The following is a 115,343-nucleotide window of genomic DNA, read 5'->3' as shown; positions in this document are numbered from 1 at the left end:
TCGGGATCACCGCCGGCACCATGGCCGGCAGGCTTCTCACGTCGGGGTTGTAGCGAAACCGCGTCTCCAGGCTCGCCACTTCGGCGTCGACGCGCTGGCCCTGATGCCGGGCCTGCTCGGCGAGCCAGGCCTGGTGCATGCCCTGCACATAGCTGCCGGCGGTCTCGCCGCGCGACGGCATGGCGCCGTCGATCCAGGCGCCGATCGCCACCGGATGGCCGCGGCTGACATCGCGGGCGAAGCCGGCCGGTATCTCCAGGGCCAGCGACAGCTCGCCGCTGCGCATGCGCCGGTCGAGGTCGGCGTAGTCGCGGATCGGCGGCTTCTCGACGAAGTAGCGCGAGCCGGACAGGCCCAGCACATAGTTCTGGCTGAGCGTGGTCTGGTCGCGGTCGAGCACCGCGAAGCTCAGGTCCTCGACATCCAGGCTGATGCCATAGCCCATGATGAACATCAGCAGCAGGCTGCCGATCAGCGCCAGGGTGGCGCGCACCGGATCGCGTTGCAGCTCCAGCTGCTCGCGCAGCGTGTAGCTCCAGGCGCGGGCCAGGCTGAAACCGCCGCGGCGCGCTGCCCGCGGCAGCGGCGCGATCGCTGGCGCGGCCTCGACCACCAGGCTCTCGGTTGCGGTCTCGCCGCGCGCGCCGGCTTCTTCCAGATAGGCGATGAAGGCCTGTTCCAGAGTCTCGGTGCCGCGCGCCTGGCACAGCGCCTGCGGGCGGTCACTGACCAGCACCCGGCCGGCGTGCATCAGCGAGATGCGGTCGCAGCGCTCGGCCTCGTTCATGAAATGGGTGGAGATGAAGATGGTCACCCGGTCGCGGCGCGAGAGCTCGATCAGCAGCCGCCAGAAGTTGTCGCGCGCCACCGGGTCGACGCCGGAGGTGGGCTCGTCGAGGATCAAGAGCTCTGGCTCATGCACCATCGCCACCGCCAGCGAGAGCCGCTGGCGCATGCCCAGCGGCAGTGCGTTGGGCAGCGCGCCGAGAAAATTCTCCAGACCAAAACGCCGGCTCATCGCCTGCACCCGCGTAGGAATCTCCGCCTCCGGCACCTGGAACAGTCGCGCGTGCAGCACCAGGTTCTGCGCCACACTCAGCTCGGCGTACAGCGAGAAGCCCTGCGACATGTAGCCGACCCTGTGGCGGGTGGCGAGATCCTTGGGGTCCACCGTCTGGCCGAACAGCCAGGCCTGGCCCTCGCTGGCCGGCAACAGGCCGGTGAGCATCTTCATGGTGGTGGTCTTGCCACAGCCGTTGGAGCCGAGAAAGCCGAAGATCTCGCCGCGGTGGATGCTGAAGCTGGCGTGGTCCACCGCCACGAAGTCGCCGAAGCGCATGGTCAGCTCGCGGGCCTCGATGGCCACCTCCTCGCCGGCGGTCTCCGCCAGCGGCGGGATCACCACCGCCTGGTGGCCCTGGCGCTTGGCCTCGGGCAACAGGGCGATGAAGGCGGCTTCCAGATCGTGGCTGCCGGTCTGCGCCAGCAGCTGCGCCGGCGTGCCACTGGCCAGCACGCGGCCGGCATCCAGCGCCACCAGCCAGTCGAAGCGCTGCGCCTCGTCCATGTAGGCAGTGGCGGCGATCACGCTCATGCCCGGATGCTGCGCGCGGATGCGTCCGATCAGCGCCCAGAACTGGCTGCGCGCCAAAGGATCGACGCCGGTGGTGGGCTCGTCGAGGATCAGCAGTTCGGGATCGTGGATCAGCGCGCAGCACAGGCCCAGCTTCTGCTTCATGCCGCCGGAGAGCTTGCCGACCGGGCGGTCGAGGAAGGGATACAGCCCGGTGCTGCGGGTGAGTTCGTCGATGCGACGGCGGCGCTCGCCGGCGGCGTGGCCGAACAGGCGCGCGAAGAATTGCAGGTTCTCCTCCACCGACAGCGTCGGGTAGAGGTTCTTGCCCAGGCCCTGCGGCATGTAGGCGATGTCCGGGCAGACCCGCTCGCGATGGCGGCGCTCGGCCATGTCGCCACCCAGGGTATGGACCTTGCCGGTCTGCACCGCGCGCGCGCCGGCGGCCAGCGCCAGCAGGCTGGACTTGCCGACACCATCGGGGCCGATCAGGCCGACCATGCAGCCGGCCGGCAGCTCCAGGCTGACGCCATCGAGCGCCAGGGTCTTGCCGTAGCGATGGCTGACCTCTTGCAGACGAACCACCGCCGGCCGGCTGGGCGACTCCGGCAGGGAGTTCATTCGCTGATCCGCAGCGCCAGTTCCGGCGGCCACTCGGCGGCCGCATCGAGCTTGAGCCAGGCCACACCCGGCAGGCCGGTCTTCACTTGCTCAAGATGCTTCTGCAGCAGTGCGCGGTCGATGTTGGCCTTCACCCGAAACATCAGCTTCTGCCGCTCGCTGGCGGTCTCCACCGTCTTCGGCGTGAACTGCGCGGTGCTCGCCACATAGCTCACCCGCGCCGGGATCGGAAAATTGGGCGCGGCATCGAGCAGGATGCGCACCTCGCTGCCCAGCGCCACCCGGCCGGCGGCGGTCTCGGGCAGAAAGAAGCTCATGTAGACGTCGGAGAGGTCGACCAGGTTGAGCAGCTTGCCGCCGGCACCCAGTACCTCGCCGGGCTGCGCGATGCGGTATTGCACGCGGGCATCGCGCGGCGCCTTGAGCGCGCTGTCGGCGATGTCGGCCTCGATGCGGGCGATGGTGGCGGCAGCGGCCGGCACTGCCGACCGAGCGCCCACCACCTGCGCGCGCGCGGCGCCGATGCCGGCTTTTGCCGCGGCCGCCTGCGCCTGCGCGGCGGTCAGCGCCGCCTCGGCGCCGCGCACCCGGGCGCGGTCGTCGTCGAGTTCCTGGATCGAGGCCGCGCCTTCGGCGGACAGCGACTCCGAGCGCGCCAGCCGACGGCGCGCGGCATCGAGTTCGGCGGCGCGCAGCGTCACCACCGCCTGCGCGGCGGCGGCGTCGCTCTCGCGCACCGCGACCTGCGCCTCGGCGCTCGCCACCGCGTCCAGCGCCTGCTGGCGATGCGCCCGTGCCTCGTCGCGCTGCGCTTCCAGCACGTCCACCTGCATCTGCGCCAGCAGCTGCCCGGCCTGCACGAAATCACCCTCGTTGACCAGCACCGCCTCCACCCGGCCGCCAAGCTTGGTGGCGAGATCGACCTCGGTGGCCTCGATGCGGCCATTGCCGCTGACAAAGCCCTCACCGGGGCCGGTGTGGCGCAGTTGCATCCAGCTGTAGTAGCCGACGGCGGCCAGCACCACCAACGCGACCAGGGCCAGCAACATCTTGTTGGAGTAGGGCTTCATCGGCGGGCTCAGGGTTGGGTTAGGGCCTGTTAACACTAAGGGGATCGCTGCGGCGGAAGGCGGTTTTGGGGCAGTGCAAGGAAGCAAGAGTGCGCAATAGTGGTTCTATTGAAACTCTTGCTGACGCTGCAATGCCCCAAAACCGTCCCGCCCCGGAGGGTTGCTGGCCCAAAGCGCGTCATGCCGCGTTGCTCACTTAGCAAAGGCTCCAGCCTTTGCGTCAGCTCGCGCCTTGCCTGACGCGCTTTTGACCGGCAACGCAGCGATCCCCTTAGTGTTAACAGACCCTGGGGAGGTGGCGCCGCCACCCAGCGCCGCGTACAGCTGCACGCGGGCGCTGAGCAGGGCGCGGCGGGTCTGCACCCTCTGCTGCTCGGCGTTGAGCAGCTCGCGCTGGGCGTCGAGCACTTCCAGAAATGCCGCGGCGCCATGGTCGTAGCGGAGCTGCGCCAGGCGCGCGCGCTCGGTCTGCGCGGCCAGACTGGTTTGCAGGATGCGCAGCTGCTCGGCCTGCCAGCGTTCGGCGGCGAGTGCGTCGGCGACATCCCTGAAAGCACTCTGCACCGCGCCCTCGTACTGCGCCACCGCGAGATCGCGGCGTACCTCGGCGAGATCGAGCCCGGCGCGACGCCGGCCGCCGTCGAAGATCGGCAGCGACAGGCTGGGCAGAAAGCTCCAGGCGCCGCTACCGGCGTCGAACAGGCCGGCGAGTTCGGCGCTGGCGCTGCCGTAGCTGCCGGTGAGCGTGATGCGCGGAAAGAACGCCGCGCGCGCGGCGCCGATATTGGCGTGGGCGGCGCGCAGGCCGTGCTCGGCGGCGATCAGGTCGGGGCGCCGGTTGAGCAGCTCCGAAGGCAGGCCGGTGCGCGGCGCCAGCACCGGCTCGGTCTCGTCGCTGGACGGCAGCGGCGCACTCAGATCGGTGTTGCTGCCCAGCAGCCGCACCAGGGCATGCGCCTGCTGCGCGCGCGCCTGCGCCAGCTGCGCGCCCAGCATCTCGGCCTGCGCCAGCAGGCTCTGCACCTGGGTCAGCTCCAGCTTGCTGGTGGCGCCGACTTCGTTGCGGCGGCGGAAGATGCGCAGCGATTCCTCGCGGCTGGCGATGCTGCGCTGGGCCAGCGCCAAGCGCTCGTCCAGTTCGCACAGGCCCAGATAGGCATTTGCCACCTGGGCGATCAGCGACAGCCGCACCGCCTGCTGGGCCGACTCGCTGGCGAGCAGGTTTTCCCGCGCCGCCGTCTCCAGGCTGGCGATGCGGCCCCAGAAGTCCAGCTCCCAGGTATTGCTGACCAAGCCGACCTGATACTGGCTGCCGATCACCGGCTGGCCGCTGACATTGAGATCGCCCGGCACCCGCGCGCGACTGTCCTGCGCGCCCAGGCCGATCAGCGGATAGCGCTCGGCGCGCTGCAGGCCCAGGCCGGCGCGCGCCTCTTCCACCCGCAGCGCGGCAACCCGCAGATCGCGGTTGTGCTCCAGCGCCTGCGCGATCAAGGCGCGCAGCTGCGGATCGGCGTAGTAGTCCTGCCAGTCGAGGTCTGGCGTCGCGGTCTCGGTGAGGCGGCCGGCGGTATCGGCCGGATACTGCGCCGCCACCGGCAGCGCCGGCGCGACATAGTCCGGCGCCAGCGACACACAGCCGGCGAGCAGCAGCGCGCTCAGGCCCGTCCACCACCGGACACGGCGTCCGGTAGTGCTGGCATCAAACTCGGTGGCGTTCATCGGAGTGGGCGGTGGCGTTGAAGAAGGAACGGGACAATCTCCGCACCTGGCGGAGACACCGCTCACTTTCCTCCCGCCAGGTGCGTCCGGCGTTGATCCAGGTCAGCGCCGCGCCGGAGCCTCGGGGCGGGTTCGCCACCGTGCGGAAACCCAGGTGGGTCGCCGCCAGATCGCTCTCCTGCGGCTGGAATGAAGCAGGCCATCCAGCGCAGGTAGAATGCCCGCCGGCCCCAATGCGGTGCAGGTCAACATGTCGCTGTTCTCGCGCTGGTTTCGCAAAGCGCCTTCGCTTTCGTCCGTTCCGCCCTCAGCGCCTGCCTTGGCGCCCTCTGAAAAAGCCGATCAGGCGCTCGGGAAGCCGAACGCCGCCCAGCGCGCGCTGGCTGCTTTTGCCGAGGAAAAAGCCTTGCAGTCGGCCATCGATGCCCGGGACTTCCCGGCCGTGGCGCGGCTGGTGGTGGCCGGGTCATCGACCCGGATTCGCCAGGCGGCGGCCCAGGCCATCGAAGATCCGGACCTGCTGCGGCAGCTCATCCGCGAGGTTCGCGGCGGCAATGACAAGAACGTCTACAAGATCCTGAGCGCCAAGCGCGAAGCCCTGCTCGAACAGGCCCGCCAGCAGGAGCTGTTGCAGGCCGAGATCAGCGCGGCCTCGGAGGCGATCGAGCGCCACAGCCGGCAGCCGTACGACGTCGGGTTCGGCCCCTGGCTGACCCAATTGGAGACGCGCTGGGAAGCCGTGGCGGCTCAGGCGGATGCCGAGTTGCAGGGCCGGGTCCAGCAATGGATAGACCGCGCACGGGAAACCATCGCCGAACAGGCGCGCCAGGTGGCGGCCGAGGCCGCGCGTGCGCAGGCGGCGGCCGATGCGGCGGCCGAGGCCAGGCGACAGCGTGAACAGGAGGCGCAGGCATCGGCGGCGGCCACCGCCGAGCAGGCACGGCTGTTCGAGGAGCAGACACGCACCCTCGCTGAACAGCAGCAGGCCGAGCAGCAGGCGCTGCGCCAGATCGCCGAACTGATCCGCAAGGCACGAGCGGCGCTGAGCGACGGCGGCAGTGCACGCGCGGCCAGTCTGCGCCGAGTCATCGAAGAGAAGCGGGCGGGGGCTCCGCCGCTGCCGGACCACCTGGCCGGCCAGTTGCAGCAGCTCGACAAGCTGCTCGACGAGCTGAAGGACTGGAAGAGCTTCTCGGTGACGCCGAAGCGCGCCGAGCTGATCGAGGCGATGGAAGCGCTCATTGACGCGCCACTGGAGCCGCTGACCCTCGCCGACAGGATCAAGAACCTGCAAGACGAGTGGCGCACCCTAGGCAAGGGTGCCGGCGAGAGCGCCGACGCGGATTGGCAGCGCTTCCAGGACGCCGCCCAAAAGGCCTACCAGCCCTGCCGCGAGTATTTTGCGGCGCAGGCCCTGGTCCGTGAGGAGAATCTGCGGCGTCGCGAAACCTTGCTCGCCGAGTTGACAGCGTTCCAGGCGGGAACCGACTGGGAGCAGCCGGACTGGCAGGTCGTGATCAAGACCCTGCGCGAGACGAAGCAGGAGTGGCGCAACTGCTCGCCCGTGGACCTCCAGGCCGCCAAGCCACAGCAGACGCGATTCACCGCGCTCGCCGCGAGCCTGCAAGGTCGACTGGACGCCGAGTACGCCCGCAACCAGAAGCAGAAGGAGTCGCTGATCGAGCGTGCCCAGGTCTTGCTCGCGAGCGACGACGGGCGTAAGGCCATCGACGGAATCAAGGTGCTGCAACAGCAGTGGCGGACCGTGGGCCTGGTGCCGCGCGAGGTCGATCAACGCCTCTGGGGCGAATTCCGCCAGCACTGCGATGCCGTGTTCCAGAAGCGCGATCAGGAGTTCGCCGCCTACACCGCCGGACTCGAGAACAACAAGGCACAGGCCATCGCCCTGTGCGAGCAGATCGAGAAGATCGCCGCGCTCGACGGCGCCGAATTGCTGGCGCAGGCCGGGACGCTGGGCGACATGCGGAACGCCTTCGAGGCGCTGGGCGAGTTTCCGCGTGCCGATACCCGCGAGCTTCGCAGCCGTTTCGAACGAGAGCTGGAGCGCTGCAAGGAGTCTGTGGCCCGTCAACAGGTGCGTGACGCCGAGCGCGCCTGGAACGATCTGTTCGAAGCCGCCAACCAGATCCGTGCCTACCGGCTCGCCGTCGCGCGCACAGCGGACAGGAATCAGATCGACGCCCTGAAAAAGGCGGCCGAAACCTTCATGGCCTCCGTGCCGCGATGGCCCAGGAACGGCCTCGACGCGCTCCAGCAGGCGCTCGCGGGCGAGCGCTCGGCCGATCCGTCGGCGAACGAGGCGGCGGCAAGGCTGCTCTGCATCCGCGCCGAAATACTGGCAGACCTGCCAACCCCACCGGAGGATCAGGCCTTGCGTCGCGACTATCAGTTGCAACGCTTGGTGCAGGGCATGGGACAGCGTCTCAAGGCGGACGAGTCGCAACTGGACGCGATGGCGATCGAGTGGCTGCGCCTCGGCCCCGTCGAGGAGTCGGCCTACGCGCCGCTGCTGCAGCGATTCCGGCGCTGTCGCGAGCGGAGTTGACGCTGGCGCAGCGTCGTATGCTGCCTACCTCGCAAGCCCACCCGCGGAGCACCTCCATGCCAGCACGCCCTGCCCCGAGTCAGCACCCGGCCGGAGCCGCGGCCATGATCCGCGAGGTGCTGCGCATGAGCGATCCGCGCCAGTTCGGTTTCAGCGAGGTGCTGTTCCCCGGACTCGCCGTGAGCGAAGACTGAATGCCGGCCTGGCTGCGCCGGCCCGAGCGGGCCGTTGGCGGGTGCAAACTTTCAGGCGCGAAAGCTGACTGCCAGTTCATCGTCAGCACGATTTTTGATGCGGAAAGCGCGGGCGACTTCGCCACCGCTACGGGCTTGCCATGAATATCGCCACCGCTACGCGAAACCGCGCACAGGCCACGCGGAAACCCGCACTCGCCATGCAACAATGCATGGGCATCCTTTGTGAACCCTTGAACGCCGCGAGGCGCTGCGCATCCATGCCGCTGAAGACCACCCTGCGAGTCTCTTTCCTGGCCTCGCTGCTTGCCCTGCCGCTCTCCGTCCACGCCAAGGATCTGCTCCGCATCTACGAGCTGGCCAGCAAGAACGACGCGAACCTGCGCGCCGCCGGCTTTGCCCGCGATGCCGCGCTGGAAGCCGCGCCGCAGGCCAAGGCCCTGCTGCTGCCGCAGATCGCCGCCGGCTACGACTACGTGGTCAACGACTCCGAGATCGAGATCACTTACACCGAGCCGACCACCGGCACCGCGATCCCCTACTCGCGCAAGAACGACGGCAGCGACAAGAGCCTGAGCATCACCCTCAAGCAGCCGCTGTTCGACCTCGAAAGCTGGAACCGCCTGAAGCAGGCCAACGAGCAGGTCGCGCTCGCCGAGCTGAGCTACAAGACCGCCCGGCAGGCCCTGCTGCTGAAAGTCGCCGAGGCCTACTTTGGCGTGCTCGGCGCCCGCGACGTGCTGCGCTCGGCGCGTACCGAGAAGCAGGCGCTGGCCCAGCAGCTGGAGCTCGCCAAGCAGAATCTGGAAGTCGGCATCTCCAGCGTCACCGACACCGAGGAGGTGCAGGCGCGCTACGACCTGAGTGTCGCCAGCGCGCTGGAAGCCGAGCAGGCGCTGGCCACCGCCACCGAGGCGCTGGAAGAGATCAGCCGCGAGCCGCTGGTGAATCTCGAAGAGCGCGCGGTGCAGGTGGTGCCGCTCAGCGAGGCCGCCAAGCAGCCGCTGGCGGCGCTGCGCGAAGACCTGCCGCTGCCCAGCCCCAAGCCGGCCAGCGCCCAGGCCTGGGTGACGCAGGGCCTGCTCGGCAATCTCGACGTGCTCGCCGCCAAGCTCAACTTCAACGTCGCCAGCTACGCGGTGAAAGCCGCCCAGGCGCGTCATCTGCCGACGCTTTCTGGCAGCGTCAATTACGCCGACAGCACCAGCGAGTCCGGCACCCTGCCCTATACCTTGTCCGGCCCCTCCTACGGCCTGCGCCTGAGCCTGCCGCTGTTCGCCGGCGGCGCCACCCAGTCCGGCGTGCGCCAGGCGGTGGCGACCCGCGAGCAGAAGCTGGCGGAAGTCGATGCCGCCCGTCGTCAGGCCGAGCGCCAGCTGCGCAGCACCTACCAGGGTGTGGTCACCGGCAGCTCCAAGGTGAAGGCCCTGAAGGCCGCCGCCGCCTCCAGCCGCAGCGCCCTGGTGGCGGTGGAAACCGGCCTGGAGATCGGCACCCGCACCGCCATCGACGTGCTCAATTCCCGCCAGCAGCGCTACGCCGCCGAGCGCAACTACGAGCAGTCGCGCTACGAATACCTGCTCTCGCTGCTGCGCCTCAAAGCGCTCGCCGGCCAGCTGGTGCTGCGCGATCTGAAGGAAGTGGACGGCCTGCTGGTCGGCGACTGAGCGACGATCGCGTGATGCCGCTCAAGCCTGGGCAGCCGGCAGGTTGTGCATCCAGCTGCGCTCCTGCACGCGCTCGCAAAGGCGCCAGCCCTGGGCGGTGCGCCGCAGGCGGTCCCGATACCAGAGGCCGATAAACAGCACCTGGTCCGGCCCGGCTTCGGGGCCGGAAATCATCATCACCTGCGCCGCCGAGCGCGCCCGCGCCTGATCGTCGCCCTCGAACTCGATCAGGCTGGTGGAGATCGTGTGCTGTGTGCCACGTACGCCGGCGATGGCGGCGGCGAGATAGGCCGCCATCGCCTTGGCGTCCGCGCGCGGACCACCGAACGCCGTGTAGTCGAGATTCGCGTCCTCGGTGAAGAGCTGCTCGAAGGCCGGCCAGTCGCGGCGGTCCAGCACATGGCAGTAGCGCACCAGCAGATCCTGGATGTCGAAACGGTCGACGAGCTGTCTTGGGCTCATGGGCTCCCCTCGCTGGGCATGCAGGTCAGCACCATGTCCGACTCGAATCGGACCTACCTGCTGCAAACGGGGGAGCCGGCCCTACCGGAGGTCGCTGGCGGCGACCTGCACTATCCCTGATTGGGAGCTTCGCTATTCCGCCAAACGCTTCTTCATGAACTCGATCAGCGCATCGAAGCGCCCTTCGCTGGCGCGCTCCTTGGTGAGGCCGACAGTCATTTCCACCTGCTCGCCAATGCACACCAGGCCGACGCAGGCGCTGCCGCGGATCGGGATGCCGAGCAGGCTGGTGGGCGTGAAGCCGGGCGCCAGCAGCGGGCGTGGATCGAACTTGCCTAGGTTGGACAGCGCCACCGTTTCCATCGGCTTGCGCTTGAGATAGTTCTTGGCGGTGCGGCCCATCATCTTGTCCAGCCAGGCCAGCGGAAAGATTTTGAAGATGCCCAGGATGCGCGGGTAATAGGCCTCCATCTTGCGGTCGAGCATCTCCTTGAGCCGCAGGCGGAATTGCTCGGCGCCTTCGCCCTTCTTGATCGGCACCAGCAGCATGTTGGCGTAGTTGGCGGTGCTGAGCAGGCCGGGCGCGTGGCGGCGCATGTCCACCGGCACGCCGATCAGCGCCGGCAGATCGGTCTTCTGCTGCATGAACTCGGCGATCGCCTCGGCGACGCGCGCCATCTGGTTCTTCAGCGGCTTGCCGAGCTGCACCCGGCGCCAGACATCGCCCACCTCCGGCCCGCTGGCCGCGCCGGTCACCGAGTCGGTCTTGATGTGGCGCGAGGTGGACTCGTTCGCCCCGGTGCTGAGCATCAGTTCGACATCGGCGAAGCTGGCATTGGTGCCGACCAGCGGCTCGCCGCGCAGGGCGCGGAACAGCTCCTGGTAGAAGTGCACGCTGCCCATGCCGTCCATCACCGCGTGGTGACTGCGCAACACCAGGGTGGTGCGATTGCCGGGGCGGGGAATCACCACCAGCTCCACCGTGGGCCCGGCGCGCAGATCGAGCTTGGTGGCGTAGAGCACTTCGACGCCGCGGTCGGAATGCGCGTCCCACTCGCAGTTCTCGATCAGGCGCAGGCCTGGCATCGGGCCGTCGCTGTCCCAGCGCGCCCACCAGCAGTCGCCGTGCAGGCGCAGGCGGGCGCCGGGGTTGGCGGCGGCGGCGGCATCCAGCGCCGAGCGCCACTGCTCCATGCTGAGCTGGCCCTCGCCTTCCAGCACGATGCCGTTCTCGCGCGGAATCTCCACGGTCTTGCCGCTGATGCCGACACTGGCGTGGTAGTACTCGATCACCGACAGCTTGCGGGTGTAACGGCTCACCGGTGCCAGGGGCGGCAGCGGCTTGGGCTTAAACAGAGCGAAGGGCATCGACGATCTCCAGTTTTGAAGCCCTGACCGCCGGCAGCACTCCCCCGAGTACGCCCATCAGGACCGAGAACAACAGCACTTCCACGGCGATGCCCGGCGTCAGGATCAGCCGGAACACCACCTCGGAAAAGGTCTGCACATTGGTGGTGGAAATCTCGATGCGCTGCATGAAGGCGGCGGCGATCAGGCCGAACACGCCGGCGACCAGGCCGAGCAGCATCGCCTCCTGCAAGAAGGCCATCACGATGTTTCCGCGCCGAAAGCCTAAGGCCCGCAGCGTGCCGATCTCGCGGGTGCGGTTGGCGACGCTGGCGTACATGGTGATCATCGCGCCGATGATCGCGCCCAGCGAGAAGATGATGGTGATGGTCTGGCCCAAGATGCTGATGAAGTTGGCGAGGTTCTCCGACTGATCGGCGTAGAACTGCACCTCGCGCTTGGTGTCGAGCTTGAGCTGCGGCTGGCGTTGCAGGGCCTCGTCGAACAGCGCGTAGCTGCCGGCATCGCGCAGGCCCACCACCAGCGAGGAATAGGCCTGGCGGCGGAAGGCCTGCATCATCTGCTCGCTGTCGCCCCAGATCTCGGAATCGAAACCGCTGCCACCGGCATCGAAGACGCCGACCACGGTCCAGTCGCGCAGGCCGAAGCTCAGGCGGTCGCCGATCTTGAGCCCCACCTTGCCGCGCGCCATCGCCGAACCGACCACCACTTCCGAAGAGCCAGGACGGAACAGGCTGCCGGAGGTGATCTTCACCTGCGGGCGCATCTCGATGCCGATGGGCGTGGTGCCGCGCACCACGATGTTGGCGAGGCCCTTGCCGTCCTTGCGCGGCATGTTGACCAGCACCAGCACCTCGCGGGTGATGCGCGCCTGGCCGCCGGCGCCGCTGGCGAGGCCGGGCAGCGACTCGACCATGTTGGCCTGCTCGCGGGTGATGGTGCTCTGCACCTCGGTTTGCGAACCCTGCCGGATGATCACCAGATTGTTGTAGGAGCCGGTGCCGCCCAGGGTCTGGCGCAGGCCCTCGGCCATCATCAGCACGGTGGCGAACACGAACACCACCAGCGCCATGCCGGCGGCGGTGAGGATGGTGGTGAGCTTGCGGGCGATGAGATTGCGCGCCACGTAGGCGATCGACAGCCCGCTACCGAGCGGCGCACTCATATCTGTGCCTCCGAATCACGGTGCGCGGGCGCGATCGCCTTGCCGGCGATCCCGCTGCGCGGGCCCCTCGCCGGGTGGCTCATGTCACCACCTCCGAACCCGCGCGCATCGGCGGCGGAGGCCCGATGTCGGCGGTTGGTGACCATCGCCTTGCCGGCGATCCCGCTACGCGGGTCCCTCGCCGGGTGGCTCATGTCACCGCCCTCAGACCGTCGACGATGCGCACGCGGGTGCTGTTGATCGCCGGCGCCAGTGCCGCGAACACGCCGATCAGCACCGCCGAGCCCAGTTGCAGCAGCACCGTCTCCGGCCGCACCTCGAACACGACGAAGAGATCGCGGGTGGCGCGGAAGAACGAAGCCGCCGCCGGGAAGGTGAGCGCAATGCCTAGCAGGCCACCGGCCAGCGACAGCGCCAGCGACTCGCCGAAGATCAAGAGCGACACGAAGCCGTCGGAAAAGCCCAGGGCCTTGAGCGTGGCGTACTCGCGCATGCGCTCGCGCGCCGCCATCGCCATGGTGTTGGCCATCACCGCCATGATGATCAGCACCACCACATAGGCGACGGTCTGGATCGCCAACAGGATGGTATCGACCATGGCGATGAAGCCGAGCTGGAAGGCCTTCTGGGTTTCGGTGCGGGTTTCCGCCAGCGAGTTCTTGAAGCTGCTGTCGATGGCCGCTGACACCGCCGCCGCCTGCGCCGGATCGCGGATGTCGACGATGAACACGCCGACCTTGTCGGCCAGCGAGGGCAGCAGCGCCTTGATGGTTTCGTTGACGTAGTGCCAGTGCATCAAAAACTGGTTCTCGTCGGTCTTGTCGTCGGCACCCTGGTAGATGCCGCGGATGGTGAAGCTCCAGTTGCCGGGGTAGATGGTGCCGCGCAGCGGCACCTGGTCGCCGACCTTCCAGCCGTACTTCTTCGCCAGCTTGCGGCCGACGATGGCTCCGCGGCGGTCGCGCTTGAAGTCGGCCAGCTCGGCCGGGGCGACGCGGAATTCCGGGTAGAGGTCGAAGTAGCTCTGGGCATCCACCGCGAACTGCGCGAAGAAGTTCTTCTCGTCGATGTAGATGCCGCCGAACCAGTTGGCGAAGGTGACGCTACGCACCCCCGGCACCTTGCGGATGCGCTCGGAGTACGTGGCCGGCAGCGGGAAGCTCAGCGAGGCCTCGCTGCGGGTGATCAGCCGCCCGGAGGAGCCCAGCTCGGCGCCCGCGTACCAGGAATCGACCACGGTGCGCAGCAGCCCGAAGCTGACGATGGCTATGGCGATGCCGGCCATGGTCAGCCCGGTGCGCAGGCGGTGGCGCAGCATGTTCTTGCGCGCCAGCTTGAGCACATAGCCGTAGAGCACTAATGCGCTCCGCTGCCGGACAGCAGCACGCCTTTCTCCAGATGCACCTGGCGCTTGGCGCGGTTGGCGCACTTGGGATCGTGGGTGACCATGACGATGGTCTTGCCCAGCTCGCCATTGAGTCGGTCTAGCAGGTTGAGCACATCGTCGGCGGACTGCCGGTCGAGATCGCCGGTGGGTTCGTCGGCGACGATCAGGGTCGGGTCGGTGATCAGCGCGCGGGCAATCGCCACGCGCTGCTGCTGGCCGCCGGAGAGCTCGTTGGGATAGTGGTCCATGCGGTCGGAAAGGCCGACCATCGCCAGCGCGGTCTCGACATGCTCGCGCCGCTCGGCGCGGTTGAGCCCGGTGAGCAGCAACGGCAGCTCGACGTTCTCGAAGGCATCGAGCACCGGCATCAGGTTGTAGAACTGGAACACGAAGCCGACATTGGCGGCGCGCCAGGCGGCGAGGTCGTTCTCCGGCAGCGCGGCGATGTCGATGCCGTCGATCAACAGGCTGCCGCTGGAAGGCTTGTCGATGCCGGCGATGAGGTTGAGCAGGGTGCTCTTGCCGGAGCCGGAAGGCCCCATCAGCGACACGTAGTCGCCGGCGGCGATCTCCAGGTCGATGCCCAGCAGCACCGGCACCGGCTGGTTGCCGCGCCGGTAGGTCTTGCTCAGCTCGCGGATGCTGATCAGCGAGGAACTCATTACTTGCTCTCGGCGAGCTTGATCCGCGCCCCGTTCTTGAGCGCGCCGGGCGCGGCCAGCAGCAGGCTGTCGCCCAGCTTCAGGCCTTCGCCGGCGATCTCGCGCACGCCGCCGAGCAGGCGCCCGGCGCTCACCGTCACCGCCTCGGCGCGGCCGTCGGCGCCGGTCTTGAACACCTGCGCCTTGCCCTCGGTTTCCAGCACCGCTTCCGGGCTCACCGCCAGCACCGGCTGCTGGTTGGCGGAGTCCACCGCCTGCGAGAGAAACGCCACCCGCGCGCTCATGTCGGGCAGGATCTCCGGATCGGTGTCGAGGAAGCGCACCTTGGTGGTGACCGTGGCGCTGGAGCGGTTCACCGCCGGCACCACCACCGCCACCTCGCCGCGGTAGCGGCGGTCGGGGAAGGCGTCGAGCACGATCTCGCAGGGCTGGCCGGCCTTGATCTGCGCCAGCGCCGATTCCGAGACCTCGGCATCGACTTCCAGCGTGCTCATGTCGGCGATCACCACCGCCGCGCCCTTGGCGTCGGCCGCCGAGGACAGCGAGGTGACGATGTCGCCGACGTTGGCGGCGCGGGCGATCACCACGCCGTCGAAGGGTGCGCGCATCACCGTGTAGTCCACCGCGCTGCGGGCGTGCAGCTCGTTGGCCTTGGCCGCTTCCAGCGAGGCCTGGGCGCTGGCGCGGCCGGCGCTGGCGCGGGCATGACGCGACTTGGCGTCCTGCAGGTTCATCAGCGACACCAGCCGGCGTTTGAACAGGATGTTGACGCGGTCGAGATTGCGCTGCGCGTCGTCGAGCTCGTTCTGCGCGCTGCTGACCCCGGCCACCGCCACCGCGGTGTTGGCGACCGCCGCCTGGTAGGCGGCCTCGACATCAATGCCTTCCAGCCGCGCCACCACGGTGCCGGCCTTCACGAAGTCGCCCTCGCTCACCCCCAGCCATTCGATGCGGCCGGTGCCCTTGGGCGCCACCGCGGCCTTGCGGCGCGCCACCACATAGCCGGTGGAGTTGAGCATCACGAACTGCTGCGAGGGCCAGGCGCTGACCACCTGGGTGGTCTGCACCGGCACCGGGCCGGGCACCAGCGCCCAGGCGGCGATCAGCAGGCCGCCGCCGGCCAGCAGCAGGTTGCGACGGCTGAACAGGCCCTTGCGGGAGGAAGTCTGTGCGCTCAGGCGGCCATCACGGCTGACACGCAGCTTGCCGAGGTCTAGGTCTTTCAAGGGGAGGTTCCTGCGGGGGTCGCGGACGGCGAGAAATGTTGCTGGAAGGCGGCCACCAGGGCATCCAGCTGGCCCTGGTGGTTGTAGGCGGCGGGCGCGGCGAAGCTCACCGTCACATGGTCGGGGTAATTCACGAAGATCAGATTGAGCTTGCCCACCGCGCCCGGCACGCCGTAGCAGCGGCCGTTGGCGAAGCCGGGAAAGCTGTAGGTCTCGGTCTTCAGGCTACCCATCGACACCACACCGCCGGTCGGCAGCGCCGGCGTCACGGTGTAGAGCACCTTGTCGATGTTGGGCCTGAGCTGGCGCAGCATGAACCATACCGGCACCCACAGGAGCTTGCGGATGCCCGGGAACTGCCGGCAGTCGGCATAGGCCTTGAGCCGCTGGCCGAGCTGCACCACCAGGCTGCGCGAGGTGGCACCTTCGGGCACGGTCAGGCGCAGATAGCCGGTGAGATTGCCGATGCCCATTTCCTGGATGCGGAAACCGCGGTAGTCCACCGGCACGGTGAAGCCCACCTCGCCGGCCTCGCGCTTGCGCGCCCACTCGGCGAGAAACACCGCCGCCTTGGTCAGCAGCTGCGGCACGTCGCGCGGCAGCAGCACCCGGCGCCAGACGTAGCGCAGCGGCCCGCGCTCACCCTCGGGCGCCACCGCCAGCACCGGGATGCACTGCGAGGGTGGCCGCTCCGGCTCCTCGGGAATCTTGTCGGCGTACTGCTGCTGCACGTCGTAGTCGGTGAGCCGCGAGTCCGAACCCAGCGGCGCCTCGCCGCGCATCACCCGGCAGACCTCGGCCATCCAGTGGATGCAGCCGCGACCGTCGATGGCGGCGTGCAGGGTGCGGAAGACGAGGCGGGTGCGGCCGTCGCGGCAGGGCACCAGCAGGATGTCGGCCACCGCCTGGCGCGGATTCAGCGGCTCGTCGAGAAAGGACGCGCCGGCCTCGCTGTTGCCGTCCCAGTCCGACAGCGGCTGCGGGCGCACCTTGGGCGCCACGCCGCTGTCGACCCACTTGCACCAGCCGAGCACGCCGCGCAGGCGCACGCGGATCGCCGTGTTGGCGGCGGCGGCGATGTCCACCGCCTTCTGCAAGGCCACCGGGTCCACCGTGCCGTCGCCTTCGACGATGCCGTCGACGTGGTAGCGGTAGGCGCCGTGCAGCACCAGGGAATAGCGCTCCAGGCCGGACAGCGGGCGCTCGTAGCGGGCACTCATGGCAGGACTCCGGTGACCGGCGGCACCGTGGTGGTTTCAGCGGGAAGACGCATGGAATGCGGAATCGGGTTCAGGAAGTTTTCCAGAAGCACCAGCAGCTCGGCCGGTGCTTCCTCGGGGATGTAGTGGCCACAGGCCAGGAGCTTGAGCTGCGCCTGTGGCAGCAGCGAGGCAAGCCGCTCGCCGGCGGCGAGGCAGGGCGAGCGCAGGCCGTAGACCAGGAGCACCGGCAGCTCCAGCGCGGCGAGCGCGGCCTCGGGCTCGGCGTCCATCGCCAGTACGTCCTGGCGCAGCGTGGTGTCGAACAGCAGCGCGCCCAGGCGTTGCAGCAGGCGCTCGCGGCGGCGGCCGCTCAGGCCCGCGGCGCTGGCCAGCTCGCCCAGCACCCATTCCGCCAGCGCCTCGCGGCTGGTGGCGTTGAACAGGCTGGGCGCCACGTAGTCGCGCGCCGGCATCGGCGCATCCACCAGCACCAACTGGCGCACGCGGCCAGGGTGGCGCAAGGCGTAATGCAGGGCGATCAGCGCACCCATGCTGTGACCGACCAGATCCACCGGCCCCTGGCCGCAGTGGTAGTGGTCGAGCACCGCCTGCAAGTCATCGGCCTGCTGGTCGAGGTCGTAGCCGGAAGCGGCGAGGCTGCTGCCGCCGTGGCCGCGCTGGTCGTAGAGCAGCACCTGCCGGCTCGCCGACAGCGGCGAGGCGATGGCCGAGAACCAGCTCGCCATGTTGCCGTTGGCCAGGCCGTGCAGCATGAGCAGCGGCGCGCCCTGGCCCAGGGCCAGGGATTGCAGCTCGGCACCAGCGACCGCGATGGTTTCCATGCCGGCGCTCAGGCCACCTTGCGCAGCGACTGATCGCTGGTCTGCCGGGCCAGCTCCAGCACCGCCTCGGCGGCGCCGGCCGCGCCCGGTGCGGCGCGCAGATCGGCACCCAGGCGGCGTGCGTTCTCCACCAGCTCGGGCGTGGACAGCAGCTTTTCGATGGTGGCCTTGGCCACCGCCGGGCTGACCTTGCCGTGGCGGATAAAGAGACCCGCGCCAGCGTCGATCACCTGGCGCGCGATCACTGGCTGGTCGTCGCGGATCGGCGCCACCGCCAGCGGCAGATCGCGGCTCAGGGCCTCGCAGACGGTGTTGTGGCCGGCGTGGCAGATCACCGCGTCGACGCGATCCAGCAGTTCGAGCTGCGGCACGTAGTCGCGCACCAGCACATTGGCCGGCGCCTGCGCGGCCAGCGCTTCCGGCGCCACCAGTACCGCCTGCACCTCGGGCAGCTCGGCAAGGGCGGCCATCATCACCTCGAAGAAACGGGTGTCGCGGTCACGGCTCACCGTGCCCAGCGAGATCAGCAGCTTCTTCGAGTCGGCCTTGAACCAGTCCCAGGGGAAGTCCACCTTGCGGCGACCATCGCCCTTGGCCGGGCCGACGAAGCGGTAGGGCGCCTCGACGCGGTCGTGGGCATTGCCCATCAGGGTCTCGGTGGAGAACACCACCACCCGGTGCGGCGAAAAATCTGGGCGCTCGACGACCAGCTCCGCCGGCAGGTAGCGGCTCTGCAAGGCGCGGTACTGGTTGGCCACCCAGGCATCGACCATAGGCGACATCTTCAGGATCGAGGCGGTGGTGGTGACGAAGCTGGCCCAGGGCAGGCCCAGCTTGCGCGCCACCAGGGCGCCGCCCGGCAACTGGTGATCGACCACCATCACGTCGGGCTGAAAGCTGCGGGCGCTGGCTTCCAGCGGCTGCAACATGCGCTCGGCGATCGGCAGGGTGTAGTCCTCGAAGAACAGCCGCACGCTTTCCAGGCCACGCACCTTGGGGTCGGCGATGCCCGGGCCGTCGACGTCTTCGGCGTCCAGCGGATACACCCAGGCGCGCGGCGGCAGCTTGTCGCGGATCTGCTTGGCGTGGACCGCCCAGGCCACCTGATGGCCCTGCTCGACCAGGCATTCGGCCACTGCCAGCGCCGGGTTGAGATGGCCGGTGAGCGGCGGCACCGAAAACAGGATGCGGGCCATGGCGGGGCTCCTTGTTAGGCCTGCGCCGGCGCCAGCGTGCCGGCGATGTAGTCCACCAGATCGCCCACCGAAAGGCCGATCAGCTCGTGGATGCTCTTGCCCGACAGCCAGGCGATGATCGCCAGCTGGCTGCCGTAGTGCGCCTGGAGGGCGTCAGCGATCTTCACGAACTCGATGCTTTCCAGCTCCAGGTCGTCGTTGAAGCGGGTTTCGAGGCCGATGTCGAAATCGGCGATCCAGTCCTCATTGACCGTCGTGCGGATCTTGTCGATCACCAGGGCGAGGACTTGTTCTTGATGGCTGCTCATGGGCGTTGAAGTGAGATTGACAGTTCAGGCAGTTTTGCGGGGCGCCACCGTCTGTGCGGCGGTCGTGAGGGGATGGGTGGGCAACAGGCTCCAGCCGACGATGCAGTCGCGCAGCGGGTGGGTGACCACCCAGTGGCCGTTGACGCAGAAGCAGTCGCCATCGCGGGCGGAGATCACGAAGTCGTGCAGTCGCCCCTGCAGGCCGGTGCCGGCGGCCTTGGCGGCGACTTCCTTGGCGACCCAGCCGCGGGTGTGTTCGGCGGGCACGTCGGGGCCCTTGAGCAGCGCCAGCTCGGCGGGGTGGAAGGCCATTTCCAGAAAGCCGGGCTCTCTGGGCTCGATCACTTCCAGATCGATGCCCACCGGCTGCTCGGCGACGATGGCCACCGCCAGATTGTTCTTGTGCGCCAGCGAGACGTGCAGGCCCTCGGGCAGGGTGTCGGTGACATTGGCCTTGAGCTGCGGCGCGCCAGCCTCGTTGTTGACCACCAGGATCTCCTGCGGCCACACCGCCTCGACGCCGCGCTCGCGGTGCAGCCAGGCGCGCACCGCGTCCTTGGCGGCGACCCGGCCGGCCAGCCACTGCCGACGACGGCGCGGCGACAGGCCGTCGTAGACCGCGCGCTCGCTGGCGCTCAGGTAACGGCGGCTCAGGTAGTCGCGCAGGATGGCGGTGTCGTAGCGGTCTTCGAACAGCGCGACATTCGGCGGCACGAACTGCGAGGCCTGCAGCTCGGAGAGCTTGCGGCTGGCCACCCAGAAGGCCTTGTCCATCTGGTAGCGGCGGGTGCGCCAGCCCTCGATGCTGATGCGCAGCCGGCCCTGGGCATCGCGCAACTGGTGCTGGGTGACGCAGTTGAGCGCGTCCAGCTCGCTCACCCGCACCTCGGCGCGCAGCTCCTCGCCGGGCAACGGGTCGGGTGCGTAGAAGCGGATCGCATCGACGCCGATGGGCATGGCCAGGCAGTCCTGCGGCTGTTCCATCACCCAGTAGCCGGCAAGCTGGCCCATGTTGTCGAGCAGGGCGCCCTTGCCGGCCGGCACCTTGAGGCGGCCATTGATGCCGTTGTCGCCGATCGCCTCGAAGGCGGCGACGCCCTGATAGGCCGGGCCGTGGAACATCCAGCCCTCGCGGTAGAGATCCTCGGCGGCGACGGCGGTGGCGCGCGGCGCGCGCAGGGCTTCCGGCGCCGGCAGCGTGGCCGCCGGGTAGTCGGCGGCGACCAGGACCTGGGCACGGAAGTAGCCGACGATCTCGGCCTCGATGCGGTTCTCACCGCTCCACTTGAGCGTGATGTCGACGTTGAGCTGACGCGACACCGCCAGCCAGTTGTAGGCCTGGATCTGCGCCACCTCGATGACCTTGAGGCCGGGCAGGGTTTCCTCCACCGCCTCGCGCACCAGCATCACCTCCATGGTCATCGGCACCACCGGATGACGGTCGGCGACGATCGGCCAGCCCGGACGCTGCGGATACAGCTCGTGGTCCTTGACGTAGGGGATGCTGCGATTGAGGTCGAGCAGGCGCTGTATGCGGTTGGGCAGCGCGGAGGCGCTAGTCGCGGCGGCGGGGATGGCGGCGGGCGCGGTCGGCGCCTGCGCGCGGTGCTGCTGCCACACGCTCAGCACCTCGCGGCCGGCGCGCTCGATGTCGGCCAGGGTGTCGCGCACCAACTGGCCAACCGCGTCATTGGCGGCGATGGGCGGCAGCGCGGTGCTGCTGGCGGCAGGCGCCAGCCGCGCCGGCAGCAGTTCGGTTTCCAGCGGCTGCGGCAGGCGCACCAGCGGCACGCCCAGCGCCAGGCGCCGGCTGCTGGCGCTGGGCGCGGTCTCGGCGGCTTCGCTCGGGCGCTCCGGCGCGGCGGAAATCAGCAGGCGGGTGTCGAAGGCGGCACCTTCCACCCACAGCGCGGCGCTGAGCTGCTGCAACTGCGCCAGGCCGCTGCGCGCCTCGTGATTGGCGCGCAGCGCCTGGTGCGGCTTACCAGTCAAAGTGTCGGCGATGAAGCCGGTGAGCGAGCCGGTGCCGACCTCGATGAACACGCGGTAGCCCTGCTCGTACAGACGCTCGGTCAGCTCGCGGAAGCGCACCGGCTGCAAGAGGTGATCGAGCGCCAGCTGGCGCTTGCCGGCCATCTCCGGCGGGAACGGCGCGGCGATGGTCGCCGACCACACCGGCACCCGCGGCTCCAAAAGTTGCGCGGCACCGAAGAACTGGCGGTACCAGTCCATGTGCTCGGCGAACAGCGGCGAGTGGAAGCCGGAGACGAAGGGCAGCACCTTGGCGAACACGCCGGCCTCGCGCAGCCGCTCGGCGGCCGTGGCGATGGACTCGCGGCTGCCGCAGGCGATCACCTGGTGCGGGCAGTTGTCGTGGGAGATGCCGATGCGCGGCAAGCCGGCCATCGCCGCTTCCAGCTTGGCCTGGTCGCAGGCAGCGGCGAGGAATTGCAGGTCGGGGAACTTCACCGCGTCGAAGTCGAGCGAGGCATTGGTGCGGTCGGAGAGACCCTGGTCCATCATCCCGGCGCAGAGCATCGCGCTCCACTCGCCGACGCTGTGGCCGGCGTAGGCGCTGGCGCGGATGCCCAGCTCGCCGAGGCGGTCAAACAGATAGCGGTTGAAGCCCAACAGGCCCACCACCATGCGGCTCAGGGAGACGCTCGGATCCTGCGCCTCACAGTACGGCGGCAGCGGCGCGCCGAAGTAGGCGGCGAGATCGGCAGCCTGCGGCTCGAAGCTACTGTCCACGCCCGGGAACACGAAGGCGAGCTTGCCGCCCTCGCTGAGCAGGCCGGCCGGCGAGAACCAGATCTGCTGCCGGCCCTGCCAGGGCTTGCCGCTGGCGATGGCCTTGCGCGCGGTGGCGAGCTTCTTGGCGTCCGGCGCGATGATTGCCAGCCGGCAAGGCGCCGACTGCGGCGTGGCGTCGCGCTCGCCGGCGTCCAGCCGCGCCAGCAGCGCCTGCGGGCTGTCGGCAGAGAGCAGCAGCACCTCGGGCAGCGCCAGCTCGCCCTGGGGCGAAACATTGGTCTGTACGGCGCCGGGCGCCGCCCCGGCCAGCGACTTCACCGCCGGCCACTGCGGCAGGCCGCGCAGCACCACATGGGCGTTGATGCCGCCGAAGCCGAAGGCATTGAGCGCGGCGACGCGGTGCTCGCGCGCGGTGGTCCAGGGCTCGCTGCGGCTGACGGTGCGGAAGCGCGTCGCCGCCAGCTTGGGATGCGGGGTTTCGCAATGCAGGGTCGGCGGCAGTACGCCGTGATAGACCGAGAGCGCGGTCTTGATCAGGCTGGCCATGCCGGAGGCGGGCATGGCGTGGCCGATCATCGACTTCACCGAACCGATCACCGGCTTGGGACCTGCACCGGCATGCGGGCCGAAGAACTCGCCCATGGTTTCCAGCTCGACGCCGTCGCCGGTGGGCGTGCCGGTGCCGTGCGCCTCGACCAGGCCGATGGACTCGCGCTCGAAGGGCACTTGCGCCCAGGCTTTTTCCAGGGCGATGCGCTGGCCGCTCACCGAGGGCGCCACCAGGCTGGCGGCACGGCCGTCGCTGGAGGAACCCACGCCCTCGATCACCGCATAGACGCGGTCGCCATCCGCCAGCGCGTCGTCGAGGCGCTTCAACACCGCCATGCCCACGCCTTCGCCGGCGAGGATGCCGTCGGCCTCGGCCGACAGCGGCTTGACCACACCGGTGCGCGACAGCGCGCCGAGCTGGCAGAAGGTGGCCCAGAAGGTGAGGTCGTGGGTGAGGTGGGCGCCGCCGACCAGCATCAGATCGGTCTCGCGCCGGCGCAGCGACTGGCAGCCCTGCTCCACCGCCAGCAGCGAGCTGGCGCAGGCGGCGTCCACCGTATAGGCGGGGCCGTGCAGGTCCAGGCGATTGGCGAGCCGGGAAGCGAGCAGGTTGGGGATCATGCCGATCGCCACGTCCGGCCCGTAGTAGGCGAACTGCTGCTCCAGGCGGCTGCGCACGGCGGCCAGCGCCGCCTCGCCGAGATCGGGGAACAGATCCTTGAGCGTGGTCAGGATCTGCGGCAGCAGGCGTACGTGCTGCTCCAGGCGCAGCACGCCGGCGCCGATGTAGTTGCCGCGGCCGACGATCACGCCGGTGCGCTCGCGCGCGAACGGCTTGTGCTCGTAGCCGGCGTCGCGCAGCGCCTGGTAGCCGACCTTGAGCGTCAGCAACTGGTCGGGCTCCACCGAATCGGTGGCCTTGGGCATGACGCCGAAGGGCAGCGGATCGAAGTCGGTGTAGTCGTCGACGAAGCCGCCGCGCTTGCAGTAGAAGCGGTCGATGGCCTTGGAGTTGGGATCGTAGAAACTCGGGTCCCAGCGGCCAGCCGGCACCTCGCTGATGGCATCGACACCATCAACGATGTTGCGCCAGTAGCGGCCGAGATCGGGCGCGCCCGGAAACAGGCAGCCCAGACCGATGATCGCGATCCGCTCGGTCATCAGGCACCGACCTCCCGGTTAGGCGGCGTGGCGCGGCCGTCGAAGCTTTCCGGCTTGCCGCACATCAGCAGCACCTGCGAGTCGCCCTGCCCCTGCGAAAGCTCGCGCAGCAGCGCATCGACGCCTTCCTGCTGCGGGATCAGGCCGATGCCCTTGCGCTGGTACTCGTTCTTGAGCGACTCCGAGACCATGCCGGTGTCGGCCCAGGGGCCCCAGTTGACCGAGAGCACGCGGCCGGAGATGCGCTGCTGCCAGCTATAGGCGAGCTTGTCGAGCACATCGTTGGCGCTGGCGTAGTCGACCTGGCCCTTGTTGCCGAAGGCGCTGGCGACGCTGGAGAAGAACACCACGAACTTGACGTCGTCGCGGATGCGCTTGCGCAGCGCCAGCGCGCCGCCGACCTTGGTGTCGAACACCCGACCGAAGCTCTCGTCGGTCTTGTCGCGCACCAGCTTGTCTTCCACCACGCCGGCGCCGTGGATCACGCCGTCGATGCGGCCACGGCGCTGGTAGACCTGGTCGATGAAGCCGAGGAAGGCCTTGCCGTCGCGCACGTCGAGCTTGGTGTAGAGCAGGCTGCCGCCGGCGGCGATCACCTGCGCATAGGTCTCGCGCGAGGCGCGGTCGGAGAGGATGCGGCGCGCCTGCGCCTCGATCTCCGCCGGCTTCTGCTTGGGGTCGGCGGCGAGCAGGGCCTGACGCAGCTTGCGCGGATCGTCGATACCACGGGTGAGCGCGCTTTCCTCGCCCACCGGCATCGCCGAGCGGCCGACCACTTCCAGATGGCAGCGGTAGCGGCGCGCCAGCTCGATGGCGATCAGCGCGGTTATGCCGCGCGCGCCGCCGGTGATCAGCACCGTGCTCTCGGGGGTGAGCGGCAGGCCGTCGAGCGAGCCGGCGGTCAGCTCGGTGGGCACGATCTCGCGGGCGTAGCGGCGGCCGGCCTGGTAGGCGACTTCCGGCAGCGGATTGGCCGCCAGCAGCTCCGCTTCGATGTGCTTGGCGATGGCGTCCAGCGACTCCGAGAGGTCGAAGTCGATCCAGTGCGCGCGCAGCTCCGGGAACTCCTTGACCACCGACTTCACCAGGCCGGCGAAGCCACCGCCGCGACGGAAGTTGTTCGCCGCGCCGGCGGCGCCGAAGTCACCGCCAAGCGCGCTCGCCACCAGCAGGTGCCGCGCCCGCTTCTGCAGCGACTCGCGCACCACCGCGAAGAAGCGCTTCACATCGCGCAGGCGGCTGGACGGGTTCAGGCTCCAGAGGTGGATCAGGCCGTCGATGCGGTCCAGCTCCGCCGGGATCGCGGTGGCGCTGGGGAAGTCGACGATCTCGGCGACGGCGCCGCGCGCGTGCAGCAGGCTGGCGACGCGCTCGGCGAGACCGAGGCGGTCGTCGCTGATCAGGAACTTCTTGCCGCTCAAGCTGAAGCTCGCCGGCACCGCCGGCGGCGCATCCTGGCGACGCAGCACATAGCGCTCCAGCGGAATGCCGGCCTCCTTGGGCGCCACGACCGGCGCGGCCGGCGGCGGCGTCGCCGCCTGCGGGTGACGCTGCTCCAGCCAGGCGATCATCGCCCGCAGCGTCTTGAGCCGCGACAACTGCTCCTGCATCGCGTCCTTGTCCTGGCCGCTGTCGGCACCCAGGCGGGCGCTGAGCTGGCCGACCACTTCCAGGCGCTTGATCGAGTCGATGGAAAGATCGGCCTCCAGATCCAGATCCAGGTCCAGCGCCTCGATCGGATAGCCGGTGGACTGGCTGACGATGTCGAGCAGCAGCTGCGAGACCGAGGGCCGGGCCGCGACCGGCGCCGGCGCGGCGGCGGCCGGAGCCGCCACCGGAGCCTTGGGCAGGCTAGGCGCGGCAACGGGCGCCGGCAGCTTCTCGCTCAGCCAGGCCAGCACCGCGCGCAGGCTCTTCTGCGCGGCGAGCTGCTCCAGCAGCGCATCGGCATTGCTGCCGATGGCATTGCGCAGCGATAGCCGCTGCGAAAGCTCGCCGATGATCTCCAGGCGCTTGATCGAGTCGATGGAGAGATCGGCTTCCAGATCGAGATCGAGGTCCAGCGCCTCCGGCGGATAGCCGGTGGACTGGCTGACGATGTCGAGCAGCACCTGCGCCACCGGCGGCGTCGCGGCGGTCACCGGCGCCGGCGCTTCGACCGGTGCGCTGCTCGCCACTGGCGCCGCACTGGCCGCCGGCAGTTTCTCGCCCAGCCACTGGATGACCGCACGCAGGGTCTTCTGCGCAGCGAGCTGCTCCAGCAGCGCATCGGCATTGCTGCCGATGGCGTTGCGCAACGACAAGCGCTGCGAGAGCTCGCCGATGATTTCCAGACGCTTGATCGAGTCGATGGAGAGATCGGCTTCGAGGTCGAGATCAAGGTCGAGCATTTCCGGCGGATAGCCGGTGCGCTCGCTGACGATGGCCAGCAGCACGCCCTGGCTGTCCGGCGCGGCCGGCGCGCGGCTGGCGGCCGCCGTGGTGGCGGCAGCCGGCGGCGGTGCGGCGACCGGGGCCGGCGCGCTGACGGTGGGTGCGGCGACGCGCGGCGCCGACGGCGGATTGACCAGACGCTCGGCACGCGGCGCGGCGGGCGCGCCGAAGTAGCCCAGCAGCACATCGCGCTGGGCATTGACCAGCTCGCGCATGTTGCTGAGGTAGCCGACCAGGGCCTGCTCACCGGCGCTGCTGGCCAGCGGCAGCGCCGGCGCGGCGGCGGCGTACTGCGGGGCGACCACCGGCGGCGCGGCGAGTGCGGCGGCGACCTCGATCACCGGCGCGGTGATCAGCGCGCCGGCATAGGCCGGAGCGCGGCCCTTGAGCGGCCGTGCATGACCGCCGTTGACCATCCAGGTGGTGGCGGCCAGCTTGCGCGGCTTGGCCAGGTCGATGGTCTCGGCGCGGCCGGCGTAGAGCGCGGCGGCGTCGAAGCCGGGCAGCAGCACCGCCAGCTGCGCCAGGGTGTCGAGCAGGCCGGCGAGGCCGCGCTCCTCGGCGTCCAGCGCGTAGACCTGGTGCGGCTGGTCCTTGAGGATGCGGCCGACCAGGCCGGTGAGCACCTTGCGCGGGCCGACTTCGATGAAGGTGCGGGCGCCGTCGGCGTGCATGCGCTCGATCTCGGCGACGAAGCGCACCGGGCTGACGATGTGGCTCGCGAGGGCGCTGCGGATCGCGGCAGGCTCGGCGACATGCGGCTCGGCGCTGCTGTTGGAATACACCGGCCAGGCCAGCGCGCCCACCGCCTGGCCCTTGAGGGCGGCGGCGTAGTTGGCCTCGGCGGCGGCCATCATCGGCGAGTGGAAGGCGCAGTCGGTGGCGATGCGCTTGTAGCCGACATTGGCCTGGCCGAGGAAGGCGCAGGCGGCTTCGACATCGGCGGTGGGGCCGGAGATCACCGTCTGGATCGGCGAGTTCTGGTTGGCCATCACCACGCTGGGGAAGCCTTCCAGCAGCGGCGCCAGCGTCGCGGCGTCGAGCCGCACCGCCGCCATCGCGCCGTTGTCGTCGCCCTGGATGGCGGAGACGATGGCCTCGGCGCGCGCGCGCGACAGTCGCAGCAGGGTCTCGGCGTCGAAGGCGCCGGCGGCGGCCAGCGCCGCCAGCTCGCCATAGCTGTGACCGGCGGCCATGTCCGGCGTGATGCCGAGCCCGCGCAGCCATTCGAAGGCGGCGAGTTCCACCAGGCCCAGCGCCGGCTGGGCGCGGCGGGTGTCGGTGAGCGCCTGCTGCTGCTGGGCGCGGGTGGCGTCGTCGTAGGCGGTGGTCGGGTAGATGTAAGGCAGCTCGGCGCGACCGGCGGCGAGCAGCTCGGCGCGCGGCGGGAAGTACACCAGGAGATCGCGCAGCATCCCCGGGTACTGGCTGCCCTGGCCGGAGAACAGCAGGGCGAGCTTGCCGGGGGCCAGGTCCTTGCGCACCGCGATGCCGGTAGCGCCGGCACCGGACAGCGCCGCGACGATGCGCTGGCCCAGACTGGCGACATCGCTGGCGACGAAGGCGATCTGCACCGGACCCTCGCCGGCTTCCCAGACCGTACGGGCCAGCTCGCGCAGCGCCAGCGGCGCGTCGGAGGCGCTGAGGAAGTCGGCGAGCCGGCGCAGCGTCGCCTCGGCCTCGGCGCGGCTGCCGCCGCGCACCGCGAACAGCTCGGCCGGCAGTGCCGCCGCGCCGACCGCGCTCTGGTGCGCCGGGTAGGCCGAGAGCACCGCATGGAAGTTGGCGCCACCAAAGCCGAAGGCGCTGACCGCGCCGCGCGCCAGCGCCGCGCGCGGCAGCCAGGGCGCCGGCTGGCGGTTGAGCTGGAACGGGCTGCTGTCGCGCTTCCAGGCGGCATTGGGGCTGGTGACTTGGCCGGTGGGCGGCAGCACGCGATGGTGCAGGGCCTTGGCGACCTTGATGAGGCCGGCGATGCCGGCGGCGCACTTGGTATGGCCGATCTGGCTCTTCACCGAGCCGAGATTGGCCTGCCCGGGCACCGCGCCGCTGGCGAGGTAGACCTCGGTGAGCGTCTTCAGCTCGGTGCGGTCGCCGACCACGGTGCCGGTGCCGTGCGCCTCGACCAGACCGACTTCGCCAGGCAGCACGCCGGCCTGCCAGTAGGTGCGCTCCAGGGCGCGCTTCTGGCCTTCCTTGCGCGGGGCGGTCAGCCCTAGGCCCTTGCCGTCGCTGGAGCCGGCGACGCCGTCGATCACCGCGTAGATGCGGTCGCCGTCGCGCTCGGCGTCGGCCAGGCGCTTCAGGACCACCACGCCGACGCCCTCACCCAGGGCGATGCCATCGGCCTCGTTGTCGAAGGAGCGGCAGCGGCCCTTGGCCGAGAGAGCGCCCACCGAGGAGAACATCAAAAAGTCGGCGATGCCGTTGTGGAAGTCGGCGCCGCCGGCGAGCACGGTGTCGCTGCTGCCGAAGCGCAGCTCCTTCACGCCCAGCTCGATAGCGGTCAGCGAGCTGCCGCAGGCGGCGGTCACCGCGTAGTTGACGCCGCCCAGGCCCAGGCGATTGGCGATGCGGCCGGAGATGACGTTGACCAGCATGCCGGGGAAGGAATCCTCGGTGAGGCTGGGCAGGGCCTCGGCGAGTTCCTTGGGCAGCTCGCCGCAGTACTGCGGAAACAGGTTGCGGAAGTTGTACTGGTTGCCGAGATCCATGCCAGCCTCGGCGCCGAAGATCACCGAGGTCTTTTCGCGGTCGTACCACTTGCTTGCGTAGCCGGCGTCCTTGAGCGCCTGCTTGGCGACTTCCAGCGACAGCAGCTGCACCGGCTCGATGGCCGCCAGCGAGGCCGGCGGAATGCCGTACTGCAAGGGGTCGAAGGGGGTATCGGAAATGAAGCCGCCCCACTTGCTGACGCTCTTGTCGTTGGGCGCGTCGGCGCCGCGGTAGTACTGCGCCACGCTCCAGCGCTCGGCCGGCACCTCGGTGACCAGGTCGCGACCTTCGAGGATGTTGGCCCAGTAGGTTTCCAGATCCGGCGAGCCGGGGTAGATGCAGGCCATGCCGACCACCGCGACCGGCTCGGCATTGGCGGCGCGCTGCGGCTGCGGCGCCTGCACCTGCGCGAGATAGGCGCTGGCGCCGCGCGTCACCTGCGCGTGCAGCGCGGCCACCGTGGTCGCCGCCCGCTTCATGGCGATCACCTGGCCGATCATGTACATGCCTTCCGCTTCCTGCACTGCAACATCGACCGGCGACAGAACGCCATCGACATAGTCCACGCCCTTGGTGGCGATGCGCAGGCGGCCGACGGTGAGGCCTTCCAGCGCCTTCCAGGCCTCCTTGGTATCGACACCTTCCTCGTGCAGACGCGCCTTCTCGCGCGCGAACAGGTCCATGAAGCCGGAGGGCAGGCAGCGGATGGCGTGGCCGGGCGCGGTTTCCACCAGCGCGGTCTCGGCGCCGGACAGGGCCTTCTGCTGGAAGCCTTCCAGCACCGCGCCGTCGCGCACCGCCTCGACGGTGGCGATGTAGGCGGTGCCCATCAGCACGCCGATCTTGGCGCCGCGCGCCGCCAGTGGCGCGGCGAGGGTCGCGACCATCGCCGCCGAGCGCTCGTCGTGGATGCCGCCAGCGAACAGGATGTGCAGGCTCTCCGGCTGCTCGTGCTGGGCGAGCAGGGCGATGGCCTGCTCCCAGAGCACGAAGCTGTAGCGCGGGCCGACGTGGCCGCCACATTCGCGGCCTTCAAAGACGAAGTGCGTCGCGCCGTCCTTGAGGAACAGATCCAGCAGGCCCGGCGAGGGCACGTGCAGATAGGTGGGGATGCCCATCTCGATGAACGGCCGCGCCTGCGAAGGGCGGCCGCCGGCGAGCAGCAGCACGCTGGGCTTGAACTCCTTCACCAGCGCCAACTGCGGTTCCAGGATGGCGGCATCGGCGAAGCCGAGCACGCCCACGCCCCAGGGCTTGTCGCCGACCTGCGCCACCGTCGCTTCCAGCAACTCGCGGCAGGCGGCCTCGCGCATCAGCGACAGCGCCAGGAACGGCAGGCCGCCGTCCTTGGCGACCGCGGCGGTGAAGGCGGCGGTATCGCTGACCCGGGTCATCGGACCCTGCGCCACCGGGTAGCGGGTGCCATGTGAACGCGCCCAGGCATTGCCCTCGTCGAGCACGCGCAGGCTCTGCGCCTGCTGGATCTGGCCGGCGATGCGCAGGCGCAGGGTCTGCGCCAGAGCTTCGAGATTGGAGCACTCGCCGAGCAGCAGGCGCGCCAGCGCGGCGTCCTGGCCGATGGGCAACAGCTCGCCGGTGACCAGACGGGCACGCAGGCTGTCGGCGTCCAGGCCATCCAGCGCCGCGACCTCGCGCTGGCCGCGCGCATAGACCTGGTAGCCGGCGGCCTCGCGGGCCTCGCTGCCATCCATGCCCAGCACCTGGGTCTTGAGTTCCTCCGGCAGGCTGCATTCCGGGAACACTGCCAGTACCGAGTCCAGCACCACGCCGGCGGCGCCGCCGGCAAAGGCGGCGGCGGCAGTGTTGAGGCCGATGCCGCCCTGGCAGAACACCGGCAGCGGCTCGTCGGCGCCGGCCTGTTCGTCGGCCAGCGCCACCAGGCGTTGCAGCAGCACGAAGCTGCTTTCGGCGCCGATGCGGCCGCCGCTCTCCTGACCCTTGGCGATGAGACCGGTGACACCGGCCTTGAGCGCTACTTGCGCCTCTTCCACCGAGCAGACCTGGGCGAGCACCGGCAGCGCACGCCAGGCGGCGGGCAGCTTGGCGGGATCGCCGTCGAGCATCAGGAAGGAGATGCAGGCCGGCGGCACCAGCGCACCGAGGTCGAGGCCGTCGGCGATGCGCAGGCCGAAGCCGGCGCCGCGCTCCTGCGCCAGCTGCGCGAACAGCGCCGGCCAGGTGGCGGGATCGCGGCCGAGGTCCAGCGCGGCGGCCACGCCCTGGCGGGCCAGGGCGCGGGCCAGCGGCAGGTCAGGCCGCTCGAAAGGCGTGATCGCCAGCAGGCGGTAGCGCTCGGCACCGCCGGCCAGCCGCGGCAGGGCGGCGGTGTCGGTCTTCTGCTCAGTTCGCTTACGCATGGTGCAACTCCTTCAACAAAGTGCGGCGGGCTCAAAAGGGCCGGCCGGTTTCAATCCGAGGTCCAGCGGAACAGCCACGCGCCCAAGGCCAGGAACACCGCGGTCATCGCGCAGAGCGCCAGCAGGTCGGGAGCGATATCGAGCAGGCCGGCGCCGTCGAGCATCACCGCGCGTCCGGCATCGAGCATGTGGGTGAGCGGCAGCAGCGCCGCCAGCGCCTGCACCAGCGAGGGCGCGCCATCCAGCGAGAAGAACACGCCGGAGAGCACCAGCATCGGCCAGGCAATGAGGTTGAGCAGGCCGCCGGAAAGCTCCTCGCTGGCGACCCGCGCGGCCACCAGCAGGCTCATGGCGATCATGCTCATCGAGCCCAGCGTCGCCACCAGCAGCAGGTTGAGGTAATTGCCTTCCATGCGCAGGCCGAGCATGGCGTTGCAGGCGGTGAACATGGCGGCGGTGATGACCACCACCAGGATCAGGCAGGCGATCATCTGCGCGCCGACGAACTCCACCGCGCGCAGCGGCGTGCCCTTGAGGCGCTTGAGATAGCCGGACTTGCGGTAGCGGACGATCACATGGCCGACCGCGAACAGGCTGGACAGCATGATGTTGAGCGCCAAGAGGCCCGGCACCAGCCAGTCGGCATAGCGCAGCTGCTCGCCGCTCACCGGCTGTGGCTGGGCGCGGCCGTCGCCGGCCATCAGCAACTGCTGCAGCAGGCGACCCTTGGCGGAGTCGTCGTTGAGCCAGTAGCGCGCCGGCTGGCTGCGCAGGTCGAGCAGCAGGTCGATGCTCTGCCGCTCCACCTTCAGGATGCCTTCCTCCGGCGTGCTCTCGCGGTAGAACTGCACCGCCGGCGTGCCCAGGAAGGGATAGGTCTCGGCGGTGAGCGGCGCGTCGCCGAGCACGCCGACCTTGGCGACCATCTGCGGGCTGCCGGAAAACACCAGCGCCATGCCCACCATCAAGAGCGGCGCGAACACCAGGTTCCAGATCAGCACCAGGCGGTCGCGCGCCACTTCCAGCATGCGCGCCTTGACCATTGCGAAGAGTCTTTTCACGCGGTTGCGCTCCCGAAAGCGAGACGGATGCGGAAGCTGGGCTCTGGTCGCGCATGGCGCGCATTCGCCTTGCGCCCGATCCCGCTGCGCGGGGCCCTCGGTCGGTAGCTCATGCGCGCAACTCCTTGCCGGTGAGCTGGATGAACAGGTCTTCCAGGGTGCGCGGGCGGATCTTCAGCTGCGCCAGCGAGAGGCCGGCGTCGAGCAGCTTGCGCAGGGCGCCGTTGACGTCGGCGCTGAGGATTTCCACCCGGTCATCCTTGCGCACCAGCGGCAGGTCGATCTGGCGCCCCTCGACCTCGATGGCCGGCAGCTCCAGCACGCTGTCGTTGAAGTGCTCGGCGAGCAGGCTTTGCGGCGTACCGCGGGCGATCACATGGCCGTGATCCATGATCGCGATGTCGTCGCTGAGCAGGTAGGCCTCTTCCATGTAATGCGTGGTGAGCACGACCGTGGTGCCACGCGCCTTCACCGCTTGCACCAGCTCCCAGAAGTTGCGCCGCGCCTGCGGATCAAGACCGGTGGTGGGCTCGTCGAGAAACACCAGGTCGGGATCGTTGACCAGGGCGATGGCCAGCAGCAGACGCTGGCGCTGGCCGCCGGAGAGCTTGCGATGGTCGCGGTCGAGGAAGTCCTCGAGGTGGCAGGCGGCGATCAGCTGCTCCAGCGGCAGCGTGCGGTCGTAGAGCGCGTGGAACAGCTCCAGGTTCTCGCGCACGGTGAGAAAGTCCTGCAGGGCGGTAGCCTGGAACTGCATGCCGACCCGCTGGCGGTAGCGCGCGTCCAGCGGGCGGCCGCGATAGAGGATTTCGCCCGAGCTCGGTTCCACCAGACCTTCGAGCATCTCGATGGTGGTGCTCTTGCCGGCGCCATTGGGGCCGAGCAGACCCAGGCAGCGGCCCTCTTCAAGCTCGAAGCTCACGCCGTCGACGGCCTTGACCTTCGGATAGTGCTTGCGCAACTCGCGCACGGAAAGAACGATGGCCATGGGCTATCCGGAACCAGAAACAGAGAGGCGCGCGGACTCAGCGCCTGCGGCGCCATCGACAGCGACGAGCAGGCGGGTGCAGACCACCGAGGCAGACGGTCGGGAGCCGACTCGCCTGTCCGGCCCGCGAGAAACGAAAGAAGGAAGAAAGCGCCCGGAAGTGACGGGTTTGAAAGTTGGCGCCGACGTCAGGTTTTTGCTTGAGCCTCTGGGCCTTGCCGGAAAGCCCTTGCTCGGGGCTCCGGTCGGTGCGTTAACGCCGCTTGCGCCGAACCCTTGCATTGACAGAGACCCACAGGCACTCGGCCAGCAGCAGCCACTGGAGCGTCCGCGGACGCCGGCGACCCTGTGTTTTGGCTGGCTTGAGCATGTACAACAACCTACTAGTTGAACCTGGCAATTGGGTGACAAGCACTCTTCGCGCCAACTTTCCGTCACCACGCAGGAACTGTGCGCGGGTCGGCGTTGAGCGGTCGGAATGTGGGGGCGTAAACAGAACCGGCGAGGATGCAACCCACAAAATTCGCTCCATCGCGGTCGTGTTGCGGGGCGAAGGATGCAGGATCGGGTCCGCTTTGTGCAGGGTGTTTGCTTAGTTTTTTGCAAAGCGACAGCAGAGTCATGAAGCAGCTTCGGCTCGCGCAAGGCCATGAACGATTTGTCATGCGCCACTGCTGACAGCCGACGCCGGGCGCAGGACTGTCAAAGCCTGTCAGCTGCTGACACAGGCGCTCGCAAGCCGCGCCACGGCCTGCGCCATCGGCAGCCAGCATCGCCGGGCATTGGCGCTGTCGGCACCGATGCCGGGCTATAGTCATGCGCAGGGACGAGTGCCGCCCGGCTTGGTCTGTCCAGACCGGAACGGCGCCGATCAACAGGCTGCCGGGGCAGCCACCATATGGAGGATGCATGCCGTCAACCGCGAGCAAGCTGAATGCGGCACTGGTGGTGGACGACGACGAGTTCGTGCTCTCGGTGGTCGCCAGGATGGTGCAGAAGCTGGGCGCGGAGGTGGTGACCGCCGCCGATGGCCAGACCGCCCGCCGGATACTGGGCGAGGCGCGCCAGTTTGATCTGGTGATCTGCGATCTGAAGATGCCCGGACTCGATGGCATCGAGCTGCTGCGCGATTTCGCCAGCCTGCAGGCCTCCGCCGCGCTGATCCTGATGAGCAGTGCCGACGCCAAGACCCTGCGCGCCGCCGAGCAGGTGGCCCAGGCCCGGCAGCTGCGCATCCTCGGCACCCTGCAGAAGCCGGTCTCCTCAGCGGCGCTGAACCAGCTCATCTCCCACATCGGCGAGCCCGAGCCCGCGCCGATGCCGCCGTCGAAGACGGGCTCGGAGATTTCCGTCGCCGAACTGCGCGCCGCCCTGGAAGCCGGGGAAATCGACGTCTACATGCAGCCCAAGGTCGGCCTGCGCAGCGGCCGGCTGGCGGGAGCCGAGGCGCTGGCACGCTGGCTCAAGCCCGATGGCCGCATCCTGATGCCGAGCAGCTTCATCCCGCTCGCCGAGCAGTCCGGCCTGGCGGATCTGCTGACTCAGCTGGTGGTGGGTAAATCGCTGGCCGCCCAGCAGCAATGGCGCGCCCACGGCCTGGACATTCCGGTGTCGGTCAACCTGACTATCGACAGCCTGGACCACCTCGACCTGCCCGAACAGCTGAGCGCCGAAACGGCCCGCTACGACACCGCGCCGGACAAGCTGATTCTGGAAATCACCGAGTCCGGGGTGATGAAGGATCTGGCACGCTCGCTGGACGTGGTGACCCGGCTGCGCCTGCGCGGCTATCGGCTGTCGATCGACGACTTTGGCACCGGCTATTCCTCGCTGGAGCAGCTCAAGCGCTTCCCGTTCAGCGAGCTCAAGATCGACCGCGCGTTTGTCGACGGCGCCTCGCGCGACCCCAGCCTGCGCAGCATCGCCGAATCCAGCATCCGGCTGGCGCGCGCGCTCAACCTCAAGACCTGCGCGGAAGGCGTGGAGACCGAGGCCGACTACGAGCTGATGCGCGAACTGGGCTGCGACCTGGTGCAGGGCTATTACGTGGCGCATGCCATGCCCAAGCAGGATCTGCCGCGCTGGGCCCTGGCGCGCGAGGCGACGCTGCGCGGCTAGGGTTTGCCGTCGTGCTGGCGCCGCCCGGTCAGCCAGTCGCAGACTACGGTGTAGGCGGCCTTGGTCTGCTCCATGGCCTGCTGCAGGCCATTCGGGCTGCCATGCCGGGCTTGCTGCTCCAGTTCGGCCAGCCGCTCGGCCAGTTGCTGGGCGCCGGCGAAGCGGGCGGAGCCTTTCAGCTTGTGCGCCAGCGCCAGCAGCTGCGCCGACTGCCCGTCCCGCCAGCTCGCTTCCAGTTGCGCGAACAGCGGCGTGTTGATCCGCTGAAAATCCTGCAACACCAGCTCCAGCATTTCCGCGTCGTCGCCATGGATCGCCTTGAGCGCTGCCATATCGATGGGCGGTGGCGGCTCTGGCACCCGTGCCGGTATCCAGCGCTCGAGCCGCGCCGCCAGATGATCCAGCGTCGCCGGCTTGATCAGGAAGTCATCCATGCCCACCGCCCGGCATTGCTCGACCTCGCCGGAGAGCGCATCGGCGGTGAGCGCGATGATCGGCAGCCGCCCCGCCCGCTGGCCGGCGGCCTCCTGCGCGCGCAGTTCCCGGGCCAGCTGCAGGCCGTCCATCTCCGGCATGTGCAGATCGGTGAGCAGCGCCGCGTAATCACGCTGGCCGGCCAGAGCCAGCGCCTCGCGGCCGTCGGCCGCCAGGTCGGCGACATAGCCCAGGCGCTTGAGCTGGGCGCCGATCACCAGGCGGTTGGTGGGGTGATCTTCGGCAACCAGGATCAGCCGGCCCTGCCGCTCTGCCTCGGCCGGGCTCAGCAGCAGCGCGTTCGCGCGGGTCTGGGCCGAAGACGAAGGCGGCGGTGCCCGGTCGGCGCGGCCACTCATTTCCGCCAGCCAGTACAGCAGGGTGGCGGCGCGCACCGGGCGGTCAAGACTGCGAAAGGCGGTGACCTGGTCGCCGTGCCGGCGCAGATGGATGGCCTCGCGGCTGGAATCCTCTTCCAGGTGATAGTCGGCCCCGGCCGCGTCGGCGGCGAGCGGCGTCGCTCCGGCGCTGCGCAGATAGCAGCGCAGGATCTCGCTCTCGTCGGCGTCGCGCAGGCGCAGTGCCACCGCGACGCCGGCGAGCAGATCGGTCGGCCAGGCCGGCGGCGCCGGCTCGGCGAGCGCCAGCTCAAGCTCGACGCAGAACTCGCTGCCCTCGCCGGGCGCGCTGCGGACGCTGATCGACCCGCCCATGCGCTCGACCAGGGCCTTGCAGATCGAAAGCCCAAGCCCGGTGCCGCCATAGCGGCGCGTGGTGGAGATCTCGCCCTGCTGGAAGGGCCGGAACAGCTTCTCCTGCACCTGGGGCGGCATGCCGATGCCGGTGTCGGCGACACTGAAGCGTACCCGCACCGCACCGGCCGTGGTCCCCAGGGGTTCGGCGCGCACCAGCACCCGCCCCTGGGCGGTGAACTTGATGGCGTTGCTGCACAGGTTGAACAGGATCTGGCGCAGGCGTACCGGGTCGGCACGCACCAGGGCTGGCAACGCCGGATCGACAAACACCACCAGCCGCAGCCCCTTGTCGTAGGCGGCGGAGGTGAAGGTCAGCATGCAGCCCTCGACCAGCTCGCGCAGCGGCACCGGCAACTGCTCGATGCGAATCTGGCCGGCCTCGATCTTGGAGAAATCGAGCACGTCGTCGAGCACCGCCAGCAAGGTGGTGGCGGAGTCGCCGATGACCCGCACCCGCTCGTGCTGCTCGGGGCTCAAATCGGAGAGCTGGAGCAGCTCCAGCAAGCCGAGGATGCCGTTCATCGGCGTGCGGATTTCGTGGCTCATCACCGCCAGGAAGCGCGACTTGGCCTCGCTCGCCGCCTCGGCGCCCATCAGCCGCTCCAGCTTATCGCCGAGCTCCAGCGCGATCATGTTGAGACCGTCGATCTCGTCGCTCCAGCCATGGTCGCGCCTGGCCTTCAGCATCAGCCCGCGCGCTTCCGCAAAGCGCTGCTCGGCCAACAGCGGCAGGGCGCGGCTGACGCCCCGCAGGCGGCGCAGCGAGGGCGTGAGCAGCAGAAACACCACGGCGACCGAAACCACCAGCCCGAACACCGCGACTGACTCGAAGCGCCAGAGGTCCTGACGGATGCGTGCGGCGGCGGCGCTGTTGTCCTTGATGTACAGCGCTTCGGCGCGACCATCGACGACGCTGACTGGCAGCGGCTTGAGCGCCAGCATCAGCTGCCCATCGGCACCCGGCAGCGGTAATTGCTGGTCCGGCCCCGGCGGCCGGGAGCGCTGACCATAGGCCTGCAGCAGCGGCAGCAGCTCGCCGGCGTCGGTCACCGCCATCAGCCGCCGCCCCCAGAAGCTGGCGCCGGCGTCGGACCCGGCGCCGGCGGTGCCGGGCCGGATCAGCAGGGCGACATCGGCACCGGTCAGCTGCTTGAACGCCAGCAGGGTGCTGGCAAGGGTGCGGCCGACGCCGACGATCACCTCCTTGCCGGCGCGGTCGAAGGCAGGCACGAACACCTGCTGCACGCACTGCTGCGCGCAGTACAGAAACGCTTGCGGCCGGTGCTCGCGCGCCACCACCCGCAAGGCCTGTTCGCGGGCCAGCTGCAGAGCGGTGGTAGGTGCCGCGGCTGGCCCGCTCTCGGCGATCAGCTCGCTCCAGCTCCACACCGCCAGCGCCGCGCCTGCGCTGTCGAAGTATTCGACGGCGGTCAGATCAGCGAGCAGATCCACCGCCAGCGCCTCGCTGGGCTGCGCTCCGTGCAGTTGCTCGGCATCGACCGCCGTACCGATCTGCGCCGCCAGGCGCTCCTGCTCGTGTACCGACTGCTCCAGCAATGCCTCCAACACCGCCTGATAGGTGGCCAGGTCACTGCCCGTCTGCCGCTCGCTCTGCTCGATCAGATTGCGGTAGCCGAGATAGCCCAGAAAGCTGTGCACCACCCCGAGGAGCAGGCCCAGCACCAGCAGCAGCTTCCAGCGCAGGGACAGGCGATAAGGGGTGGGCGCTCCCGCCTTCCAGGTCGGCATGGGCGGCTAAAACCGATAGGAGCCCATCAGCAGCAGCATCGACCAGTGCGGGTCCAGCGGCTTGTTGGCGTTGTCCTGCTGGGACACGCTGTAGGTGCCGTCGATCAGGTGGTACTCGGCCCAGAAACCCCAGTGCTCGTCCGGCCGCCAGTTGACCCCGGCGCTGAGGTCGTGCGCGTAGCAGGCGTGCTTGTCCTGCGGCAGGCCGTTGGAAGTGGCGCAGTCGCTGCCGTTGCGGTCGTTGCGGTCGAGCGCACCGACGTCGTAGCGGGCCATCAGCGTCCAGCGCGGGCTCAGGAAGTAGTCGGCCTGCAGATAGTAGCCGTCGCTGAGAAAATCCAGATGCGCGGGAACCCCGAAAGTGCGCAAGCTGCCATCGAAGCTGGTGATCCCGTATTCCGCGGTCAGGCTGTAGCGCTCGGCGTTGTAGCGGCCGGACAGCAGGTAGAGATCAAAGCCGAAGTCGAAGTCGGTGGGCACGCCGGGATTGGCTTCGAAAGCCAGCCGTCCATGGATGTAGGAGAGCGCCGCAGTCCAGCGGCCACCACCCCAGTCGTCCTGCAGGCGCGCCATACGAAAGTCGCGCAAATCAACCCGGCCCTGACTGGCCAGAGAACCAACCAGGCGCTCCTCCTCGGCGGTACCCAGCCCATGATCCGGGGCGTAGGTCGCCGCCAGCGAGAAGTAGTGGCTGTCCAGGTTCAGGCCGCCATAGGCCTGGACGCCATCGGAGGAGAACAACAGGGTGCGCGCGCCCTGGCTCTCGAAGTACACCGACAGCGGCAACAGGACGCCAGGGCGGGTAAACACCACGTCGCGGGTCTCGTTGAACAGCCCGTAGGAATTCTTCACCCGCCCGGCACGCAGGCCGAGATTGCCGGCCTCGCCGGACAGGAAGCGGTAATCGGCGAAGGCGTAGTCCAGGCGCGGACCGCCATCGTCGGTGGGGCCGGCGTCGCGCAACAGCAACTGCGCCGAGAGCAGCAGATCGGGCAGCGGCTTGAGCGAGCCGTTGAGGCCGGCCTCGTAGTACTCGAAGCTGCCGGCGGTACTGTCGCCGTAGTAGTCATTGCCCTCGCTCAGGATGAAGCCCTGGGAGAGAAAGCCATGCACCTGGTAGTCCAGCGCCCGCGCCGGCCCGGCGAGGCCCAGCGCCAGCGCCCAGGCCAGGGCCAGGCGCAATCGCCCAGGTCGATCCGGACGCACCCGTTCAGGGACTCGCATGCTCGCGCTCCTTGCGATCATTGCTGGCTAGGGAATGGAAACTCAGCTGCGAGCGCGGCCCCGCCGGCAGATAGCCGATGGCACCCTTCGAGCTCATCACCTTCTGGCGCATCTCTTCCTCACTGTGTACCACCTCGGGCGCAAGGCCGGTGCCGGTGAACACCAGCCGATCCCAGTTGCGGCGCAGGATGTATGGATAGGTGCCGAGCTTTTCACGCGCGAAGCGATCGTGCAGCGGGCTGCTTTCCGGCATCACGAAGGTGCGTATCGGGGTGCCGTCGGGCCATTGGCGGACGCGCATCAGGAAGATCGCCTGCAAGGTCGAGCGGCTGAACTCCTGGCCGCTCAAATCCGGGCTGGTGATGATCTGCACCGCGTCTTCGGCGGCGGCCGGGCAGGCGCAGACCAGCAGCCACAAGAGGGCGCTACGGCCAAACATCAGCAACCGCTTGGCGAATTTCCGGCGCACCAGGATTCTCCCCCCAGTTCCAGACAGAATTATGTTTGTTCCCAAACCAACGGCTGGAGCCAGATTACGCTGACCGCAGCCGTCCGTGTTGTGGATATGGGATTCTTCCTCGGGTGACAGGCCCCGACATCCCAAGGCCGAACGCGCATGGAGACCGTACGGTGACTGCCAGCTACGACATTGACCTGGTTCTGCTGTCGATCTTGATCGCGGCCCTGGCCTCCTACACCGCGCTGGCGCTGGCCGGACACGTGGTCGGCACCCGCGGCAGCGCCACCTGGAAGTGGCTGCTGGGAGGCGCCTTCGCCATGGGCAGCGGCATCTGGTCGATGCACTTCATCGGCATGCTGGCCTACAGCCTGCCGATCCGCATGGCCTACGACCCCGCACTCACCGCCTTGTCGCTGCTGATGGCGATTGTCAGTTCGGGCTTCGCACTCACGGTGGTCAGCCGACTGGCGGTCATCAGCGCCGATGAAGTGGACCCGCCGGTACTGGTCGCCGGCGGAATCATCATGGGCGCCGGCATCTGCGCCATGCACTACACCGGCATGGCGGCGATGCGCATGCAGCCGGGCATCGACTACCAGCCGGCGGTGTTCGCCGCCTCGATGCTGATCGCAGTCAGCGCCTCGGTGGCGGCGCTCTACCTTGCCTTCGTGCTGCGCGCCCACACCAGCCACCGCGGCAGCGCGCTGCGCCTGCTGGCTGCCCTGGTCATGGGCCTGGCGATCAGCGGCATGCACTACACCGGCATGGCCGCCGCCGACTTCGCGCCCGACTCCATCTGCGGCGTCAGTCCCGCCTTCGATCTCGACGGCGAGGAGCTGGGCTATGCCATCGCCGGCCTCATGCTGGCCCTGCTGGGCGGCACCATCTACCTGACGCTGCGCCGACCCGACGCCCGCCGCTAGCGCCACGCCAGCATCAGGCGCCTGATGATCTCCGGCAGATCGGAGCGCGGTTCGATGCGCTGATTCCACAGCGCCAGCAACTGCTGCACGCCGCGCTCGCGCTGCTCCGGGCGATCCGGCGTGGAGAAGCTCAGCGGCGGGCTGGTAGTGACCAGGATCAGCAGCGATTCCGCATAGATCTCGCCGCGCAGCTGGCCGAAGACCTGCGCGCCGCCACCAACCCCTTCGGCGGCGGCCGGCCGGGGTGGCGCGACTGAGCGCAGAGCGTGACCAACAAAAAGCGGCGAGCCGGCCTGCGCCGACTCGCCGCCTTTTCTGCCTGGGCTTATCTGGCCGAGGTCAGGGCGTTGCTGATGATTACTTCGACGCGGCGATTCTGCTGACGGCCGGTGGCCGACTCATTGCTGCCCACCGGACTGCCTTCGCCGAGACCGGCGGCGGCGAGTCGGCTGGCGCCGACGCCCTGGCCGATCAGATAGGCCTTCACCGCTTCGGCGCGGCGCTGCGACAGGCCCTGGTTGTAGTCCTCACTGCCGACGGTATCGGTGTGGCCTTCGATGACCACGGTGCGCGCCGGATAGCGGGTGAGAAACTGCGCCAGCTTGCTGAGATGGCCGGCGGCGCTGCCACGCAGATCGGAGCGGCCGGTGGCGAACAGCAGATCGCCCAGGGTCACCACCAGGCCGCGTTCGCTGTCCTTGGCGTTGAGCTCGGCGATCTGCCGCTGCAATTCCTCGGCCTGCTGCTGCGCGGTCTGCGTCGCCAGCGCGGCGGCATCGGCCTGGCCGCGTGCCAGCTCGGTCTCGCCGCGCGCCACACGAACCGCTTCATGCGCGCGGTCGGCCTCGTTGGTGCGGGCTTCCAGACGGGTGCTCTCGCGCTGCTCGGCCAGGGTCTTGCGCTGGTCCTCCAGCAAGCGGCTCCGCGCCCGCGCGCTGGCGATATCCAGCTTGCGATCGGCGATCAGCACCAGATGCTGACCCAACTCAGTGTCTTCGGTGGGTTGCTCGGCGGCTTGCACCGCCTGCTCGGCTTCCTTGAGCGCCACCGGCGCGCGGCTGGCGAGCTGCGGGTCGGCTTGCAGCGCCAGGAGCCTGGCGTGCAAGGCATCGGCGCCATCGGGCTTGGTGGCGGCGGGGGCGCAGGCGGCCAGAAACAGCGCCGCGGCGGCGATCGGGATCAGTTTTTTGAGGTTAGGGCTTAGCTGGTTCATTACTTGGCTCCGGTGTTCCGCTGCATTTCCTGCTTGAGGCTGTCGGTGCCTTTCAGGAGTTCTTCATTCACGCCGCGGGCTTTCGCCTGCTCGGCCTTGGCGCTGGCCAGCTCGGCACTCAGCCGCGCGCGCTCGGCCAGCCGCTGGGCTTGCACCATCTGCTCTTTTTCCACCGCGCTGCGGGCGGCGGCCAACTGGTCGCGGGCCTCGCCCAGTTCCGGCGAGGCGTAGTCGGCCACCCGCGCCTGCTCGGCATTGCGGATCGCCAACTCCGCCGCTTGCAGGGCGTCGGTGGGTGGCTGCGGCGCCGAGGCGCAGGCGGTAGCGAACAACAGCATGGCCAACAGTGCCGGCCGCAAGGGCTTGCGTGTTGGGGGTAGTGAAATGGCTGGATACTTTGTTGGCTGCATGGGGATCGTCCTGGTGAAAGTGGAGCGGAGCGGTTCTCCAAGCACGCCGAAGAAAGTGAAGTGATCGGGACTCAAAGAAAGCCAGCGCTTGCGGGGCTTTATTAGGAGCCCGGCGAACCAGACGCCGGTTGGCGCTGGCACTGCTGACGGTTTGCACAATGGCGGGGTGCGGACACAGGGTCTGTGCGCTGGCGTACCCGGCAGTCGGCATCGCCGACAAAAAAGCCGCACCGGCCCGACTGGGCGCGGTGCGGCTTATTGGCTATTGCCGAGCTTTAAATCTTGTTCTTCTCAAAAAAGCTCTTCACCTGTTTGTCGGCCTCGTCGCGCGTCACCGCGTAACGCTCCTGCACCAGGCCGGCGAGCTTTTCCTGATGCCCTTCCAGGCGCAGCAACTCGTCTTCGGTGAGCTTGCCCCAGGCGATCTTGGCGGCACCGACCTGTTGCTTCCATTGGCCCTTGAGGGCATCCACGCTGGGCAGGCTCATGAGCGCTTCGCCGGCTTGCTCATGGCGTCGTCATCGCCCTTCGCGGCGGTGCTCGGGGCCGGTGTGGCGGCCGCCTTCGCCGAGGCTTTCGGCTGGATCTCATGCACCGCTTCCTGGGCGGTGTCCTTGGGGTTGTTGAGGGTCTTGGCGGGCACCGGCTGCGGTTTGCTGTAGGCGGCGGGGTTGGGCTTGGCGTGGGCGGTGGCGATGGTCGGCCTGCCGATGCCAGCGCCGCCGTTGGGGGGATTCAGATGGGTCATGAGGTTCTCCGTGGCCAGCGGCTCGCGAGATTGCGAAGGGCGCTCTGACTACAACCGCCACGGTAGAGAGCCTGCCGGCCAAGGTCGGTACGCTGGCGCTCTTAGCCACCCGGCGTTGTTGGCGTACGTGCGACGACGTACAGACCGCGCGCCCGGCGGCGGCCAAGCTGCCGGTGCAGCGCACGCGGCATGAGGCTTAGCGAGCTGCGAGGAGCCGCAAGCATGACCAAGCAACCACCCGCTGCGCATAACACCGCCAAGCTAGAGCCCTACAGCCAGAAGCCCGCCGGCGAGCTGATGGTCCGCCGCAGCACCAGCCCTTCGGTAGATCAGAGCACCGCGCCCGAGCGCGAGGCGGCGGGCGTGGCCTTGGCCAGCGCGCGCTGGAAGCTGCACATCGGCAGCGCCCGCATCGTCTGGTCGCGGCTCAGCGAGGCGGAGTTGCTGGAGTCCGGTGGCGATGCCGGCAGGCTGAGCCTCCTGGTGCAGGCCCGCTACAGCCGCGCAGCGCCGGTGGCCGATCGCCAGGTTCTCGGCTTTCTCAGCCAGTACAAGCTCTAGTCTAGGGCGGCAGCCGGGCCAGCGCCGCTGGCAGCGCGGTCGTCGGTACGGCCACGGCGCTGGTGCCGCTCAAACCGCAGCCCGGCGGGCGTCACGCTGGCGACGGCGCAAGGACCAACCCAGCCAGCCCAGCTGCGACAGCGCCAGCACCGCCAGCAGCGCCGGTACCAGCAGCGGCACCGCCGCCGGCAAGAGATCGAGATTGCCCTTGGGGCCATAGACGGCGACCGGCCCATCGAGGCTGCCCTTGCGGTTGAGCAGTTCGACGTAAGCGTGGGTCGTCGGGGCTGCCAGTACCGGCCGCGCCTGGCCGATGCGCTCGGGCAGCGGCAGCAACAGGGGAGCGGTGTAGCTGACTTCCTGATCGTCATCGTGTCGGATCATGGCGCTGCTCCAGTGCCGGTGGTGCCCCGCCTGTTTCGAGGTCGGCGGCATCAAGTCAGACAGGCTAGGGCCGGCAGCAGCCGGCGTCGGTACGCTGGCGCACCCAGGCCCGATTGGAGCTAGGGCAGCAGCCCGGAATAGATCGCGTTCAACCGCTGATAGCAGTCGCAGGCGGCCTGCTGCAGGCCGGGCCGGTCGAGGATGCGAATGCCGCCGCGGCTGTAGCGGATCAGCTGGCGCCGCTGCAACTCGCCGGCGGCGGTGGTCACACCGCTGCGGCGCACACCCAGCAGCGCGGCGAGCTGGGCATGGGTTTGCTGGATGCGCTGGCCCTGGCCGCGGTCGTCGGCCATCAGGAGCCAGCGCGCCAGCCGCGCCTCGATGGGGTGGAAGCTGGCGCAGACCGCGGTCTGCGCCAGCTGGCTGAACACCACGCAGGCATAGATCTCGAGCTGGCCGCGCAGCACGGGCTGGGCCCGCAGCAGACGCCGGAACTGCGGCGCCCGCATTCGCCAGGCCGGCCCGGCGCCGCGCACCACCGCCCGCAGCGAGGAATGACGGCCGCCAAGCAGCAAAGGCAGGCCGAGCATGCCTTCGCGGCCGACCAGCGCCACTTCCAGCGCGGTGGTGGCGACCACCGGCGCGCTCAGCGAGATGTAGCTGCCGCTGGGGAAGTAGATCGCGCTAATCGGTGACTCGGGCTCACCCAGCGACTCGCCGGCCATGAGCTGCACCAGCTCGCAATCCGCACGCAGGCCCTGCCCCAGGCGTTTGGGCAGACGGTCGAGCAACTGATTGTTGGTGACCGGTTTGGCGCCCAGGCTAGGCATGTGCGGACTCCAGGAGCGAGGGGGTGCGGCCCGAAACCCCGGCACCCTGCCGTGCCCGGAATACCGCCGAACCCAGACTGTCGTCGGCACAAGGCCGCGTCGGTACGCTGGGACACGCAGGCGATACCGGGACGGCTCGCTCGGTGCTAGATCGCCACCACTTCCGGCAACAGGCGGTCGAACTCGCGCTTGACCACCGCGTAGCACTCGCAGGCGGCCTGCTCCAAGCCGGGCCGGTCGAGCACGGTGATCTGACCGCGGCGGTAGCGGATCAGGCCCTGCGCCTGCAGCTTGCCGGCGGCTTCGGTGACGCCTTCGCGGCGCACGCCGAGCATGTTGGCGATCAGCTCCTGGGTCATGTTCAGCTGATTGGAGTGCAGACGGTCCAGGCTCAGCAGCAGCCAGCGGCAGAGCTGCTGGTCGACGCTGTGATGGCGGTTGCAGACCGCGGTCTGCGACATCTGGGTCAGCAGCGCCTGGGTGTAGCGCAGCAGCAGGTGCTGCAGGGGGCCGGAGCGGTTGAACTCCTGCTTGAGCAGCGCGCCCTTCAGGCGATAGGCGTGGCCTGCGCTCTGCACCACCGCGCGGTTGGGTGTGGTCTCGCCGCCCATGAACAGCGCGACGCCGACCATGCCCTCGTTGCCGACCACGGCGATTTCCGCCGAGGCGCCGTCTTCCATCACGTACAGCAGGGAGACGATCGAATCGGTGGGGAAGTAAACATGCTGCAAGCTGCGCCCGGACTCGTAGAGCACATGCCCCAAGGGCATCGGCACCAGTTCCAGGCGCGGGAACACCCTCTCCCTGGCTTCCACCGGCAGCGCCCAGAGCAGATGATTCTGTTGCGGCAGGTGAGTTTCGTCCATGCGCCCTTTCCCGTTGAGCTGCCGTGGGGGCAATCCCCCCGCAAATTCATAGGGGATGCGCGCCGGCTTGGCGACACTCTAGGCGCATTTGCCTGGACCCGCATGTACGTTGCCGCACACAGTACCCGCGCCACTTAGGCGGCGGCCCGGGGGCTACCGGGCCGCCGCCGTCACGCGGACTCCTACTCGCTCTCCAGCTCGATCTTGCCGGCGAGCAGCACCGCGCCGTTCAAGCTGCCCTTCACCTCGCAGCGCTGGCCGTTGCGATCGGCGCCGAAGAACGCCGCCTCGCTGCTGGCCTGGTCGCCTTCCTCGTAACGGGTGCTGGCGTTCACCTGCACCGTGGTGCCATTGAGCACGAAGCTCTTGGCGCCGGCGTCAAAGCCGCTGATCTCGCCCTTGAGCTCCTGCCCGCCGCTGCTGCCCGAGCCGCCGCCGCTGCCGGACTTGAGCTCGACCTTCACCGCATAGCTGCGGCCAGAAACCTGGCGAGTGCTGTCGAACTTCACTTCCACGAAGCCGCCGTTCTGCAGCTGGTCGAAGCTCACGGCGCGATCGTCGCGCTCGATCACGGTGGAATCATCGGCGTAGTAGCCGGCGCTGCCGACCTCGAAGGTCCGCGCCATCGCATCGACCGCCGCGAGCGCGCCCTTGACCTCGCCGTCGGCGGCACCGGAGCCGGCGTTGCGGTGCTTGACCTCGACCTTGCTGGCGCGCAGCAGGTTGGCATCGTTGGCGTCGAAGCGGCCCTCGACCTCCACCCGCGCGCCTTCCACCAGCGTGCCGCTGAGACTGGCCTGGCTGTAGTCGACCACATAGCCGAGCAGGTTGAAGCGCCGCGCCGTGGTATCCAGGCCACTGAGCTGGGCTTCCAACTCGCCTTCGCCGCTGCGCTCGCCGCTGGCGCGGGATTCCACCTCGACCTTGCGGGCGACCAGGCGGCTGCCGCTGAGGCTGCCTTCGACCTCCGCCCGGACGCCGTTGGCCAGGCTGCCGCTCAGCGTCGCGCTGCCGTAGTCGACGCCCTGGCCGTCAATCAGGAAGCTCTTGGCCACGGTATCGAGGCCGCTCACCGGGCCGCGCAGCTCCACCTCGGAATAGCCGGCATCGCCGGCCTGCAACAGCTTGCGCTCGACACGGGTGGCGACCACCTGGCCATCGGCCTGGCGCTGGCCGGAGACCTCGACATAGTCGCCCACGCTCAGATCGGCCAGCGTCAGCGAGGTATAGCTGTCGTCCGGGTTGTCCTCGTAGATGCGGGTCAGGGCATCGACCAGCACGGTCTGCGAGTACAGCTCCAGCAGGCCGGCGGCGACGTCGACTCGCGACAGCGCACCTTTCACCTCGAAGCGCACCGCGACCTCCGACAACTGCACGGCGCCGTCAGCCTTGGCGCTGCTGGCGACGACGCGGGCCTGGATGACATCGCCGGGCTGCACGTCGTTGGCGCTGGCTGGTTTGCCGTTCTGGGTGACGCTGCCGCTGATGCTGGCCGGCAGGCCGCCAAAGGTCAGCGCCGTGGGCGTGCCGCCGACCACACCGGCCGCAGTCTTCGCCGGCGGCATCACCAGGCTGGCTCCGCTGGGGTCATTGCCGCCACCACAGGCGCCAAGACCAAGCGCCGCGATCGCGGCGAGAGATAGTTTTTTCATGTCTGCTCCAGAAAGAGCCGCATACCAGCGGCAGGCCGATACTGCCTGGACCCGCCTGTCTGAAACATTGCCGGAGCATGAATAGCTGTTCATCGGCCCTCAGCCGCCGACCGAAGGCCGCGGCTCGGCGAAGCGCCGGTAGAGGATGGGCAGCAGCACCAGGGTCAGCAGGGTGCTGCTGACCAGGCCGCCGATCACCACGATGGCGAGCGGCCGCTGAATCTCCGAGCCCGGCCCGCTGGCGAACAGCATGGGCACCAGGCCGATGGCGGTCATGCTGGCGGTGAGCAGCACCGGCCGCAGTCGGCGCAGCGCGCCCTGCACCACCACTTCCGCCAGCGGCAGACCTTCGGCCCGCAACTGGTTGAAGTAACTGACCAGCACCACGCCGTTGAGCACGGCGATGCCGAGCAGGGCGATGAAGCCCACCGAGGCCGGCACCGAGAGGTATTCGCCGGACACCGCGAGCGCCAGCACGCCGCCGATCAGCGCGAAGGGGATGTTGCTGAGCACCAGCACCGCCTGCCGCAGCGAGCCGAACACGCCGAACAGGATCAGGAAGATCAGCGCCAGCGCCACCGGCACCACCAGCGCCAGGCGCTGCGCGGCGCGCTGCTGGTTCTCGAACTGCCCGCCCCAGCTCAGGCGGTAGCCGGCCGGCAGCGGCACCGCCTGCTGCACGCGGGCGCGTGCTTCCTCGACGAAGCTGACCAGGTCACGGTCGCGGACATTGGCGATCACCACAGTGTTGCGCTCGCCCAGCTCGCGGCCGATCTGCACCGGCCCGCTGACCCGCTCGATGCGCGCCAACTGGCCAAGGCTGAGCCGCTCGCCGTCCGGCAGTTGCAGCGGCAGCGCCGCGAGTTGCTCGGGCGACTGCGCGGCGCCAGAGGCGCGCAGCAACAGCGGATAGCGGCGGCCGTCCTTCTGGATCAACCCCACCGGCTCGCCCTCGATCTGCAGGCGCAGCAGCTCCGACAGCGCATCGACGCTCAGGCCGTGGCGCGCGAGCGCCTCGCCGTCGGGCAGGGCGCGCAGGTATTGCACACCCTCGTTGGCGAGGTAGTAGACGTCCTCGGCGCCGGCGACGGTGCGCAGGCTGTCGGCGATCTCCGCCGCCTTGGCGTTGAGCACCGCCAGATCGGGGCCGTAGAGCCGCACCGCCAGATCGCCGCGCACGCCGAGGATCAGCTCGGAGACGCGCATCTCGATCGGCTGGTTGAAGGCGTAGGCGACGCCGGGAAAATCCTTCAGCACCTCGCGCAGGGCGTCGAGGATTTCCTGCTTGGTCTGGAAGCGCCATTCGCTGCGCGGCTTGAGCGCGAAGAATGAATCAGTCTGGTTGAGGCCCATGGGGTCGAGGCCGATCTCGTCGCTGCCGGCGCGCGCCACCACCAGCTCCAGCTCCGGCACCCGCGCCAGCGCCGCCTTCTGGAACGCGGTGTCGATCGCCAGCGAGGCGTCGAGGTTGATCGAGGGCAGTTTCTCCAACTGCACGATCAGGCTGCCTTCGTCCATGGTCGGCATGAAGGTCTTGCCGATGCGGCCATAGATCACGCCGGTGACCAGCAGCAGCGCCAGCGCCGCCGCCACCACCGAGCGCGGTCGCGCCAGCGCCGCGACCAGCAGTGGCTGATAGAGCCGCGCCAGCTTGCGCGGCAGCCAGGGATCGTCGTGGCCGCTCTCGTTTAGCAGCCAGCGCGCCGCCAGCGGGATCACGGTCAGCGACAGCAGCAGCGAGCCGGCCAGCGCGTAGACGATGGTCAGCGCCACCGGCGAAAACAGCTTGCCTTCGAGGCCTTGCAGACTCAGCAGCGGCAGGAACACCAGGGCGATGATCGCCATGCCGGCCACCACCGGCACCGCTACCTCGCGCACCGCCTCCAGCACCAGCCGGGTCTTGTTGTGGTCCTGCACGGCGCCGCCGTGATCGCTCTCGTGCAGATGGGCGACGATGTTCTCCACCACCACCACCGCCGCATCCACCAGCATGCCGATGGCGATGGCCAGGCCACCCAGACTCATCAGGTTGGCGGTGAGCCCGCTGGCGCGCATCAGCACGAAGGTCCACAGCGCCGACAGCGGCAGCACCAGGGCCACCACCAGGGCGGCGCGCAGGTTGCCGAGGAACAGCACCAGCAGGATCAGCACCAGCACCACCGCCTCGCCCAGCGCCTTGGCGACGGTATTCACGGCTTTGCCGACCAGCTCGCCGCGGTTGTAGAAGGTGACGATGTGCATGCCCTCGGGCAGCCGCGGCCGCAGTTCGTCCAGACGCGCCTGCACCCCGGCCACCAGCTCGCCGGCATTGGCGCCACGCAGGCCCAGCACCAGGCCCTGCACGGTTTCACCCTCGCCGTTGCGGGTGACGCCGCCCATGCGGGTGAGCGCGCCCAGGCGCACCTCGGCGACGTCGCGCACGCGCACCAGGGCACTGCCCTCGGCGCGCAGCACCAGATTGCCGATGTCGTCCAGCGACTCCAGCCGCCCCTGCACCCGCACCAGCAGCGCCTCCTCGCCCTCGTTGACGCGACCGGCGCCGTCGTTGCGGTTGAAGCGCTCCAGCGTGGCGCGCAGTTCGTCGAGGCTGAGCCCGGAGGCGGCCAGACGCGCGGGATCGGGCACCACCTCATAGGCGGTGGCGCGCCCCCCCAGCACGTTGACGTCGGCGACGCCGGCGACCGTGCGCAGCGCCGGCCGGATCTGCCAGTCCAGCACCTGCCGGCGTTCGGCCAGCGACTGCGGGCCTTCCACCGTGAACATCAGCATCTCGCCCAGCGGCGTGGTGATCGGCGCCAGACCGCCGCTGGCGTTCGCCGGCAGCGAACCCCAGATCGCGTTGAGCCGCTCGGCGACCTGGCTGCGCGCCCAATAGATGTCGGTGCCGTCGGCGAAGTCGAGGGTGATGTCGGCCAGGCCGTACTTGGTGGTGGAACGCAGCATGGTCTGGCTGGGCAGGCCCAGCAGTTCCAGCTCGACCGGCGCGGTCACCCGGGTCTCCATCTCCTCCGGCGTCATGCCGGCGACCTTGACGATGATCTTCACCTGCGGCGCGGAGACGTCGGGGAAGGCGTCGATCGGCAGGCGGTGAAAGCTATAGCCGCCGGCCACCACCAGAACCAGGGCGGCGAGCAAGGCGAGCAGCGGTCGCGTCAGCGCCGCGCGGGTAAGCGCAAGCAGCATGGCTATTCGCCTCCGCCGTGGCCCTGCCAGGCGCCCTTGAGCGCCACCGTGCCGCTGACCGCGACCTGGCTGTCGGCGCTCAGCTCGGCACGCAGGCTCAGTCGCTCACCGTCCTGCGCGAGCACCGTCACCGGCAGCACCCGGAAGCCCTGCGCCTCGCGCAGGAATACCACCGCGCCACCGGCATGGCGGCTGACCGCGCTGGCCGGCAGGCTCCAGGCCGGCCCCTCGCCGCCGAGCAGGCGCTGCACCTTGAGCCACTGGCCAGGCCGCAGATCGCCGGCCGCCGCCGGCAGCGTCGCGCGCACCGGCAGGGTCTGGGTGCTGCTGCTCGCCGCCCAGCCGACCTGCCGCACGCTGGCCTCGCGGCCATCGGGCAGGCGCAGGCGCTCGCCCGCCACCGGCGCCGGCTCGGCGACCGGCCATTGCAGCTCCAGCATCAGCCGGCGCGGGTCGATCAGCCGCAGCAGCGGATCGGCCTCGGCCAGGCGCTGCCCCGGCCGCGCCAGACGCTCGACCACGGTGGCGGCAGACGGCGCGCGCGCCAGCACCCGGCCCTGGCTCGCCTCGGCGGCGCTCAGACCCTGCAGGCGCAGGCGCATGCGGATGGCGGCCAACTGGCTCTCGGCCTGCAAGGCGGCCTGCTCGCTGGCCTGGGCGCGGCGGGCGGCGATGATGCCCTCGCGATGCAATTGCTGGTCGCGGTCGCTGTCGGCGCGCGCCAGCCGCGCCGCCGACTCCGCCTGCGCCAGCTCGGCGGCGAGTTGCGGGGCCTCGGGGCTGCGCAGCTCGGCGAGCACCGCACCGGCGGCGACCGCCTCGCCCTCGGCCACCGGCAGGCGCACCAGCACGCCGGCGGCGGGCGCGGTCACCACCCATTCGGCCTCGGGCGCCGGCACCACCTGCGCCGACAGCCGCGTACCGGCGGCTTGGTCGAGTCGCCGCGGCCGCTCCAGGCGGATGCCCAGGCTCTGGATCTGCGCGGCGCTGATCGCCAACGTCTCCGGCGCGGCCCGCGCCGTTGCCGGCAGGGCAAGACAGACGCCCAGCAGCAAGCCGCTGGCGTAGCAGGAAATCAGAAAGGGAACGGGAACTCTCACGGCAACACTCCATGAACCTGGTTGTAGCGGGCGATGGCGCGGGCCAGCGCCAGTCGCGACAGTTGCTGGACGCGCCCGGCTTCGGCGGCGCGGACTTCGCTGAGCAGGCGCTCGACTAGGGCGCTCTCGCCCAGTGCGTAGGCGCGGCGCGCCAGCGCCAGCTCCTGGCTGGCGAGCGCGTAGCGGCCCTGGCTGTCGGCGAGCGCCACCTCGCGCGCGTGCAACTCGTGCTCGGCCTCGTGCTGCGCCAGTTCCGCCTCCTGCTGCTGGCGGCGCAGCTCGTCGGCGGCGCGTGCCGCCTCCAACTCCAGCGGCGCCAGGCGCGCCTCCCGGTGACTGCCGCCACCGAAGGGCAGGCTGAGCTGGGCGGAGAGGCTGTCGGTGGTATCGGCGCCGTCCTGCTGATCCTGGCGCAGGCCCAGCAGCAAGCGCGGCGCGCCGGCGCCCTCGCGGCGGCCGGCGGCGAGCGCGGCTTCGGCCTGGTCCCTGGCCGCGCGTGCCGCCAGCAAGGGCAGGTAATCGCCCGGCGTCGCGGTGACCGGCTCGACCCGTTCGGCGGGCAAGGCCGACAGGCCGGTCAGCACCCGCCAGGCGAAGTGCCGGTCGGCCAGCACCACCTCGGCTTCGTGCACCGCCGCCTCGCGCTCGCGACGCAGGCCCTCGGCGCTGAGCACCTCGGCTGGCGCGGCGTCACCGGCGGCGACCCGGGCCCGCACCTCGGCTTCCAGTTGCCGGAAGGAGTCCAGTTCCGCCTGCGCCAGGTTCAGGCGCTCGCTCGCTTCGCGCAGCTCCCAGTAGCGCTCCCGCACCAGACCGGCGAGCCGCCAGCGGTGCAGGCGCGCGGCCTCGCCAGCCAGCGCGCGACTGGCACCGACCTCGCCGGCCAGGGCCTGGCGCTGGCCGGGTCGCCACAACGGCAGCTCGAAGCCGAACTCGGCCTCGCTAAGCCCCTGGCGGGTCTGCCAGCGGTCGCTGAGGTAGCGCAACTGGGCGCTGGGGGCGCCGGCCAGCCAGCTCCCGGCGCGCTGTCGATAGGTGTCGGCCAACCCGGCCTGCGCGGCGACCAGCGCGGCGCCCGGCGCGCGCGCCAGCGCCGCCTCGAGCACGCCGGCCAGGCTCAAGTCCGCATCGGTCTCGAGCACCAGGCGCTCCTCGGCCTCGTGGTCGGCGGGGCTCTGCGCCCACGCCGGCGCGGCCAGGGCCATCAGCAGGATCAGCAGCGTGCTGGGGAGTTGCCTGGAAAACATATCTGCCGCTCGGCCGAAGTATGGCGATTACCTTCGGCAATCGAGCCTTGCCGGAGCATGTCCGAAGCATGAACAAACGTTAATGTTGCGGCCATCATCCGGTTAGGAGCAGGCACCTAGGCTGCACCGCCATGACCCAGAGTCCAGTCCCCAAGGAGACCGTCATGACCGACCTCAAGCCTCGCGGCGCCAACCTGCGCTACAGCCACGCCGTGCTGGCCTTGGCGGTGCTGCACCAGTTGATCGGTTCGGAGTGGATGTCCAAGCCCTGGCGCTTCAAGGAAGCCAGCGCCTGGCAGATCCAGTTGTACGAACTGCACGAGTGGACCGGCCTGGCCGCCAGTCTGCTGCTGGTGCTGCTGATCTGGAGCCTGTGGCGCCGCTATGGCGCCGACACTCTGGCCCGCTTCCTGCCCTGGCTGAGCGGTGTCGGCCGTGGCGCGCTGGCCGGCGAGCTGCGCGGCCTTCTGGACGGTCTGCCGCGACTGCAAGCGCCTGACGCCAGTCAGACCCGCGTGCTGGCGGCGGCGGTGGAGGGCCTGGGCGTGCTGACCCTGCTGTTCTTCGCCAGCACCGGCGTCGCCATGTGGCTGCTGGAAGACCAGCTCGAGTTGATGCACGAGATCGGCAGCATCCACGAATGGGGCGCACTGCCCTTGCAGGCCTACCTCGCCGGCCACGCCGGCATGGCCCTGATCCACGAATGGCGTGGCGAAGGCCTGCTGCGCCGCATGTTCCGGGGAGCCTGAGGCCATGCGCATTCTGGTGGTGGAGGACGACGCCGAGATCGCCGGCTTTCTGCTGAAAGCACTGCGCGAGGCCGGTCATGTCGTCGAGCATGCGGCCGACGGCCGCCAGGGCCTGTTCCTGGCCACCGGCGAGGCCTACGACGCCATCGTGCTCGATCGCCTGCTGCCGATAATGGACGGCCTGGCCATGCTCGCCGCGCTGCGCGCCACCGGCTCGCGGGTGCCGGTGCTGATCCTCTCCGCGCTCGGTCAGGTCGACGAGCGCATCAAGGGCCTGCGCGCCGGCGGCGACGACTATCTGGTCAAGCCCTTCGCGATGGCCGAGCTGCAGGCCCGCCTGGAGGCGATCACCCGTCGCGGCCTGCTGCCATCGGCCGAGAGCCGCCTGCGCGTCGCCGACCTGGAACTCGACCGCATGGCGCATGTGGTCAAGCGCGGCGGCGAGGTCATCACGCTCAAGCCGCAGGAATACCGGGTGCTGGAATTCCTGATGCGCCACGCCGGCCAGGTGGTGACCCGCACCATGCTGCTGGAAGGTGTCTGGGACTATCACTTCGACCCGCAGACCAATGTCATCGACGTGCACGTCTCGCGGCTGCGCGCCAAGGTCGATCGCGAACCCTGGACGCCGCTGATCCACACCCTGCGCGGCTCCGGCTATTGCCTGCGCGAGCCACAATGAGATGCTGTGGGGGATGAAGCTCAGACTCTCCACCTCCGCCCGCCTGACTCTCGCCAACAGCGCCCTGCTGGCGCTGAGCTTTGGTCTGCTGCTGCTGTTCATCACCTGGCTGGCCGACCGCTTCATGGTCAGCCATGTCGAAGAGAGCGTCGATGCCGAGTTGCACATCCTGCAAGCCGAGGAGTACATCGATGGCCGCCGCGGCGTCGAGGCGCTGATCGAGCAGCGCCTGCGCAACGGCACGCCCAATCACGACCGCCTGTACCGGCTGGAAAGCGCCAAGGGCCGGAAGCTGGCCGGCAATGTCGATGTCTGGCCGGCCGTCACCCCCGAGGCCGAGCAGGTATTCCGCCTGCCCAGCCGCAAGTATCCCGGGCAGACCCGGGTGGTGGCCGAATGGACCCGGCTGGCCGACGGCAGCCGCCTGCTGGTCGGCTATGACGAGATCGAGATCGCGCAGGTGCGCAGCGACATCCGCCGCGCCGCGCTGTGGAGCCTGGGGGCCATGCTGCTGATCTCGCTCACCGCCGGCCTGCTGCTGACCCGCGCCGCGCTGCGGCCGGTGGAGGCGATCCGCGCCGCGGCGCAGAAGATCATCGCCGGCGACCTGCGCCACCGGGTGCCGGCGCGCCCGGATGGCGACGAGTTCGATCGCCTGGGCGAGACGCTCAACGCCATGCTCGAGCGCATCAACGCGCTGATCGCCTCGGTGCGCGGCGCTACCGACAACATCGCCCACGACCTGCGCTCGCCGCTCACCCGCCTACGCTCGCGCCTGGAGGCGGCACTCGCCAGTCCGCCGGCCGCCGCCGAGCTGCCGGCCTGGATCGAGCGCCACCTCGCCGACCTCGACCAGGTGCTGGCCACCTTCCAGTCGCTGCTGCGCATCGCCACCGTCGAGTCCGGCCTGCTGCGGCAGGAATTCGAGGCCTGCGACCTCGCCCAGCTGGCGCAGGACGCCGCCGACTACATCGAGCCGCTGGCCGAGGAAAAGCAGCAGCGCCTGCAGCTGGACCTGCTGCCGGGTCCGCCGCTGCGCGGCCACCGTCACCTGCTGTTCCAGATGCTGGTCAACCTGCTCGACAACGCCGTCAAGTACAGCCCGGCCGGCGGCCTGATCCGCCTCAGTGCCCGCCCCGAGGCGCACGCCTGGGTGCTGGAAGTCAGCGACGCCGGCCCGGGCATTCCGGCCGGCGAGCGCGAGCGGGTGTTCGAGCGCCTGGTTCGGCTGGATGCCTCGCGCCACGAACCCGGCCTGGGCTTGGGCCTGTCGCTGGTGCGCGCCATCGTCGACCTGCACCAAGGCCAGGTGGCGGTGCTCGACCAGCAGCCCGGCGCCCGGGTACGGGTGCGGTTGCCGCTGGTGGTCTGAACCTAGTGCCGCTTCAGGGCATCGGCCAGCGCCGCGCCCAGCGAGCCCTGCGGTGCCGGCGTCGCGCGCGGCGGCTTGCCGCCCGCGCGCGAGGGTGGAGCCCCACGGCCGCGAGAGTCGCCCCTGGCCTCACCCGCCGTCGGCGCGCGACTGCTGGCGCTGCCGTCGTCCTTCTTCATCGACAGCGCGATGCGCTGGCGCTTGAGGTCCACTTCCACCACCCGCACCTTGACGATCTGGCCGGCCTTCACCACCTCGTGCGGGTTCTTCACGAACTTGTCGGAGAGCTGCGAGACGTGCACCAGGCCATCCTGATGGACGCCGATGTCGACGAAGGCCCCGAAGGCGGCGACGTTGGTGACGGTGCCTTCCAGCACCATGCCCGGCAGCAGATCCTTCAGCTCGTTGATGCCCTCGGCGAAGGCCGCGGTGCGGAATTCCGGGCGCGGATCGCGGCCGGGTTTTTCCAGCTCGCCGAGGATGTCGCGCACCGTCGGCAGGCCGAAGCGCGCGTCGGCGAACTGCCGCGGGTCGAGCTGCTTGAGCGCGGCGCTGTCGCCCATCAGGGTCTTCAGCTCGCGGCCACAGGCGGCGACGATACGGCGCGCCAGCTCGTAGGCCTCGGGATGCACGGCGGAGGCATCCAGCGGCTCGGCGCCGTCGCGGATGCGCAGGAAGCCGGCGCACTGCTCGAAGGTCTTCGGCCCCAGGCGCGACACTTCCAGCAACTGCTTGCGGCTCTGGAAGGCACCGTGCTGGTCGCGGTGGAAGACGATGGACTCGGCCAGCGAGCTGCCCAGGCCGGAAACCCGCGCCAGCAGCGAGGCGGAGGCGGTGTTGAGATCGACGCCGACCGCGTTCACCGCGTCTTCCACCACCGCATCCAGCGACTTCGCCAGCCGGTACTGATCGACATCGTGCTGGTACTGGCCGACGCCGATCGACTTGGGGTCGATCTTCACCAGCTCGGCCAGCGGGTCTTGCAGGCGGCGGGCGATCGACACCGCGCCGCGCAGCGAGACGTCGAGCTGCGGGAACTCCGCCGCCGCCAGCTCCGAGGCCGAGTACACCGAGGCGCCGGCCTCGCTGACCACCACCGTGCGGGGGCGCGGCTCGGGCAGCGCCGGCAGCAGCTCGGCGACCAGCTTCTCGGTCTCGCGGCTGGCGGTGCCGTTGCCGATGGCGATCAGTTGCACGCCGTGCTGCTTGATCAGCCGCGCCAGCTCGGCCTGCGCGCCGCGCACGTCATTGCGCGGCTGGAAGGGATAGACGGTGGCGGTCTCCAAGAGCTTGCCGGTGCCGTCGACCACCGCCGCCTTCACGCCGGTGCGGATGCCCGGGTCCAGGCCCAGCGTGGCGCGCGAACCGGCGGGTGCGGCCAGCAGCAGATCCTTGAGATTGCGCGCGAACACCTCGATGGCCTCCGCCTCGGCGCGGGCGCGCAGCTCCATCATCAGATCGACGGTGAGGCTCAGCGACAGCTTCACCCGCCAGCACCAGCGCGCCACCTCCTGCAGCCAGGCATCGGCGGCGCCGGCCTCGGCGCGGATGTGGTGCTGCTCGGCGATCATCCGCTCCACCGGCTTGACCGATGACGGGTCGTCGGCGTCGATCTCCAGATCCAGCATCAGGATCTCTTCGTTGCGGCCGCGCAGCATCGCCAGCGCGCGGTGGCCGGCGACCCGCGCCCAGGGTTCGGCGTGGTCGAAGTAGTCGGAATACTTGGCACCCGCCTCGGCCTTGCCCTCCATCAGCCGTGAGCGCAGCACGCCGCGATCACGCAGGTACTGGCGCAGGCGGCCGAGCAGGCTGGCGTCTTCGGCGAAACGCTCGCTGAGGATGTCGCGGGCGCCTTCCAGCGCCGCCTTCACGTCGGCCACCTCGCCCTGCACGTAGGCGGCGGCGGCTTCCGTCGGCACTTGCTTGCGGTCGCTGTAGAGCAGGTCCGCCAGCGGCTCCAGGCCGCGCTCGCGGGCGATCTCGGCGCGGGTGCGGCGCTTGGGCTTATAGGGCAGATACAGGTCCTCGACCTCGGCCTTGCTGCTGGCGGCGAGCAGCTGCGCTTCCAGCGCCTCGCTGAGCTTGTCCTGGCCACGAATCGACTCGATCACCGCCGCGCGGCGGTCTTCCAGCTCGCGCAGATAGCCCAGGCGCTCTTCCAGCCGGCGCAACTGGGTGTCGTCGAGGCCGCCGGTGATCTCCTTGCGGTAGCGGGCGATGAACGGCACGGTGGCACCCTCGTCGAGCAGCGCCACCGCCGCCTCCACCTGCCGGGGCTGGGCCGCGATCTCGCCGGCGATGGTGCGCAGGATCTGGGTACGGACGTCGGCGGCAGCGGTCATGGGGTCGCAGAGGCGGTTGCAGGCGGCCGGCGACGATACGGGCTGGCCGCCGCGAATCCAAGCCTGGATTTCAGTTCAGAGCGAGTCCGCCAGCAGCGCCGCCAGGCGGTTGAGGTGCTGCTCGCTGGGCACCGCCACGTAGCGGGCGATGCGCGCGCAGTCAGCGGCGGACTGGAAGCGCTGACACCAGACGATGCAGGTGCGGCCCTCATGGGCTTCGAGGTCGATGCTCAGGTCGAACGGCGGGCCGGACAGGTGCCGCAGCACGATGCGTCGCGCCGGCAGCAGCTCCACGAAGCGGCTCTCGTTGGGGTAGTGGCTTCCATCCGGGCCGTGCATCACGTAGCGCCAGATGCCGCCCGGCCAGGGCTCGAACTGCTGGAAGCTGCTGCGGAAGCCCTGCGGCCCCCACCAGCGCGCCAGACGGCCGGGGTCGGCGAAAGCGGCGTAGACCTGCTCCGGCGTGGCCTCGAGCAGGCGCGAACTGAGGAGTTCGCAGTCGCTCGCGTCGATTGCCGGGATGAGGCTCATGCCGCTCCTCCGCGCGAATACCGAAGGCTGGGGCGCAAAGCTTAGCCGGACTCGCCGGCCTTGCGTAGCCGGCGGGTTTTGATTGCCCCCTGGCTGGCAGCGGGCCGGGGCGGCATGCCTACACTGTCGGCATGGATGCCTCGCCAGCTGCCGTCCCCCACCCGCACCAGCGCCCTGCCGGCGCCGTTCGGCGCTGGTTGCTGAGGCTGGCCGCCAGCCTGGGCGTGCGCGACCCCGGCCGGCCGGCCGAATGGGGCCTGCGGCTGGTGCTGCTGCCACCGGAAGCCCGACCTCCGCTGCCGGCACCGCTGGCCCGGGGACTGGCCTGGCTGGGAACGACCGCCGCGCGCGGACTGGCGGTGCCGGCGCCGCGCCGCTGGCGCGACTGGTGCGCGGCGCTGCTGCTATCGCGGCCGATGCCGGAGTTCCCGGCGCCCCTCCCCGGCACCTGGCGGCCGGGCTTCCTCGCTCCTGCCTACTGGCTGGCGGAACCCTGGCTCTCGCCCCTGCTATGGCCGCTGCGGCGGCTGCTGGCCAAGCTGGACCGCCTCGACTACCGCGCCGGCGGCGCGCGGCTGGAACAGCTGGTGCAGTCGGTGGAATCGCACCGGCGGCTGCGCGTCCTGCTGCTGTTGGTGAGCCTGCCGCTGGCCTTCATGGCGATCAGCACGCCGCTGGACCTGCCGCGCCAGTTCCTGTTCCTGGCCCTGCTGTGGGGCGCGGCGATGCTGGTGCGGCGCCTGCCCGGCGATGTGCCGACACTGATTCTGGTTGGCCTGTCGCTGATCGCCTCCGGCCGCTACATCTGGTGGCGGCTGACCAGCACGCTCGATCTCGAAGGCCCGCTGGCGCACTTTCTCGGCTACGGCCTGGTGGTGGCGGAGATGTACACCTGGCTGATCCTGCTCCTGGGCTATGTGCAGAACGTCTGGCCGCTCAAGCGCCAGCCGGTGCTGCTGCCGGCCGACAGCCGCCTGTGGCCGACGGTGGACGTCTACATCCCCAGCTACAACGAGCCGCTGAAAGTGGTGAAGCCCACCGTGCTGGCCGCCGCCAACCTCGACTGGCCGGCCGACAAGCTCAAGGTCTACCTGCTCGATGACGGCCGCCGCGAGGATTTCCGCGCCTTCGCCGCCGAAGCCGGGGTCGAATACCTGACCCGACCGGACAACCGCCACGCCAAGGCCGGCAACCTCAACCACGCGCTGGCCGAAACCCGCGGCGAGTACGTCGCCATCTTCGACTGCGATCACATCCCGACCCGCTCCTTTCTGCAGATGACCATGGGCTGGTTTCTGCGCGACCGCCGCTGCGCGATGCTGCAGACCCCGCACCATTTCTTCTCGCCCGATCCCTTCGAGCGCAATCTCGATACCTTCCGCCGGGTGCCCAACGAGGGCAGCCTGTTCTATGGCCTGGTGCAGGACGGCAACGACCTCTGGAACGCCGCCTTCTTCTGTGGCTCCTGCGCGGTGCTGCGCCGCGCGGCGCTGGAGGAGGTCGGCGGCATCGCGGTGGAAACCGTCACCGAGGACGCGCACACCGCGCTGAAGATGCACCGGCGCGGCTGGACCACCGCCTATCTCAATCTGCCGCAGGCGGCGGGGCTGGCCACCGAATCGCTGTCGGCACACGTTGGCCAGCGCATCCGCTGGGCACGTGGCATGGCGCAGATTTTTCGCGTCGACAACCCGCTGTTCGGGCCGGGGCTGAGCCTGTTCCAGCGGCTCTGCTATTCCAACGCGATGCTGCACTTCTTCCACGGCCTGCCGCGCCTGGCGTTTCTCACCGCGCCGCTCAGCTATCTGTTCTTCGAGGCGCACGTCATCACCACCTCGGCGCCGATGCTGCTGGCCTACGCGCTGCCGCATCTGATGCAGGCCAGCCTCGCCAACTCGCGCATCCAGGGCCAGTACCGGCACTCGTTCTGGGCCGAGGCCTACGAGACGGTGCTGGCCTGGTACATCGCCCTGCCCACCACCCTGGCGCTGCTCGCGCCGCGCGTCGGCAAGTTCAACGTCACCGTCAAGGGCGGGCTGGTGGAGCGCGCCTATTTCGACTGGCGCATCGCCGCGCCGTTCATGGTGCTGGCCCTGCTCAATCTCGCCGGCCTGGTGCTGGGTGTCATCCGCCTGCTCTGGTGGAACACCGAGGACGCCGGCACGGTGCTGATCAACCTCGCCTGGACGCTCTACAACCTGGTGATGGTCGGCACCGCGCTGGGCGTCTGCGCCGAGGCCCGGCAGGTGCGGCTGACGCCGCGCATCCGCATGTGGCTGCCGGCGGCGGTCCGGCTCGGCGACGGCGCCAGCCAGCGCTGCGAGGTGCGTGACTACTCGCTCAACGGCCTGGGCCTGTCGCTGGACAGCGAGCTGCCGCTGGAGCCCGGCGCGGCGCTGACCGTGAGCCTGTTCCACCGCGGCGGTCAGTACGACTTCCCGGCGCGGGTCAGCGACTGGAGCGCGCCGCGCCTGGGCGTGCAGTTTGAGCCGCTGAGCCTGCAGCAGGAGCGCGATCTGATCGAATGCACCTTCGGCCGCGCCGACGCCTGGCTGCAATGGCTGCCGCCCGACACCAGCGACCGGCCGATGGCCAGCATGCTGGAAGTGCTGCACTTCGGCCTGCGCGGCTTCTGGTATTTCCTGCGCAGCTTCGGCCGCGCCGCGCTGGTCTGGCGGCGACCGCTGGTGCCAGGCGAGGCCGACTCGGGCAAGCTCCTGACCGAGCGAGGCGGATAAAGCCATGGGCGTCTGGAGTTACTACTTTTTTCTCAAGCTCTTCCTCTACCTGGGGAAGTTCATCGGCTTTCACATCTGGCCGAATCTGGGCTTCGCGCTGGCCCTGGCCTGGCCGCTGGAGCGGCGCTGGCTGCGGGTGCTGCGGCAGGTGCTGGCGGTGCCGGCGGGCCTGGCGCTGCTCTACTACGACTCCTGGCTGCCGCCGTTCCAACGCCTCATCAGCCAAGCCGGCTATCTGCAGCAGTTCAGCTTCGCCTACCTGCTGGAGTTGCTGGGCCGCTTCGTGAATCCGCTGGCCCTGCTCGGCCTGGTGCTGCTGTTCGCAGCCTGGTGGCTACTGGGGCAACGCCTGCGCATGGGCACCTTCGCGGTGCTCGGCATCCTGCTGGTGCCGTTGAGCCAGCAACTGGGCCAGCAACTGAGCCTGCGACTGGCGCAGCCGGCAACCGCGCTCACCGCCGCGGCTCCCGCGACGAGCGCCGGTGGCGACGCGGCGACGGTAGCGACGGCGGTGACCGACACCCGCCCGGCCGACAGTGCCGAGTTGAACAGCGCGCTGGAAGACTTCTACCGCCGCGAGGCCGGCCGCCAGCTCAAGCTCAATGCCCCCGCCAGCCCGGCGGTGCCCTTCGACGTGATCTTCCTGCACATCTGCTCGCTGGCCTGGGACGACATGGACTACGTCGGCGAAAGCAAGCCGGCGGTGCTGGACCGCTTCGACATCCGCTTCAGCAACTTCAGCACCGCCGCCAGCTACAGCGGCCCGGCGGCGATCCGGCTGCTGCGCTCGGCCTGCGGCCAGACCAGCCATGCCGCGCTCTACAAGCCGGCGCCGGGCGAGTGCTATCTGTTCAACACGCTGGCGCAGGCCGGCTACCAGCCGCAGCTGCTGATGAACCACGACGGCCACTTCGGCGATTTTCTCGGCGATCTGCGCGAGGGCGGCGGGCTGAAGGTGCCGGCCATCGACAACCGCTCGGCGCCAGTGAAGATGCGCGCCTTCGACGACTCGCCGGTGTACGGCGATCTCGCCCTGCTCTCCGGCTGGCTGGCGCAGCGTCCGGCGGAAGGGCCGCCGGTGACGCTCTACTACAACAGCGTCAGCCTGCACGACGGCAACAAGGTGGTCGGCAGCCGTAGCGGCAATGTCCGCGACAACTTCCGCGAGCGGCTGCAATTGCTGTTCAGCGACCTCGGCCAGTTTCTCGACCAGTTGCAGGCCTCCGGCCGCAAGGCGGTGGTGGTGCTGGTGCCCGAGCATGGCGCCGCGGTGCGCGGCGACCGCATGCAGATTTCCGGTCTGCGCGAGATCCCCAGCCCGGCCATCGCCCTGGCGCCGGTGGCGGTGAAGCTGATCGGCCTCGCCGCCCCACCCAAGGACGGGCCGGTGACGGTAGGCGCAGCGACCAGCCTGTTCGGTCTGAGCAGCCTGGTGGCGCGGCTGGTCGAGCGCAGTCCGTATGGCACCGAACCGCCGGTGCTCGCCGACTATCTGCGTGAGCTGCCACAGACCGAGTTCGTCGCCGAGAACGACGCCACCGTGGTGATGCGCCTGCGCGGGCGCTACTACCTGCGCAGTCCCGACCAGAGCTGGGCCGAGTACAGCACCGAGCCCTGAAGCTTTTGTACAGCCACCGCTGGCACCGAGAAAGCTGATTGGCGACGGCACTCAGCCGCTACGTCCACCGGCGCGAAATGCGCTGTAGCGCCGCGCTTTTCAGCGCTCGGAATTGGGCCGCAAGGGCTGCGGCGGCACCAGCGGCCCCTCGGGCGCACCGTCCAGCCAGCGCCGCAGGTAGAGGTTGAACTGCAGGGGCTCGTAGAACTCCGAGCGGTCGAGGTCGGTGCGGCCGCCCAGCGCCCAGTGCGGGCTCAGGCGGTATTCCAGCGCCGCCGTCAGCGAGTAGCCAAAACCGCCGCCATCGCCGCCCGCGTACACCGCCGTCTCGCCAGTGGCGGCCAGGCGTGCGGCGGCCGCGGCCTGGAGATCGGGGCGGGTGGGGAAGAACAGCGAGTCGTCCTCGTGGGTGCGGGTGAGCACCGCCACCGCCTGCAACTGCCAGCTGAAGGCACGATGGCGGCCGCGCCAGTCCAGCGGCAGGCTCAGGGCGCTGCGCCGCTGCGGGCTGTAGTAGCCGCCCTGGCCGAAGCTGTAGTAGCGCAGGTTCTCGGCATAGCGCTGATGACTGAGCGTGAGGCCGAGATAGAGGCGCTGGTCGTCGCGGTTGAGCAGCTCCCAGTCGCCGCCCAGGCGCAGGTTCCACTGACGGTTGTCGGCCACCTGCTCGCCCTTGAGCGCGCTGAAACCTAGGCTGGCGAAGCCGCTCCAGCGCCGCTCGTAGCGCGCCAGCCGCAGGCCCAGGCCGCTGTTGCGCACGCCGCCCCAGACCTCGCCACTGAGCGGATCGCGGGCGCCGGCATAGGCGAGCAGGCTGCTGGTCAGCGGCCGGCGATAGGCTTCGACCGCGTAGTCGAACTGGCCCCAGTCGCCGCCATAGCGCAGGCCGCCGACCACATCCTCGACGAGGAAGCCCAGCGGCGTGCTGCCGATGTCGCCGCGCCAGGGGCCCTGGCTATAGCCGACGGTAGGCGCCCAGCCCTCGGCGGACTGCGAAACCCCGGCGTAGCCACTGGCGCTCGGCCCCACCGCCTGCAACTGGCCATAGGCTGCTGCGGCCTCGAACTCGGCGGGCAGGCGGCCGGCGTCCACCGAGACCGCATCCAGCTGCACTTCCAGCCGGCCCTCGCGACCCAGCGGCCCCTGATAGCGCAGCGGGAGCTGCTGGCCACGGTAGCGGGAAATGCCGGCGTCGCCGGGTTTGTCGACCAGGTCCAGCGCCAGCATCAGGCTGGACTCGCGCTGCGGCCGGGTGTCATCGAGCAGGGCCTCGCGCGCCGTCAGCAGCGCCGGCTGGCGCGGCGCCTCGCGCAGCGCGGAATCGAGGGTGGCGAAGGCGGCGCCGCTGTCGCCAGCCGCTTGCTGGGCCTGCGCCTGGCGGCGGGCGCGGCTGGCGACGAGCGCGGCGCGCTCCTCGGCGAGATCGGCGTCGGCCAGGGGCTCGGCGCGCAGCCGCGCCAGCAGGGCGTCCAGCTCGGTGTCGGCGTCCGGCGCGCGGTCGGCGGCGGCATCGAGCACGCCGCCCCAGGCCAGCAGCAGCTCCGGCGTCTCGCTGCGCGTCTCCAGATAGCGGCGCATGGACTCGCGGCCGCGCTCGGGCTGGCCGGCGGCGATCCAGGTCTGCGCCACCTCGGCCTGCAGGCGCGGGTCTTCGCCGGCGAGCGCGGTCGCACCTTCCAGCAGGGCCTCGCCGCTGGCCTGATCCTGTGCCAGCAGCAAGCGCTGGCCGGCGGCCAGCAGCGGCCGCATCTGCAAGCGGCTTTGCAGGCGCAGCACGCCCTCGCTGCGCTCGCCGGCGGGGATCCTGGCCAGCGCCGCCTGCGCCGCGCGCGGATCGAGCCCGGCCAGTAGCAGGGCCTGGGCGTAGTACATGTCGGCGCCGGGGGCGAGCTGCACGCCCGCCGCCATCCGCGCCCGCGCCGCTTCGCTGTCGCCCGCGCTCAGCTCCAGCCGCGCCAGCCGGTAGCGCAGCCAGGGATCTTCCGGTACCAGCGCCAGCGCCTGTTCGGCGGCCTTGCGCGCGCCGGCCAGATCGCCCCGCACCTGCGCCGCGCGCGCCTCGGTCTGCCAGGCCTCGATCTGCTCGGCACGGGTATCGGGCACCGGCGGTGGCTCCTGCAGCTGCGCCGCCAGCTGCAAGTCCAGCGGCGGTGCCGGCGGCGCCGGCGCCGGGGCGGCCGGCTCGGGACCGCTGCCCAGTTGCAGCGCCAGGCCGCTGGCATCGGGCGCGGCGGGTGCGGGTGCGGGCTCCGGCGCAACGAGCGGCTCGGTCTCCGCGGCAATGACTGGTGCGGGTGCAGCGGCTGGCGGCACCGGCTTGGTCGGCCCCGGCCGGGGTTTGGCCGGCACGGTGGCGGCGCGGCTGACCGGCGCGGCAGCAGCAGCGGGTTCGCTCGGGCGGCCGGGACTCGCCACTGCCGGCGCCTCTGGCACCGGCGCCGGCACCCGGCCCTGCCAGCGCGCCTGCAAGGCCAGCATCTGCTGATCGTCCGGCGCCAGCCGCAGATAGCGCGCCAGCATCTGCTGGTCGGCGGCGCTGCCGGGCTGCTCGCTGAGGCCATCGCGCCAGAGATCGAGCACCCGCCGCTGCGAAACATCGGGCCGGGCGCTGATCGCCTCCAGCCGCGCCAGACCGTCCGGCCGGGTGGCGGCGCGGCCCAGGTAATGGCGGGCGATGGCGATCTCGAACTCCGGTTCGCCGGGGTTCTCGCGCAACAGCCGCTGCAGGCCGGCCAGGCCCTCGTCGCGGCGGCCATCGACGCGCGCCAGCGCGCGGTAGTACTCGATGCCCAGCAGGCCGCCGGGCGCGCCGTCGGGGAACAGCTCGCGCATCCCCTGCATCGCCGCGTCGACCTCGCCGGACTGCAGCAGGCGGCGGACATTGGCCATGCGCATGCGGTCCTTGGTGGCGATGCGCTGGGCGTCTTCCAGCTCGCGCACCCGGCGGTCTGCTGGGTGGCTGGCGCGCAGCCGCTGCAAGACCTTGGCGGCGGCTTCCATCTGGTTGGCCTCCAGCTCCAGCAGGCCCAGTTGCAGCAGCGCCTCGGGATCATCGGGCGCCGACTGCAACAGCTTGTTGAGCGCGACGCGGGCGAGATCGGCGCGGCCATGCGCCTGCCAGGCGCGCGCCGAGGTCAGCAGCTCGCCCACCGCCGCGCCGGGTGGCGCCTGCGCCCAGGCCGGCGGCGCCGCCAGGCCCAGTAGCAGGCACAGGGCCGGCAGGCCGGTGCGGCTCATGTCGCCGCGATACGCCGTGCGGCGAGCCGCCGCAGATAACCGTAGACGCCGGCGGCGGCCAGCAGGGCGGCGAGCAGCACCAGCCCGACCACCAGCCAGGGATGCAGCGAGAACTGCAGCCACAGCCAGGTCAGCGGCGACAGCCGGCCGACGGCGTAGCTGCCATTGCCGCTGAACACGCTGATCTCGCTGCCGCGGATGACCGCGGTATCGCCACGGATGCGCGCCACCGCGCCCGGCGAGGCCAGCGCCGCCAGCACCGCCTGCCGCGCCGGCTCGCTGTTGTAGAGCAGGGCGACCACGCTGCGGCCACTGCGCGCCGGCGACTCGAAGCCGACCAGCGCGCCGATGGCGCCGCCGCTCTGGCTGCTGACGCCGCCTTCGCTGACTTCGGCGGCGTTGTCGCTGTCCAGGCCGCGACGGAACCACAGGCCGGCGCGCGCCAGCGGTCCGCTGCTGCTCGCCTCGCGCTCGATCACCGCCGGCAGGTTCTGCCGCCAGCGCTCCAGCAGCGGCTGGTTGCCGATCAGCAGCAGATCGCGGTCGTCCAGCTCGTCCAGCGCGTCGTCGCCGGCCAGCCGCAGGCGCAGGCCGGGCGCGCCAGTGATGCCGCCCAGGCGCCCGAGCAGCTGGAAGGCCGCCTCCAGATCGCCGTCGCTGGCCGGCGTCGGCAACAGCAGTGCGGTCTCGGCGAGATCGGCATAGCGGGTATAGGGATGGCCGCCGTTGGCGAACAGCCGCAGGTTGGGCATCAGCGCGTAGTGGTCAAAGCCGGAGACGTCGATGGTCGAGGCTTCCGGGTCCAGCGAGGAGCGCACCAGGTCGAGGCCGGAATCGCGGCAGGGGCCGGGCCGGTGGTAGTCGATCCCGAACTGGAATTGCAGGTTGTTGTCGGCGCCGAGCAGATAGGGCGGCACCCGCAGCACGCCACTGACCTCGCCCGGTTCGCCCGGCTTGAGCCGGAACGAGCTGACGATCTGCTTGTTGGCGCTGACGGTGAGCAGGGAGTTGTCGTCTTCCAGCGGCGGCGTGTAGCGGTAGCTGAGCTTCAGTGGCACGCCGCGACGGTTCCAGGTGAACAGATCCGGCGCCACCCGCACCCGCACATTGATCGGGCCGGGCGCATGGCCGAAGACCTGCAACTCGGAGAGATCCTGCACCAGCTCGCCGAGCCGCACCGGGCGATCGCCCGCCAGCCAGCGCGGCGCGTCGTTGGCCGGGCGGCGCTCCGGCAGCCGCACCGCCTTGACCTGGGCCACCGGGCCGCTGAGCAGGGTGGAGCCCAGCACCAGGCCGTTCACCGCCTGCTGCAGCTGCGCGGCGTCGCGGCCCTGCACCACCAGCAGCTGGCCGTAGGGGTCGGTCGGGTTCTTGAGCATGCGCAGGGTCGGCTGCTGCACCGTGGGCAGTTCCAGACCGGCCGGGCGCGCGTCGTTGGTGGCAAACAGCAGCGCATGGCCCTTGGGCAGCTGCCCGCGCAGCACCGGGAAGTAGGCGCCGCGATAGTCGGCCAGGGCGCCAAACCAAGTGGCGGCGACGCCGGCCGCCTCCAGCATCGGCAGGCTGGGCTTGGCTGGAAACACGAAGGGCAGTTGCAGGCGCTCGCTGTCGCGCTCGTCGAAGAACGGCGCCGGCAGACGGGCGAGATCGGGGCTCAGCTCCAGCGGCTGCAGGTTCAGCAGCAGTTCGCTGGCGCCGTTGATCGAGGCCCAGAGGCTGCTGTGCAGCGGGTCTTCGCAGCCGGTGGTGTAGTGGCCGATCAGCTGGATGTTGAGCTGGTTGTAGTCGGTGAAGAACTCGGCGGGCAGCTCGACCTCACTGGTCTGCTCGGCCCCATTGGTCTCGCGCGGCAGCGGCACCGTCGCCACCACCACGCCGTTGAGCTGGATCTTCAGATGCGAAAGCTCGGCCAGCAGCGCCGGCGAATAGCTGTAGCGCAGCCGCAGCCGCGCCTGCTGCACGGTCTGGTCCAGGCGCAGGCCGAAATTCCAGCTGTGCTGGCCTTCCACGCCCTTGATGGTCTCGGCGGGGTTGCCGCCCAGCTCGCTAAGCAGCAGCTGGCGCTCCTGCCCCGGCGCGCTGGCGGGCGCGGTGAGCTGCGGCGTGGCGACCGGCGACGGCACCACTGGTGCCGGGTTGGAAGTCGCAGTGGCAGCTGGAGTCGCCGCCGGCGCGGCGGGCAGCGCCAGGGCCGACAACACTGCCGCCAGCGCCAGCCGGCGCCTCATGCACTCACCTGCCGTGGCCCGGCCATGCTGCCCCGTACCCGCCTCATCCTGACTCCCCGCACTGGTGATTAACCGTTTGCAAACCGCAGCCTAGCGCACCGGGGGCGGCGGCGGGTATCCACTAGGGCCTGTTATCACTACGGGGGTCGGTTAGGCTGGCCGCCATCACGAGGATGTCCACCATGCGAATTCTGGTTTACAGCGCCCGCAGCTACGACCGCCGCGACCTGGCCGCGGCCAACCAGACGCGCGGTCACAGCCTGGAGTTCGTCGAAGCCCGGCTGGGGCCGGAAACCCTGCGGCTGGCGGCCGGCGTACCGGCGATCTGCACCTTCGTCAACGATCCCCTGGATGCGGTAACCCTGGGGCAGCTGCGCGCCGCCGGCACCGAGCTGATCCTGCTGCGCTGCGCCGGCTACAACCAGCTCGATGTGCAGACCGCCGAGCGCCTGGGCCTGACGGTGCTGCGGGTGCCGGCCTACTCGCCCCACGCGGTCGCCGAGCACACGGTGGGCCTGATCCTGACGCTCAACCGCCACCTGCACCGCGCCTACAACCGAACCCGCGAGAACGACTTCCGGCTCGAAGGCCTCGAAGGCTTCGATCTGGTCGGCAAGACCGTCGGGGTGATCGGCGCCGGCCGCATCGGCGCGGTGTTCGCGCGGATCATGCGCGGCTTCGGCTGCCAGGTGCTGATCCACGATCCGCTCGGCGTGCCGCCGGCCCTGCTCGCCGAGGGCGCGATCGCCAGCGCGCTCGACCCGCTGCTGGCGGAAAGCGATGTGGTCTCGCTGCACTGCCCGCTGACGCCGGCCACTCATCATCTGATCGGCGCCGCCGCGCTGGCGCGGATGAAGCCGGGCGTGATGCTGATCAACACCAGCCGCGGCGCCCTGCTCGATACCGCGCTGGTGATCGAGGCGGTGAAGTCCGGCCGCATCGGCGCGCTGGGCCTGGATGTCTACGAGCAGGAGGGCGATCTGTTCTTCGAGGATCTGTCGTCGACCATCGTCACCGACGACGTGTTCCAGCGCCTGCTCACCTTCCCCAACGTGGTCATCACCGGCCACCAGGCCTTCTTCACCCGTGAGGCGCTCGCCGCCATCGCCGAGACCACGCTGACCAATGCCGACGACTACCTCGCCGGCCGCGCCGCGAGCAGCGGCAACCGGGTGGATTCCTCGCTGCTGCGGCCGGCGCCGATTTGAGGCCGAGGCGGCTCGGCTAGAGCACGCCGCTGTCGCGCAGCCAGCAGTACGCCGCGTAGGCGAGGCCGGCGAAGTAGAGACTTCCAAAAATGCGCTGGTTGTTGCGCGCCAGCCAGAGCGGAAGATAGATGTCGAAGTTGGCGCGGCGGTCCTCGGTGTAGCGCGCCGCCAGCGCGGTGAGCGGGCAGCGCAGGCGGTTGACGGCCAGCACCAGCACTTCCAGCGCGACCACGCCGGCCAGCAGCGCCGCCAACCGCTGCGCGCCCAGCCAGGCCGCGAACGGCAGGGCCAGCACGCAGCCGGCGAAGAAAGCCCAGATCAGCGTGTGCGCCAGCTTGATGGCGCGCAGCTTGGCGACGGCGCTCATGCGCCCGCCACCGCCCGCTGCAAGAGCAGCAGGCGCAGGTCGAACTCGATCTGGTGGTAGTCCGGCAAGAGGTGCTCGCAGAGCTGGTAGAAGGCCTTGTTGTGCGCGCGCTCACGCAGGTGCGCCAGCTCGTGCACCACCACCATTTCCAGAAACTCCGGCGCGGTGGACTTGAACAGGCTGGCGATGCGGATCTCGGCCTTGGCCTTCAGCCGCGAACCCTGCACCCGCGAGACGCTGGTATGCAGGCCGAGCACGTTCTGGATCACATCCATCTTGTTCTGCCAGAGCACCTTGTGCACCGGCGGCGCGCTGCGCAGCTGCGCCTGCTTGATGCCCTGCACGTAGTCGTAGAGCGCGGCATCGCTCTGGATCGCATGCTGGCCGGGATACTTGCGCGCCAGATGCTCGCCTAGCCGGCCTTCCCGCAGCAGGCCGCGCACCTGTGCCTGCACGCTCTCGGAATAGGCGCCGAGATAGGCGCGGAGCTGGCGCTCCAGCAGCGCCGGCTCGACCCCCGAGCTCATCGACTCAGCCGGTGGCGGCGGCATGCACGCGGATGCGCATACCGTCGCAGACCACCACCTGACCGGCGCGGATCTTGGCGGTCTTGCGCGACTCCGGCTGGCCGTCCACCGACACCAGGCCCTCGGCCACCAGCAGCTTGCCGGCACCGCCACTCTCGCAGAGGCCGGCCAGCTTCAACAGCTGGTTGAGTTCGATGTAGTCGGCGTCCAGGGTGAAATCGAGCTTGGTCATGACGAGAAACCGGCGGATGTGGCCGCCATGGTAACGGGCGCGCGGCGCCGGGCCGCGCTATTTCGGCGGCGCGGGCGGCTCGTCGAGATGGAAGAAGCCGCGGATGCGCCGCAGCAGGCTGTCGGGATGCGGCGCCGGGCTCGCGGCCCGTGCCTCGGCGTTCGCCACCGCCTGCGACAGGCCGCTGGCGCGGGCGGCGAGCACTTGCGAGATCGCCTGCGCCAGCGCCGGCCTGGCGCGCAGGATGCTCTCGAAGCCGGCCTTGTCCAGGCGGTAGCACTCGACCTCGCTGCGCGCGATGACCGTGGCCGCGCGCGGCTCGCCGGTCATCATGCCCATCTCGCCGAACACCGTGCCGGGGCTGAGCAGCGCCACCCGCTGGCGCGCGCCGCCATTGGCCTCGTGCCAGACCTCGGCCTCGCCGGCGATCAGCAGATACAGCCAGTGGGCGACCGCGCCCTGGCGGGTGATGACGCTACCGGCGGCGAACGGGGTGCGCACCAGATGGCCGGCCAGGGCCTCCAGTTCCGCCGCGGTGAGCTGCGAGAACAGCTCCACGCCCTGCAGCGCCCGCACCCGGGCGGCGAGCTGCTCCTCACGCAGCCGCGCCGCGCGGGCCTCGTCTTCGGCGATGCGGTGGATCACCGTGGTCGGCAGCGCCAGGGCGATGCCGGCGCGCTCCAGGGCGGCCAGCAGATGCACGCGCACCCGGCTGTCGGTGAGATCGTCGCATTCGGGGTCGGCCAGCCAGTAGCGCAGCGCATAGCGACGCAGGCCGGGGCCCAGCTCCATGAGCAGGCATTGCGGCGCCGGCTCGGCGCAGACCTGAGCCAGCTCGGCGCCGGCCAGGGCCTGCTCGGCGACCGCGATCACCTGGGCCGCCGGCGTCTCGTAGCCGACCTCGAACCAGATCCAGCGCCGCCAGCGCAGCGCCTGGCTGTCCGGATTGCCGATCACCGCGTAGCGCGACTTCATCAGCGCGCTGTTGGGCACCACCACGGTCTCGCCGTTGCGGGTGCGGATGGCGGTATGGCGCCAGCGGATGTCGATGACGCGGCCGGAGAGCTCGTCGAGCTTCACCCAGTCGCCGATGGCGAGCGAGTCGTCCAGCTCCAGGAACAGGCCGCCGAGCACATTGCCGAGCGTGTCCTGCATGGCGAAGGCGAGCACCGCGGTGATGATCGCCGAGGTGGTGACCAGGCTGGCGAGATCGACGCCGGCCAGCCGCAGTTGCAGCAGGCCCCAGGCGGCGTAGGCGGCGATCAGCGCCACGTCCTCGACGATCCGCGGCGGCGCCAGGCCACGGCGGCGCAGCAGCACGCGGAACAGCGCCAGCCCGACCAGACGGATCACCGCAAAGCCGGTGGCGACCAGGGCGGCGCCGTGCGCCAGCGTGCCGGCACGCACCAGCCCCAGAGCCACCACCAGGGCCGTCACCAGCTCCAGCAGCAGGCATAGCGCCAGCGCCACCAGGCTGTGCCGCAGCGCCGCCCGGTCGGCGGGCGCGGCGCGCCCGAGCGTCAGGCCGGCCAGCGCGCCGACGATCAGCAGATACGGCAGCTCGGCGCGCCAGAACAGCGCCCAGGCGGTGTTCGCGAATGAGTCCATGCGCCCGTCGGCGCGGCGCGCGCCTCAGCGCGCGTCCAGCGCCGCCTCCAGGGAGTCCACCAGGGCCGAGAGGATCTTCACCCGGGCGTGATACTTGTCATTGGCCTCGACCAGCACCCAGGGCGCCTGCGCGGTGCTGGTGCGCTCGATCATGTCGGCCGCGGCAAGCTGGTAGGCATCCCATTTCTCCCGGTTGCGCCAGTCCTCGGGGGTGATCTTGAACCGCTTGAAACGGGTCTGCTCGCGCTGCTTGAAGCGTCGCAGCTGCTCGGCTTTCGAGATCTGCAACCAGAACTTGGCGACCACCGTGCCATTGGCGGTCAACTGTTCCTCGAAGTCGTTGATCTCGGTATAGGCGCGCAACCAGTCGGCCTCGGAGCAGAACCCCTCGACCCGCTCCACCAGCACCCGCCCGTACCAGCTGCGGTCGTAGATGGTGAAGCGCCCCTTGCCCGGAAGATGGCGCCAGAAGCGCCAGAGATAGGGCTGGGCGCGTTCCTCGTCGCTGGGCGCGGCGATGGGAATGGTGTGGTACAGGCGGGCATCCAGCGCCGAGGTGATGCGGCGGATCGCGCCGCCCTTGCCGGCGGCGTCCATGCCCTCGAACACGCAGACCACGTTGTGCCGCGCAAAGCGGGGGTGCCGCGAGGCCAGCGCCAGACGGCCCTGCAGGTTCTCCAGCTGCCGCTGGTAGCTGGGCTTGGCCAGCTTCTGCTTGAGATCCATCCGCGCCAGGATGTGCAGATGGTCCGGCGGCCGGACCAGCGGTGGCGCCGAGGGCTTGGCCATGGCTTTCGGCGACGGCGCTTGCAGGCGTTGCCGCAGCGCCTGCAGCAGGGCACTGCCCACCGCCACCGCCCGGTAGCGGGGATCGGAGCCCTCGACCACCAGCCAGGGCGCCTGGGCGGTGCTGGTCTGGCGCAGGGTTTCCTCGCTGATGCGGTAGAAGCGCTCGTAATGCTGGAAGAAATCCCAGTCACGGGCGGTGACCCGCCAGCGGGTATCGGGGTCGGACTGCAACTGCTCCAGGCGCTTCTTCTGGCGCTTGTGCGAGAGGTGAAACCAGAACTTCAGGATCAGCGCGCCCTCGTCGGCGAGCATGCGCTCGAAGTGGTTGATCTCCTCGATGGAGCGCAGCAGATCGCCCTTGCTGCTGCGCTTGAACACGCGGTCGATGATCGGCGCGGTATACCAGGAGCCGAACAGGATGCCGATGCGGCCCTTGGGCGGCAGCGCGCTCCAGTAGCGCGCCGCCATCGGCTGGTCATGCGCGAGACCCGAGGGATCGTCGAAGGCGTGGGTGTGGATATGCCGCGGGTCCATCCACTCGTTGAGCAGATTGACGGTCTCGCCCTTGCCGGCGCCGCGCACGCCGGAGATCAGGATGATCACCGGGAAGCGGCCGTTCTGGCTCAGGTCGTACTGGGCGTCCAGCAGATCGGCACGCAGGCCCGGCTCGATCTGCCGGTAGCGGCTCTTGGACAGCTTGTGCCCGAGTTCTGCGGCTTCAAACATGGCGGTGCCCCCCCCGGCCCTGGACCCAGCCCTGGCGAATTCGCCGACTGGCGGTCCGGCTCAGGAGCCTGAGCCCCGGCCGGGGGCCGGGGCATTGACCTGCATCAAGCCCGCTCCGGTAGATGGCGGCCCGCCTCCCTAATGCTGGCGCAGACCACGCACCCGCAGCTTGAAGTTCATCGCCGGGCCGGGCGTCGGCGCGGTCTTGGTCTTGAGCACATAGCCGGGCGTCGGCAGTTCCAGATCCAGCCGATAGAACAGCCGGGCCATGGTCAGCGCCAGCAGCACTTCCGCCGAGCTCTTGCCCAGACAGGTGTGCGGGCCGCGGCCGTAGGGCGAATAGGCGCCCGGGCACATGTGCTCGGCGCGCGGCTTCTCGTAGCGGTCGATGTCGAACTTGGCGGCGTCGGGGAAGTACTGATCCTGGAAGTGCGGCACGCTGGTGCCCAGGTAGACGCGCTCGCCCTCGCGGATCTGGTGGCCGGCGAACACGAAGTCGCGATTGGCAATGCGGATCTGCGCCACCGCGATCGGGTAGAGCCGCATGGTTTCCATGATCGCGCCGTTGAGCGCCGGCAGGCTCTTCATGAACTCGTCCTCGTTCACCGGGCCCTTGGCGAACAGGGCGTCCACCTCCCGCTGCACGCGGGCGAGTACGCCAGGATGCTTGAGCACGGTGTAGGCGATCGCGGCGGTGGTGTTGGCGACGGTATCGAGTCCGGCCACATAGGGAGCGGCCACCAGCATCGGCAGATCGCCTTCCGGCACCAGCACCGGGTCGGCCTTGTGGGCCGCCATCACATCGTCGATCAGCGAGCGCTCCGCCTCCGGCTTTTCGCCGTGCAGGGCCTCCTGCGCGCGGTAGTCGGCGATCATCCGGTGCGCGAGCTCGAACATCCGCGCCTTGGCGCGCTTGTACTCGGGCATCTTCATCAGGAACAGCGGCCGCTGCCGGGTCACCAGCACGTTGAGGATGTAGAGGATGGTGGTGCGGATGTCCTTGACGTAGGCGCGCGGTGCCGAGCCGGTGAGGATGGTGCCGAGCTGGTCGACCACCATGTACTGCATGGCCTCCACCACCGGCACCGCGTGGCCGACCGGCCAGTCGCGGGCGATGGCCTGGTCGGTGATATCCAGCACCAGGTTGTAGCGTCCGCGCAGGGCCTCCTTGGAGACACCGCGGCGCATGATGTCGCGCAGCTTCTTGTGCAGCTCGCCGTCGGCGGCACTGAGCATCTTGGAGGCGCCGAACTCGCGCATCAGCGGCTCCCAGACCTCGTAGGAACGCAGGCACTCCTTGCCTTCGCGGGTGCCCATGAAGTTGGCCGCCTCGGCACCGGCGATGCAGGTATAGGCATTGCCGAGCACGCTGACCTGGTACACCGGCCCGTACTCGCGGTAGCACTTGAGGAAGAAGGCCGCCGGATCGCGGGCAAACGAGAGCGTGTTGCCGAGCAGCGGCCAGCCGCGGACCCGGGGCGGAGGCAGCGGCGCCCGGGCCGGGCCCATGGTTTGGGTGAGGTTCATCGACTGTCCTCCGCGTTGGCTGCCGGCCTAGACCAGGCCGAAAGTGCGCAAGCCGTTTTCCGAAGTGATCTTGCGGCGATCAGCCTCGGGGATGCCGGCCTCGGCGAACTGGCTCACCACCTGCGAGCGCGAGTTGGGCCAGCAGGTGGCCGGATGCGGGAAGTCGGTGGACCAGTACAGGCAGTCGGCGCCGAAATAGTCGTAGGCGGCCTTCAGACCCAGGGGCTCGTACATGAAGGTCGCGCCCATCTGCCGCTTGAAGTATTCCGAAGGCATCAGCTTCACGCCCGGGAACTGGTAGTGCTGGTGCATGCGCGGATCGAGCAGGGTGGCGAAGAACCAGGGCAGCCAGCCCAGGCCGGGCTCCACCAGCAGCACCTTCAGGCGCGGGAAGCGCTCCAGCGTGCCGGTCAGGATCCACATGCAGATCGACTCCGCCATCGGCGTCCAGGCCAGGCCGGTGAAGATGCCCTTCTGCGGCGTCGGGTCGCGGCGGAACACGTCCCAGAGATTGGCCTTGAGGTCGAGGTGGTTGAGGATGGTCAGGCCGGCTTCCTGGATGGTCGCCCACAGCGGCTCGTAGCGCTTGTCGTAGACATCCGGCAGGCCGTAGTCGGCCGGGTACGGGGTGATCTGCACGCAGCGCGCGCGCTTGTCCTTGGCCAGGCGGGTGACTTCCTTCACCGCGAAGTCGATGTCGTAGAGCGGCAGCTGGTAGGCGGTCATCAGCCGCACCGGGTCTTCGGAGGCGAAGTCGGCCATGGCGTTGTTGTAGCCCTGGAACACTTCCTTCCAGTCCGAGCCCATCAGCGTCGGGTTGACGATCTTGGCGCCGGCCAGTTCTGGGAAGATCACCTCGGCGTAGACGCCGTCGCGGTCCATCGCCTTGAGCTTGGCCTTGGGCTCGAAGTGGCCGGGGTCGCGCGAGGCCTCGGGGTCGACGAAGTCTTCCAGCTCCAGGTTCTTCTGGCCGCCACGCAGCACCTTGGCGGCGTAGTCCTCGGCCTTGCGGTTGGCCTCGTCCCAGAGGCCGTGCAGATCCTTGCGCAGGCGCGCCTTGATCCAGTCATCGGTGAAGTGGACGTGGGAGTCGACCGAGATCAGACGGTCTTGCGAGAGGACGGCAGTATTCATGAGGTTCTCCAAGGAATGTGTTGCTGGACAAAAAGGGGACGGCCGCTCAAAGGCCAAAGGCGTGCTGCAAGTCGGGGTGCTGCTTCAGCCCGAGATCGATTTCGATGACGCGGCGCTGCGCCAGGCGCGCCGGCACCGCCTGGACGTCGGTGTAGAACTGCTCGTACCAGTCGCGCAGTTGCAAGATCGGGCCATCGCCCGCGCACAGCAGCGGGTTGTCGACGCGCACCTTGTTGTGCCAGACCGCGACGTCTTCGGTGAAGGCCTGGATCGCCAGCTCGGTGTACTGCGCCGCCATGCGCTGGTTCTGCTCCTCGTTGAGCGAGGCGATCTTCTTCACCTTGACGCCGAAGCGAAGCTCGAAATGCTGCTGGTCGATAGGCACATGGCTGACCACCAGGATCGACTCCACCGGCATGCCCTCGGCCTCGCCGGTCATGTGGCAGACCAGCACGGCCGGGCCGAAATAGGTGGCGACCGTGGTGAGATGGTTGCGGGTGCCGCCCAGGCGCTCGTTGATGCCCACCATCACCTGCGTGGCGCGATGACCCTCGTAGATGTTGGCGAAGTACTTGACGTCGGAGGAGCCGTGCACCGGTCCGAAGTGGCCCAAGTCGGCGAGGTTGTCGACCAGCTCGCGGCAGTTGTTGTCGATCTCCCAGCGCGACATCGACCAGGGCGACCACTCGGTAGAGAAGCCCTGCGGCAGCTCCGGGATCGCCAGCTCCGGCGGCGGCGGCGCGCCTTCCGGATCGTTCCAGACGAACAGCAGCTCGTTGACCTCCAGCGCGGGCCAGGCGCGGACCGCGGCGCGCGGCGGGATGGTCTTGCTGTAGGGGATGTGCGCGCAGCGGCCGTTGCCGTCGTAGGCCCAGCCGTGGAAACGGCAGACGACGTTGTTGCCCTCGATGCGGCCGATCGAGAGATCGGCGCCCATGTGCGGGCACCAGGCGTTGAGGATGCGCAACTGCTGGTCTTCGCCCTGGAACACGACGAGGCGGGTGCCGAAGGCCTTGATGCCATGCGGCTTGCCGTCGCGGTACTCGCTGGCGAGGCCCAAACAATGCCAGCCGCGCGCGTAGCGGTCGGGCATTTCCGCGGCCTTGGGTAGATGGATACCGGCGACCTTCGTCGCGGTGTTGAGGAGGCTGACCATGGCTGAAACTCCCGTGTGGAGGTGTCAGCACTGTTCCCGCTCCACGGCCCCGCAACATCCCCCGCGTGCAGCAGCGCGGGCTTTGATCTAGATCAACGACAGCCCTGCGCGAGCTGCGGCTCGGCCAGCCGCTTTTCGACGCCCACCGCGGCCGCCAGCTCGAACAGCGGCCGCGTCGACAGCAGGCGGATGCAGCGATCCTCGCAGCGCAGCCAGCCGTTGCGCTCGAAGCCCTTGAGCGTGCGGCTGACGGTTTCCATCGCCATGCGCATGGAGTTGCCGATGTCGCGCCGGGTCATCGGCAACAGCAGGGTTCCGTCCCAGGCCGAGAGCCGCTCGCGCATGCGCAGCAGGAAGGCGGCGATGCGCTGCTCGGCCGAGTAGTCGCCCAGTTGCGAGAGCGCCAGCGCCAGCTCGCGGCTGGCGTAGTCGGCAAGCAAGCCCCCCAGCTCCGGCTCGCGCGCCATCAGCTGGCGCAGCTTGGCCAAGGGCGTGACGCAGACCTGCGAGGGCACGATGGCGGTGGCGCTGGCGCCGAAGCGCGGCGCGGTGAGCGTATCTAGGCCGATCCAGTCGCCGGGCAGATGAAAGCCGCGGATGTGCTCGCTGCCGCTGGCGTCGACGGTAAACGTCTTCAGGCAGCCGCCGCGAACGGTGTAGATGGCGTCCGACCATTCGCCGGCGACAAACAGCGGATTGGCGCGCGGCATTACCGCCACCGGTGGTTCCATGATGCCCAGCAAGGCGCTGGCCAGCGTGCTGCTGGCGCGCCGCACCATGCAGGCGCGCACCGGGCAGACCGAGCAGTCGTTGTGGCTGGCCGTGGCGCAGTCTTCACTGGCGAGCATGGGCATACCTCTCTAGAGAACGTGAACCCTCGCATACAGGCTCTTGCAGCCGAGGCGCCGGCACCTCATCCGTTTGTGCGGGCAACGCACCCGCCCGCAGCGCAGCGTTTACGAGCGCTGATGCTGCTCGCTTTGCCGGCGCCGGCCTTGATCTAGATCAACGACGCGCGCAGACGCGCTGTTGTAGCCGGCGTTGGCCTTAGCCGGCGCTCGCGATGCCACGACACTAGGCGCTGACCGCACTGGCGGCGCTCGCACGGGCGCGGCGCGAAAAAATGCGAGTCGCGTCGGATCGTCAGTTCGGATGAGGTCGCTGCCAGAGCGCTTTGAGAAACCAGCGCCGGTCATCCCAGGGCGGCCGAAGTGGCCGCTCGCACCGATCCAGGAGAGCCTCGTGCAAACTCAACGCAGCGTCAGTCCCATCGTCACTCCCGATTCTCTGCTGGAACGCGCCCGCGCGCTGGTGCCGGTGCTGGCCCGCCGCGCCCGCGAGGCCGAGCAGGGCCGCCAGCTTCCCGCCGAGACCATTGCCGATCTGCAGGACGCCGGCCTGTTCCGCGTGCTGCAGGCCCGCCAGTACGGCGGCTACGAACTCGACCCGCAGACCTTCTACGACATCCAGATGACGCTGGCCGAGGGCTGCATGTCCACCGCCTGGGTGTACGGCGTGGTGGCGGTGCACAACTGGCAGCTGGCCTTGTTCGACCCGCAAGCGGCGGACGAGGTCTGGAGCCAGGACCGCTCGGTGCTGATCGCCTCCAGCTACATGCCCAAGGGCCAGGTGCAGCGGGTCGAGGGCGGCTATCGCTTCAGCGGCCGCTGGGGCTATTCCAGCGGCATCGACCACTGCCGCTGGGTACTGCTCGGCGGCCTGGTGCCACCGGTCGATGGCCAGGGCGCGCCGGAATACCGCACCTTCCTGGTGCCGCGCTCGGACTTCGAGGTGCTCGACACCTGGCGCACCATGGGCCTGCGCGCCACCGGCAGCAACGACGTGGTGGTGCGCGACGCCTTCGTGCCCGAGCACCGCACGCACAAGTCCGCCGACGGCTTTGCCGGCACCAGCCCAGGCCTCGCGGTCAACCGGTCGCCGCTCTACAAGCTGCCGTTCGGCCAGATCTTCGTGCGCGCGGTGTCCAGCTCGGCGATCGGTGCCTTGCAGGGCGCGCTCGACTGCTTCGTGGATTTCGCCCGCGTGCGAGTCGGCGACATGGGCACCCGCAGCGCCGAGCAGAACCAGGTGCAGGCGGCGGTGGCGCAGGCGACGGTGGCCATCGACGAGATGAAGCTGGTTCTGCGACGCAATTTCGAAACGCTGATGGAACGCGCCCGCAGCGGCCAATCGCTGAGCATCCGCGAGCGCCTGCACTACCGCTGCCAGGCGGCGATGGTGGTCGACCGCTGCGCCCATCACGCCGCCGAGCTGCTGGCGCTGTCGGGCGCGCGCGGCATCTTCGAAGACCTGCCGCTGGCGCGCCATGTGCAGGACATCAGCGCCGGCCGCAGCCACTACGCCAACAATCCGGATCTGTTCAGCCGCAACTTCGGGCGCGTGCTGCTCGGCTACGACAACAACGACCTGTTCATCTAGAAGGCCGCCATGATTCGCATCGAGCAACTGGCCTATGTGGTGGCCGAGAGCCGCGAGCCGGCGCAGTGGCAGCTCTTCGGCGAGCAGGTGGTCGGCCTGATGGCCCGCCCGGCGCCCGACGGCGGGCTGTACCTGAAGGCCGACGAGCGCGACTTCCGCATCGCCATCGTCGCCGGCACGCAGGACCGCTACTACGCCTCCGGCTGGCAGCTGGCCGACGAGGCGGCCTACGCCGAGGCTCTCGCCAGCCTGCGTGCCGCCGGAGTCGCGGTGGAGGAAGGCAGCGCCGAGCTGTGCTTTGCGCGGCGCGCGCAGCAGCTCTTGGTGGTGCACGACCCCTCCGGCAATCGCCACGAACTGTTCTGGGGGCCGCAGTCCGACTTTCAGCGCTTCTGCTCACCGGTGGGCGTGCCGGCCTTCCTGACCGGCGAGTTGGGCATGGGCCACACGGTGCTGCCGGCGCCGGCCTTCGACGCCAGCTGGAGCTTCTTCCGCGACGTCTTCGGCTTTGGCCTGGCCGACCTCTACCGGCATCGCAATCCGGCGGCGCCGGAGGCCGGCGCGCAGCGCATCTACTTCACGCACTGCGCCAACGGCCGCCATCACAGCCTTGCGCTGTTCGAGGGCGAAGTGCCCTCGGGCTGCGTGCACATCATGCTGGAGCTGCCCGACATGGACGCGCTGGGCCGCGCCTACGACCGCATGCTCAAGCACCAGGTGCCGCTGATGGCGACTCTGGGCCGGCATGTGAACGACGAGGTGACCTCCTTCTACCTGCGCACACCGGCCGGCTTCGCGCTGGAGCTGGGCTACGGCGGCCGGGTGGTGGACTGGAGCCGGCACAGCGTCTTCGAGGCCACCGCGGTGAGCCTCTGGGGCCACGATTTTTCAGTGGGCTTTCGCTAGGCCCTATTAACGCTAAGGGAATCGCTGCGGCGGAGGACCATCGGCGGCGCCAAGAGCCAAGCCTCTTTTCTGGGGGCTATAGGGCTTGCAGCGCCGCCAGTCTCTGGATTTCCTTGTCCATGAAGTTCACCCAGGTGGCGGCGTCCTTCACAGTGTCGCTGTACTGCAGGGCAGCCTGGAACGCCGATCGGGCCTCGACGTATTTCTTCTGGTTGTAAAGAGCGTTACCGAGCATCATCTGCAATGCCCCAGGGCGCTCGACATTTTGAGCCTTGGTCGCTGTTCGATAGGCCTCCGCGGCCTCGTTCCAATGGCCCAGCTGCACATGGGCCTGCCCCAGGTAGATGTAGTGCTTGGCCTCGTTGCTCAGCTGTGCCAGCCGGGCCAGTGTGGCGATTTCCTCGTCATGCTCCCGGGCCATGCTCAGCGCTTGCGCATACAGCTGGAGCGTGACTGACGACTCCTTGATCTGCTTTTTCTCAAATCCTTTCTTGAGCAGCTGCACGGCCGGATAGGGGGTTTCCTTCAACAGATAGAGTCGCGCCAGATTTAACTGGTCGGGCTCGCTTCTGAGTCCACCTGCCTCATAGCTGGCACGAAGCACCGCCAGCTGCTCTTCAGGCTTTTCAGCCAGTCCGTACATCCCGGCCAACTGTTGCCAATAGGACGTCTTCGGCCAGCGCTGCACCATGGTTTCCAGCACGGTGATGGCGCGCAGGTAGTTCTTCAGCTCGTAGTAGCTAGCGCGCAGCAGCGAGAGCCAGCTCTCGCGGGGTGCAATGCCCTTTTCCTTGGCCAACTTGAGACCGGCCAACGTCGCCTGCTCGGCCTCGGCGTACTCCTTCAATTGGTAGCGAGCCTGGGCGATCAGCAGATGCTGTTCCGGCTTGATTTCGGTGGCCTGGCGCATCCAGTTCGACATCACCTTGATCGCCTGCTTGTAGTTGCCGTCGGCGAACGAGAGCTGGGCGATGACATAGAGCGTGTTACCCCGCAGCAGATCGGGTAGATCAGGCTGCCGAAGCACGTTCTTGTACGACTCCATCGCGCGCTTGTTGTCGTTCATCGCCACCTGGATGCTGGCGATGAAGTTCCAGTACATCGCCTTCTCGTAGCTGTTGAGCTTCTCGAACCGGGGCTTGAGTTCGTCGAGCTTGACGATGGCGCCCTTGAAGTCCTTGGCGTCGTAGAGCAGCTGCGCGGCTTCGAGAGTGGCGTAAGTCTGCTTGCTCAGCGCCTGGGTACGCTTGGTCTGGTACTTGGCGGCATCGGGTTGGGCGACTGGCTTTTTTGCCTCGGTCGCGCCCGCCACCAGGCCAGGCAACGCAGCGGCCAGCAGCAGCAGCGCGACGGCATATCGGCGCACCCTGGCCTGCGGAGGGAGGCCGATGATCGTGTGAATCCGCATCAGCCGCGCCTCCCCTTGCCCTTATCGATGGCGAACGTGATGACGTGCTGAACGTTTGGCACCGCCACCGGTTTGCCGTTTTCTACTCGCGGCTTGTACTTGAAGCGCAGCACGGCGCGGCTTGCCGCCTCGTCGAAGACTCCTTCGGGATGCGATTCGATCACCACCGGATCGACCACCGATCCGGTCGGCGTGACGGTGAAGCTGAGCACCACATAGCCCTCAATCCCCTGCTCCTGCGCGCGCCGCGGGTAGCTGGGCTCCACCTTGATGATCGGCAGATAATCGCCATCGCTGCCCAGGTCGTTTTTAGAGAGCGATAGGCCAGTGCCCACCTGCAGGTCGCCGACCACGACCATCGGGCCCATCGGCAAGTCGACCGTCTGGCTGGGGCCTTCAACCCTGGCCTGCGGCAGGTTCATCGACAGCGGCGCGGCTTCTGGTTTCTCCGGCTTTTCCGGCTTGGGTTTTTCGCGCGTGCGGGTTTCCAGCTCGAAGTTCTTGTTGAGGCGGACGAAGTCGATGGTCGGCAGCGTCGCTCCGGCACCAAGCAGCGCGCCCTTGTGGCTCATGACCGCGTGCAGGGCGCCGAAGAACAGCAGTCCGAACATCAGGCCCAGGCCCAGCGCCGCCAATAGCCGTGGCGGCGCACTGTTGAGTGGTCCGCCCACGAACGGCTGGGTCAGGGGTGTTTGGTGCATGTTGGTCATCAGCCCCCCTGGCCGAGCGTGGCCAGTGACACCGACTCGACGCCGCCGGCACGGATCTGGTCCATCACCTTGACCAGCACGCCGTTCTCGGCCATGCGATCGGCGGTGATGATCACCGTGTCCTCCGGACGCTCGGCGTGCATGCGCTCAATGGTTGCGCGCACTTCCGGCAGGCTGACCCGGCGACGGTCCATCCAGATCTCACCATTGGGACGGATCGCCACCAGGATGTTCCCGTTTTCCTTGTACTCGGCGGTGATGGCCTCCTCGCGGGTCACCTTGACGCCGGTCTGCTTCACGAAGCTGGTGGTGATGATGAAGAAGATCAGCAGATTCATGATGAAGTCGAGCATCGGTGCGAGGTCGATGCCATGGCTCTCTTCCTGTTCGCTATGTCGGCGTCCGCGCATGCGGCTTCAACCTCCGGATGACGCGATGGAGACATTCATTACTCCGCCCAGGCGGACTTGATCCATCACCTGCACCAGAACTCCGGTCAGGGATTGACCGTTAGCGACGACGATGACCGGCCCTTCGGGGTACTCGGCCTTGAACCGCTCGACGTTGGCGCGCACCGCACGCACGTCGATCGGTCGCCGATCGATGGAAACCTCGCCACCACCATGCAGCACGATATAGAGCGTCTTGTCGTCCTTCTTCTGCTCCTGCTGCGTGCTCTGATTGCTGGCCGAGGGGCGGGACAGCGAGAAGCCGACTTCCTTCACGAACACGGCCGTGATGATGAAGAAGATCAGCAAGTTCATCACGAAGTCGAGCATGGGTGCGAGATCAATGCCGCTCTCGCCGTCGTCCTCGCTCGCCGAGTGCCTTCGCATTCTCATGATCTGGTCTCCATTGCCGATCGGCTCAGTAGGTGAACTGATCGCCCAGCCACTCTGTCAGGCGACGTGCGCGTGCCTGAAAGTAGTAGACGGGATACATGCCCGAGATGCTGACCGCCAAACCGGTCAGCGTGCAGTTCATAGCCTCCGAAACGCCGCTGGACATGGTGCGGGCATCGGCCGATCCGAGCGCGGCCATCGAGTCGAACACCACCAGCATGCCGGACACCGTGCCCACCAGTCCCAGCAACGGGCTCAGCGGCACCATGACTTTGAGCATGGGCATGTTCGCCGTCATGCCGGCGTTGAGCCGCGAGATCATCGCGCGGCGCACCTGGTGCGCCGACCAGCTGTGATGGTCGGCACGCTGCTGCCAGCACCGCAACAGGTACTTCGCCTCGCGCGGCAGCACTACTTTGAAATACCAGAGGCGCTCGAAGATCAGCGCCCACATCAGGCAGCAGCTGAGAAATATCCACAGTACCCAGATACCGCCGGCGTGCAGCAGGGCCAGAAAGCCCGCGAACGGTGCCATCCAGAAGTCAGCCACGACTCGGCGCTCCCATCGCCGCTGTCTGCGTGTCTCGTCCGCCATCGCGCAGCCTGGATTCCAGCAACTCCGCCAACAGGCCTGCGCTCTGCTCGTCGAGGATCTGGATGACGCGCTTGGAGCGCGACACCAATGCGGAATGGATGAACAGCAGCGGGATCGCCACGCCCAGACCGAGCACGGTGGCGATCATCGCCTTGCCGATACCGGCCGCCATCAGCTTGGGATCGCTGGAGCCGGACTCGGTGATGCTCTGGAAGGTCTCGATCATGCCGAGCACGGTGCCGACCAGGCCAAGCAAGGGCCCCGCGGCCACCACCAGCTTCACCAGGCTCTGGAAGCGCTCCAGGCTCGGCAGTTCGCGCAGCACCGCCTCGGAGATGCGCAGCTCCACCACCTCCGCCTCGTCGCCCGCGGAAGGAGCGCGAGCACCCTTGAAGGACAGCAGTACCCGTCCCAGCGGATTGTCCGCGTTCAGGCTGGCTAGATTCGCCAGCTGTCGATTGACCTTGATCCCGACCAGATTGAGGTAGAAGAACTGGTAGACCGCCGCGAGCGCCCCGATGAAGCCGACGGTGAGAATTAGCAGCGCCTCCCAGCCACCGACCCGGATGCGGTCCTGCAGCCCCGGCCTCTGCGCCAGGAGCCCCAGCAGCACGCCGCGGGTCGGGTCCACAACCATGCGCTGATAGCCGCTGTCGGCCTCTGGAAAATCCTCGGCCATCTCGGCGTAGTCACCTTCCGGCTGCTTGGGCAGGGCGACCAGGCTATTGACGCCCGGCTTGAACTCTAGGTACTTGCCGTCGGCGATGGCAACGAAGGGGCCGATGCGGGTCACCGTCTGCCCGCGGGTGCTGCCATCGGCGTCGGCCACCTGGCCCTGGAAGCGGACCACCTTGCCGGTCTCGGTCATTTCCCGCTGCATCTCGAACCAGAAGCGTTCAAGTTCTTCCATCGGCGGCATGCTCTTAGTCTGTGCCAGCTCGTCGAGCTTGCTGACCCGCCCGCTGTACTGGGCACTGATCAACGAGTTGCGCGCCACCGAAGAGAAATCCCCGGCGGTCTGGCGCAGTACGCCAAACAGTTCGCCGAGATTGCCGGCCTTGATCTTCAATGAGTCCTGCAGTTCGGTCAGTGCTTTTTCATTGGCCTCGAACTCGCGCCCCAGCGCCGCAGACTCCGCCTCCGCCTCGGCCCGCTCGCTCTCGGCATGGGCCAGGAGCTGTGCCTGTTGATCGCGCGCCGCCTGAAAGCGGGCGATGCGCTCGGCGTTGATCTTGTTGTCGCTTTGGCGAGCGGTGCGAGTCCGCTCCAGTAGCTCGTCCAGGGAAACCGCCTCGCGGCCGGCCGACTGCTGCGCCGAGACCGGCGCGGTGAGTCCGAGAGCGAGGACAAGCACAAGCATGGCGCCGCATATGGTCACGCGCATGTCAGTTGCCTCCCTTCGCCGCCAACACCGGCGCCACGATCAGATTCGGCGACACCTGCTTACGGGCCACCTTGAGACCATCCCTGACCGCATCGCGATAACTATCGTCGCGGACGAACTTCTTTTCCTGCGCATCCCAGTAGCCGGTCTCGGTTAGGTCCGGCGTCTGATAGGAGAGCGCGACGCGGCCGACCCGGAGGTACTCCACCACCTTGTCGCCAAGCTTGCCCTCGTAGCCTTCGAGCGTGCGGCCGTACTCCATCTCCACCTGGTAGGCCTCGACGATGCGGCGGTACTTCTCGCTGGTGGTGACGTCGGCGCGATTCATCATCTCGCGCAGCTTCTTGATTCTGCCCTGACGCTCTTCAGGCAGAAACGGCACATCGAGATCGATGAAGACCTCCAGCGTGTCTAGCATCTTCTGCATCAGCGGCAGAATCTCGCGATTGGTACGCTCCACCTCGAAGCTTTCCTTGCGCACGTTTTCCATCTCGCCCTGCTGGCTGCGAATCTGTGCATGCAATTGCTGGTTGTAGATGCGCAGGCCGTCGGTCTCGCGCAGCACGTCCTGATAGCGAGTCATCAGGTCGGTGCGCTCACCATCCAGGGCATCGACCTTTTTCTGGGTGTCCACCTGCGCCGACAGCCAGGCCTTGTTTTCGTCGAATAGCGACGAAACCCCGGCAGCAGAGGCGTCCATGGCGCCGAGCAGCAGCGCCCCAAACAGTGCGGCAAGTGCAAGGGCGCTTCGGCGGGCGATGGCCTGCCTTACAGGCAGCCGCCGGGCGGCGGACGCAGAACGATGATCCATGGGTCTACTTCTCCTCGTTGATCTAGTTTCCAGCCGGTTCCAATCTCAGCTGGTGTTGCGCCTCGCCGGGCAGGAAGGGGGCCATCCGGTCGGCCATCCATTCGGCATGGCCGCTGCGGTAATACGGGGACAATGGGTGACCCGACTGCCCGCCGGGCATGGCGAAGTAGCCGTCCTGTTCGCGCCCGGGCGTCACGGCAAAGCGTTCGGCAGAACCCATCTGCGCCAGCTGCACGCGCGGCATATTGGCGTCGCCGGACTGCGGCTCGGCCGGCATGTCGAGATAGCGCGACAGCGCCGGCAAGGCGGCGGACAGCGGATGACGCATCTGCAAGCGATTGCGCTCGCCCCAGCTGCGAGCGGCGAGGCCGCCCGCCTGTTTGGAGTAGGGCTCCAGCGTCGCGTCCAGCGTCGCCAGCAGAAACTGCGGCCAGGAGGTGTAGCCAGGATGCAGTAGGTGCAGCGGCTGCTGGGTCACCAACTGCCATAGCGCCGCCTCGGACTGGAACATCGGCGCGCCATAGCCGCAGTCCGGGTTGCGCTGCCGGCAGGGCGCCAGCAGCGCCGCGAAAGTTGCGTCATGCACGCGCAAGCGCCATTCGGAGACCAGGCGGTAGCCCACCGAGTCCTGGTCCGCGCGGGCACCCCAGCCTTCGACCAGCGCCCTGGCCTCGGCACGCAGCGGACGATCCCGTACGGCCTCAGGGCTCAGCAGCTGCAACATTAGTGTCTGCCATGGCTGCAGGAACAGTGCCCGGTCATCGAGCTGCACCGCGAACATGTCCTGCGGCCGCGCTTGATCGATGGCCATCAGGTCGTCGCGTATCTGCCGGGCGCGGGCGCCTAGCGCATAGGTGCCGATGCCCACTCGCCGCAACGCCGCACCATCCACCACCCGCGCATTGGCGGTCCAGATGCGACCCTGCGGAGGATCGATCACCACCGGGTAGTCGGCGCGGTCGAGAAAGCCCGCCCAACCCGCACCATCCGCCCAGGATTCCGGCACCAGACCCTCCTGCATCTGGCGCAGGGGAATACGCCCGGCAATGGTCCAGCCGATGTGACCGTCGCGGTCGCCAACGGTGAAATTCTGAGGCGGCAAGCCAGACAGCTGCGCGATGTCTATGGCCTGCCTGACGCTCTGCGCTTGCTCGATGCCGGCAAAGCCCATGTTGAGCGCGCCCGGTACGGTGCCCAGCCAGTGCACGGCATAGGCGCGGCCCTTGGCGTCACGGATTACCGGCCCCCAGATGCTCTGCTCGACGACGAGGGTCTCGGCGTCCTGCTTACGTACCGGCAGGGTCTCCTCGATGCGCTCGATCTCGCGCCAGCCCGCGGGCGTGCGGTACCGCCGCGGGTTCTGCGGGTCCAGCTCCAGTGCCACGAGGTCAGTCCAGTCACCATAGGTGGTGGTCAGCGACCAGGCGATCTTCCGGTTGCTGCCGAGGATGGTGAACGGCACGCCGGGGATGGTGGCTCCCAGCACCTCATACGCGGCATCGCCCTGAATACCAGCGTCGGCGACCACGAAATGGCTGCGGTAAAGGATGTGCGGCACGCCATAGGGCAGGTGCACGTCGCCGGCGACCAGGGCGCCGCCACCTACCACCTGGGCGCCAGCCACCGCCCAGTTGTTGCTGCCGGGCAGCGAATCGGGCGTGACCGCGCTATCGGCAACCGGCGGGAACGCGGCGGCATCGAAGCGCCGCAGGTCGTAGTCAGAGGCCGGTGGAATCGGTGCGTCGGTCGATGGAGCATTACCGATCAGCGGCGCATCCCAGCGGGTGCCGAGCGGATTCAGGAAGGCCAGCATCGACACCGGAAGCTCTTCGCGCAGCACCGCCAGTGTAAGGTCGCGGCTGCCGCGTGAGTCGCTGAGCCCGAAGAACATCGTGGCCAGCACCAGCAGACTGTCTTCCGGCACCCAGGCACGCGGCCGGCTGCCAAGCAGCAGGTACTCGAACGGCCGCGCCGACAAGCCTTGCAGCCCCTGGTTGACGCCCTCGGTGTAGGCCTGCAGCAGGGACAGATCCTCGCCCGGCATCGCCACCAGCATGGCGCGCATCATCGTGCGCATCTGGAACAGGCGGCGTTGGCGATCCTGGATCAGCAGCGCCGGCCCGAGCAACTCCGCAAGTTCGCCGGCGGCGGTACGACGCAGCAGATCCATCTGGAAATAGCGGTCCTGCGCATGAACAAAGCCGGTTGCGCGCGCCAGATCCAAACGACTGGCCGCGGTCAGCGTGACCACCCCCTGCGAATCACGCGCTGCGGTCGCCACCGCGCTCAGCCCGGTCAGAGCGGCGCGACCGTCGAGACGGGGCAGGCTGGCGCCCAGCAAGGCACATGCGGCAACCGCCACCACCGCGACTAGAGCCACTAAAGACAGCAGCAGACGCCAGACCAGCCTCACAGGGTTCTCCGAGTCGACGAGGGAATCACTTGAGCTACTCGCGCGCGGCCTAGGGCTGTGTCTGGCCTTCGCCGCGCACGCCAGCGATGCGGAGCGCCAATTCCGCGTAGGCCTCCGCCACCTGCTCCGGCGTACGACCGCAATCCGGGCCGTACCAGTAGGCGACGCGCATGCCCATGCTGCCGATCGCCCGCTGGGCCAGAAAGCTGTCGGGAACATGGAAAGTCCCCAGGCGGATGCCGCGCTCGAATACCTCGGCAAGCAAGGACTCGTTCTGGCGATTGATCGCCAGGCCGGGAGCGGCCTTGGCCTCCGGCAGCGCATGCAGCTCGGCATTGGCGACCACCGCCAGCATCGAGTACTTGCAGTGCGCGATCACATGCGCCCGGACCAGAGCGGCGAGCTGCTTGGCAGGCTCAGGCTGGGTTTCCAACAGGGCACTGCGGAGGCGACGGAAATGCTCGTCATGCCCCAGCCGGATGATCTCGGCGAGCACGTCCTCCTTCGAACCGAAATGCGCATACAGCGTGGTCGCCTGGACATCGGCCTTGGTGCAGATGTCACGCACCGAGGTGCCGCTGTAGCCACGCTCCGCGAACAGCTCCAGAGCGGCGCAAAGAATCTCGCCACGGGTGCCTCCCGGATTGACGTCCGGCGGCAACACCGAGTCGGTGGCCGCGATGCGGCGGTGTGCGGAAATCTTTCGGGCGGAGGCAGACATTAGAACAATCGTTACATTGGTTGATTTGGCAACGGTAGCTTGTTTGAAGTTCTAAGGCAATATACATTTCATCAAACACTAACAAACGTTAGCTTAGATTTTGACACTGCCAAGGTTTGGCGGAGTCGGACGCAAGGGAGGAAGACAGGGCATGCCGTATGCGGTGATCCATCGGGCGAAGCTGTACTACGAACGCCATGGCAGTGGCCCGGCGGTGGTCCTGATCCACGGTCTGGGTTCCAGCGCCCGGGACTGGTCGCCGCAACTGGAGGCCCTGGCCCGCGACCACACCGTGCTGGTTATGGACCTGCGCGGTCACGGCCGCTCGGAAGACTTCGGCGACACGCCGGCATCGGTCGCCGGCTTCGCCGCCGACCTCGCCGAACTGCTGGATCACCAGAGCCTGTCGGAAGCCGACATAGTCGGCCTCTCATTGGGTGGCGCGGTGGCCTTCCAGTTCGCGCGCAGCTATCCAACCAAGACTCGCTCCCTGGTCATCGTCAACAGCTCGCCGAGCTTCATTCCAAAAACCTGGCGCCTGCGCGGCATGCTTTGGCAACGCCTCTTGCTGATTCGATTGATGGGGATGACGGCGATGGCGCGCGTTCTTGCCCGCAAGCTCTTCCCGGCAGATATCGCATTGCAGCGGCTGTTCATCGAGCGCTTTGGTCAAAACCGCAAGCGCAGCTATCTGCAAACCCTGAAGGCGCTGACTTGCTGGAGCGTGGAATCGGAGCTGTGTCAGATCACCTGCCCGACCCTCGTGATCGGTGCCGACAACGACTACACGTCCAACGCCGCCAAGAAGGCCTACGTCGCCCAGATGCCCAACGCCTGGCTGAGCATCATTCCGAACTCGCACCACGCCCTGCCGATGGAGCGACCGGACCAATTCAACCTCGAAGTGCAGCGCTTCCTCGCAGCCTCAATCCCGTCTCCGACTTCGGCTACGGCGTCGCCTTCGTCCATCGCCCCTGCTGGAGCTTCTGCCGGATGAGTACCCGAAAGCTGTTGTCTGCGTCGCTGATTTCCCTGTATGCCGTTCTATCGCCGCAGAAAGTGACCGCCGCCGATCTACCTACGCCAGTACAGACCCTTTACGGCGCCGTGCGTGGACATCTGCATGCCGGCGTGATCCGCTACTTGGGCATCCCCTATGCCGAACCGCCAGTAGGTTCGCTGCGCTGGCGGGCACCCCGTAATCCTTCACCCTGGGAGGACGTCCTGGAGGCAAGTGCCTTCGGCGAGCCCTGTGCTCAAACCGGCACTTTTTACGGCAGCGATGACCCGCAGAGCTTTGACCGGCCCTACGGGTCGGAGGACTGCCTCTACCTCAACGTCTGGGCGCCGGCGAAGGCCGGCGGCCTACCGGTATTGGTCTTTATCCACGGCGGCGGCGGCGTGGTAGGGGCGGCGTCCCTGGGTGCCTATGAAGCCTCACGCCTGAGCCTGGAGTTGAACGCGGTCGTGGTCTCCATCAACTACCGGCTGGGCTTTTTCGGAGGCATCAACACCCCCGCGCTACAGACCGGCGATCCGGTGGACGATGCCGGCGTGTTCTGGCTGCTGGACCAGATCAAAGCCCTGGAGTGGGTGCAGGGCAACGTCAACGCCTTCGGCGGCGATCCGGCCAACGTCACAGTGATGGGCCACTCGGCCGGCGCGGTGAGCATCTGGGCAATGCAGCGTTCCCCTCTGGCTACCGGCAAGTTCAAGCGGGCCGTCGTGCTGTCTGGATTCCCGGTGTCGAGCAGCAAGGATGAACTGTCGACACGGACCAGCCAATTGATCGACCGTCTACGGCAGTTCGAGCGTCAGGCCCGAGCCGCGCCGAATGCACCGCTCGACCTCGTTCCTGAATCGCTGTCGCAGCAGGCGGCGCAGGCCCAGGAGGCGGGCACGGTGGCGCAACCGACAGCGGCAACACCCGCAGCCAAGCCAAGCCAGGACGCGCCGCTTCAGGGAGTGGCGCTGCGGGACTATCTATACGCCCGCTCCACCGAGCAGCTCATCAATGCCGGTTACGGCATCCGCGCACTGGCCGGTGGTGAAGACGGAACCGTTCTAAACACTCGGGACGAGAACCCGACACGCGACTTCAGCAATGCCGTGCCCACCCTGTTCGGCATCGTCGCGAACGAGATGAGCTTCCTCGCCTTCCCGGTCGTCGCCAAGACCAAGCCCGCCGAATTCTGGGAACTGATGAACAGCGGGCGCGCCGACCTGCGCCGCAGCAGCTTTATGACCTGGTGGGGCTGGTGCAAGTACAAGGTGATGGTGCCACTACTGAACGTATATGCGCGCCGCGAGGTGGCCACGGCGGCCGACCGGCTCGCGCAGACCGGGGTGCCGGTCTACGGCTACCGCTTCGAGTGGAATCACCAACCCGAACCCTGGCGACACCTGTTTGGCAGCTACCACGGGCTGGACGTGCCCTTCCTGTTCGGCAACTTCCAGACCGAAATTCCGAACTTCGGCCGCTTCTCCTGGAGCGAGGACAACGCCCTTGAGCGCGAAGCTATCCACCAGCAAATGGTCGCCGGGCTCCGCGGATTCATCGAGTCGGGCGACCCAAACCGGTACGCGACCGATGTTCACTGGCCACTGTGGACAGACAGTCGAAGGCCCGCAGTCATTCGATAAGAAATTAGAGAAGGAGGAGAAGGCCTTGAGCCACCACAACCACAAACTGAATCAAGCCCTGACGATCGCCTGCCTTGCTGCCGGCGCCATGTTTTGTCCGCTGTCTGCGACAGCCCAGGATGACCTGGAGGCGTTGTTGGCAGAGCCCAGCAAGCCGACCACGACCGAGCCGGGCGCGCCGACTCCGGGCACAACCGATCAGGCAAACACCGAACCCGCCGCGGCCGGTGACAAAAGCGAGGACACCTCGCCAGAGAAGCCTTTGCAGACCCTTGCCGTACAGGAACTGCCGCGAACAGACGCTCCGGCCAGGGTCGAGCGCACACCATCGAAGACGCTGGAGAACATCGTCGTCGTCGCCCAGAAAAAGGCTGAATTGATTCAGGACGTGCCGATCTCAATCTCGGTACTCGACGAGAAGTTCATCGAAGAATGGTCGATCACCGACCTCAATACTGCGGCTCTCTATACCCCCAACGTAAAGATTGTCGACGCCGGCTACTTCATCCTGCCGCGTATCCGTGGCTTTGGCACCGACCAGAACAACAAGGCTTTTGAGCCTCCGGCGGGGGTCGCCATCGATGGCGTCCCGTACACACGCCTGGAGTACTTCACCTCGGCAACCTTCGACCTCGCACGCATGGAGGTGTACCGGGGGCCGCAGGGCACCTCGTTCGGCAAGAACACCACTGCCGGTTTGATTCATCTCATCACGAATTCGCCGACCGACGAGTTCACCGGCTTCATCGACAGCCAGTACGGCGATTTTGACCGGCACCGCGTCGAGGCCGCCGTCGGCGGCCCGCTGGTGGAGGGCGTGGTCAACTTCCGCCTTGCCGCACTTTCCGACGAGCGACAGGGCTTTGTACGCAACAGCGCCACCGAAACCTCACTGAGCGGCGCATCGGAGTATGGCCGCGGCACCCGCCGCAAGGGCCTGCGAGCCAAGTTGGATTTCGTCGATCTGGGCGGCTCGACGCTCAAGCTGAGCGCCGAGACCGTGAAGGTCGCCCTCAGCGGCGCCGGACTCGAGATGTACAACCCGACCGCCACGCTGGAGGCCGCCATACGCCGGTATGAGCCCAACTCTGATTTCATCCGCGCCAACCATGTCAATACCATCAACGACCCCGACTACCGCGACGTAGCAATCGATACTTTCAACGCCGAATGGCAGGCGGAGCTCGGCGACTGGGGACTCACCGGTCTCGCCGGGTACTCGGTACTGCGCGATGACGCCGCACTCGATACCGACGCCACACCGGTGCCGGCGATCTTCGCCGGCGACAAGGACACCTCGCCGACGCTGACCGGGGAACTCCGACTGCAGTCGCCGGATTTCGACGGCTTGCTGGGTATCGACAGCCTGTTTGGAGCCGACCTCGGCCACAGCAATGTGCTGTCGGGCCTGTACTACCAGGGTCGCGACATCAACGGCGATGGCATCGTGTTTCGATTCGGACTTTCTTACCTCGATCTGCTGATCGCCTCGACCACATCCGCCCAGAACAGCCCAGTCCCTGGGCTGGCACGCGGACTTTTGAGCCTGGTCTATCCGCTGATTCCCCCGATCTTCCAGACCACCAATTCGCGCTACACGGAGGAAGTGACCCAGGACTTCGATCAGCAAGCTGAGGCGGCCGCGGCGTTCACTCAGCTGAAGTGGCAGCTGACCCCCGTCTGGGGCCTGGAGTACGGCCTTCGCTTCAACCATGAGTCCAAGAAGGCGCATCTCAACCAGTACTACTCCTCCAGCCCGTCGATCCTGCTGCCTCTGCTCAATGTAAACGAGTACGAGCACCACCTAAGTCGTTCCGAAGACAACATCGCCCATAGGGTTTCGCTGAACTTCGAGCCCGGGGACGACTACGGCCTGTTCCTGCATTGGGCGAAGGGATTTCGTGGTGGTGGTTTCAACGCATTTTCTTTCGACGGAGCACCTGACACCTTGCAATTCGAGCCCGAAACTGCGACCGACTGGGGCCTCGATTTCAAGTCCACGCTGCTTGACGGCCGCATGCGTCTGAACGTTTCTCTGTTCCGTCTCGATGTCGATGACTTTCAGGTACTGGTCAGTCAGCCTTCGAGCACCGGCGTCGGCCTGGGGTCCACCATGGTCCAGAACGCAGCCAAGGCGCGCTCTCAAGGCATAGAGGCAGACCTAACATGGTTGGTGACCGACTGGTTCACCCTGTTCTCCACCCTGGGGCTCAGCGACACCGAGTATCTGGACTTCAAGAACAATGCCTGCGCGCCGGACAACGCCAACACCGATGGTGACTCGGACCCACTCTGCGACGTCACCGGCAAGCCGTTCCCGCTAACCCCCAAGTTCTCCGGAACTTCGCTGGGGATGATCACCTTGCCGCTCTCGGCAAATGGCCTCGGAATGCAGGCTGGCGGTGGCTTCGACTATCAGTCCAAGCAGTATTCCGACACCAGCCTGGATGAGCGCTTTCAGCAGGAGGCGGTGATCCGTTGGCGAGCCACCATCGGCATCGGCAACCTGCTGACCGGTTGGGCTTTCCGCATCCAGGGTGAGAACCTCACCAACGAGCGAGTGACCATCCGTCACGGGCAATTGATCACCGGCATAGATGCCGAGGGACTGGACTCGCCGCGGACGATCTACGCGTCGTTCCGCTACAACTTCGGAGGTTGAAGCATGCACGCCACAAAGCCCGGCCTGCGCGGACTCTTGCCACTGCTGGTCGCCCTGCTGTGCATCTCCTGCGGACATGCTCCGGCCGTTGATACCTCACCACCAACCCCAAAGCCAGCGTCAAGCGCCACCATCAAGGGCTGGATCTCGGCGGTGGAGCAACTGGGCATCCGCCGGCCCGGCTACGCCGCCGACGACCGCACCGAGGAGTGGCTGCGGGAGCAGTTCATCGCGCTCGGGCTGCGAGACGTCAAGCTGGACCCTATCGAGGTACTGCGCTGGGAGCCAAAACACTGGTCACTGCAGGTCTGGCGCGATGGCGATGAGGCGGGCGCAATCGCCATCGACTCCTGGCCAATACCCTTGTCGGCGAACGCCGAGAACCTGGTAGGTGAACTGATACTCACCCCCAAGCCGGGCGCCGGCGAGCGCGGCAAGCTCGCCGTGGTGGAATTGGGCCTGCTGTCGACGCCGCAGTCGCGCATGCGCGATCAAGTGGCGACTTGGGCCTACGATCCCGGCCGTGAATTCGACACACTGACCCAGGTCTGGCCACTGGGACCGCGTTTCTCGAACGTGATGGAGCCGGACATCGAGTCGGGGGCGAAAGGTTTTATCGGCATCCTCGACTTCCCCTGGCAGACCGACCACTATTTCGTCCCCTACGACGCAGTGCCACGCAGCATTCCTGGGCTATACCTGAGCCGAGCCAATGGCGACCGGCTCAAAGCCCTGATGGCTGGCGGCTATCGTCACGCGCGTATCAACCTGCTGAGGGAGCAGGTAAAGGCCCGCTCGCACAATGTGATTGCGGTCCTGCCAGGTCGCACCGACGAATGGGTTGTGATCGGCTCCCATCACGACGGCCCTTGGAATTCCGCGGTCGAGGACGCCAGCGGCGTGGCCCTGGTATTGGCGCAGGCGCATTACTGGGCGCAGGTACCACGTGAGCAAAGGCCGCACAACCTGATGTTCTTGCTCAATGGCGGGCACATGTCGGGCGGCGCCGGCCTGATCCACTTCGCCAACAGTCAGGCCAGCTTCTTGAAGGAGAAGGTGGTTGCCGAAGTGCACCTGGAGCACGCGGCACGCGAGGCGAAGGTGGTGGATGGCCATCTGGTGCCAACCGAGCGTCCTGAGGTGCGCTGGTGGTTCACCAGCTTCATCCCTCGCTTAGAGGAAAGCGTCGCTCGCGCCATCTGCGCCGAGCATCTGGACCGCTCGCTGATCATGCCGGTGGAAGGCTTCCCGTCTCCAGCCAGCAAGCATCCGCCGACCGACGCGGCGTTCTTTCACCCTTTGACCCCGATAGTCAGCTTTCTGACTGCGCCGATGTACCTGTTCGATCCAGCCGATCGCCTGAACATGATCCATGAACCCTCGTTGCTGCCGCTGACCCGCGCGGTGATATCCATCATCGAGGATTTGGGGCGGACCAGCGTGGTGGAAATCCGTCAGGGGATCTATGCACCGCCGCGCAGGACCAGCTTGCCTAGCTGCGCTGGGCTTGCCACCACGAACAACAATGCCTCTGCGCAATAGCGCAGCGGTGGCCGCTGGGTAGAAGCGCTGCTGGCGATTCTGGCGCTGGTCAGGGCTTGGTTTCGCTCGACCGCCCCACCTCCAGTTGCCAGTAATGCAGGCCGGACTCGCCGGCGCTGACCAGGCCCTGCCGGTAGGCGAGGGCGCTGGAGAACGCACCCAGCTCCTGGGCGTTCGGCAGCGTGCCGGCGGGCGTCAGCGGCGGCGCCTGGGGGCCGTCCTTGGCGAGCGGTTGCGCGCTGCGCAGCGGCAGCGGCCGCAGGCCCGTCGCCGGGTCGAACAGCTGGATGCTGGCGTTGGCGCCCACCAGCGCCGCCCGGCCGTTGCCTAGGCCGGTCAGGCCGAACACCGACTGCGTGCTGCGGCTATCCAGCCGCGCCCACTGTCCGGCGGCGACGTCTTCGGTGCGGAAAGCATTGCCGCGCAGGCCGGCGACGAGCGCACCGCTCTGGCCCTGCGGCAGCACCGCGAACAGCGAGCTTTCATAGGGCGAAGGCAGCCGCTGCCAGCTGGCGCCTTCGTCGCGCGACTGCGCCAACATGCCCTCCTCGCCCACCAGCAGCAGCGAGCCATCGCCGAGCCGGCTGAGCGCATTGAGGTGCAGGCCGGCGCTGGCGATCTCGGACTCGTTCTTGGCCCAGGTGGCGCCGCCGTCGCGGGTCTCCATGACCAGGCCGTAGGCGCCAATCGCGTAGCCACGTTGGGCATCGAGGAACAGCACGTCGAGCAGCGCCAGGTTCTGATCGGGCTGGTAGTTCTGCATGACCCAGGTTTTGCCGCCGTCGCGGCTGTGCAGGATGCTGGCGTCATGCCCCACCGCCCAGCCGAGCTTGGCGTCGAGGAAGTACACCGAGGTCAGCAGCACATTGACCGGCACCGGCACCTGCTGCCAGCCGAGCCCGTCGGTGGAGCGCAGGATGTGGCCGCGCGCGCCGACCGCGATGAGCTGATCGCCAGCGCGCACAATCTTGGTCATCGGACTGTGCTCGGCCTTGGCCGCAATCTCCGCCGGCATCGCCTTGCCGGGTGCCGCCTGCGCCGGGTTCAGCAGCAGGGCGGCACCGTACAGCAGGCCTAAGAGACAGGCCTTGCGGCTTCCATGCGAAACGGTCTTGCCTGTGTTCATGGCTCAGAACTGGTATTTGAAGAAGAGGCCAAGGTTGTCGCGGTCTTGGTAGAGGTTGTTGCTGCCGGCGCCGAAGAAGGCGTTGTAGGCGAGCGTCATCGCGTAGGACTTTCCGTAGCGCGTTTCCAGCAGGAAGCTCAGCTGCTTGCGGCCGGCCACGAAGTTGCCCGCCGGGCCCGGTGAATTGCCCTGGATGTCGTGGTACCAGATGAACAGCGGCTGCACGCTGATGCCCGGCAGCACCGACTCGTAGCTGATGCGGCCGACGATGCGATAGCCCCAGGAGAAGGCATCGGCGAAGGCATTGCGCGGCGCCTGGAAGGGATTGAAGCGCAGGCCGTCCGGGCCGACCGTGCAGCTGGGGTTGGTCGAGCAGGCCAGGCGCGAGCCATCGGCGCCGCTGCCGTCGGCACCGGCGCTGGCATGGGTGGTGGCGGTCATCGGCCCCTCGATCTGCAACTGGTCGAAGTCCGGCATGTTGAGCACATGGGTGGCGGCCAGTTCGTAGAGCAGGATCACCTGGTCGGCGTGGATCCAGTTTTCCGAAGCGCCCAGCACCCGCGTCGCACCCAGGTTGTACTGCGCCACCTTGCCGGGTATCCAGCCCTGGATGTAGCTGTTGGGCGCGTTCTCGCCGACCGTGCCGCCCCGGTAGGGAATGATGAAGTTGGGGAAGGAGCGCGCCGAGCCCGGCGCCGAGCCGACCACCAGATTCACCGTGTCCGGATAGGGGTTGTTGCCGTTGGCGTCGGTGAAGTTGTTCTGGTCGTAGACGCTGTAGTTGGCGCCGCCGTCCTCGGTGAAGCCCAGCGTGGCGGTGCTGCCATAGCAGCCGAGCGCCTGGTCATGGCAGCGGGTCAGCGTCGGGCCGAACGAGGCAAAGGCGAGGTCGATCAGCGCCACCTGCATCGGCAGGTTCGGGCGATAGCTCAGCTCGCCCTGGAAAGAGTAGTCGCCGTAGGTGGTGGTGAAATCCAGGCCGAACATCTGCAGGTTCTCGGGGTATTCCACCTGCAGCTTGGCGGTATCCAGCGGCAGCGAGTCGGTCTCGCCCACTCCCGGCTGCGGGATCAGCAGGTTGGCCAGACCCAGTACATCGGTGCCGAGATTCAACAGCACGCCGGGGCGCTGCGCGATCAGGGAAACCGCGTCCAGCGCCAGCGCCGAGGCCGCCGACAGCGCGGTCACCGGCAGGTTGGGGCAGGCGCGCAGGAACTCGCTGGTGTTGCGGGCATCGAGCCCCAGCGCATTGCCTTCGCGCCGCGCACAGCTGGCGTCGGTGGACTGGAAGCTCACATAGGGCAGCTTCGAGTGGTAGTTGACGAAGTACAGGCCCAGCTCGGTGCCGTCGTTGAGGTTTTCGGCGAAGTACTTGAACGACACCCCGAACTGCCCCTGGTTGCTGGGCGTGTTGTCGGCGAGCCGGTCGATGGTGAGCGTGGTCGGGGTGATGAGCGTGAGCGGGCTGTCCAGCGGCGAGCCGACATGGTCCGGATCATCCGCCGAGCCGCCGAAGGCGGCGTTCACCGAGCCGCGCTTGTTGTCGGTGCCGATGTCCACGAAGGACATATAGCTGCCGGGAGTCGGAATCTCGATCGGCTCCCATTCGTACTGGTAATAGCCCTCGACGGTGAGGCCGTCGATCACCTCGGTGCTGGCGCGGACCATGCCCACCGGCACGAACAGCTCCTCCAGCAGGCCGAAGCCGAGGCGGTGCAGGCTGTTGGCGTTCACCGGCTGCGCCTGGTTGATGCTGTTGATGAGGGCGACGGTGCTCTGCCCCCAGTTGACGGTCTGGCGGCCGATGCGGAACAGCAGGTCGCGCTCGCCGGGCAGCTTGGTGGTGCCGTAGAAGTTGGCATCCAGCAGGTCGTAGCGCAGGCCGATCTCGCGGGCCTCGCGGCCATCCCGCTCCTGGGTCAGATAGGCGCCGTGGCCATAGACCCTGGGCAGGTAGCGGTTGCTGATGCCGGTGTCGTTGGTGATGCCGGTCTGGCCGGCGTTCTGCGCGGTGATGCGGTTGTAGTAGCGGTCGTCGAAGCCGTCGTAGTTGACGACGTCGAAGATGCCCATGCCACGGAAGAAGAAGCCGAAGTCGCCGAACTTGATGTTGAGGTCCTGCGAGAGCTTGAGCGGCGCCTGGGTGATCTCGCCCAGGTCGTAGTTGAGGTTGCCGTCGTCGAAGTTGTTGGAGGCCATGCCGGGCGCCGCGCGCAGGTGCGCGGCCGGATAGCTCTGGGTGCGGTGCAGGCCCTGGCAGGACTGGTAGACGCCGGCGCAGACATCGGGATTCAGCGACGACTTGCCGACCAGATAGTCCTGCCTATCCTCGACGCGCCAGGAGGCGCCGAAGGTCAGGGTGTCGTTGAGCACCGCCCGAAAATCGGTGTCGAGCAGGCTGAAATCGAATTCGGCGGCCGGCACTACCGACGGAGCCGCCAGCAGCAGCGCCAGCGCGCCATGGATCGCGTACTTTTTCATCTTGGTCATAAAACCTCCCCCAGCGCACGGCGCAAAAGGGCCGCACGTCACCGTTTGTTTCGCTTGTTTGGAAGATCCCGCGCGCTGCCAGCAGCGCGCGGGACTCACACGGGGCTTACTTCGAGGTGCGCTTCTGCACCGTATCGGCCTCGAACAGGTTGTCGTTGTAGGTCACCGTCGAGTCGTAGGGCAGGTCTTCGTTGATCATCGTGGTCACGAAGTAGCGGCCGGAGTTGAGGTGATAGATCACTTCCGGCAGCGTGCTGGCGGCGAGCACGTTGAACGAGGGCACCAGATGGCCTTCCTGGAACTGCATCAGCACGCCCTGCTGGTCGTAGTCGTCGATGGCGACGATGTTCCAGCTGTCTTCATCCAGATAGATGCGGCGGGTCTTGAAGGTGTGGCGCTGGTCGGGCTTGTTCTCGGCCTCGACCACCCAGACCCGGTGCAGCTCGTAGCGGGGCAGCTCGGGATTGACGTGGTTGGGCCGGGCGATGTCGGCGTACTTGGTCGGCGGCGTGGCGATCTTGTAGGAGTTGTAGGGGATGTAGACCTCGCGCTTGCCGACCAGCTTCCAGCTGAAGCGTTCGAGCACGCCGTTGTACATGTCCACCTGGTCGTAGAACTGGTGGCCGTCGGTGCCCTCGTAGGGGTTGTCGCAGCACACCGCCGGCGCCCGGCGGATGCGCTTGAGCGCCGGCGCATAGAGCCAGGCGGAACGACCCTCGGTGCCAAAGCCGGCCTTCTCATGCACCAGGATGAAGGTGCCGGCGATGCGCGGCGGCGCGATGGTTTCAGAGAGATAGCGCAGGAAGTCGACGCCGGGCTTGAGCTCCGGCGGGTTCGGCGAGCCGATGTTGGCGTAATAGAACTTCACGTCCTCGACGATCTTGGTTAGCGAGAACTTGCCGTCCTGCTGCACGATCATCTGGTTGTTGTAGCGACGCACCGCGTCGCCGCGCCATTTCACCCGGTGGTTCCAGATCGGCTCGGCGCCGCTCTTCGGGATCGGGAAGGGAAAGCCGACGTAGGCGCCCTTGGGATTGTCGACGCCTTCCAGCTCGGCGCGGGTGGCGTTCTTCACCGTTTCATCGAGGATCTTCTGCGGGAAATTGACCTTGCGATGGCTCGGGTAGACGTTCATCTTGTAAGTCGCCGGGAAGCGCTTGAGCAGCTCCTTGTGCCCCTCGGTCAGTTTCGCCGCGTACTGCGCGGCGTTCTTGGCGTCGATGGTGAACAGCGGCTTTTCATTCTTCAGCGTCGGGTCCGAGGGAAAGTTGCCCTTGAGCGCGCCGCTCTGGGCCGCCGGCGTCCATTCGGGGATGGTTCCCTCCTTGTTGCCGGCGCGCTCGGCACCCACCGGAGTGAGCTTCTGGCCCAGCTGGGCCGCCTCCTCGGGCGAGACCTTGGCCAGCGCCGGACCAGACAGATAGACGGCCAGCAGGGCGGTCAGATAGATCGACTTTTTCATCGCACTTCATCTCCTCTCACAATTTCCATAAGACCCAGCGCGTATCCCTACGCAGCCGTGGATGACTCACCGGGCAGCGTCGAGCTGCCCGGAATGAACAGCGGGAACGACAGCGGCAAGCGCGGCTGGCGCGGCCTCGGTCTCCTTGCCAGGACGCAGCAGGAAGGCCGCGAAGGCGGGCAGCAGGACCACCGCCGCCACCGCATTGGCGACGAACATCATGGTCAGCAAGATCCCCATATCGACCTGGAACTGCAGGCCCGAGAACAGCCAGGTGCAGACCGTCGCCGCCAGTGTCAGCGCGGTGAAGATCACCGCCTTGCCGGTCTGGTGCAGGGTGTTCTCGTAGGCCGCGCGCAGGCTCATGCGCTTGGACAAGACGTTCTCCTCGAGCACGCTGTAGATGTAGATGCCGTAGTCGACACCGATGCCGGCGGCGAAGGCGGCGACCGCCAGGTTGGAGATCTTGATGCCGATCTGCAGATGCACCATCACCGCGTAGGAGACGATGTGCACCAGGGCCAGCGGCACCAGCACGCAGATCAGGCCGGCGAAGCTGCGGAACGAGGCCAGCACGCACACGCCGATGCCCAGGAACAGCCACAGCAGCACGGTGTGCTCGGTGTCCTTGATGACGTCGTTGGCCGCCGCCATCACCCCGACATTGCCGGTGGCGAGGCGGAACTTCACCGGTGAATCGGCGGGCTGTTCGGCGATGAACTTGTTCACCGCCGCGACGATGCCGTCGATGGTCTCGGCCTTGTGGTCCTTGGTGAACACCAGGACCGGCATCGCGCTGCAATCCTCGTTGAGCAGGCCGGTGGAACTCGGGAACGGCTGCACGGTGATGACCAGCGCGCCGCTCTCGCGCGGCAGCGTGTTGAACTTCGGATTGCTCTCGCTGTAGCTGCTGAACACCTTCTGCTGCAGCTTGGGCAGCGACAGGGTGGACTGCACGCCCGGCGTGTTTTCCATGCGCCAGGCGAAGCGGTCCATCAGCGAGACCACCGCATGGTCGATGCAGCCGTCGGTCTTGCTCTCGGCCACCACCTTGAGCACATCGACGCCGATGGCGAACTTGCTGACCACCTCGGCGGAGTCGAGGTTGTAGCGGGAGTCCGGGCGCAGCTCGGGCACGCCGGCGTGCAGCTCGCCGATCTTCAGATCCTGCGCGACCCACTCGCCCCAGGCCCACAGGCCGGCTGCGACGACCAGCACCGTCGCCGCCACCGGCTTGAGCGTGATCGCCGACAGCGCATGCCAGATCGGCGCCAAGCGGCGGTCGCGGCGCTGCTGGTGCAGGCGGAATTTCTCCGGATCCGGCACCGAGGCGAAAGTCAGCAGGCAGGGCAGCAGCATCTTCTTGCAGAGCACGATCGCCGCCAGGCCCAGCATGGCGTTGATCGCCATCTCGCGGATGATGTCGATGGGGATCAGCAGGATGGTGCCGAAGCCGACGAAGTTGGTGGCCAGCGCCGAGAGGCCGGGGATGACCAGACGGCGATAGGTGGCGCGCGCGGCATCGAACGGCGGCAGGCCGTTGTCGGCCACCTCGTTGAGCCAGAAGCTGGTGATCTGGATGCCGTGCGAGGTGCTGATGGCGAGCACGATGAAGGGCATCAGCACCGCGAACGGGTCCAGAGCCAGGCCGACCAGATGCAGCAGGCCCAGCTCCCAGATCACCGCCAGCACGCCGCAGGCCAGCGGCAGCAGCGCCACCTTCGGCGAGCCGCAGTACTGCCAGAGCAGCAGCCAGACCAGGAACACCGTCAGGCCGAAGAAGCTGAACACCTCGATGGCGCTGTCGGCGATGTCACCCACCGCCTTGGTGAAGCCGATGATGTGCACCTCGACATCGGCGTTGTAGTCGGGGTTCTCCGCCTCGCGCACCTCCAGCTGGTAACCACGCAGGCTGAGCGTCTGTTCGACGCCGTCGGCGCCGGTCTGGCTGAGCTCGAAGCCGCGCAGCGGAAAGCTCCAGCCGCGCTCGTCGACGTAGCCGCGCTTGACCAGCTCCCCGGCCTTGAACGGCGGAACGTCCTTGGCCAGGCGGTACTCGTAGAGCTTGGCGCTGGTGAAGCGGCGGCGGATGTCTTCGAGCCGGTGCGCGGTTTCCAGATAGTCGAGCTTCTCGCCGGTGACCGGATTGCGCTCGAGCAACTCGGCGAAGATCATCGCGCCGTGCTGGTCATTGGCGACCAGCCGGCCGGTGATGCCGGCCTTCTCGACGTTGGCGCGCACCTGCGCCAGGCCCTCGGGCGTCGGCTTGAAGTCCGCCGGCACGACATTGCCGCCGGCGAAGCCGCCTTCGACGACTTCCAGATAGCGGACGTCGGGGGTGAAGATGGAGCTGACCCGCGAGCGGTCCATGCCCGGCGTGAAGTACACCGCGTCGGTGGCCTTGCGCAGCGTCGCCATGAAATTGGCTTCGTAGATGTCGCCGCTTTTGCGGGTGAGCGCGACCAGGGTGACGTTGGCGCCGCCGAACTCCTTCTGGTACTGCTTGTAGATGCTGATGTAGGGGTGACCCAGCGGCAGCTGCTTGTCGAAGCCGGTGTCGATCTTCAGATGGGTCGCCTGCCAGCCCAGCACCGCCGTGATCAGGGCGATCACGGTGAGGGTGATCCGGCGCCGGCTGAAGATCAGCGGCTCGGTGATGCGTACAAACGCCTGTGAAAAGGCACTGCGGGAGTCGTGCATGCCCAGCCTTGGTAGTAATGAATGAAGTAGTCAGCGCGACGGCCGTTGCGGCCGCCTGCGCACAGCGCTTGGAGCGATCAGGTCAAAGCCCGCCCTTCAGGCGGGCTTGCAGCGGCAGCGGATGGTCCGTGGCGGGGCGGGAAGCATTCGCTTCCCCAAGCCACGCGGGCGCTGTCCATAGCTCCGCGCGGCGGCATCAATCAAGGCAAACCTCATCGTCTCTCCTTCGGGGCTTTTGCAGCCCTTCTGCAACGCACTATTGGCCACGGTGCCGGCAGCTCGCCGTGGCGCTTTATTGCTCTTTGCAAAGATGGTGCGCCGGGCCGAAACCAGCCGTCACCCAACTTTCGGAAGGAGATTTTTTCAGCACCTGGAATGGCTCCGATGGCGTGCTAGGCTTCCCCGCGAATGATGGAAAGGCCAGTAAAAACTGGTGGAGACGAGGAGAACAACGTGGAAGCCAGCCGCGCGGCCGAAGTCGCCGAAGGCCCGGCCGTGGGCTTGCAGAACCCCGCTGTCCTGGAGCTGGACCGGCAGCGCCTGCTGGCGCTCGACAAGGGTCAGCCGATCATGGTCGCGGAAGCGCCTTCCGGATTCGGCAAGACCGTGCTCGCACGCAGCTGGCTGCGTCGGGCGCCCAAGGCAACCTTACGTGTCTGGCTGTCGCTCACCGACGAGGACCGCGACCCGACGGTGTTTCTGGAGCGGCTCTCGCTGGCGCTGTTTGGCCCCGGCAGCCGGCTGTGGGAATCGGCGCTCGATGACGAGGCCGATCGCGCCGACCGCTTCTCGCGGATCGCCGACCGCCTCTCCGATGCCCAGCGGCCGACCTGGCTGGTGTTCGACGATGCCCACTGCCTGGCGGGCAGCCCCAGCCGGCTCTACCTGCAACGCCTGCTCGCCGGTGCCGGCGCGCATCTGCGCATCTTCATCACCCTGCAACCGGTGGCGCTCGATGTTTCACTTGGCGAGCTCACCGCGCGCGGCAAGGCCTGCTGGATCAATGCCGGCACGCTGGCCCTGACCCGCGCCGAGATCGAAGCCTGCGCCAGGCTGCGCGACCAGCACCCGGAGGCGCAGCAGCTGGACTGGCTGCTACGCGCCACCCAGGGCTGGCCGGCGCTGGTGCAGCTGGCGCTCGCCACCTCGCCGGACAGCGGCCGCTACGTGCCCGGCAACATCGCCAGGCTGGGGCCGGTCCGCGAGTACATCTACGAACGCTTCCTGACCCGCCTGGAACCCAGCGAGCACGAGATGGCCTGGACGCTGGCCTGCGTCGGCAAGATTCCGCTGGATCTGCTGCGCGCGCTCTCGGCCACGCGCACCGATCCCGACACCCAGCTGCCGCGTCTGCTGGCGCTGGGCATCGTGCAGCAGGACGACTCGGCGGCCGAGGTGATGATCCATCTGCATCCCCTGGTCTCGGATGCGATGCTGCGTGCGCTCTCGCAGGAGCGCGCGCTGCGCAAGACCCAGCTGCAGCTGGCGGCCGCCGAGTGGTATTGGCGGCATGGCAGCGGTGCCGCCGCGGTGCGCCTGTTGCTGGAATCCGACGCCGAGCATTTGCCGCAGGCGCGCGACTGGCTGGTGGAGCTTTCCAATTCCCTGGTGTTCAAGAACGGGCAGCATCAGACCCTGCTGGATCTGGTCGAGCACTGGGAGCACGTCGCCTCGCGTTCCGACGCGCAGCTGGACCGGATCGCCGCCTGGGCACTGATCTTCCAGCGCCGTTTCAGCGCCGCCGAGGATCGCCTCCAGCGCGCCAGCGCCGGCGCGGCCAGCCACGACGCCGGCGACGAGATGCAGCTGCAGCTGGCGGTGAGCAGCGCCTTGCAGGACGACTACGACAGCGCCGGCCGGCGGGCATCGGCCTGGCTGGCGCGGCACCCGGGCGAGTACTCCTTCTACTCGGCGGCGGCCTGGTCGGTATACGGCTTTCACCTCAAGTGCGTGGGCGACATCGCCGGCGCCAGCGCCGCCCTGCGCGAAGCGCACATCGGCTACAACAAAACACAGTCCGGCTTTGGCACCACCTGGGCGTTTCTGGTGGGCGCACTCACCATGATCAAGATGGGCCGGCATCGCGACGCGCTGGCCGAGGTCGAGCGCGGCCTGGAGCGCTGCCGCGAAGCCTCGGGCCTGGGCGGCCAGCGGGCGATGCTGCGCAGCGTCGAGGCGTTCATCCGCTATGAGCGCAACGAGCTGGCCAGCGTCACCGATGTGCTGAGCGATGTGCTGGTGCTGCTGCCCGATCAGGGCGCGGTCGACACCATCACCCTGGGCTACACCGCCGCCGCGCGCCTGCGCGCCGCCTCCGGCGACATCGGCGCGGCGCTAGACATCCTTTCCGAAGGCGAGCGTTACGGCATCCAGCGCGAGTTTCCGCGGCTGTCGATCAGCCTCGGCGCCGAACGCGCGCTGCTGCTCTTGCGCAGCGGCGCCACTGGCCAGGCCCGGCAGGTCGCCGAGGCCGCCGGCCTGGTGCCGGATGCGACTTCCGCCGGCGGCCTGAAGTGGGACCGCGCCGGCCGGCTGTTTGCCCGCCTGGCGCTGGTGGAGGGCGAGTTCGAGCAGGCACATAGTCTGATCGATCCGCTGATCGCGCATTCCCGCGCGGCGATGCAGCGCTACAAGCTCTGCGAGCTATTGATCCTCTCGGCCCTGGCCCACGAGCTGCGCAACGACGAGCCGGCGGCTTTCGCGGCGCTGCGCGAGGCGCTCTCGCTGGCAAGCGCGGAGAGCTATGTGCGGCTGTTTCTGGACGAAGGCGGCGAGCTGCATCGCTTGCTGGGGCGCTGGCTGAAGTCCTGCCCCGACGCCGCGCGCAGCCAGCCGGAGGCGATCTGGGCCGAGCGCATCCTCGCCACGCTGGATAGCGCGCAGTTGCGCCAGAAGCCCGCCGGCGATGCGCCCTTCGAGCCCTTGAACAAGCGCGAGCGGCAGATCCTCACCCTGCTCGAACAAGGCTTAAGCAATGCCGAGATCGCGGCGCGCTGCTTTCTGGTGGAAGGCACGGTGAAATGGAACCTGCACAACCTCTACGGCAAGCTCGGCGTGCGCAGCCGCACCGCCGCGCTGCGCGCCGCCAGGGCCCACGGCATCCTCCAGCAGTAGCTCCGGCGGCCCAGCCTTCTGACCGGCAGTAGCGCACCGCTCGCGGATTTCCGATCGATTGATAGGTGACGCTGTGCACGGCCCGGAGCAAGGATGCTCCCGTCGACGACCTGCGCAGCGTTCAGGCTGCCAGCAAGCACTGCAGGTTCGTCGCAGCCATCGCCATTTCGTTAGGAGACGAACCATGAGCAATACCGCGCCTAGCGCGTGCCCGGCCCACAGCAGCAGCGGGGCCTATTCGATACCGATTGAAGACATCGACGTCAGCAATCCCGAGCTGTTCCGCCGCGACGAGATCTGGGGCTATTTCGAGCGCCTGCGCAAGGAAGACCCGGTCCACTACTGCAAGCAGAGCCAGTTCGGACCGTATTGGTCGGTGACCAAGTTCAAGGACATCATGCAGGTTGATACCAACCCGCAGATCTTCTCCTCCGAATCGGTCTACGGCGGCATCACCATCCTGGAGAACAACAAGGCAGCCTATCTGCCGATGTTCATCGCCATGGACCCGCCCAAGCACGACGAGCAGCGCAAGGTGGTGAGCCCGATCGTCGCGCCGGAGAATCTCGCCAGGCTCGAAGGGCTGATCCGCCAGCGCACCAGCACCGCACTCGACAGCCTGCCGGTCAACGAGCCGTTTGACTGGGTGGAGCGGGTCTCCATCAACCTCACCACCCAGATGCTGGCGACGCTGTTCGGCTTTCCCTGGGAGGATCGGGCGAAGCTGCCGTACTGGTCGGACGTGGCGACCAGCCTGCCGGGCCAGGGACTGATCGACTCCGAAGATCAGCGCATGGCCATCCTCGGCGAGTGCGCGGCCTACATGACCGGCCTGTGGAACCAGCGCGTCAACGCCGAACCCGGCAACGATCTGATTTCCATGCTCGCCCACGACGAGCGCACCCGCGGAATGTCGCCGGAGGAATTCCTCGGCAACATCCTGCTGCTCATCGTCGGCGGCAACGACACCACCCGCAACTCGATGACCGGCGGGCTGCTGGCGCTCAACCAGAATCCCGCCGAGTACCGGAAGCTCTGCGATAACCCGGAGCTGATCGGGCCTTCGATGGTGCCCGAGATCATCCGCTGGCAGACGCCCCTGGCCCATATGCGCCGCACCGCGCTGATGGATACCGAGCTGGGCGGCAAGAAGATCCGCAAGGGCGAGAAGGTGGTGATGTGGTACGTGTCGGGCAATCGCGATGCCGAGGCGATCGACAACGCCGATGCCTTCATCATCGACCGCGCCCGGCCCCGCCACCATCTGTCCTTCGGCTTCGGCATCCACCGCTGTGTCGGCAACCGCCTGGCCGAGATGCAGATCCGCATCCTCTGGGAGGAGTTGCTCAAGCGCTGGCCGCGCGCCGGGCAGATCGAGGTCATCGGCGAGCCGCGGCGAGTGCCTTCACCGTTCGTGAAGGGCTACGAGTCGCTGCCGGTCCGCATCAACGCCTGAGGCGCCCCCTTGCGCTGGCGGAGAACTCCGCCGGCGCAAGGCCCAAGGCGGGCGCACCTGCCAATACGCAAACGATCAAGACCCATCGGGGCCAGACCCCGCCCGAGCTCGCATAGCCAGATCCGCCACCGCGCGGCCCGCCGGCGACCCAGGGAAATCCACTGGAGTAAGCAATGCCGAAAGTCATCTTCATCGAACACGACGGAACCACCCGCAGCGTCGAGGCCAGCCTAGGGGCCTCGATCATGGAGACCGCGGTATCCAACCTCATCCCCGGCATCGACGGCGACTGTGGCGGCGCCTGCGCCTGCGCAACCTGCCATGTGCACGTCAGCCCGCCCTGGCTGACCAAGCTGCCGCCGATGGCGGACTTCGAGAAGTCGATGCTGGAGTTTGCCGCCGGCAGCGACGCGTCCTCGCGCCTGGGCTGCCAGATCAAGATGACGGCGGAGCTCGACGGCATCATCGTGCACACGCCGCTGGGTCAGCACTGAGCTGGCGGAATCAGGGCTCGCGGCGAGCGCGGGAGCCGAGCCAGGCGATCAGTGCCCGCCGCTGTCCACGCTGGGCTCGGGCGCCGCATATCGCTTCCAGCCCCAGCGCTCCCGCACCACGTAGACCAACAGGGCGACGAAGCCGAGCAGCAACACCGCCACCGCAATAGGCAGCAGCCAGGCCAGCGAGGGCAGGAAGATGCCGAGCGCGCAGAGCAAGACGCCGGGCAGATAGAAGCGCGACCACAGCCAGTTGTTGGCGATGGCCGGGTGCCGGCGTTCCACCAGCTCACCGGCGCAAAGCGGACAGACCAGGCGGCCCTCCGGTCCCGGCTGCCTAGGAACCCGCCGCAGGCGAAGCGAGGCCGCGCAGTGCGGGCAACGGAAGTCCATCAGAGGGTCGAGTTCGGATAGCACCTACTGGATCCTTGGGTATTGACCTCCGGCATCTGGCCGAGGGCTGATGATCGCGAACCAGGACACTACACCAGCGCGTCTCGCCAGGCGGCCCGCTAATGGAACTGGACGGCGATGGAGAAGCGCGGCGTGCTCGCCGACAGCGCCGGTGGCGGCGGCGGAAACGGCGCGGCCCGGCGCACGCAGCTCAGCGCCAGCTTGTCGAGCAGGACATTGCCACTGGAGCGGACGATCTCCAGCGAGCGTATCTGTCCGCTGGTGTCTAGCGAGAACGACACCACGGCCTTGCCAGCCAGACGGATTCCGGGCGGCTTGGCGGCGGAGATGGCGAGCCACAAGCGCTGCCGGTATTCCTCCTCCAGCGCGCTGTCCTCACCCGAAGCAGGAGCTTCTGCGGGTGACGCCTCGGAGCCGGGCGGAAGCGGGGCTTCGGTCGCGTCTTCCACTGAGGATGGCGCCGCCGGCGCCGATGGCAGCGGCGGCAACTCCGGAACTAAAGTCGGGCTTAGAGGCTCAGCACCTGCGGCCCTCGCAGGCAAGCGCGCCGGGCTCTCCGCCGGACTTTTCCTAGGCGGCGCCGGCCTCGTTATGGGCGGCTCCCGCGCCGCCTCCATCGGCGCGGGCACGGCCAGCAGGCGAACCTCGATGGTGCGGCGCACGGTGGTTGGCGACGGTCCGGACGCGAAGGACCATTGCCACAGCAAGGCCGCCAGCACCGCATGCACCAGCAGGCTCGCGGCGACGCCCAACACGGCGCCGCCACGAACCTGGAAACGCCGCTGGCTCGATGCGCTATTCACGCCAGGCCTGGACAGCGAGGCCGATCAGAAGCGGATGCCGAAGCCGACATTCACCGATCGTCCACGCCCCGGCACCGGCCGCAGCACCCCGGTGGCGTCGTAGTCGCCCAGCGACTGACCACCGAGCGGCAGCGCGTAGCCGGCGTCGAACAGGTTGTCCACACCGAAGTCGATGCGGTAGCGGCCCCAGGTATAGCCACTGGCGAGGTTGACCAGGCTGTAGCCGGCGGTTTGTGGTTCTACGCGCGTGGGATCGACGCGGGTCTTGGCGTCCACCACGACCAGCTGCAACTGCGTGTTCCAGCCGCGCCGTTCGTGCTCCAGCGCCAGCGTCGCGTTGAACGGCATCTGGTGATACAGCGGCGCGTCGTCGTCGAGGTTGTTGCCACGCAGCCAGGAGGCGCTGGCATTGACGCCGGTGCGCCCCAGCGTGGCCGAGTTCCACAGCAGGGCCTGGGCGGAAAGATCCAGGCCATACAGCTCGGCCTCCTGATTGCTCAGCTGCAATTGCACGAAGCCCTTGGAGAGGTCTTTCAGCTTCACCGCGTCAACGTAGTCGTGCACGCGGCTGTAATGGGGCGTCGCCCTGACCGTCCAGGGCCGCGCACCGCGGCCGTCGAGCTGCAGACTGGCGCTGAGGCTGTCGGCGACTTCCGGCTTGAGTTGCAGATTGCCGACATAGCCGTTGCCGTCGCCGAACCAGCCGATCATGCGGCTGGACATCGAGCCACGCCCCCAGGAATAGCGCTCGTAGAGATTCGGCGAACGGGTCTTGCGCGCGTAGCCGAACTCCAGGGTTTTCCCCTCCGTCGGCGTGTACCGCAGCAGCGCGGTGGCGTCGACATTGCTGTCGCGCCGTGCATGATCCTCGGCATTGAACGCGCTGGCGGCGGCGGCATCGGCGGCGCTCATCATCCCCATGCTGGAGTAGGGCTGCACGTCGCCGGCGTTCATCCACACCAGGTCGTTGCGCAGGCCCAGCAGCGAGGTCCAGCGCGGGGTCCACTTCGCCTGCCATTCCACGAAGCTGCCGAGCCGGGTGCGGCGGCCGTCGTTGATGTTCAGATAGGTATCGGGGCCCATCATCATGCTGCCCGGCACCGGCGGCCAGTAGTCGTCGAGACTCTGACGCTGCAGCTCGTTGCCGACGCGCAGCGCATCCCGCGACGACAGCAGGATGTCGGCCTTGACGAGATAGCCGGCGGTCCGCAGGCGCGTCTCCATCGGCATGCCTCCGTTCGCGGAGCCGCCCTTGTCGTCGAGGAAGTTCATGCTGTGCTCGGTGTCGCGGTAGTAGGCGCGTGCCTCCAGGCCGCCCCAGTCGAACACCTCCCGCCACCTGAGATTGCCCTGGGCGGAGCGGTTGAAAGTCATGTCCATGTACTGGTTGGGAAAGCCTTCATAGGGCGAGTGCTGCAAGCCCAGTTGCAGCTCGAACAAGCCGTAGGCGCTCTGCGTCGCGAGGTTCAGCGTCTGGTCCAGCTTCTCGTATTCGCTCGAGCGCACCACGCCATCCTGGTCGCCGCCCTGGTAGTTGCCGGAGCGCACGCCGGAACCGGCGTAGCTCAGGTGCAGGCGCTCCGAGGCGAGCGTGGTCTTCAGTGCCGCGCCGACGGCATCGCCATTGCTGCGGTAAAAGCTGTTGATCGAGCCATCGAAGAGCGTCTTGCCAGGCTCGGCAAAGCGCGGATCGGCGGTTTCCACCGCGATGGTTCCGCCGATGCTGTCACCGCCCAGACTGACCGGCGTGATTCCGGCGATCACCTGGATCTGACGCACCGTCTGCGGGTCGGTGTAGGACAGCGGCGGATTCATGTGATTGGGGCAGGCGCTGTCGATCGGCACGCCGTCGACCAGCACCTTGACCCGATCGTCATTCAGGCCGCGCAGGCTCGGCAGGCTGGAGAATCCGCCGGCGGCGTAGGCGCTCACGCCCGGCAGAACGCTGAGCAGGCCGGCGAGGTCGCTGCTTGCCGGCGCCTGCCGCAACAGCGTGTCGGCAGACAGTGTGGAAGTGGCCAGCGGCGCCTCCAGCGGTTCGGTGGTGGTGGCGGATTCGACGGTGAGGTCGGGCAGGCTGAGGTCTTGCTGAGCAAACGCCGGGGTCGCGCAAAGGCAGGCCGCGGCGGTGGCGATGAGCCGCTTGCGGAAGCAGGCGGCGTGGCGCGGGGAGTTGGAGCGGGGGGTCATGGAAATCCTTGGATGCGGCGGCATCACTGGCGTCGCCAGGCAAGGGAGCCAGGCGGCGCCGCGCTAGCGGGGAAGAGCCGAGATCGGTGAAGACTCGGATCTGCGTGGCCGATGCCTCGACAAGAGGGGAGCAGGCTCGGTGCCGGCTGGCGCAGGCTTGCGCCAGAACGCCGTGAGCATCTGGACCGCCGCGAACTCTCGCGCCCGGCGCCAGTCGCGCCGAACCTCGTCGAGGGAGTCGGAGATCGCCCGGAGAAGGGCGATGCGGATCAGGCGAGCCCGGGCGGCCCGCGCAGAGGTGGCAGCCAGAGCTGCTGTACCGAGGGCGGCAGGCGTAGCGCTTCGGGCAGCGACGGCGCCTCGGTGATGCTGGGGAGCGCGAATACCGGAAGCTGGCCACCGGCGAGTTGGCCGGCGTGCATGCCGACACAGAGATTGCAGGAGAGCTTGGCCAGCTTTTCGTGATCGCTCTGCCGCTGCTTCAGCAGCTCGGGCAGTGTCGAGGCCTGAATCTTTTCCAGCAGCGCCGGCGAGAGGTCGCCGCAGAACGCATACAGGAGAGGGTCGCCATTGCGCTTCGCCCAGGCCTGCGCGTGCGCCATCGGCAACAGCCATTGCCCCATCAGCGCCAAGAGGCTGAGTAGCAGGCCGAGACGGAATCGCTTCGCGGTTTTCACGTTTGCCATTATGCCACCGACAAGACGAGGCCCAACCGACTGCGGGTGGTGCGCGATGAGCCATGTGCCGAAGAAGCCGGCGCGCTGGGCTTCATCGACCAGCCGACGAACTTGCGAGAGTGTAGATCGACGACGACGGCTAGGTAGAGCCAGCCCGGCCAGGTTCGGATGTCAATCGCTGGCTGCCCATGGGCTCCCTCCTATGCTCACGTCATAGGCTCGGGGTGCCTGCGCATCGGGACAAGTCCACCAAACTCGTTCAGAAGTCGAACAGCTCCCCAAGCAAGGACTTGGGCCGCTTGTAGGGCCGCTCCCCGCGATGGGCGTGTCCGGGGCGCTCCATGAGCCGATCCCGATCCCGATGCTGGGCAGAACCGGGGCCTTCGGACCGCTCAATCAAGCGGTCGAGCTCTCCGCGGTCCAGCCATACTCCCCGGCAGTTCGGGCAGTAATCGATCTCGATCTCCTGCCGGGTCGTCATGGCAAGAGGTATATCGGTGCAGACGGGGCATTTCATCGACTTGGCCTCGCGTAGTACCTAGAACGTGAAGATGCGGCCTCGGCGGAGGAGGCTGCGTGGGTGCCGCCTGAGGCGCGGTCGCTCATCGCTCAGTCTCCGCCGACGTTTCCGGCTTGGGGGCGAAGGGATAAGCGCTTCCCTTCGCGCCCTTCGGCGGGATGTACAGCGACAGCACCATCGTCACACCCAGGATCAGGGCGGTACCCACCAGGGACCAAACGACGGGGATCTTGTAGATGTCGATCAGCAACATCTTGAGGCCGATCAGGACGAGCACGACCGCCAGACCGTGGCTGAGCAAGTGGAAGCGCTCGTGCACCCCGGCCAGCAGGAAGTACATCGCACGCAGCCCGAGGATCGCGAAGACATTCGAGGTCAGCACGATGAAGGGGTCGGTCGTGATCGCGAAGATCGCCGGAATCGAGTCGACCGCGAAGACCATGTCGACGATCCCGATCAGCACCATCACCACCGCCAGCGGGGTCAGCATCCGGGTGCCTTGCACCGTGGTGAAGAACTTTTCGCCGTCGAAGCCCGGAGCGATCCGCACCTTGCGACGCACCCAGAGCAGGGCCGGATTGGAATCGAGGTCCGGCTCCTTGCCGGCGGCCCACCACATCTTGAAGCCGGTGAAGACCAGGAAGGCGCCGAAGAAGTACAGCAGCCAATGGAATCGCGCGATCAGCCAGGCGCCCACCAGAATCATCACGGCACGCAGTAGCAGAGCGCCGAGCACGCCGAACATCAGTACCCGCTTCTGGAACTCGGCGGGAACGGCGAAGTAGGTGAAGAGCATCAGGAACACGAAGACGTTGTCGACGGCCAGCGCCTTCTCGATGAGATAGCCGGTCGTGAACTCGACGGCCTTGAGATTGGCCAACTC

At 68.4% G+C, this 115,343-nt stretch carries 84 protein-coding genes (2 of these 84 only partly in view); 21 read left to right on the top strand and 63 right to left on the bottom strand.

Annotated elements, in window-relative coordinates:
* The 3 genes from rbbA to AC3WT6_RS03240 all read right to left on the bottom strand — a co-directional run.
* Positions 1-2,194, bottom strand: the 5' portion of a protein-coding gene (rbbA, locus tag AC3WT6_RS03250) for a ribosome-associated ATPase/putative transporter RbbA (protein WP_492652122.1). 566 nt of this gene lie to the left of the window's left edge; 2,194 of the gene's 2,760 nt are visible here — the first part of the coding sequence; the start codon lies at positions 2,192-2,194; its stop codon lies beyond the left edge, outside the window.
* Positions 2,191-3,264, bottom strand: coding sequence for an HlyD family secretion protein (locus AC3WT6_RS03245; protein WP_492652121.1), 1,074 nt, complete (start codon positions 3,262-3,264; stop codon positions 2,191-2,193). Before AC3WT6_RS03245 ends, rbbA begins: the two co-directional genes overlap by 4 nt.
* A gap of 192 nt (positions 3,265-3,456) precedes the next feature.
* A complete protein-coding gene (locus AC3WT6_RS03240) occupies positions 3,457-4,986 on the bottom strand; it encodes an efflux transporter outer membrane subunit (protein ID WP_492652120.1) in 1,530 nt (509 codons plus the stop codon).
* 217 nt (positions 4,987-5,203) lie between these two features.
* Here AC3WT6_RS03240 and AC3WT6_RS03235 point away from each other — a divergent pair, with 217 nt between their 5' ends.
* From AC3WT6_RS03235 to AC3WT6_RS03225, 3 genes are all read left to right on the top strand, one after another.
* Positions 5,204-7,552 (top strand): DUF349 domain-containing protein, encoded by a 2,349-nt coding sequence (locus AC3WT6_RS03235; protein ID WP_492652119.1) that lies wholly within the window; start codon positions 5,204-5,206, stop codon positions 7,550-7,552.
* A 194-nt stretch (positions 7,553-7,746) separates the two neighbouring features.
* Positions 7,747-7,890 carry a hypothetical protein gene (locus AC3WT6_RS03230; RefSeq protein ID WP_492652118.1) on the top strand — a complete coding sequence of 48 codons (144 nt, stop codon included), beginning with the start codon at positions 7,747-7,749 and terminating at the stop codon, positions 7,888-7,890.
* A gap of 116 nt (positions 7,891-8,006) precedes the next feature.
* Positions 8,007-9,413: a TolC family outer membrane protein gene (locus AC3WT6_RS03225; protein WP_492652117.1), complete on the top strand. Its 1,407-nt coding sequence runs from the start codon at positions 8,007-8,009 to the stop codon at positions 9,411-9,413.
* Between the two features lie 21 nt (positions 9,414-9,434).
* On the opposite strand, the gene AC3WT6_RS03220 is transcribed toward AC3WT6_RS03225, so the two are convergent.
* The 14 genes from AC3WT6_RS03220 to AC3WT6_RS03155 form a co-directional block, all read right to left on the bottom strand.
* Entirely contained in the window at positions 9,435-9,875 is a 441-nt protein-coding gene (locus AC3WT6_RS03220) for a nuclear transport factor 2 family protein (RefSeq protein WP_492652116.1), read from the bottom strand.
* Between the two features lie 132 nt (positions 9,876-10,007).
* On the bottom strand, positions 10,008-11,243 hold the full coding sequence (locus tag AC3WT6_RS03215; protein ID WP_492652115.1) for a hypothetical protein: 1,236 nt from the start codon (positions 11,241-11,243) through the stop codon (positions 10,008-10,010).
* Positions 11,224-12,408, bottom strand: coding sequence for an ABC transporter permease (locus AC3WT6_RS03210; RefSeq protein ID WP_492652114.1), 1,185 nt, complete (start codon positions 12,406-12,408; stop codon positions 11,224-11,226). The genes AC3WT6_RS03215 and AC3WT6_RS03210 overlap by 20 nt, the downstream gene beginning before the upstream one ends.
* A gap of 190 nt (positions 12,409-12,598) precedes the next feature.
* Positions 12,599-13,726 (bottom strand): ABC transporter permease, encoded by a 1,128-nt coding sequence (locus tag AC3WT6_RS03205; RefSeq protein ID WP_492652840.1) that lies wholly within the window; start codon positions 13,724-13,726, stop codon positions 12,599-12,601.
* 38 nt (positions 13,727-13,764) lie between these two features.
* A complete protein-coding gene (locus AC3WT6_RS03200; protein ID WP_492652113.1) occupies positions 13,765-14,457 on the bottom strand; it encodes an ABC transporter ATP-binding protein in 693 nt (230 codons plus the stop codon).
* A complete protein-coding gene (locus AC3WT6_RS03195) occupies positions 14,457-15,683 on the bottom strand; it encodes an efflux RND transporter periplasmic adaptor subunit (protein ID WP_492652112.1) in 1,227 nt (408 codons plus the stop codon). Before AC3WT6_RS03195 ends, AC3WT6_RS03200 begins: the two co-directional genes overlap by 1 nt.
* Positions 15,680-16,903 carry a hypothetical protein gene (locus tag AC3WT6_RS03190; RefSeq protein ID WP_492652111.1) on the bottom strand — a complete coding sequence of 408 codons (1,224 nt, stop codon included), beginning with the start codon at positions 16,901-16,903 and terminating at the stop codon, positions 15,680-15,682. Before AC3WT6_RS03190 ends, AC3WT6_RS03195 begins: the two co-directional genes overlap by 4 nt.
* A complete protein-coding gene (locus AC3WT6_RS03185; RefSeq protein ID WP_492652110.1) occupies positions 16,900-17,727 on the bottom strand; it encodes an alpha/beta fold hydrolase in 828 nt (275 codons plus the stop codon). Before AC3WT6_RS03185 ends, AC3WT6_RS03190 begins: the two co-directional genes overlap by 4 nt.
* A gap of 8 nt (positions 17,728-17,735) precedes the next feature.
* The gene (locus AC3WT6_RS03180) at positions 17,736-18,923 is read right to left on the bottom strand and encodes a nucleotide disphospho-sugar-binding domain-containing protein (protein WP_492652109.1); all 1,188 of its coding nucleotides are present in this window, start codon (positions 18,921-18,923) and stop codon (positions 17,736-17,738) included.
* A 14-nt stretch (positions 18,924-18,937) separates the two neighbouring features.
* Positions 18,938-19,231, bottom strand: a complete 294-nt coding sequence (locus AC3WT6_RS03175; protein ID WP_492652108.1) for an acyl carrier protein — start codon at positions 19,229-19,231, stop codon at positions 18,938-18,940.
* 24 nt (positions 19,232-19,255) lie between these two features.
* Positions 19,256-23,695 (bottom strand): type I polyketide synthase, encoded by a 4,440-nt coding sequence (locus tag AC3WT6_RS03170; protein ID WP_492652107.1) that lies wholly within the window; start codon positions 23,693-23,695, stop codon positions 19,256-19,258.
* The gene (locus AC3WT6_RS03165; RefSeq protein WP_492652106.1) at positions 23,695-31,221 is read right to left on the bottom strand and encodes an SDR family NAD(P)-dependent oxidoreductase; all 7,527 of its coding nucleotides are present in this window, start codon (positions 31,219-31,221) and stop codon (positions 23,695-23,697) included. Before AC3WT6_RS03165 ends, AC3WT6_RS03170 begins: the two co-directional genes overlap by 1 nt.
* Before the next feature lie 50 nt (positions 31,222-31,271).
* Positions 31,272-32,282 (bottom strand): ABC transporter permease, encoded by a 1,011-nt coding sequence (locus AC3WT6_RS03160; protein ID WP_492652105.1) that lies wholly within the window; start codon positions 32,280-32,282, stop codon positions 31,272-31,274.
* Positions 32,283-32,391: 109 nt separating this feature from the next.
* The gene (locus tag AC3WT6_RS03155; protein ID WP_492652104.1) at positions 32,392-33,270 is read right to left on the bottom strand and encodes an ABC transporter ATP-binding protein; all 879 of its coding nucleotides are present in this window, start codon (positions 33,268-33,270) and stop codon (positions 32,392-32,394) included.
* A 909-nt stretch (positions 33,271-34,179) separates the two neighbouring features.
* Between AC3WT6_RS03155 and AC3WT6_RS03150 the strand changes: the two genes are divergently transcribed.
* Complete coding sequence (locus tag AC3WT6_RS03150) at positions 34,180-35,388, top strand: EAL domain-containing response regulator (protein ID WP_492652103.1); 1,209 nt, start codon at positions 34,180-34,182, stop codon at positions 35,386-35,388.
* Here AC3WT6_RS03150 and AC3WT6_RS03145 read toward each other — a convergent pair.
* Genes AC3WT6_RS03145 through AC3WT6_RS03135 form a run of 3 tightly spaced genes read right to left on the bottom strand, consistent with a single transcriptional unit; the run spans position 35,385 to position 40,059 of the window.
* Entirely contained in the window at positions 35,385-38,366 is a 2,982-nt protein-coding gene (locus tag AC3WT6_RS03145) for a hybrid sensor histidine kinase/response regulator (protein ID WP_492652102.1), read from the bottom strand. The two genes, AC3WT6_RS03150 and AC3WT6_RS03145, sit on opposite strands and share 4 nt — an antisense overlap.
* Positions 38,367-38,372: 6 nt before the next feature.
* On the bottom strand, positions 38,373-39,590 hold the full coding sequence (locus AC3WT6_RS03140; protein WP_492652101.1) for a porin family protein: 1,218 nt from the start codon (positions 39,588-39,590) through the stop codon (positions 38,373-38,375).
* Positions 39,577-40,059 carry a type 2 periplasmic-binding domain-containing protein gene (locus AC3WT6_RS03135; protein ID WP_492652100.1) on the bottom strand — a complete coding sequence of 161 codons (483 nt, stop codon included), beginning with the start codon at positions 40,057-40,059 and terminating at the stop codon, positions 39,577-39,579. Before AC3WT6_RS03135 ends, AC3WT6_RS03140 begins: the two co-directional genes overlap by 14 nt.
* A gap of 161 nt (positions 40,060-40,220) precedes the next feature.
* Between AC3WT6_RS03135 and AC3WT6_RS03130 the strand changes: the two genes are divergently transcribed.
* Positions 40,221-40,973, top strand: coding sequence for an MHYT domain-containing protein (locus AC3WT6_RS03130; protein ID WP_492652099.1), 753 nt, complete (start codon positions 40,221-40,223; stop codon positions 40,971-40,973).
* Between the two features lie 325 nt (positions 40,974-41,298).
* Here the strand turns inward: AC3WT6_RS03130 and AC3WT6_RS03125 are convergent, their stop codons facing one another.
* The 4 genes from AC3WT6_RS03125 to AC3WT6_RS03110 all read right to left on the bottom strand — a co-directional run bounded on the left by AC3WT6_RS03125 (position 41,299) and on the right by AC3WT6_RS03110 (position 43,344).
* Positions 41,299-42,186 carry an OmpA family protein gene (locus AC3WT6_RS03125; RefSeq protein WP_492652098.1) on the bottom strand — a complete coding sequence of 296 codons (888 nt, stop codon included), beginning with the start codon at positions 42,184-42,186 and terminating at the stop codon, positions 41,299-41,301.
* On the bottom strand, positions 42,186-42,524 hold the full coding sequence (locus AC3WT6_RS03120; RefSeq protein WP_492652097.1) for a DUF4398 domain-containing protein: 339 nt from the start codon (positions 42,522-42,524) through the stop codon (positions 42,186-42,188). Before AC3WT6_RS03120 ends, AC3WT6_RS03125 begins: the two co-directional genes overlap by 1 nt.
* A 347-nt stretch (positions 42,525-42,871) precedes the next feature.
* A complete protein-coding gene (locus AC3WT6_RS03115) occupies positions 42,872-43,084 on the bottom strand; it encodes a CsbD family protein (RefSeq protein WP_492652096.1) in 213 nt (70 codons plus the stop codon).
* Positions 43,081-43,344 (bottom strand): hypothetical protein, encoded by a 264-nt coding sequence (locus AC3WT6_RS03110; RefSeq protein ID WP_492652095.1) that lies wholly within the window; start codon positions 43,342-43,344, stop codon positions 43,081-43,083. Before AC3WT6_RS03110 ends, AC3WT6_RS03115 begins: the two co-directional genes overlap by 4 nt.
* 222 nt (positions 43,345-43,566) lie before the next feature.
* On the opposite strand from AC3WT6_RS03110, the gene AC3WT6_RS03105 reads away from it, so the two are divergent.
* On the top strand, positions 43,567-43,905 hold the full coding sequence (locus AC3WT6_RS03105) for a hypothetical protein (RefSeq protein WP_492652094.1): 339 nt from the start codon (positions 43,567-43,569) through the stop codon (positions 43,903-43,905).
* Between the two features lie 69 nt (positions 43,906-43,974).
* Here the strand turns inward: AC3WT6_RS03105 and AC3WT6_RS03100 are convergent, their stop codons facing one another.
* The 7 genes from AC3WT6_RS03100 to AC3WT6_RS03070 form a co-directional block, all read right to left on the bottom strand.
* Positions 43,975-44,289, bottom strand: a complete 315-nt coding sequence (locus AC3WT6_RS03100; protein WP_492652093.1) for a hypothetical protein — start codon at positions 44,287-44,289, stop codon at positions 43,975-43,977.
* 119 nt (positions 44,290-44,408) lie between these two features.
* Positions 44,409-45,119, bottom strand: a complete 711-nt coding sequence (locus AC3WT6_RS03095; protein WP_492652092.1) for a Crp/Fnr family transcriptional regulator — start codon at positions 45,117-45,119, stop codon at positions 44,409-44,411.
* 146 nt (positions 45,120-45,265) lie between these two features.
* Entirely contained in the window at positions 45,266-45,985 is a 720-nt protein-coding gene (locus tag AC3WT6_RS03090) for a Crp/Fnr family transcriptional regulator (RefSeq protein ID WP_492652091.1), read from the bottom strand.
* Between the two features lie 182 nt (positions 45,986-46,167).
* Positions 46,168-47,637, bottom strand: coding sequence for a DUF5666 domain-containing protein (locus AC3WT6_RS03085; protein WP_492652090.1), 1,470 nt, complete (start codon positions 47,635-47,637; stop codon positions 46,168-46,170).
* A 99-nt stretch (positions 47,638-47,736) separates the two neighbouring features.
* Positions 47,737-50,820 carry an efflux RND transporter permease subunit gene (locus tag AC3WT6_RS03080; RefSeq protein WP_492652089.1) on the bottom strand — a complete coding sequence of 1,028 codons (3,084 nt, stop codon included), beginning with the start codon at positions 50,818-50,820 and terminating at the stop codon, positions 47,737-47,739.
* A 2-nt stretch (positions 50,821-50,822) separates the two neighbouring features.
* Positions 50,823-51,920, bottom strand: a complete 1,098-nt coding sequence (locus AC3WT6_RS03075; RefSeq protein WP_492652088.1) for an efflux RND transporter periplasmic adaptor subunit — start codon at positions 51,918-51,920, stop codon at positions 50,823-50,825.
* Positions 51,917-53,167 (bottom strand): TolC family protein, encoded by a 1,251-nt coding sequence (locus AC3WT6_RS03070; protein WP_492652087.1) that lies wholly within the window; start codon positions 53,165-53,167, stop codon positions 51,917-51,919. Before AC3WT6_RS03070 ends, AC3WT6_RS03075 begins: the two co-directional genes overlap by 4 nt.
* A 131-nt stretch (positions 53,168-53,298) precedes the next feature.
* On the opposite strand from AC3WT6_RS03070, the gene AC3WT6_RS03065 reads away from it, so the two are divergent.
* From AC3WT6_RS03065 to AC3WT6_RS03055, 3 genes are read left to right on the top strand one after another with little or no spacing between them, the layout of a single operon-like run.
* Positions 53,299-53,916, top strand: a complete 618-nt coding sequence (locus AC3WT6_RS03065; protein WP_492652086.1) for a cytochrome b/b6 domain-containing protein — start codon at positions 53,299-53,301, stop codon at positions 53,914-53,916.
* A 4-nt stretch (positions 53,917-53,920) separates the two neighbouring features.
* Complete coding sequence (locus AC3WT6_RS03060) at positions 53,921-54,598, top strand: response regulator transcription factor (RefSeq protein WP_492652085.1); 678 nt, start codon at positions 53,921-53,923, stop codon at positions 54,596-54,598.
* Between the two features lie 13 nt (positions 54,599-54,611).
* Positions 54,612-55,970, top strand: coding sequence for a HAMP domain-containing sensor histidine kinase (locus AC3WT6_RS03055; RefSeq protein ID WP_492652084.1), 1,359 nt, complete (start codon positions 54,612-54,614; stop codon positions 55,968-55,970).
* A 2-nt stretch (positions 55,971-55,972) separates the two neighbouring features.
* Here AC3WT6_RS03055 and AC3WT6_RS03050 read toward each other — a convergent pair whose 3' ends face one another.
* Together AC3WT6_RS03050 and AC3WT6_RS03045 are read right to left on the bottom strand one after the other, a co-directional pair.
* Complete coding sequence (locus tag AC3WT6_RS03050) at positions 55,973-58,312, bottom strand: Tex family protein (RefSeq protein WP_492652083.1); 2,340 nt, start codon at positions 58,310-58,312, stop codon at positions 55,973-55,975.
* Between the two features lie 75 nt (positions 58,313-58,387).
* Entirely contained in the window at positions 58,388-58,843 is a 456-nt protein-coding gene (locus tag AC3WT6_RS03045) for an SRPBCC family protein (RefSeq protein ID WP_492652082.1), read from the bottom strand.
* 131 nt (positions 58,844-58,974) lie between these two features.
* Between AC3WT6_RS03045 and bcsA the strand changes: the two genes are divergently transcribed.
* Together bcsA and bcsG are read left to right on the top strand one after the other, a co-directional pair.
* On the top strand, positions 58,975-61,581 hold the full coding sequence (bcsA, locus tag AC3WT6_RS03040; protein WP_492652081.1) for a UDP-forming cellulose synthase catalytic subunit: 2,607 nt from the start codon (positions 58,975-58,977) through the stop codon (positions 61,579-61,581).
* 4 nt (positions 61,582-61,585) lie between these two features.
* A complete protein-coding gene (gene bcsG, locus AC3WT6_RS03035; RefSeq protein WP_492652080.1) occupies positions 61,586-63,199 on the top strand; it encodes a cellulose biosynthesis protein BcsG in 1,614 nt (537 codons plus the stop codon).
* A gap of 99 nt (positions 63,200-63,298) precedes the next feature.
* Here bcsG and AC3WT6_RS03030 read toward each other — a convergent pair whose 3' ends face one another.
* Both AC3WT6_RS03030 and bcsB read right to left on the bottom strand, forming a co-directional pair.
* Positions 63,299-66,436: a cellulose biosynthesis protein BcsC gene (locus tag AC3WT6_RS03030; protein WP_492652079.1), complete on the bottom strand. Its 3,138-nt coding sequence runs from the start codon at positions 66,434-66,436 to the stop codon at positions 63,299-63,301.
* Positions 66,433-68,664: a cellulose biosynthesis cyclic di-GMP-binding regulatory protein BcsB gene (gene bcsB, locus AC3WT6_RS03025; protein WP_492652078.1), complete on the bottom strand. Its 2,232-nt coding sequence runs from the start codon at positions 68,662-68,664 to the stop codon at positions 66,433-66,435. The genes AC3WT6_RS03030 and bcsB overlap by 4 nt, the downstream gene beginning before the upstream one ends.
* Positions 68,665-68,846: 182 nt before the next feature.
* Between bcsB and AC3WT6_RS03020 the strand changes: the two genes are divergently transcribed.
* Positions 68,847-69,872 carry a 2-hydroxyacid dehydrogenase gene (locus AC3WT6_RS03020; RefSeq protein ID WP_492652077.1) on the top strand — a complete coding sequence of 342 codons (1,026 nt, stop codon included), beginning with the start codon at positions 68,847-68,849 and terminating at the stop codon, positions 69,870-69,872.
* A gap of 16 nt (positions 69,873-69,888) precedes the next feature.
* Here the strand turns inward: AC3WT6_RS03020 and AC3WT6_RS03015 are convergent, their stop codons facing one another.
* From AC3WT6_RS03015 to AC3WT6_RS02975, 9 genes are all read right to left on the bottom strand, one after another.
* Entirely contained in the window at positions 69,889-70,239 is a 351-nt protein-coding gene (locus AC3WT6_RS03015; protein WP_492652076.1) for a hypothetical protein, read from the bottom strand.
* Positions 70,236-70,766, bottom strand: a complete 531-nt coding sequence (locus AC3WT6_RS03010; protein WP_492652075.1) for a YgjP-like metallopeptidase domain-containing protein — start codon at positions 70,764-70,766, stop codon at positions 70,236-70,238. The genes AC3WT6_RS03015 and AC3WT6_RS03010 overlap by 4 nt, the downstream gene beginning before the upstream one ends.
* Positions 70,767-70,770: 4 nt before the next feature.
* Positions 70,771-70,998, bottom strand: a complete 228-nt coding sequence (locus AC3WT6_RS03005; protein ID WP_492652074.1) for an RNA-binding S4 domain-containing protein — start codon at positions 70,996-70,998, stop codon at positions 70,771-70,773.
* A gap of 57 nt (positions 70,999-71,055) precedes the next feature.
* Positions 71,056-72,606, bottom strand: coding sequence for a cyclic nucleotide-binding domain-containing protein (locus AC3WT6_RS03000; RefSeq protein ID WP_492652073.1), 1,551 nt, complete (start codon positions 72,604-72,606; stop codon positions 71,056-71,058).
* 24 nt (positions 72,607-72,630) lie between these two features.
* Positions 72,631-74,121, bottom strand: coding sequence for a polyphosphate:AMP phosphotransferase (gene pap, locus AC3WT6_RS02995; RefSeq protein ID WP_492652072.1), 1,491 nt, complete (start codon positions 74,119-74,121; stop codon positions 72,631-72,633).
* 138 nt (positions 74,122-74,259) lie between these two features.
* Complete coding sequence (locus AC3WT6_RS02990) at positions 74,260-75,648, bottom strand: cytochrome P450 (protein ID WP_492652071.1); 1,389 nt, start codon at positions 75,646-75,648, stop codon at positions 74,260-74,262.
* A 27-nt stretch (positions 75,649-75,675) separates the two neighbouring features.
* Entirely contained in the window at positions 75,676-76,782 is a 1,107-nt protein-coding gene (locus AC3WT6_RS02985) for an amidohydrolase family protein (RefSeq protein ID WP_492652070.1), read from the bottom strand.
* Positions 76,783-76,828: 46 nt separating this feature from the next.
* A complete protein-coding gene (locus tag AC3WT6_RS02980) occupies positions 76,829-77,938 on the bottom strand; it encodes a 3-ketosteroid-9-alpha-monooxygenase, oxygenase component (protein WP_492652069.1) in 1,110 nt (369 codons plus the stop codon).
* Between the two features lie 92 nt (positions 77,939-78,030).
* Positions 78,031-78,786: a Crp/Fnr family transcriptional regulator gene (locus tag AC3WT6_RS02975; protein WP_492652068.1), complete on the bottom strand. Its 756-nt coding sequence runs from the start codon at positions 78,784-78,786 to the stop codon at positions 78,031-78,033.
* 394 nt (positions 78,787-79,180) lie between these two features.
* Between AC3WT6_RS02975 and AC3WT6_RS02970 the strand changes: the two genes are divergently transcribed.
* Together AC3WT6_RS02970 and AC3WT6_RS02965 are read left to right on the top strand one after the other, a co-directional pair.
* Positions 79,181-80,377, top strand: coding sequence for an acyl-CoA dehydrogenase family protein (locus AC3WT6_RS02970; RefSeq protein WP_492652067.1), 1,197 nt, complete (start codon positions 79,181-79,183; stop codon positions 80,375-80,377).
* A 9-nt stretch (positions 80,378-80,386) separates the two neighbouring features.
* Positions 80,387-81,283, top strand: a complete 897-nt coding sequence (locus tag AC3WT6_RS02965) for a VOC family protein (RefSeq protein ID WP_492652066.1) — start codon at positions 80,387-80,389, stop codon at positions 81,281-81,283.
* Positions 81,284-81,359: 76 nt separating this feature from the next.
* On the opposite strand, the gene AC3WT6_RS02960 is transcribed toward AC3WT6_RS02965, so the two are convergent.
* The 9 genes from AC3WT6_RS02960 to AC3WT6_RS02920 are packed head-to-tail and all read right to left on the bottom strand — an operon-like array spanning position 81,360 to position 90,167.
* Positions 81,360-82,691: a tetratricopeptide repeat protein gene (locus tag AC3WT6_RS02960; RefSeq protein ID WP_492652065.1), complete on the bottom strand. Its 1,332-nt coding sequence runs from the start codon at positions 82,689-82,691 to the stop codon at positions 81,360-81,362.
* Positions 82,691-83,392 carry an energy transducer TonB gene (locus AC3WT6_RS02955; protein WP_492652064.1) on the bottom strand — a complete coding sequence of 234 codons (702 nt, stop codon included), beginning with the start codon at positions 83,390-83,392 and terminating at the stop codon, positions 82,691-82,693. The genes AC3WT6_RS02960 and AC3WT6_RS02955 overlap by 1 nt, the downstream gene beginning before the upstream one ends.
* A gap of 8 nt (positions 83,393-83,400) precedes the next feature.
* The gene (locus AC3WT6_RS02950) at positions 83,401-83,811 is read right to left on the bottom strand and encodes an ExbD/TolR family protein (protein ID WP_492652063.1); all 411 of its coding nucleotides are present in this window, start codon (positions 83,809-83,811) and stop codon (positions 83,401-83,403) included.
* Positions 83,812-83,817: 6 nt separating this feature from the next.
* Positions 83,818-84,237, bottom strand: coding sequence for an ExbD/TolR family protein (locus tag AC3WT6_RS02945; protein ID WP_492652839.1), 420 nt, complete (start codon positions 84,235-84,237; stop codon positions 83,818-83,820).
* A 31-nt stretch (positions 84,238-84,268) separates the two neighbouring features.
* A complete protein-coding gene (locus AC3WT6_RS02940; protein ID WP_492652062.1) occupies positions 84,269-84,793 on the bottom strand; it encodes a MotA/TolQ/ExbB proton channel family protein in 525 nt (174 codons plus the stop codon).
* A complete protein-coding gene (locus tag AC3WT6_RS02935; RefSeq protein ID WP_492652061.1) occupies positions 84,786-86,222 on the bottom strand; it encodes a MotA/TolQ/ExbB proton channel family protein in 1,437 nt (478 codons plus the stop codon). The genes AC3WT6_RS02940 and AC3WT6_RS02935 overlap by 8 nt, the downstream gene beginning before the upstream one ends.
* Position 86,223: 1 nt before the next feature.
* Complete coding sequence (locus AC3WT6_RS02930) at positions 86,224-87,033, bottom strand: DUF3450 domain-containing protein (RefSeq protein WP_492652060.1); 810 nt, start codon at positions 87,031-87,033, stop codon at positions 86,224-86,226.
* Positions 87,034-87,055: 22 nt separating this feature from the next.
* Positions 87,056-89,446 (bottom strand): penicillin acylase family protein, encoded by a 2,391-nt coding sequence (locus tag AC3WT6_RS02925; RefSeq protein WP_492652059.1) that lies wholly within the window; start codon positions 89,444-89,446, stop codon positions 87,056-87,058.
* Positions 89,447-89,495: 49 nt separating this feature from the next.
* Complete coding sequence (locus tag AC3WT6_RS02920; protein ID WP_492652058.1) at positions 89,496-90,167, bottom strand: TetR-type transcription factor C-terminal domain-containing protein; 672 nt, start codon at positions 90,165-90,167, stop codon at positions 89,496-89,498.
* Positions 90,168-90,318: 151 nt separating this feature from the next.
* Between AC3WT6_RS02920 and AC3WT6_RS02915 the strand changes: the two genes are divergently transcribed.
* Genes AC3WT6_RS02915 through AC3WT6_RS02900 form a run of 4 tightly spaced genes read left to right on the top strand, consistent with a single transcriptional unit; the run spans position 90,319 to position 97,014 of the window.
* Positions 90,319-91,164: an alpha/beta fold hydrolase gene (locus AC3WT6_RS02915; protein WP_492652057.1), complete on the top strand. Its 846-nt coding sequence runs from the start codon at positions 90,319-90,321 to the stop codon at positions 91,162-91,164.
* Positions 91,161-92,810: an alpha/beta fold hydrolase gene (locus AC3WT6_RS02910; protein WP_492652056.1), complete on the top strand. Its 1,650-nt coding sequence runs from the start codon at positions 91,161-91,163 to the stop codon at positions 92,808-92,810. The genes AC3WT6_RS02915 and AC3WT6_RS02910 overlap by 4 nt, the downstream gene beginning before the upstream one ends.
* Before the next feature lie 25 nt (positions 92,811-92,835).
* Positions 92,836-95,472, top strand: a complete 2,637-nt coding sequence (locus tag AC3WT6_RS02905) for a TonB-dependent receptor (RefSeq protein WP_492652055.1) — start codon at positions 92,836-92,838, stop codon at positions 95,470-95,472.
* Positions 95,473-95,475: 3 nt separating this feature from the next.
* Positions 95,476-97,014: a M28 family peptidase gene (locus AC3WT6_RS02900; protein ID WP_492652054.1), complete on the top strand. Its 1,539-nt coding sequence runs from the start codon at positions 95,476-95,478 to the stop codon at positions 97,012-97,014.
* Positions 97,015-97,063: 49 nt separating this feature from the next.
* Here the strand turns inward: AC3WT6_RS02900 and AC3WT6_RS02895 are convergent, their stop codons facing one another.
* From AC3WT6_RS02895 to AC3WT6_RS02880, 4 genes are all read right to left on the bottom strand, one after another.
* Entirely contained in the window at positions 97,064-98,140 is a 1,077-nt protein-coding gene (locus AC3WT6_RS02895; protein ID WP_492652053.1) for a WD40/YVTN/BNR-like repeat-containing protein, read from the bottom strand.
* 3 nt (positions 98,141-98,143) lie between these two features.
* On the bottom strand, positions 98,144-100,630 hold the full coding sequence (locus AC3WT6_RS02890) for a DUF1302 domain-containing protein (RefSeq protein ID WP_492652052.1): 2,487 nt from the start codon (positions 100,628-100,630) through the stop codon (positions 98,144-98,146).
* 106 nt (positions 100,631-100,736) lie between these two features.
* Positions 100,737-102,092, bottom strand: a complete 1,356-nt coding sequence (locus AC3WT6_RS02885; RefSeq protein ID WP_492652051.1) for a DUF1329 domain-containing protein — start codon at positions 102,090-102,092, stop codon at positions 100,737-100,739.
* Between the two features lie 66 nt (positions 102,093-102,158).
* Complete coding sequence (locus AC3WT6_RS02880) at positions 102,159-104,792, bottom strand: efflux RND transporter permease subunit (protein WP_492652050.1); 2,634 nt, start codon at positions 104,790-104,792, stop codon at positions 102,159-102,161.
* Positions 104,793-105,245: 453 nt separating this feature from the next.
* Here AC3WT6_RS02880 and AC3WT6_RS02875 point away from each other — a divergent pair, with 453 nt between their 5' ends.
* The 3 genes from AC3WT6_RS02875 (at position 105,246) to AC3WT6_RS02865 (ending at position 109,856) form a co-directional block, all read left to right on the top strand.
* Positions 105,246-107,906 carry a LuxR C-terminal-related transcriptional regulator gene (locus AC3WT6_RS02875; protein WP_492652049.1) on the top strand — a complete coding sequence of 887 codons (2,661 nt, stop codon included), beginning with the start codon at positions 105,246-105,248 and terminating at the stop codon, positions 107,904-107,906.
* A gap of 184 nt (positions 107,907-108,090) precedes the next feature.
* Positions 108,091-109,362 carry a cytochrome P450 gene (locus AC3WT6_RS02870; RefSeq protein ID WP_492652048.1) on the top strand — a complete coding sequence of 424 codons (1,272 nt, stop codon included), beginning with the start codon at positions 108,091-108,093 and terminating at the stop codon, positions 109,360-109,362.
* A gap of 173 nt (positions 109,363-109,535) precedes the next feature.
* Positions 109,536-109,856 carry a 2Fe-2S iron-sulfur cluster-binding protein gene (locus AC3WT6_RS02865; RefSeq protein ID WP_492652047.1) on the top strand — a complete coding sequence of 107 codons (321 nt, stop codon included), beginning with the start codon at positions 109,536-109,538 and terminating at the stop codon, positions 109,854-109,856.
* Positions 109,857-109,904: 48 nt separating this feature from the next.
* Here AC3WT6_RS02865 and AC3WT6_RS02860 read toward each other — a convergent pair whose 3' ends face one another.
* From AC3WT6_RS02860 to AC3WT6_RS02835, 6 genes are all read right to left on the bottom strand, one after another.
* On the bottom strand, positions 109,905-110,273 hold the full coding sequence (locus tag AC3WT6_RS02860) for a hypothetical protein (protein ID WP_492652046.1): 369 nt from the start codon (positions 110,271-110,273) through the stop codon (positions 109,905-109,907).
* A 95-nt stretch (positions 110,274-110,368) separates the two neighbouring features.
* Positions 110,369-111,073 carry an energy transducer TonB gene (locus tag AC3WT6_RS02855; protein WP_492652045.1) on the bottom strand — a complete coding sequence of 235 codons (705 nt, stop codon included), beginning with the start codon at positions 111,071-111,073 and terminating at the stop codon, positions 110,369-110,371.
* Between the two features lie 24 nt (positions 111,074-111,097).
* Complete coding sequence (locus AC3WT6_RS02850) at positions 111,098-113,263, bottom strand: TonB-dependent receptor (protein ID WP_492652044.1); 2,166 nt, start codon at positions 113,261-113,263, stop codon at positions 111,098-111,100.
* Between the two features lie 269 nt (positions 113,264-113,532).
* Positions 113,533-113,940, bottom strand: a complete 408-nt coding sequence (locus tag AC3WT6_RS02845; protein ID WP_492652043.1) for a hypothetical protein — start codon at positions 113,938-113,940, stop codon at positions 113,533-113,535.
* A 259-nt stretch (positions 113,941-114,199) separates the two neighbouring features.
* Positions 114,200-114,457 (bottom strand): TFIIB-type zinc ribbon-containing protein, encoded by a 258-nt coding sequence (locus tag AC3WT6_RS02840; protein ID WP_492652042.1) that lies wholly within the window; start codon positions 114,455-114,457, stop codon positions 114,200-114,202.
* Between the two features lie 85 nt (positions 114,458-114,542).
* Positions 114,543-115,343, bottom strand: the 3' portion of a protein-coding gene (locus AC3WT6_RS02835) for a TerC family protein (RefSeq protein ID WP_492652041.1). Its footprint extends 219 nt past the window's final position; only the last 801 of its 1,020 coding nucleotides appear in the window; the start codon falls outside the window, past its right edge — the gene reads right to left on this strand; the stop codon is at positions 114,543-114,545.

The sequence above is a fragment of the Stagnimonas sp. FW305-C-60 genome (assembly GCF_058782965.1).
Note: the sequence above shows the minus strand (reverse complement) of the source record. Positions and strands in the feature narration are given on the sequence as shown.

Bases quoted from the DNA above. Each gene is read 5' to 3' on its own strand.
- AC3WT6_RS03220 (WP_492652116.1), bottom strand. From the start codon at position 9,875: ATGAGCCCAAGACAGCTCGTCGACCGTTTCGACATCCAGGATCTGCTG.
- AC3WT6_RS02965 (WP_492652066.1), top strand. From the start codon at position 80,387: ATGATTCGCATCGAGCAACTGGCCTATGTGGTGGCCGAGAGCCGCGAG.
- AC3WT6_RS02890 (WP_492652052.1), bottom strand. From the start codon at position 100,630: ATGACCAAGATGAAAAAGTACGCGATCCATGGCGCGCTGGCGCTGCTG.
- AC3WT6_RS02935 (WP_492652061.1), bottom strand. From the start codon at position 86,222: ATGCGCGTGACCATATGCGGCGCCATGCTTGTGCTTGTCCTCGCTCTC.
- AC3WT6_RS02900 (WP_492652054.1), top strand. From the start codon at position 95,476: ATGCACGCCACAAAGCCCGGCCTGCGCGGACTCTTGCCACTGCTGGTC.
- AC3WT6_RS03065 (WP_492652086.1), top strand. From the start codon at position 53,299: ATGACCCAGAGTCCAGTCCCCAAGGAGACCGTCATGACCGACCTCAAG.
- AC3WT6_RS03050 (WP_492652083.1), bottom strand. From the start codon at position 58,312: ATGACCGCTGCCGCCGACGTCCGTACCCAGATCCTGCGCACCATCGCC.
- AC3WT6_RS03125 (WP_492652098.1), bottom strand. From the start codon at position 42,186: ATGAACCAGCTAAGCCCTAACCTCAAAAAACTGATCCCGATCGCCGCC.
- AC3WT6_RS02985 (WP_492652070.1), bottom strand. From the start codon at position 76,782: ATGAATACTGCCGTCCTCTCGCAAGACCGTCTGATCTCGGTCGACTCC.
- pap (WP_492652072.1), bottom strand. From the start codon at position 74,121: ATGTTTGAAGCCGCAGAACTCGGGCACAAGCTGTCCAAGAGCCGCTAC.
- AC3WT6_RS02910 (WP_492652056.1), top strand. From the start codon at position 91,161: ATGAGTACCCGAAAGCTGTTGTCTGCGTCGCTGATTTCCCTGTATGCC.
- AC3WT6_RS03010 (WP_492652075.1), bottom strand. From the start codon at position 70,766: ATGAGCTCGGGGGTCGAGCCGGCGCTGCTGGAGCGCCAGCTCCGCGCC.
- AC3WT6_RS02920 (WP_492652058.1), bottom strand. From the start codon at position 90,167: ATGTCTGCCTCCGCCCGAAAGATTTCCGCACACCGCCGCATCGCGGCC.
- AC3WT6_RS03070 (WP_492652087.1), bottom strand. From the start codon at position 53,167: ATGTTTTCCAGGCAACTCCCCAGCACGCTGCTGATCCTGCTGATGGCC.
- AC3WT6_RS03095 (WP_492652092.1), bottom strand. From the start codon at position 45,119: ATGCCTAGCCTGGGCGCCAAACCGGTCACCAACAATCAGTTGCTCGAC.
- AC3WT6_RS03145 (WP_492652102.1), bottom strand. From the start codon at position 38,366: ATGCCGACCTGGAAGGCGGGAGCGCCCACCCCTTATCGCCTGTCCCTG.
- AC3WT6_RS02945 (WP_492652839.1), bottom strand. From the start codon at position 84,237: ATGCGAAGGCACTCGGCGAGCGAGGACGACGGCGAGAGCGGCATTGAT.
- AC3WT6_RS03205 (WP_492652840.1), bottom strand. From the start codon at position 13,726: ATGCTGCGCCACCGCCTGCGCACCGGGCTGACCATGGCCGGCATCGCC.
- AC3WT6_RS03100 (WP_492652093.1), bottom strand. From the start codon at position 44,289: ATGATCCGACACGATGACGATCAGGAAGTCAGCTACACCGCTCCCCTG.
- AC3WT6_RS03045 (WP_492652082.1), bottom strand. From the start codon at position 58,843: ATGAGCCTCATCCCGGCAATCGACGCGAGCGACTGCGAACTCCTCAGT.
- AC3WT6_RS03150 (WP_492652103.1), top strand. From the start codon at position 34,180: ATGCCGTCAACCGCGAGCAAGCTGAATGCGGCACTGGTGGTGGACGAC.
- AC3WT6_RS03230 (WP_492652118.1), top strand. From the start codon at position 7,747: ATGCCGGCCTGGCTGCGCCGGCCCGAGCGGGCCGTTGGCGGGTGCAAA.
- AC3WT6_RS03000 (WP_492652073.1), bottom strand. From the start codon at position 72,606: ATGGACTCATTCGCGAACACCGCCTGGGCGCTGTTCTGGCGCGCCGAG.
- AC3WT6_RS03060 (WP_492652085.1), top strand. From the start codon at position 53,921: ATGCGCATTCTGGTGGTGGAGGACGACGCCGAGATCGCCGGCTTTCTG.
- AC3WT6_RS03155 (WP_492652104.1), bottom strand. From the start codon at position 33,270: ATGGCCATCGTTCTTTCCGTGCGCGAGTTGCGCAAGCACTATCCGAAG.
- AC3WT6_RS03105 (WP_492652094.1), top strand. From the start codon at position 43,567: ATGACCAAGCAACCACCCGCTGCGCATAACACCGCCAAGCTAGAGCCC.
- AC3WT6_RS03140 (WP_492652101.1), bottom strand. From the start codon at position 39,590: ATGCGAGTCCCTGAACGGGTGCGTCCGGATCGACCTGGGCGATTGCGC.
- AC3WT6_RS02850 (WP_492652044.1), bottom strand. From the start codon at position 113,263: ATGACCCCCCGCTCCAACTCCCCGCGCCACGCCGCCTGCTTCCGCAAG.
- AC3WT6_RS02955 (WP_492652064.1), bottom strand. From the start codon at position 83,392: ATGCACCAAACACCCCTGACCCAGCCGTTCGTGGGCGGACCACTCAAC.
- AC3WT6_RS03235 (WP_492652119.1), top strand. From the start codon at position 5,204: ATGCCCGCCGGCCCCAATGCGGTGCAGGTCAACATGTCGCTGTTCTCG.
- AC3WT6_RS02930 (WP_492652060.1), bottom strand. From the start codon at position 87,033: ATGGATCATCGTTCTGCGTCCGCCGCCCGGCGGCTGCCTGTAAGGCAG.
- bcsG (WP_492652080.1), top strand. From the start codon at position 61,586: ATGGGCGTCTGGAGTTACTACTTTTTTCTCAAGCTCTTCCTCTACCTG.
- AC3WT6_RS02885 (WP_492652051.1), bottom strand. From the start codon at position 102,092: ATGAAAAAGTCGATCTATCTGACCGCCCTGCTGGCCGTCTATCTGTCT.
- AC3WT6_RS03115 (WP_492652096.1), bottom strand. From the start codon at position 43,084: ATGAGCCTGCCCAGCGTGGATGCCCTCAAGGGCCAATGGAAGCAACAG.
- AC3WT6_RS03055 (WP_492652084.1), top strand. From the start codon at position 54,612: ATGAAGCTCAGACTCTCCACCTCCGCCCGCCTGACTCTCGCCAACAGC.
- AC3WT6_RS03170 (WP_492652107.1), bottom strand. From the start codon at position 23,695: ATGACCGAGCGGATCGCGATCATCGGTCTGGGCTGCCTGTTTCCGGGC.
- AC3WT6_RS03085 (WP_492652090.1), bottom strand. From the start codon at position 47,637: ATGAAAAAACTATCTCTCGCCGCGATCGCGGCGCTTGGTCTTGGCGCC.
- AC3WT6_RS02915 (WP_492652057.1), top strand. From the start codon at position 90,319: ATGCCGTATGCGGTGATCCATCGGGCGAAGCTGTACTACGAACGCCAT.
- AC3WT6_RS03185 (WP_492652110.1), bottom strand. From the start codon at position 17,727: ATGGAAACCATCGCGGTCGCTGGTGCCGAGCTGCAATCCCTGGCCCTG.
- AC3WT6_RS03030 (WP_492652079.1), bottom strand. From the start codon at position 66,436: ATGAGCCGCACCGGCCTGCCGGCCCTGTGCCTGCTACTGGGCCTGGCG.
- AC3WT6_RS03015 (WP_492652076.1), bottom strand. From the start codon at position 70,239: ATGAGCGCCGTCGCCAAGCTGCGCGCCATCAAGCTGGCGCACACGCTG.
- AC3WT6_RS02975 (WP_492652068.1), bottom strand. From the start codon at position 78,786: ATGCTCGCCAGTGAAGACTGCGCCACGGCCAGCCACAACGACTGCTCG.
- AC3WT6_RS02840 (WP_492652042.1), bottom strand. From the start codon at position 114,457: ATGAAATGCCCCGTCTGCACCGATATACCTCTTGCCATGACGACCCGG.
- AC3WT6_RS02950 (WP_492652063.1), bottom strand. From the start codon at position 83,811: ATGCGCGGACGCCGACATAGCGAACAGGAAGAGAGCCATGGCATCGAC.
- AC3WT6_RS03080 (WP_492652089.1), bottom strand. From the start codon at position 50,820: ATGCTGCTTGCGCTTACCCGCGCGGCGCTGACGCGACCGCTGCTCGCC.
- AC3WT6_RS02960 (WP_492652065.1), bottom strand. From the start codon at position 82,691: ATGCGGATTCACACGATCATCGGCCTCCCTCCGCAGGCCAGGGTGCGC.
- AC3WT6_RS03225 (WP_492652117.1), top strand. From the start codon at position 8,007: ATGCCGCTGAAGACCACCCTGCGAGTCTCTTTCCTGGCCTCGCTGCTT.
- AC3WT6_RS02870 (WP_492652048.1), top strand. From the start codon at position 108,091: ATGAGCAATACCGCGCCTAGCGCGTGCCCGGCCCACAGCAGCAGCGGG.
- AC3WT6_RS03240 (WP_492652120.1), bottom strand. From the start codon at position 4,986: ATGAACGCCACCGAGTTTGATGCCAGCACTACCGGACGCCGTGTCCGG.
- AC3WT6_RS02880 (WP_492652050.1), bottom strand. From the start codon at position 104,792: ATGCACGACTCCCGCAGTGCCTTTTCACAGGCGTTTGTACGCATCACC.
- AC3WT6_RS03120 (WP_492652097.1), bottom strand. From the start codon at position 42,524: ATGCTGTTGTTCGCTACCGCCTGCGCCTCGGCGCCGCAGCCACCCACC.
- AC3WT6_RS03110 (WP_492652095.1), bottom strand. From the start codon at position 43,344: ATGACCCATCTGAATCCCCCCAACGGCGGCGCTGGCATCGGCAGGCCG.
- AC3WT6_RS03180 (WP_492652109.1), bottom strand. From the start codon at position 18,923: ATGGCCCGCATCCTGTTTTCGGTGCCGCCGCTCACCGGCCATCTCAAC.
- AC3WT6_RS03215 (WP_492652115.1), bottom strand. From the start codon at position 11,243: ATGCCCTTCGCTCTGTTTAAGCCCAAGCCGCTGCCGCCCCTGGCACCG.
- AC3WT6_RS03020 (WP_492652077.1), top strand. From the start codon at position 68,847: ATGCGAATTCTGGTTTACAGCGCCCGCAGCTACGACCGCCGCGACCTG.
- AC3WT6_RS03200 (WP_492652113.1), bottom strand. From the start codon at position 14,457: ATGAGTTCCTCGCTGATCAGCATCCGCGAGCTGAGCAAGACCTACCGG.
- AC3WT6_RS03210 (WP_492652114.1), bottom strand. From the start codon at position 12,408: ATGAGTGCGCCGCTCGGTAGCGGGCTGTCGATCGCCTACGTGGCGCGC.
- AC3WT6_RS02895 (WP_492652053.1), bottom strand. From the start codon at position 98,140: ATGAACACAGGCAAGACCGTTTCGCATGGAAGCCGCAAGGCCTGTCTC.
- AC3WT6_RS03165 (WP_492652106.1), bottom strand. From the start codon at position 31,221: ATGCGTAAGCGAACTGAGCAGAAGACCGACACCGCCGCCCTGCCGCGG.
- AC3WT6_RS03190 (WP_492652111.1), bottom strand. From the start codon at position 16,903: ATGAGTGCCCGCTACGAGCGCCCGCTGTCCGGCCTGGAGCGCTATTCC.
- AC3WT6_RS03005 (WP_492652074.1), bottom strand. From the start codon at position 70,998: ATGACCAAGCTCGATTTCACCCTGGACGCCGACTACATCGAACTCAAC.
- AC3WT6_RS03175 (WP_492652108.1), bottom strand. From the start codon at position 19,231: ATGAGCAGCCATCAAGAACAAGTCCTCGCCCTGGTGATCGACAAGATC.
- AC3WT6_RS03245 (WP_492652121.1), bottom strand. From the start codon at position 3,264: ATGAAGCCCTACTCCAACAAGATGTTGCTGGCCCTGGTCGCGTTGGTG.
- bcsA (WP_492652081.1), top strand. From the start codon at position 58,975: ATGGATGCCTCGCCAGCTGCCGTCCCCCACCCGCACCAGCGCCCTGCC.
- bcsB (WP_492652078.1), bottom strand. From the start codon at position 68,664: ATGAGGCGCCGGCTGGCGCTGGCGGCAGTGTTGTCGGCCCTGGCGCTG.
- AC3WT6_RS03090 (WP_492652091.1), bottom strand. From the start codon at position 45,985: ATGGACGAAACTCACCTGCCGCAACAGAATCATCTGCTCTGGGCGCTG.
- AC3WT6_RS02980 (WP_492652069.1), bottom strand. From the start codon at position 77,938: ATGGTCAGCCTCCTCAACACCGCGACGAAGGTCGCCGGTATCCATCTA.
- AC3WT6_RS02865 (WP_492652047.1), top strand. From the start codon at position 109,536: ATGCCGAAAGTCATCTTCATCGAACACGACGGAACCACCCGCAGCGTC.
- AC3WT6_RS02990 (WP_492652071.1), bottom strand. From the start codon at position 75,648: ATGAACCTCACCCAAACCATGGGCCCGGCCCGGGCGCCGCTGCCTCCG.